Origin of the sequence: Methanomethylovorans hollandica DSM 15978, from assembly GCF_000328665.1 — an archaeon.
GTDB lineage: Archaea > Halobacteriota > Methanosarcinia > Methanosarcinales > Methanosarcinaceae > Methanomethylovorans > Methanomethylovorans hollandica.
In genome coordinates, this window is sequence record NC_019977.1 from 2,301,199 (window position 1) to 2,416,541 (window position 115,343).

Annotated in this window: 110 protein-coding genes, 4 tRNA genes, 3 rRNA genes and 2 pseudogenes (2 of these 119 only partly in view); 52 read left to right on the top strand and 67 right to left on the bottom strand. The window is 43.6% G+C overall.

What is annotated here, in order from left to right; translation table 11 throughout:
* Together METHO_RS11205 and METHO_RS11210 are read left to right on the top strand one after the other, a co-directional pair.
* Positions 1 to 345 carry the 3' portion of a hypothetical protein gene (locus METHO_RS11205; protein WP_015325655.1) on the top strand. 168 nt of this gene lie to the left of the window's left edge, so the window shows 345 of its 513 coding nt (coding positions 169-513); its start codon lies beyond the left edge, outside the window; it ends in the stop codon at positions 343 to 345.
* Between the two features lie 32 nt (positions 346 to 377).
* Positions 378 to 824, top strand: coding sequence for a carboxypeptidase-like regulatory domain-containing protein (locus METHO_RS11210; RefSeq protein ID WP_015325656.1), 447 nt, complete (start codon positions 378 to 380; stop codon positions 822 to 824).
* Positions 825 to 851: 27 nt separating this feature from the next.
* Here METHO_RS11210 and METHO_RS11215 read toward each other — a convergent pair whose 3' ends face one another.
* On the bottom strand, positions 852 to 1,502 hold the full coding sequence (locus METHO_RS11215) for a hypothetical protein (protein WP_015325657.1): 651 nt from the start codon (positions 1,500 to 1,502) through the stop codon (positions 852 to 854).
* Between the two features lie 7 nt (positions 1,503 to 1,509).
* On the bottom strand, positions 1,510 to 2,805 hold the full coding sequence (locus METHO_RS11220) for a UDP-glucose dehydrogenase family protein (protein WP_015325658.1): 1,296 nt from the start codon (positions 2,803 to 2,805) through the stop codon (positions 1,510 to 1,512).
* A 413-nt stretch (positions 2,806 to 3,218) separates the two neighbouring features.
* Between METHO_RS11220 and METHO_RS11225 the strand changes: the two genes are divergently transcribed.
* The 3 genes and pseudogenes from METHO_RS11225 to METHO_RS14430 form a co-directional block, all read left to right on the top strand.
* Positions 3,219 to 4,310, top strand: a complete 1,092-nt coding sequence (locus tag METHO_RS11225) for an OBG GTPase family GTP-binding protein (RefSeq protein ID WP_015325659.1) — start codon at positions 3,219 to 3,221, stop codon at positions 4,308 to 4,310.
* Positions 4,311 to 4,380: 70 nt separating this feature from the next.
* A tRNA-Gln gene (locus tag METHO_RS11230) sits at positions 4,381 to 4,453 on the top strand.
* Positions 4,454 to 4,619: 166 nt separating this feature from the next.
* A pseudogene (locus tag METHO_RS14430) lies at positions 4,620 to 4,688 on the top strand (histidine kinase dimerization/phospho-acceptor domain-containing protein); the annotation flags it as partial.
* 318 nt (positions 4,689 to 5,006) lie between these two features.
* Here METHO_RS14430 and METHO_RS11235 read toward each other — a convergent pair.
* Together METHO_RS11235 and METHO_RS14325 are read right to left on the bottom strand one after the other, a co-directional pair.
* The gene (locus METHO_RS11235) at positions 5,007 to 5,204 is read right to left on the bottom strand and encodes a hypothetical protein (RefSeq protein ID WP_048831165.1); all 198 of its coding nucleotides are present in this window, start codon (positions 5,202 to 5,204) and stop codon (positions 5,007 to 5,009) included.
* A gap of 962 nt (positions 5,205 to 6,166) precedes the next feature.
* The gene (locus METHO_RS14325; RefSeq protein ID WP_281162784.1) at positions 6,167 to 6,295 is read right to left on the bottom strand and encodes a hypothetical protein; all 129 of its coding nucleotides are present in this window, start codon (positions 6,293 to 6,295) and stop codon (positions 6,167 to 6,169) included.
* A 170-nt stretch (positions 6,296 to 6,465) separates the two neighbouring features.
* Between METHO_RS14325 and METHO_RS14330 the strand changes: the two genes are divergently transcribed.
* Positions 6,466 to 6,591 (top strand): hypothetical protein, encoded by a 126-nt coding sequence (locus METHO_RS14330; protein ID WP_015325661.1) that lies wholly within the window; start codon positions 6,466 to 6,468, stop codon positions 6,589 to 6,591.
* Between the two features lie 130 nt (positions 6,592 to 6,721).
* Here METHO_RS14330 and METHO_RS11240 read toward each other — a convergent pair whose 3' ends face one another.
* Complete coding sequence (locus METHO_RS11240) at positions 6,722 to 6,943, bottom strand: DUF3006 domain-containing protein (protein WP_015325662.1); 222 nt, start codon at positions 6,941 to 6,943, stop codon at positions 6,722 to 6,724.
* 2 nt (positions 6,944 to 6,945) lie between these two features.
* Complete coding sequence (locus tag METHO_RS13160) at positions 6,946 to 8,298, bottom strand: MBL fold metallo-hydrolase (protein ID WP_015325663.1); 1,353 nt, start codon at positions 8,296 to 8,298, stop codon at positions 6,946 to 6,948.
* 475 nt (positions 8,299 to 8,773) lie between these two features.
* Between METHO_RS13160 and METHO_RS11250 the strand changes: the two genes are divergently transcribed.
* On the top strand, positions 8,774 to 9,538 hold the full coding sequence (locus METHO_RS11250; RefSeq protein ID WP_015325664.1) for an SAM hydrolase/SAM-dependent halogenase family protein: 765 nt from the start codon (positions 8,774 to 8,776) through the stop codon (positions 9,536 to 9,538).
* Positions 9,539 to 9,557: 19 nt separating this feature from the next.
* Here the strand turns inward: METHO_RS11250 and METHO_RS11255 are convergent, their stop codons facing one another.
* The 14 genes from METHO_RS11255 to METHO_RS11320 all read right to left on the bottom strand — a co-directional run bounded on the left by METHO_RS11255 (position 9,558) and on the right by METHO_RS11320 (position 22,301).
* Positions 9,558 to 10,532: a radical SAM protein gene (locus METHO_RS11255; RefSeq protein ID WP_015325665.1), complete on the bottom strand. Its 975-nt coding sequence runs from the start codon at positions 10,530 to 10,532 to the stop codon at positions 9,558 to 9,560.
* Between the two features lie 140 nt (positions 10,533 to 10,672).
* On the bottom strand, positions 10,673 to 10,981 hold the full coding sequence (rpl12p, locus tag METHO_RS11260; protein WP_015325666.1) for a 50S ribosomal protein P1: 309 nt from the start codon (positions 10,979 to 10,981) through the stop codon (positions 10,673 to 10,675).
* A 38-nt stretch (positions 10,982 to 11,019) separates the two neighbouring features.
* On the bottom strand, positions 11,020 to 12,048 hold the full coding sequence (locus METHO_RS11265) for a 50S ribosomal protein L10 (protein ID WP_015325667.1): 1,029 nt from the start codon (positions 12,046 to 12,048) through the stop codon (positions 11,020 to 11,022).
* Between the two features lies 1 nt (position 12,049).
* Positions 12,050 to 12,691 (bottom strand): 50S ribosomal protein L1, encoded by a 642-nt coding sequence (locus METHO_RS11270; RefSeq protein WP_015325668.1) that lies wholly within the window; start codon positions 12,689 to 12,691, stop codon positions 12,050 to 12,052.
* Positions 12,692 to 12,842: 151 nt separating this feature from the next.
* On the bottom strand, positions 12,843 to 13,325 hold the full coding sequence (locus tag METHO_RS11275; protein WP_015325669.1) for a 50S ribosomal protein L11: 483 nt from the start codon (positions 13,323 to 13,325) through the stop codon (positions 12,843 to 12,845).
* A gap of 44 nt (positions 13,326 to 13,369) precedes the next feature.
* The gene (locus tag METHO_RS11280) at positions 13,370 to 13,831 is read right to left on the bottom strand and encodes a transcription elongation factor Spt5 (RefSeq protein WP_015325670.1); all 462 of its coding nucleotides are present in this window, start codon (positions 13,829 to 13,831) and stop codon (positions 13,370 to 13,372) included.
* Positions 13,832 to 13,835: 4 nt separating this feature from the next.
* Positions 13,836 to 14,039 (bottom strand): protein translocase SEC61 complex subunit gamma, encoded by a 204-nt coding sequence (locus METHO_RS11285; RefSeq protein ID WP_394296212.1) that lies wholly within the window; start codon positions 14,037 to 14,039, stop codon positions 13,836 to 13,838.
* 187 nt (positions 14,040 to 14,226) lie between these two features.
* Positions 14,227 to 15,330, bottom strand: a complete 1,104-nt coding sequence (gene ftsZ, locus METHO_RS11290) for a cell division protein FtsZ (RefSeq protein WP_015325672.1) — start codon at positions 15,328 to 15,330, stop codon at positions 14,227 to 14,229.
* Between the two features lie 28 nt (positions 15,331 to 15,358).
* Positions 15,359 to 16,780, bottom strand: coding sequence for a D-aminoacyl-tRNA deacylase (locus METHO_RS14435; protein ID WP_015325673.1), 1,422 nt, complete (start codon positions 16,778 to 16,780; stop codon positions 15,359 to 15,361).
* A 268-nt stretch (positions 16,781 to 17,048) separates the two neighbouring features.
* Positions 17,049 to 17,318, bottom strand: a complete 270-nt coding sequence (locus METHO_RS11300; protein WP_083885768.1) for a hypothetical protein — start codon at positions 17,316 to 17,318, stop codon at positions 17,049 to 17,051.
* Positions 17,315 to 18,949, bottom strand: a complete 1,635-nt coding sequence (locus METHO_RS11305) for an acetolactate synthase large subunit (protein ID WP_015325674.1) — start codon at positions 18,947 to 18,949, stop codon at positions 17,315 to 17,317. The genes METHO_RS11300 and METHO_RS11305 overlap by 4 nt, the downstream gene beginning before the upstream one ends.
* A gap of 2 nt (positions 18,950 to 18,951) precedes the next feature.
* The gene (locus METHO_RS11310) at positions 18,952 to 20,319 is read right to left on the bottom strand and encodes an NAD-dependent succinate-semialdehyde dehydrogenase (protein WP_015325675.1); all 1,368 of its coding nucleotides are present in this window, start codon (positions 20,317 to 20,319) and stop codon (positions 18,952 to 18,954) included.
* A 122-nt stretch (positions 20,320 to 20,441) separates the two neighbouring features.
* Entirely contained in the window at positions 20,442 to 21,809 is a 1,368-nt protein-coding gene (locus tag METHO_RS11315; protein WP_015325676.1) for an NAD-dependent succinate-semialdehyde dehydrogenase, read from the bottom strand.
* 108 nt (positions 21,810 to 21,917) lie between these two features.
* A complete protein-coding gene (locus tag METHO_RS11320; RefSeq protein WP_245546291.1) occupies positions 21,918 to 22,301 on the bottom strand; it encodes a DUF61 family protein in 384 nt (127 codons plus the stop codon).
* Positions 22,302 to 22,482: 181 nt separating this feature from the next.
* On the opposite strand from METHO_RS11320, the gene METHO_RS11325 reads away from it, so the two are divergent.
* The 3 genes from METHO_RS11325 (at position 22,483) to METHO_RS11335 (ending at position 24,817) form a co-directional block, all read left to right on the top strand.
* Entirely contained in the window at positions 22,483 to 22,800 is a 318-nt protein-coding gene (locus METHO_RS11325) for a hypothetical protein (RefSeq protein WP_015325678.1), read from the top strand.
* Positions 22,801 to 22,962: 162 nt separating this feature from the next.
* Positions 22,963 to 23,361, top strand: a complete 399-nt coding sequence (locus tag METHO_RS11330) for a pentapeptide repeat-containing protein (RefSeq protein WP_245546292.1) — start codon at positions 22,963 to 22,965, stop codon at positions 23,359 to 23,361.
* Between the two features lie 529 nt (positions 23,362 to 23,890).
* Entirely contained in the window at positions 23,891 to 24,817 is a 927-nt protein-coding gene (locus METHO_RS11335; protein WP_015325679.1) for a ribose 1,5-bisphosphate isomerase, read from the top strand.
* Positions 24,818 to 24,850: 33 nt separating this feature from the next.
* Here the strand turns inward: METHO_RS11335 and METHO_RS11340 are convergent, their stop codons facing one another.
* The 3 genes from METHO_RS11340 to METHO_RS11350 form a co-directional block, all read right to left on the bottom strand.
* Positions 24,851 to 25,129, bottom strand: a complete 279-nt coding sequence (locus METHO_RS11340) for a helix-hairpin-helix domain-containing protein (RefSeq protein ID WP_015325680.1) — start codon at positions 25,127 to 25,129, stop codon at positions 24,851 to 24,853.
* Positions 25,119 to 25,859: a SagB/ThcOx family dehydrogenase gene (locus METHO_RS11345; RefSeq protein WP_015325681.1), complete on the bottom strand. Its 741-nt coding sequence runs from the start codon at positions 25,857 to 25,859 to the stop codon at positions 25,119 to 25,121. The genes METHO_RS11340 and METHO_RS11345 overlap by 11 nt, the downstream gene beginning before the upstream one ends.
* A gap of 97 nt (positions 25,860 to 25,956) precedes the next feature.
* Positions 25,957 to 26,616 carry a class I SAM-dependent methyltransferase gene (locus tag METHO_RS11350; RefSeq protein ID WP_216594305.1) on the bottom strand — a complete coding sequence of 220 codons (660 nt, stop codon included), beginning with the start codon at positions 26,614 to 26,616 and terminating at the stop codon, positions 25,957 to 25,959.
* Positions 26,617 to 26,788: 172 nt separating this feature from the next.
* Here METHO_RS11350 and METHO_RS11355 point away from each other — a divergent pair, with 172 nt between their 5' ends.
* Positions 26,789 to 27,079, top strand: coding sequence for a DNA-3-methyladenine glycosylase I (locus tag METHO_RS11355; protein ID WP_048831167.1), 291 nt, complete (start codon positions 26,789 to 26,791; stop codon positions 27,077 to 27,079).
* On the opposite strand, the gene tnpB is transcribed toward METHO_RS11355, so the two are convergent.
* A complete protein-coding gene (tnpB, locus tag METHO_RS11360) occupies positions 27,052 to 28,167 on the bottom strand; it encodes an IS200/IS605 family element RNA-guided endonuclease TnpB (protein ID WP_015325683.1) in 1,116 nt (371 codons plus the stop codon). The two genes, METHO_RS11355 and tnpB, sit on opposite strands and share 28 nt — an antisense overlap.
* 108 nt (positions 28,168 to 28,275) lie before the next feature.
* On the opposite strand from tnpB, the gene METHO_RS14440 reads away from it, so the two are divergent.
* Positions 28,276 to 28,536: a DNA-3-methyladenine glycosylase I gene (locus METHO_RS14440; RefSeq protein ID WP_394296213.1), complete on the top strand. Its 261-nt coding sequence runs from the start codon at positions 28,276 to 28,278 to the stop codon at positions 28,534 to 28,536.
* Here METHO_RS14440 and sppA read toward each other — a convergent pair.
* Both sppA and METHO_RS13420 read right to left on the bottom strand, forming a co-directional pair.
* On the bottom strand, positions 28,531 to 29,604 hold the full coding sequence (sppA, locus tag METHO_RS11370; RefSeq protein ID WP_015325684.1) for a signal peptide peptidase SppA: 1,074 nt from the start codon (positions 29,602 to 29,604) through the stop codon (positions 28,531 to 28,533). The two genes, METHO_RS14440 and sppA, sit on opposite strands and share 6 nt — an antisense overlap.
* Positions 29,605 to 29,882: 278 nt before the next feature.
* Positions 29,883 to 30,059, bottom strand: coding sequence for a PLDc N-terminal domain-containing protein (locus METHO_RS13420; RefSeq protein WP_015325685.1), 177 nt, complete (start codon positions 30,057 to 30,059; stop codon positions 29,883 to 29,885).
* A 111-nt stretch (positions 30,060 to 30,170) separates the two neighbouring features.
* On the opposite strand from METHO_RS13420, the gene METHO_RS13425 reads away from it, so the two are divergent.
* Positions 30,171 to 30,853 (top strand): IS1 family transposase gene (locus METHO_RS13425; protein WP_156811130.1). Its coding sequence is split into 2 segments (ribosomal slippage): positions 30,171 to 30,491 and positions 30,494 to 30,853, totalling 681 coding nucleotides; the frame shifts between segments, so codons are not numbered across the junction.
* 289 nt (positions 30,854 to 31,142) lie between these two features.
* Positions 31,143 to 33,188, top strand: a complete 2,046-nt coding sequence (gene metG, locus METHO_RS11385) for a methionine--tRNA ligase (protein WP_015325686.1) — start codon at positions 31,143 to 31,145, stop codon at positions 33,186 to 33,188.
* Positions 33,189 to 33,259: 71 nt separating this feature from the next.
* Here metG and cyaB read toward each other — a convergent pair whose 3' ends face one another.
* From cyaB to METHO_RS11410, 5 genes are read right to left on the bottom strand one after another with little or no spacing between them, the layout of a single operon-like run.
* The gene (gene cyaB / locus METHO_RS11390; protein ID WP_015325687.1) at positions 33,260 to 33,793 is read right to left on the bottom strand and encodes a class IV adenylate cyclase; all 534 of its coding nucleotides are present in this window, start codon (positions 33,791 to 33,793) and stop codon (positions 33,260 to 33,262) included.
* Between the two features lies 1 nt (position 33,794).
* Positions 33,795 to 34,184: a Zn-ribbon domain-containing OB-fold protein gene (locus METHO_RS11395; protein ID WP_015325688.1), complete on the bottom strand. Its 390-nt coding sequence runs from the start codon at positions 34,182 to 34,184 to the stop codon at positions 33,795 to 33,797.
* Positions 34,185 to 34,189: 5 nt separating this feature from the next.
* Complete coding sequence (locus tag METHO_RS11400) at positions 34,190 to 35,362, bottom strand: thiolase domain-containing protein (RefSeq protein WP_015325689.1); 1,173 nt, start codon at positions 35,360 to 35,362, stop codon at positions 34,190 to 34,192.
* 9 nt (positions 35,363 to 35,371) lie between these two features.
* A complete protein-coding gene (locus METHO_RS11405; RefSeq protein WP_015325690.1) occupies positions 35,372 to 36,421 on the bottom strand; it encodes a hydroxymethylglutaryl-CoA synthase in 1,050 nt (349 codons plus the stop codon).
* Positions 36,422 to 36,451: 30 nt separating this feature from the next.
* A complete protein-coding gene (locus METHO_RS11410; RefSeq protein WP_015325691.1) occupies positions 36,452 to 37,192 on the bottom strand; it encodes a helix-turn-helix domain-containing protein in 741 nt (246 codons plus the stop codon).
* Between the two features lie 130 nt (positions 37,193 to 37,322).
* Here METHO_RS11410 and METHO_RS11415 point away from each other — a divergent pair, with 130 nt between their 5' ends.
* Both METHO_RS11415 and METHO_RS11420 read left to right on the top strand, forming a co-directional pair.
* Entirely contained in the window at positions 37,323 to 38,141 is an 819-nt protein-coding gene (locus METHO_RS11415; protein ID WP_156811132.1) for a CRISPR-associated protein Cas4, read from the top strand.
* A 102-nt stretch (positions 38,142 to 38,243) separates the two neighbouring features.
* Positions 38,244 to 39,530 carry a hypothetical protein gene (locus METHO_RS11420; RefSeq protein WP_015325693.1) on the top strand — a complete coding sequence of 429 codons (1,287 nt, stop codon included), beginning with the start codon at positions 38,244 to 38,246 and terminating at the stop codon, positions 39,528 to 39,530.
* A gap of 167 nt (positions 39,531 to 39,697) precedes the next feature.
* Here METHO_RS11420 and METHO_RS11425 read toward each other — a convergent pair whose 3' ends face one another.
* The 6 genes from METHO_RS11425 to METHO_RS11450 all read right to left on the bottom strand — a co-directional run bounded on the left by METHO_RS11425 (position 39,698) and on the right by METHO_RS11450 (position 47,744).
* Positions 39,698 to 41,464, bottom strand: coding sequence for a ribosome biogenesis/translation initiation ATPase RLI (locus tag METHO_RS11425; RefSeq protein WP_015325694.1), 1,767 nt, complete (start codon positions 41,462 to 41,464; stop codon positions 39,698 to 39,700).
* Between the two features lie 41 nt (positions 41,465 to 41,505).
* Positions 41,506 to 41,910: an EMC6-like membrane protein gene (locus tag METHO_RS11430; RefSeq protein ID WP_015325695.1), complete on the bottom strand. Its 405-nt coding sequence runs from the start codon at positions 41,908 to 41,910 to the stop codon at positions 41,506 to 41,508.
* Positions 41,911 to 42,001: 91 nt separating this feature from the next.
* Positions 42,002 to 43,018 carry an MBL fold metallo-hydrolase gene (locus METHO_RS11435; protein ID WP_015325696.1) on the bottom strand — a complete coding sequence of 339 codons (1,017 nt, stop codon included), beginning with the start codon at positions 43,016 to 43,018 and terminating at the stop codon, positions 42,002 to 42,004.
* 51 nt (positions 43,019 to 43,069) lie between these two features.
* On the bottom strand, positions 43,070 to 43,348 hold the full coding sequence (locus tag METHO_RS11440; RefSeq protein WP_015325697.1) for a thioredoxin family protein: 279 nt from the start codon (positions 43,346 to 43,348) through the stop codon (positions 43,070 to 43,072).
* Between the two features lie 201 nt (positions 43,349 to 43,549).
* Positions 43,550 to 44,338, bottom strand: coding sequence for a nicotinate-nucleotide pyrophosphorylase (locus METHO_RS11445; RefSeq protein WP_015325698.1), 789 nt, complete (start codon positions 44,336 to 44,338; stop codon positions 43,550 to 43,552).
* A 271-nt stretch (positions 44,339 to 44,609) separates the two neighbouring features.
* Complete coding sequence (locus tag METHO_RS11450; protein WP_015325699.1) at positions 44,610 to 47,744, bottom strand: Eco57I restriction-modification methylase domain-containing protein; 3,135 nt, start codon at positions 47,742 to 47,744, stop codon at positions 44,610 to 44,612.
* 77 nt (positions 47,745 to 47,821) lie between these two features.
* Here METHO_RS11450 and METHO_RS13785 point away from each other — a divergent pair, with 77 nt between their 5' ends.
* Entirely contained in the window at positions 47,822 to 47,980 is a 159-nt protein-coding gene (locus METHO_RS13785) for a hypothetical protein (protein WP_156811134.1), read from the top strand.
* A 143-nt stretch (positions 47,981 to 48,123) separates the two neighbouring features.
* On the opposite strand, the gene acs is transcribed toward METHO_RS13785, so the two are convergent.
* The 5 genes from acs to METHO_RS11475 form a co-directional block, all read right to left on the bottom strand.
* On the bottom strand, positions 48,124 to 50,010 hold the full coding sequence (acs, locus tag METHO_RS11455; protein ID WP_015325700.1) for an acetate--CoA ligase: 1,887 nt from the start codon (positions 50,008 to 50,010) through the stop codon (positions 48,124 to 48,126).
* A 288-nt stretch (positions 50,011 to 50,298) separates the two neighbouring features.
* Complete coding sequence (locus METHO_RS11460) at positions 50,299 to 50,649, bottom strand: nascent polypeptide-associated complex protein (protein WP_015325701.1); 351 nt, start codon at positions 50,647 to 50,649, stop codon at positions 50,299 to 50,301.
* 38 nt (positions 50,650 to 50,687) lie between these two features.
* Positions 50,688 to 51,011, bottom strand: a complete 324-nt coding sequence (locus METHO_RS11465) for a HesB/IscA family protein (RefSeq protein ID WP_015325702.1) — start codon at positions 51,009 to 51,011, stop codon at positions 50,688 to 50,690.
* A 113-nt stretch (positions 51,012 to 51,124) separates the two neighbouring features.
* Complete coding sequence (locus METHO_RS11470; RefSeq protein ID WP_015325703.1) at positions 51,125 to 52,201, bottom strand: hypothetical protein; 1,077 nt, start codon at positions 52,199 to 52,201, stop codon at positions 51,125 to 51,127.
* A gap of 58 nt (positions 52,202 to 52,259) precedes the next feature.
* Positions 52,260 to 53,024, bottom strand: a complete 765-nt coding sequence (locus tag METHO_RS11475; RefSeq protein WP_015325704.1) for an RAD55 family ATPase — start codon at positions 53,022 to 53,024, stop codon at positions 52,260 to 52,262.
* 107 nt (positions 53,025 to 53,131) lie between these two features.
* On the opposite strand from METHO_RS11475, the gene hisI reads away from it, so the two are divergent.
* Together hisI and METHO_RS11485 are read left to right on the top strand one after the other, a co-directional pair.
* Positions 53,132 to 53,494 carry a phosphoribosyl-AMP cyclohydrolase gene (gene hisI, locus METHO_RS11480; RefSeq protein WP_015325705.1) on the top strand — a complete coding sequence of 121 codons (363 nt, stop codon included), beginning with the start codon at positions 53,132 to 53,134 and terminating at the stop codon, positions 53,492 to 53,494.
* A 46-nt stretch (positions 53,495 to 53,540) separates the two neighbouring features.
* Positions 53,541 to 55,397: a PINc/VapC family ATPase gene (locus tag METHO_RS11485; RefSeq protein WP_015325706.1), complete on the top strand. Its 1,857-nt coding sequence runs from the start codon at positions 53,541 to 53,543 to the stop codon at positions 55,395 to 55,397.
* A gap of 60 nt (positions 55,398 to 55,457) precedes the next feature.
* Here METHO_RS11485 and METHO_RS14010 read toward each other — a convergent pair whose 3' ends face one another.
* Positions 55,458 to 55,886: a hypothetical protein gene (locus tag METHO_RS14010; protein ID WP_216594306.1), complete on the bottom strand. Its 429-nt coding sequence runs from the start codon at positions 55,884 to 55,886 to the stop codon at positions 55,458 to 55,460.
* On the opposite strand from METHO_RS14010, the gene METHO_RS11495 reads away from it, so the two are divergent.
* From METHO_RS11495 to METHO_RS13430, 3 genes and pseudogenes are all read left to right on the top strand, one after another.
* Positions 55,843 to 56,739 carry a methylenetetrahydrofolate reductase gene (locus METHO_RS11495; RefSeq protein WP_015325708.1) on the top strand — a complete coding sequence of 299 codons (897 nt, stop codon included), beginning with the start codon at positions 55,843 to 55,845 and terminating at the stop codon, positions 56,737 to 56,739. The two genes, METHO_RS14010 and METHO_RS11495, sit on opposite strands and share 44 nt — an antisense overlap.
* Entirely contained in the window at positions 56,729 to 57,532 is an 804-nt protein-coding gene (cofE, locus tag METHO_RS11500) for a coenzyme F420-0:L-glutamate ligase (RefSeq protein ID WP_015325709.1), read from the top strand. The genes METHO_RS11495 and cofE overlap by 11 nt, the downstream gene beginning before the upstream one ends.
* 134 nt (positions 57,533 to 57,666) lie before the next feature.
* A pseudogene (locus METHO_RS13430) lies at positions 57,667 to 58,029 on the top strand (IS1 family transposase); the annotation flags it as partial.
* Positions 58,030 to 58,091: 62 nt separating this feature from the next.
* Here METHO_RS13430 and METHO_RS11505 read toward each other — a convergent pair.
* From METHO_RS11505 to METHO_RS11530, 6 genes are all read right to left on the bottom strand, one after another.
* Entirely contained in the window at positions 58,092 to 59,516 is a 1,425-nt protein-coding gene (locus METHO_RS11505) for a dihydrolipoyl dehydrogenase (RefSeq protein ID WP_015325710.1), read from the bottom strand.
* A gap of 206 nt (positions 59,517 to 59,722) precedes the next feature.
* Positions 59,723 to 59,844 (bottom strand): 5S ribosomal RNA (gene rrf / locus METHO_RS11510).
* A gap of 23 nt (positions 59,845 to 59,867) precedes the next feature.
* Positions 59,868 to 59,939, bottom strand: a tRNA-Cys gene (locus METHO_RS11515).
* A gap of 97 nt (positions 59,940 to 60,036) precedes the next feature.
* Positions 60,037 to 62,965 (bottom strand): 23S ribosomal RNA (locus tag METHO_RS11520).
* A gap of 120 nt (positions 62,966 to 63,085) precedes the next feature.
* A tRNA-Ala gene (locus METHO_RS11525) sits at positions 63,086 to 63,158 on the bottom strand.
* An 88-nt stretch (positions 63,159 to 63,246) separates the two neighbouring features.
* Positions 63,247 to 64,721 (bottom strand): 16S ribosomal RNA (locus METHO_RS11530).
* Together the 16S, 23S and 5S rRNA genes with 2 tRNA genes alongside form the textbook arrangement of a ribosomal RNA operon.
* Before the next feature lie 551 nt (positions 64,722 to 65,272).
* Here METHO_RS11530 and METHO_RS11535 point away from each other — a divergent pair.
* From METHO_RS11535 to METHO_RS11550, 4 genes are all read left to right on the top strand, one after another.
* Complete coding sequence (locus METHO_RS11535; protein ID WP_015325711.1) at positions 65,273 to 66,784, top strand: 2-isopropylmalate synthase; 1,512 nt, start codon at positions 65,273 to 65,275, stop codon at positions 66,782 to 66,784.
* Positions 66,785 to 66,912: 128 nt separating this feature from the next.
* Complete coding sequence (locus tag METHO_RS11540) at positions 66,913 to 67,671, top strand: TatD family hydrolase (protein ID WP_015325712.1); 759 nt, start codon at positions 66,913 to 66,915, stop codon at positions 67,669 to 67,671.
* Positions 67,672 to 67,702: 31 nt separating this feature from the next.
* Positions 67,703 to 68,347 carry an MBL fold metallo-hydrolase gene (locus METHO_RS11545; RefSeq protein WP_015325713.1) on the top strand — a complete coding sequence of 215 codons (645 nt, stop codon included), beginning with the start codon at positions 67,703 to 67,705 and terminating at the stop codon, positions 68,345 to 68,347.
* 53 nt (positions 68,348 to 68,400) lie between these two features.
* Positions 68,401 to 70,200, top strand: coding sequence for a YgiQ family radical SAM protein (locus tag METHO_RS11550; RefSeq protein ID WP_015325714.1), 1,800 nt, complete (start codon positions 68,401 to 68,403; stop codon positions 70,198 to 70,200).
* Between the two features lie 60 nt (positions 70,201 to 70,260).
* Here METHO_RS11550 and METHO_RS11555 read toward each other — a convergent pair whose 3' ends face one another.
* The 4 genes from METHO_RS11555 to METHO_RS11565 form a co-directional block, all read right to left on the bottom strand.
* Positions 70,261 to 71,001, bottom strand: coding sequence for a hypothetical protein (locus METHO_RS11555; RefSeq protein WP_015325715.1), 741 nt, complete (start codon positions 70,999 to 71,001; stop codon positions 70,261 to 70,263).
* Between the two features lie 9 nt (positions 71,002 to 71,010).
* Positions 71,011 to 71,565, bottom strand: coding sequence for a matrixin family metalloprotease (locus tag METHO_RS13435; protein WP_015325716.1), 555 nt, complete (start codon positions 71,563 to 71,565; stop codon positions 71,011 to 71,013).
* A gap of 398 nt (positions 71,566 to 71,963) precedes the next feature.
* Entirely contained in the window at positions 71,964 to 73,019 is a 1,056-nt protein-coding gene (locus tag METHO_RS11560; protein ID WP_015325717.1) for a (Fe-S)-binding protein, read from the bottom strand.
* A gap of 1 nt (position 73,020) precedes the next feature.
* Positions 73,021 to 74,403, bottom strand: coding sequence for an FAD-binding oxidoreductase (locus tag METHO_RS11565; RefSeq protein WP_015325718.1), 1,383 nt, complete (start codon positions 74,401 to 74,403; stop codon positions 73,021 to 73,023).
* Between the two features lie 101 nt (positions 74,404 to 74,504).
* On the opposite strand from METHO_RS11565, the gene arcS reads away from it, so the two are divergent.
* Both arcS and rimI read left to right on the top strand, forming a co-directional pair.
* The gene (gene arcS / locus METHO_RS11570) at positions 74,505 to 76,337 is read left to right on the top strand and encodes an archaeosine synthase subunit alpha (RefSeq protein ID WP_015325719.1); all 1,833 of its coding nucleotides are present in this window, start codon (positions 74,505 to 74,507) and stop codon (positions 76,335 to 76,337) included.
* A gap of 14 nt (positions 76,338 to 76,351) precedes the next feature.
* On the top strand, positions 76,352 to 76,873 hold the full coding sequence (gene rimI / locus METHO_RS11575) for a ribosomal protein S18-alanine N-acetyltransferase (RefSeq protein ID WP_156811138.1): 522 nt from the start codon (positions 76,352 to 76,354) through the stop codon (positions 76,871 to 76,873).
* 22 nt (positions 76,874 to 76,895) lie between these two features.
* On the opposite strand, the gene METHO_RS11580 is transcribed toward rimI, so the two are convergent.
* Together METHO_RS11580 and dnaG are read right to left on the bottom strand one after the other, a co-directional pair.
* Positions 76,896 to 77,183, bottom strand: coding sequence for a UPF0058 family protein (locus METHO_RS11580; RefSeq protein WP_015325721.1), 288 nt, complete (start codon positions 77,181 to 77,183; stop codon positions 76,896 to 76,898).
* A 191-nt stretch (positions 77,184 to 77,374) separates the two neighbouring features.
* On the bottom strand, positions 77,375 to 78,703 hold the full coding sequence (gene dnaG, locus METHO_RS11585; RefSeq protein WP_015325722.1) for a DNA primase DnaG: 1,329 nt from the start codon (positions 78,701 to 78,703) through the stop codon (positions 77,375 to 77,377).
* Between the two features lie 628 nt (positions 78,704 to 79,331).
* Here dnaG and METHO_RS11590 point away from each other — a divergent pair.
* Together METHO_RS11590 and rtcA are read left to right on the top strand one after the other, a co-directional pair.
* Positions 79,332 to 80,708: an NAD(P)/FAD-dependent oxidoreductase gene (locus METHO_RS11590; protein WP_015325723.1), complete on the top strand. Its 1,377-nt coding sequence runs from the start codon at positions 79,332 to 79,334 to the stop codon at positions 80,706 to 80,708.
* Positions 80,705 to 81,700: an RNA 3'-terminal phosphate cyclase gene (rtcA, locus tag METHO_RS11595; RefSeq protein WP_015325724.1), complete on the top strand. Its 996-nt coding sequence runs from the start codon at positions 80,705 to 80,707 to the stop codon at positions 81,698 to 81,700. The genes METHO_RS11590 and rtcA overlap by 4 nt, the downstream gene beginning before the upstream one ends.
* 15 nt (positions 81,701 to 81,715) lie before the next feature.
* Here the strand turns inward: rtcA and METHO_RS11600 are convergent, their stop codons facing one another.
* Complete coding sequence (locus METHO_RS11600) at positions 81,716 to 82,351, bottom strand: RNA 2'-phosphotransferase (protein ID WP_015325725.1); 636 nt, start codon at positions 82,349 to 82,351, stop codon at positions 81,716 to 81,718.
* A gap of 172 nt (positions 82,352 to 82,523) precedes the next feature.
* On the opposite strand from METHO_RS11600, the gene METHO_RS11605 reads away from it, so the two are divergent.
* The 8 genes from METHO_RS11605 to METHO_RS11640 all read left to right on the top strand — a co-directional run bounded on the left by METHO_RS11605 (position 82,524) and on the right by METHO_RS11640 (position 90,282).
* The gene (locus METHO_RS11605; RefSeq protein ID WP_015325726.1) at positions 82,524 to 83,651 is read left to right on the top strand and encodes an OB-fold nucleic acid binding domain-containing protein; all 1,128 of its coding nucleotides are present in this window, start codon (positions 82,524 to 82,526) and stop codon (positions 83,649 to 83,651) included.
* A gap of 138 nt (positions 83,652 to 83,789) precedes the next feature.
* A complete protein-coding gene (locus tag METHO_RS11610) occupies positions 83,790 to 84,398 on the top strand; it encodes a CBS domain-containing protein (RefSeq protein ID WP_015325727.1) in 609 nt (202 codons plus the stop codon).
* A 41-nt stretch (positions 84,399 to 84,439) separates the two neighbouring features.
* Entirely contained in the window at positions 84,440 to 85,228 is a 789-nt protein-coding gene (locus METHO_RS11615) for a CBS domain-containing protein (RefSeq protein ID WP_015325728.1), read from the top strand.
* Between the two features lie 86 nt (positions 85,229 to 85,314).
* Positions 85,315 to 86,313 carry a CBS domain-containing protein gene (locus METHO_RS11620; protein ID WP_394296203.1) on the top strand — a complete coding sequence of 333 codons (999 nt, stop codon included), beginning with the start codon at positions 85,315 to 85,317 and terminating at the stop codon, positions 86,311 to 86,313.
* Between the two features lie 50 nt (positions 86,314 to 86,363).
* Positions 86,364 to 87,212 carry a CBS domain-containing protein gene (locus METHO_RS11625; protein WP_015325730.1) on the top strand — a complete coding sequence of 283 codons (849 nt, stop codon included), beginning with the start codon at positions 86,364 to 86,366 and terminating at the stop codon, positions 87,210 to 87,212.
* 35 nt (positions 87,213 to 87,247) lie between these two features.
* On the top strand, positions 87,248 to 88,024 hold the full coding sequence (locus tag METHO_RS11630) for a CBS domain-containing protein (protein WP_015325731.1): 777 nt from the start codon (positions 87,248 to 87,250) through the stop codon (positions 88,022 to 88,024).
* A gap of 2 nt (positions 88,025 to 88,026) precedes the next feature.
* Positions 88,027 to 89,193 carry an RNA ligase gene (locus METHO_RS11635; protein WP_015325732.1) on the top strand — a complete coding sequence of 389 codons (1,167 nt, stop codon included), beginning with the start codon at positions 88,027 to 88,029 and terminating at the stop codon, positions 89,191 to 89,193.
* Between the two features lie 54 nt (positions 89,194 to 89,247).
* Positions 89,248 to 90,282, top strand: coding sequence for an EF-Tu/IF-2/RF-3 family GTPase (locus METHO_RS11640; protein WP_015325733.1), 1,035 nt, complete (start codon positions 89,248 to 89,250; stop codon positions 90,280 to 90,282).
* Positions 90,283 to 90,288: 6 nt separating this feature from the next.
* On the opposite strand, the gene METHO_RS13920 is transcribed toward METHO_RS11640, so the two are convergent.
* Both METHO_RS13920 and METHO_RS13440 read right to left on the bottom strand, forming a co-directional pair.
* The gene (locus tag METHO_RS13920; protein ID WP_172635175.1) at positions 90,289 to 90,453 is read right to left on the bottom strand and encodes a hypothetical protein; all 165 of its coding nucleotides are present in this window, start codon (positions 90,451 to 90,453) and stop codon (positions 90,289 to 90,291) included.
* The gene (locus METHO_RS13440; protein WP_083885772.1) at positions 90,393 to 90,614 is read right to left on the bottom strand and encodes a helix-turn-helix domain-containing protein; all 222 of its coding nucleotides are present in this window, start codon (positions 90,612 to 90,614) and stop codon (positions 90,393 to 90,395) included. Before METHO_RS13440 ends, METHO_RS13920 begins: the two co-directional genes overlap by 61 nt.
* Positions 90,615 to 90,630: 16 nt before the next feature.
* On the opposite strand from METHO_RS13440, the gene METHO_RS14335 reads away from it, so the two are divergent.
* A complete protein-coding gene (locus METHO_RS14335; protein ID WP_281162785.1) occupies positions 90,631 to 90,762 on the top strand; it encodes a hypothetical protein in 132 nt (43 codons plus the stop codon).
* Positions 90,763 to 90,770: 8 nt separating this feature from the next.
* Here the strand turns inward: METHO_RS14335 and METHO_RS11645 are convergent, their stop codons facing one another.
* The 3 genes from METHO_RS11645 to METHO_RS11655 form a co-directional block, all read right to left on the bottom strand.
* On the bottom strand, positions 90,771 to 91,799 hold the full coding sequence (locus METHO_RS11645; RefSeq protein ID WP_015325735.1) for a methionine synthase: 1,029 nt from the start codon (positions 91,797 to 91,799) through the stop codon (positions 90,771 to 90,773).
* A gap of 83 nt (positions 91,800 to 91,882) precedes the next feature.
* A complete protein-coding gene (locus tag METHO_RS11650) occupies positions 91,883 to 92,128 on the bottom strand; it encodes a hypothetical protein (RefSeq protein WP_015325736.1) in 246 nt (81 codons plus the stop codon).
* 165 nt (positions 92,129 to 92,293) lie between these two features.
* The gene (locus METHO_RS11655; protein WP_015325737.1) at positions 92,294 to 94,210 is read right to left on the bottom strand and encodes a sodium:solute symporter family protein; all 1,917 of its coding nucleotides are present in this window, start codon (positions 94,208 to 94,210) and stop codon (positions 92,294 to 92,296) included.
* 263 nt (positions 94,211 to 94,473) lie between these two features.
* On the opposite strand from METHO_RS11655, the gene METHO_RS11660 reads away from it, so the two are divergent.
* From METHO_RS11660 to METHO_RS11675, 4 genes are all read left to right on the top strand, one after another.
* Positions 94,474 to 95,757, top strand: coding sequence for a DNA double-strand break repair nuclease NurA (locus METHO_RS11660; RefSeq protein ID WP_015325738.1), 1,284 nt, complete (start codon positions 94,474 to 94,476; stop codon positions 95,755 to 95,757).
* The gene (locus METHO_RS11665; protein ID WP_015325739.1) at positions 95,750 to 97,570 is read left to right on the top strand and encodes an ATP-binding protein; all 1,821 of its coding nucleotides are present in this window, start codon (positions 95,750 to 95,752) and stop codon (positions 97,568 to 97,570) included. Before METHO_RS11660 ends, METHO_RS11665 begins: the two co-directional genes overlap by 8 nt.
* Positions 97,571 to 97,695: 125 nt before the next feature.
* A tRNA-Lys gene (locus tag METHO_RS11670) sits at positions 97,696 to 97,772 on the top strand.
* 110 nt (positions 97,773 to 97,882) lie between these two features.
* A complete protein-coding gene (locus METHO_RS11675) occupies positions 97,883 to 98,053 on the top strand; it encodes a ribbon-helix-helix domain-containing protein (protein WP_015325740.1) in 171 nt (56 codons plus the stop codon).
* 22 nt (positions 98,054 to 98,075) lie between these two features.
* Here the strand turns inward: METHO_RS11675 and METHO_RS11680 are convergent, their stop codons facing one another.
* Genes METHO_RS11680 through METHO_RS11690 form a run of 3 tightly spaced genes read right to left on the bottom strand, consistent with a single transcriptional unit; the run spans position 98,076 to position 99,843 of the window.
* Complete coding sequence (locus METHO_RS11680) at positions 98,076 to 98,849, bottom strand: sugar phosphate isomerase/epimerase family protein (RefSeq protein WP_015325741.1); 774 nt, start codon at positions 98,847 to 98,849, stop codon at positions 98,076 to 98,078.
* On the bottom strand, positions 98,846 to 99,304 hold the full coding sequence (locus METHO_RS11685; RefSeq protein WP_015325742.1) for an RNA-binding domain-containing protein: 459 nt from the start codon (positions 99,302 to 99,304) through the stop codon (positions 98,846 to 98,848). Before METHO_RS11685 ends, METHO_RS11680 begins: the two co-directional genes overlap by 4 nt.
* The gene (locus METHO_RS11690) at positions 99,301 to 99,843 is read right to left on the bottom strand and encodes an AAA family ATPase (protein WP_015325743.1); all 543 of its coding nucleotides are present in this window, start codon (positions 99,841 to 99,843) and stop codon (positions 99,301 to 99,303) included. The genes METHO_RS11685 and METHO_RS11690 overlap by 4 nt, the downstream gene beginning before the upstream one ends.
* Before the next feature lie 337 nt (positions 99,844 to 100,180).
* Between METHO_RS11690 and dusB the strand changes: the two genes are divergently transcribed.
* The 7 genes from dusB (at position 100,181) to METHO_RS11725 (ending at position 106,886) form a co-directional block, all read left to right on the top strand.
* A complete protein-coding gene (dusB, locus tag METHO_RS11695) occupies positions 100,181 to 101,170 on the top strand; it encodes a tRNA dihydrouridine synthase DusB (RefSeq protein ID WP_015325744.1) in 990 nt (329 codons plus the stop codon).
* A 205-nt stretch (positions 101,171 to 101,375) separates the two neighbouring features.
* Entirely contained in the window at positions 101,376 to 101,924 is a 549-nt protein-coding gene (locus METHO_RS11700; RefSeq protein WP_015325745.1) for a pyruvate ferredoxin oxidoreductase subunit gamma, read from the top strand.
* On the top strand, positions 101,921 to 102,181 hold the full coding sequence (porD, locus tag METHO_RS11705) for a pyruvate synthase subunit PorD (protein WP_015325746.1): 261 nt from the start codon (positions 101,921 to 101,923) through the stop codon (positions 102,179 to 102,181). The genes METHO_RS11700 and porD overlap by 4 nt, the downstream gene beginning before the upstream one ends.
* Positions 102,181 to 103,395: a pyruvate synthase subunit PorA gene (porA, locus tag METHO_RS11710; RefSeq protein WP_015325747.1), complete on the top strand. Its 1,215-nt coding sequence runs from the start codon at positions 102,181 to 102,183 to the stop codon at positions 103,393 to 103,395. The genes porD and porA overlap by 1 nt, the downstream gene beginning before the upstream one ends.
* Positions 103,392 to 104,264: a pyruvate synthase subunit PorB gene (gene porB / locus METHO_RS11715; RefSeq protein ID WP_015325748.1), complete on the top strand. Its 873-nt coding sequence runs from the start codon at positions 103,392 to 103,394 to the stop codon at positions 104,262 to 104,264. The genes porA and porB overlap by 4 nt, the downstream gene beginning before the upstream one ends.
* Positions 104,265 to 104,357: 93 nt before the next feature.
* On the top strand, positions 104,358 to 105,011 hold the full coding sequence (gene nth, locus METHO_RS11720; protein ID WP_015325749.1) for an endonuclease III: 654 nt from the start codon (positions 104,358 to 104,360) through the stop codon (positions 105,009 to 105,011).
* Between the two features lie 186 nt (positions 105,012 to 105,197).
* Entirely contained in the window at positions 105,198 to 106,886 is a 1,689-nt protein-coding gene (locus METHO_RS11725) for a SulP family inorganic anion transporter (protein WP_015325750.1), read from the top strand.
* A gap of 399 nt (positions 106,887 to 107,285) precedes the next feature.
* On the opposite strand, the gene METHO_RS11730 is transcribed toward METHO_RS11725, so the two are convergent.
* Entirely contained in the window at positions 107,286 to 108,491 is a 1,206-nt protein-coding gene (locus METHO_RS11730; RefSeq protein ID WP_015325751.1) for an aldo/keto reductase, read from the bottom strand.
* Positions 108,492 to 108,892: 401 nt separating this feature from the next.
* Here METHO_RS11730 and METHO_RS11735 point away from each other — a divergent pair, with 401 nt between their 5' ends.
* A complete protein-coding gene (locus tag METHO_RS11735) occupies positions 108,893 to 112,300 on the top strand; it encodes a disaggregatase related repeat-containing protein (protein ID WP_015325752.1) in 3,408 nt (1,135 codons plus the stop codon).
* A 771-nt stretch (positions 112,301 to 113,071) separates the two neighbouring features.
* The gene (locus METHO_RS11740) at positions 113,072 to 113,617 is read left to right on the top strand and encodes an acyltransferase (protein ID WP_015325753.1); all 546 of its coding nucleotides are present in this window, start codon (positions 113,072 to 113,074) and stop codon (positions 113,615 to 113,617) included.
* Positions 113,618 to 113,754: 137 nt separating this feature from the next.
* Here the strand turns inward: METHO_RS11740 and METHO_RS11745 are convergent, their stop codons facing one another.
* Both METHO_RS11745 and METHO_RS11750 read right to left on the bottom strand, forming a co-directional pair.
* Positions 113,755 to 114,888, bottom strand: a complete 1,134-nt coding sequence (locus METHO_RS11745; RefSeq protein ID WP_015325754.1) for a DUF362 domain-containing protein — start codon at positions 114,886 to 114,888, stop codon at positions 113,755 to 113,757.
* Positions 114,889 to 114,999: 111 nt separating this feature from the next.
* Positions 115,000 to 115,343: the end of a 3-oxoacyl-ACP reductase family protein gene (locus tag METHO_RS11750; RefSeq protein WP_015325755.1), read on the bottom strand. 397 nt of this gene lie beyond the right edge of the window; 344 of the gene's 741 nt are visible here — the last part of the coding sequence; its start codon lies off the right edge, out of view — the gene reads right to left on this strand; it ends in the stop codon at positions 115,000 to 115,002.

Consider the following 115,343-nt stretch of genomic DNA (forward strand, 5'->3'; position numbering starts at 1 on the left):
GATAGTGCAGGTGCATCGGCAAATACCGCCATAACCATGACCGATGGCAATGCGGTAATAGTGGATTCAGCTACTGCACAGAACCCTTTCTACGTGAGGGTGACCCTCTCAGCTACGGACACTGATGGTAATCCTGTAAGAGATGCCAGCGTGGTGCTAAGGGGCTTAGGAGGGGTTGCTACTTCCACCACGGGCAGTGATGGCATGGCTGTGCTTATCACCGACCCGGCAATGGTAGCAATGGGTCCTAACCAGAACGAAGGCACAATGGATCTTACCATCTCAGCTAACGGGTTCTACGACTATGAGAAGGAAGATGCAGTGATGATTGTCAGGACTGCCTGACCATCACTTTGATCACTTTATTTTGTAATACCATGAAGCACAGATTTTTATTCAGGGACGAGGGGGCTGCGCTGGGCCTCCCCATCAGAATGGTGGTGTTGACCATCGTGGGTCTGGCAGGCATGACCGTGATGCTGGCTGCCCTCGCAGGCGTACAGACCACACCTGGTGCGCTGTATGTGATGTCCAACACCACTTCTTTTACCATGAATGACAGTACCGGCGATTCTCCGTACATCCAGTTAACTGTGGTAGATTCAGAGGATGAAACAGTGCCAGGGGCAAGTGTGGTGGTCTGGGGACCTGATCACAGGACAGCTAAGGCAGGCACCACCGATGTCTTTGGTCAATTTGTTTTCCGGCTGGAGAATATGTCCCTGCCCACGGGAAAAAGTGAGGGTTATATTGCTGTCAAAGTGATGCAGGAAGGGTATCTGGACCTGGACGAACAGTATCTCATCAAGGTCAGGTCCATCTGATCACTTCATTAGATTCCTTCTTTATTTTTATGCTATCTTTGGCTCCTTATTTGCCATGTAGAACCTTATCAGTGCAGCTGCTGCCAGTACCAGTGCAATGGAGAATGAGAAATAGGGGGATCTGATTATATCCCACCTGTTCCCCATGATAAGGAGGCCTGTGAAAAAAATGAGGGCCGCCGCCACAACTCCTGACAATTCTACAGGCACTTTCACAGAACCGATGGTGATCCTGTTCCGATCTTCTGTTCTTTTAAGCCGCTTTTCCATGTCCTCAAGCTGGTCCTTCATGGTTTGAGTGAGTGTCAACATATGGTCGTCGGTCTTATTGTTCAGAAGCTCGTGCTTTGTCTGCTTCTGCCCTTCGCTCAGAGTATGGAGTTGCTCTTGCAGTTCTTCCATCTGCTGCTTCAGAGAGTTGATGTCGGTCTCCCCGGGGTAAGAGGCTTTTCCGTCAAGAAAGCGCATCTTCCCCCGCAATTCTGCGAATTCCGTGCGCATTTGATGGAGGAGATCGGCCTGCAGGTGTACAGGATCGTCCATGAGGTCCTGAGGAGGCACTTCCATGGAAAGCCGGCGTTCCACTGCTCTGAGCCTGCGCTCTAGGCTTCTCAGGTTCTGGTCAAAAGAATTGATCCTGCCATGCAGGTCGTCCCGTGTTTTTTCTTCGCTCATCATGCTCAATTCACCAGCAGAGCCCTTCGTACTCGATCTTCACAGACAGTTCCTCTGGATCAATGAGGTGTCTGCCGTCAATGACCAGCGGCCTTTTCATAGCGGCGAATTCCTTGTCCAGCCTGCGGAACTGGTTCCACTCCGTCATGAGCAGGCAGGCATCGGCATCCCGGAGGGCTTCAGCCGCGCTGTCGCAGTAGGTGATGCCGGGGAATACCTTCTTCATGTGCTCTGTTGCCATGGGGTCGTATGCGCTCACCTGGGCTTCCTCACGCAGCAGTTCTGCAATGACAGGTATGGAGCGGGATTCCCGGATGTCGTCGGTGCCGTTCTTGAAGGCCAGGCCAAGCACTGTGATGCGCTTGCCCTGCAGCTCTCCGGCCTTTTCCCGAAGCAGTTTGATCATGCCCATGGGCTGCTCTTCATTGACATCGATAACTGAGCGCAGCAGCCTGGGCGTATAGCCGAGTTCTTCCGCCTTGCCTATGATAGCCCGCACATCCTTGGGGAAGCAGGAGCCTCCGAAGCCTGCTCCGCAGTTGAGGAAATCAGGTGCTATCCTGTAGTCCTTACCCACTTCCTCCATGACGGCATACGTGTCTATGCCAAGCATCTTGCAGATGTTGCCCATCTCGTTGGCAAAGGAGATCTTGGTGGCCAGCAGGGCGTTGTTGGCGTATTTGATCATCTCTGCGGTGGTGGGCTGGGTGTGGGTGACTTCGCAGTCAAGCCCGCGGTACAGCTCGGACACCATGAAGAACGTCCTTTCATCGATGGCTCCCACCACGATCTTATCCGGGTGCATGAAATCGTACACTGCCTTGCCTTCCCTGAGGAACTCGGGGTTCATGGCAACACCGAAATCCTTGCCAGCCTTCTTCCCGCAATAGCTCTCAAGCACAGGCAGGACGAACTTCTCCGTAGTTTCCGGCACTACGGTGCTTTTCACAACGACCACATGGTAATGGTCCTTCTTCGCCATGGCCTCTCCCAGGCTCACAGCTGCGGATTCCACTATGGACAGGTCGATGTTGCCCTTCTCGTCGGAAGGCGTGCCCACGCAGATGAAGGACACGTCCGACCTCTGCACCGCATAATCATAGTCCGATGTGGCTATGATGCGTTTCTCGGCATGCTTTGTCAACAGCTCGTCCAGCCCTTCCTCCCAGATAGGGGCTTTGCCGGCATTGATCATGCTCACCTTCTTCTCATCCACGTCCACACAGATAACTTCATGACCCAGTTCCGCAAAACACGCTGCAGTGACCGAGCCAACATAACCGGTACCAATAACTGAAATTCTCATAATGAACTCTCCTACAGTAATAAATTGTTATAAAATATATATTAGTATTGTGAGGTGAAAGGTGTTATAATGATTTTTATGAATATTTGAGTGATCAGTACTTTTAAGTAAATTCTCGAATCAATTAACATGGTCGCAAATTTTTATAAAAGATAAAGTCTACAAAAAAAGTAAGATTCTTTATGTTTCATGGACTGTTATTCTTCATCAAGTCCACTATTATATATCAAAAGAAATTTTCTATTTCACATTCCAAATTCATCCATATTTTTACCTTTTTATTTTCTCCTCCAATCGATCATCATATACAATGTCTTTTTATACTCCCATTACCATCATGTGACAAGCTTTAAAGTCACAATTGCAGCAAAAGTATAATTTATATTTTACAATTATTCTAATGGCAGGTCCGAATGAGTATACAAGAGGAGATCGCGCAGGTCGAGGAAGAGTTAAAGAACACCGTCTATAACAAGGCCACATCTCATCACATAGGCAAGCTGAAGGCCAAGCTTGCCCGTCTGCGGGACGAGGTGGTAAAGAGAGCTGCAAGCAAGTCCTCAGGTGAAGGTTATTCCGTAAAGAAATCGGGTGATGCCACCGTTACTCTGGTGGGCTTCCCATCGGTGGGTAAGTCCACGCTGCTCAACAAGCTCACTGATGCCAATTCAGAGGTGGGGGCCTATGAGTTCACCACACTGGATGTCATTCCGGGTGCCATGGAATATAAGAACGCCACCATCCAGATCCTGGACGTGCCCGGACTGGTCAAGGGTGCAGCAAGCGGCAGAGGCAGGGGCAAAGAGGTCATAGCGGTGGTCAGGAACACCAATCTGGTTCTGTTCATGCTGGATGTGTTCCAGCTGCAGCACTATGATATCCTTAAAGAGGAATTATATCAGGCTGGCATAAGGCTCGACCAGAGAGCTCCGGATGTAGTTATCAAGAGGCAGGACAGGGGAGGAGTCATCGTCAGCTCTACAAAGGAGCTGGAGATGGATGAGGACCTTATCAAGGACATACTAAATGAGTACAAGATCCATAATGCCCACGTGCTCATCAGGGATAACATAAACATTGACCAGCTCATAGATGCCGTGATGGGCAACAGGGTGTACATCCCGTCCATCATCGCAGTGAACAAGGTCGACCTGGCCGATCCCATGTCCCTGGAAGCAGCAAAAAGGAAATTCCCGGATGCAGCGTTCATCTCCGCCGACCGGGATGTGGACCTCCACATTGTGCAAGACAACATCTATGATGCTCTGGATTTCATCAGGATCTATCTTAAACCGCAGGGAGGACCTGCGGACCTCGAAGAGCCTATGATAGTGCAGAACGGAACCACCGTGGGCGATGTCTGTGACAAGCTGCACAGGGATTTCCGCAGGAAGTTCAGGTATTCCCAGATATGGGGCAGGTCTGCCAAGCACCCCGGCCAGAGGGCAGGTCTTGACCACGTGCTCAAGGATGAAGACCTAGTAACACTTATCATCAATATGTGACAATCGATAACCATAAGAACCAGCAGGTCTATATCGACCCTGCATCGGTCCGACAGTAATAATACAGCATAGTCCTGTAGGGTAGTGGTCAATCCTTTCGGCCTTTGGAGCCGAAGACGGTGGTTCGAATCCGCCCAGGACTATAAACACATTTTTGGTAGTTCTAAGATGTTACTGCATTCTACTCCCTTTTTTAGGCAACTGATGTTTTGCGACTTTGAGTTAAAAACAATGTACAGTAAAATATCAATGGATCAAAACAACAACTTCGGGATCTCTATAGATTAAAGAGTATTTGATTGACCCTTTTTTCTAGCCAATATAAGCCATGAGCTGCACACACCTCTAAATTCCATAATTGATTTTTCTGATCTTCTCCCAAATGACCATACTTGATATCTCAAAAAAAGAAGCTGGGAAAATGTAATTGTCATGTGAAAGCATATCTTATTGTGATCTCCTACGCACTCAAAAGGGCTGCAGATCGGACAAGATATGTCACTAAAGCATATTACAGGTTTAAAAATCACTTTCACACTGCATAGTTTAAATTCTTGAATCAGTAAAAGCTATATCTATTTGTACGCCGAGTTTCAGGGCGTACTATAAACACACCATCGGGAGCATCCGTACAATATGCTCCCGTTATTTTTATCAGGTTTCTTTAGGATGGAACGACATCTCATAGATTCTTTGTTAGTGGACAATGGCATAATTCTCTAAAGATTCATGTTTCTGGACCTCTACAGAGAAAGGTTCTGTATATATATGATCCTCTTTATGCTTCGCCAGAGCAAAGCCCACAAAAGACAATCCGATTCCTAGGTAAGGATGTTCAACGATGATAAGGCCAACAGCGGCTGTAAGGAATAATGACCAGTATTTTTCAAGCATGCTATCTAAAACAGACTCTTTATATATAAACGAAATTTTAATAAACAATCGTGAGGATATTTTATAATGATTTATAATTAAGGTATCCTGTGTGCATTTAACTTTTGTTTATCATTTATAAAATATTGACAAAATGAAACTTAATATACTTTAATTTATATATTAAAATTTAAAGGTTTGTAACTTAACAAGATCAGCCTAGCCTATAAACTCAGATTTAGTTAAGCTATTGAAATGCTGTTTCGTGGAATGGACGGAGGTGAGATTAATGGAAATTATAGTTAAACACCGATGGTTTGTAACTTATGAATGCTAAAATCGCATTCAATAGATGGTGATGTTAATACCATAAGTTTCAAACAAATGGTTAATAACTATAAAGAACAGAAGAAAGCTGGAACCAAGAAGGCTTCCAAGGAAGAGTATCACATCTATCCTTCTAGAGGATCTGAGAGTAGAAAGTAATTAGTATAGATACTTTGGTCAGAACTATGTTCACGGGAGGGAAACCTCCTGCCGTTTTCTTATTCTGTTCCCCTGCTTAATATTATATATGGAGTAGCGTTCTTTCTTATGGAACCGTATTTTTTTTAAAGAATGTCAGCATGGAGGAAAGGTGTTAAGGATCATCACGCTGACATTCATCAAGTTATGAGGGATTTATCCCTTTGCATAAGATCCCACTCCCCCTACAGGGTTGCATATGTTCATTGGATCATATTGTATATAGGAGCATCCGGATATTATGTTCATAGTACATGTGACTCTCATCCGCTATAGGAATAATATCATATGTTATGGATTTTGCATTTGCATGTGAATAGTCTTATACCTCATGACTTTTCCATATGTATGAACAGAATTCTCTGCGTATGAGCAGACATGAAGCAGATGTAAAGGTGGCACTAAAGGACACGTTAGTCATTTCTGAATGGATCTGACCATATTTTTACTTTTAAATGTTATATTGTGTATCTCTCACAGGTCATTTGCCTTTGTTTACTACCCTGCAGGATCTTGTTTTTCTTTGGAGTTGTCATGAATGTGGTGTAAATGCGTTCATATTTCTGTCTCATCATTATGAGACTCACTATATTCAAGACTATAGAAATATTCATATATGTTCTTGATGAGGTATGTACTATATCAATAGCTAAGTGATGACACCAATCCGATCTCTGGGAATTTCCCGGATCGTTCACAGAAAAAACTATGATCTGGTGTTCATGACCCAAAAAACCAAAAAAAGGAGAAATCTAATATGGAATTCGTAACTGTAACCTGTCAGAACTGTGGTAGTAAGATGTATGTCCTGAGCAAGTGCGTCCGCAATGTGATGTATTGTACTATCCACTGTCTTGAATCAGGTGCCTCATCAAAGATATGAGTGCTCGTGCTGAGCACTCACGCCTTAGCTTCTTAGCAGCTTTGCGTTGATCAAGAAGTATATAAATAGACTAAAAAAGAGGTTTATCAACTTTTTCATAAAAAGTGTAACATTAAAGAAACCTCTATGTTCAGTTTTTGTTCTTGAGCTTTTCAAGCAAAGAGGAAACTCTTTCTTTGGCCTGTTCTGTTTCCTGCATGTCCTTTGTAATATATATGTTCAAAATATCTCCCTCCTTACTTCCTTCCGGCAATAAAGAAAGAAGAATACTCACCTCAGTAGTTTCTTCTGGCCTGATAAGCAATACAGCGATCTGGTCTTCTATCCTGTCCAGCGTGGCTTTGATTATCATCTTCATCCCCTCAGTGAGTCTGCAAGGCTTCCTTCATTATAATAGAGGGAAGCAGTATCAACATCATTGTTCCATAAAGGATCTCCACTTATTCCATTTGATTCCAGTTCGAACGAGGAGGAAGTAGATGTGTGCTTGTCATCCTCGTCTTTGATCTGCCAACCCATGAGATCCACAGAAGAAAAAACCGGATCCCTTATCTTTACAAACTCTTCTTTAAGGCTCAGACTAATGATTTTTATTCCCTCATCTATGGTGCTTGTTTCAACAGGCGAGACCACTGCACCTTTTGAGGCAGATCTAGTTGTTGTATCTGTAGTGGTTACTGTACTTGTGATGCTGTTTTTGCCACCAGCTATCTTTTCTGTGGTCACAGTGTATGTAGAACCGTCTGTTGTAATGCTTATTGTACCATGATGATCTGTTCTGTAAACTGTGGATACGCTCTGAAGCCGCTGCAATATCTCAGTGTGTGGGTGTCCATAATCATTATCTGCGCCTACTTCTATGATGCTTATCTCTGGACTAACAGATGAAATGAATTCATGTCCTGAACCGGAAGTACTCGCATGATGACCTACTTTGAGGATATCTGCGTCCACATTATAGCCTGCACCCACAATGTTTTCCTCAGCTTCGAGGCCGGCATCTCCCATAAGCAGAAAAGATACATCTCCATGTGTGATCTTAATAACCACCGAGTTCTCGTTGAGCTCTTCAGATTGTTCTTTTTTAGGATTAAGTACCAGGATCTCCGTTCCAGGAGCAAGATCGATGGTTTCCCCTCTTTCTGCCACATGGAAAGGAATGTTCTTTGTATCAATTGCCATCAACATGTTTTCATATGTCTTTGAAGTGTGTGGGTATCCCGAGTCTATGAACTGACCTACAGGATAATTATTAAGTATTGTGAGCATTCCTCCGATATGATCTGCGTGTGGATGGGTTGCAACCACATAGTCCAAGGAGGAAATCTTTCGTTCCTTGAGGAATGCTGAGACTGTGTAACCCATTTGATTTTCACCGGCATCTACCAGCATGGTCTTTCCAGCATATTCGATGAAAATAGAGTCTCCCTGGCCAACATCTATAAAGTGAACAGTCAGGTTCTCTCTTTGAGAAGATGCAGATGGTGTTTGTTCAGGTATGGAATATTGTATTTCAGATGTTGCTTCGTTTACAGGATCATTCTCGATTGTTTCTTTCACAGGCTCATAAGTTTGTTGTGCATTATTGTCTGCAATCTCTTGCTGTTGAGCAGCAGGCTTGTTTTGTTGATAAGCCATTTGTCCCAAGATCCCAAGAAACACAAACACAGCAATAATTATCAGTATCCATTTTAATATTTTGTTCATATTTTTCCATCCAATAGAGAGAATAAAAGTGAATGTGCATCTGACATATACTTGTCGAACAGTTTCTTGTTTATTTAAAAGGTGTATTTCTAGTGGAGTTTTTAGGTCCGGAAAAAATGGTTGAGATGAAGATGCATGCCAGCTATGGCACACACACCTTGATCGTGTACCTAAGTAAAAAATAGTTCTGCACCATTACACTCGCAGCAGCAGGCTATATTTTTGATAGTTAAGTGTTAATAAGAATATAGCATTTTCTAACAAAGCATGGTGCTATTTGTTGGCGCAAATAGCTTTATCATGATCACTCATTCTCAAGATATCGACGATCAGGACAGTTTGCTCCGATCATGGACATGCTCTTTAACTCTTTTTCTGAGAACTTACACCTCATATTTCTGATATCATTCCATTTGTCATGTTAATTCTCTTGTTCCGGATAACATCAATATATAATGAAGTATGATCATTTTCTATGCAGCTTATAACCCTTACCACTGATTTTGGCTCTGTCTATCCCGCTGCCATGAAGGGGGTCATTCTGGGCATCAATCCTCAGGCTACTATAGTCGATATATCCCATACTATCCCACATGCTGATATAAGGGCCGGAGCCTTTGCCCTTTACTCTGTAGTACCTTATTTTCCAGCGGACACTGTGCATGTGGCCGTAGTGGATCCGGGAGTGGGCACTGCAAGAAATCCAATAGTGATTTCTGCAGGAGGTCATTTTTTTGTTGGTCCTGATAACGGTCTCATGGTTCCCGCAGCTTCAAGTCTGGGCTATATGCAGATCTTCAAAATAACTAACTTCGGTCTGTTGGGTGATGTATCTGCCACTTTTCATGGAAGAGACGTGTTTGCCCGCATTGGTGCCTACCTCTCGGACGGTATGCCTCTGGAAAAAATTGGTGAAACTACAATAGGTCATATACATCTGGATTTTGGAACAGTTGAAGTTGAAGCTGACTTCATTTCAGGCGAAGTCATCTATGTAGATGATTTTGGTAACATAATTACCAATATAAAGGCTTCAGACATGCTCAAAAAGTTCAACTTTAAAGAACAGGTAAGAGTATTCCGTAATACAATGCCTTTTCTTGCAACCTATGGATTGGCAAGACAAGGAGAATTGTTGGCCCTTATTGGTAGCCATGGTTTCCTCGAAATAGCTGTTAATCGAGGTAGTGCTGCAAAAATGCTGAAGGTAGAATGCATGGATAAGGTCAGGATTGAATAATAGTGGCCTGCGGCTTCTTTCACATCCACTTATAGTGTCTCATGACTTCAAGGTTCATATCATACAATAGACTGTTCTCTACATATCCAAAGAACAGGCACCCGTGGCAAGTATGAGCTATTTGCTTCCTTTTTTCCCGGCTGTTTTCCCATACTTTTTCCAGTCCTTCTTTTACATTTCCGAGAGCTTCATTTTGTACCCTGCAATGTTCTATGGTGCCATCAGCAGTTACATTAAGTATGAGTTCCCCTGCATGGCATCTGAAATCAGTGTTCATGTCCCTTACCATCTTTAGATAGGTGTAAGAATTAATAATGGGGTAACCTTCTTTTTTCATTTCGGTTATCATGTCCACTGTCCTGCGATATTTATCAACATCTCTTACACCAATGTTCTGCCATACGTCATCTGCTATATCTGAGAATTCGTACATTGGTTCGAAAGCTACAGTCACATCCAGTTCTGCAGCAAGTCGTATGAGCTCTTCAATATCATCGAGGTTCCTTCCACTTAGTACACAGTTCATGAGTATGGGATTTTTTATGTACCTTTTCGCTTTTATGATACCAGGCAAAATTTTGGTTTTAAAATCTACTCCTCTTATCTCTCTATAACTGTTAATACCATCAACGGATACAGAAAGGTAATCCAGATCCTTCAGTTCCTCTGCTCTTTTTTCCAACAGCAGTCCGTTGGTTATGAGAAAAGTCACTATGCCCAGTTCTTTGGCATGCAGGAGGATATGTGGAAGATCATCTCTCAGTAAAGGTTCCACAGTCCATGCATTATATATCATTATACCAAAATCCTTTGCCTCGTCCAGCAGTCTCATTATTTCCTTTAATGTCATTTCAGCATCATTCTGTTTCCAGTATTCGCAGAAATCACATTTCATATTGCAACGGGAGTTGATGGCATGGGAGAGCACAAGAGGACGTTTTCTGATCCTTGTTTGCCAGAATGCTCTTGTTGCTGTGAGGGATAATACGGACATGATTCACTATCTACATTAGTTGATGATTTAAATATTCTGTTCCAAAATACAGCAAAAGCTATACAGAATTATATTGTTAAAAAAGATATGCCCGTAGAACACGGGCATTTACAGATATTTACAAATTGGCAGGAGTACTTTTACCCGAAGAGTGCACCGAGACCGGCCATTCCGCTCTCTTCTGCCTCTTCCTTGGTATCTTCTTCCTTCTGTGCCTCTGCTGCTGGAGCTTCGGCTGCTGCTGCCGGGGCTGCTGCTGCTGGAGCTGCTGCCACTGCTGCAGTTGCCATTGCTTCCTCTATGTCCACGTCTTCAAGGGCTGCAATGAGTGCCTTTACACGTGATTCATTGACTTCGGTACTAGCTGCCTGAAGAACGGCAGTTATTGTATCTTCTGTAATCTCTTTACCAGCTTTGTGCAGTAAAAGTGCTGCGTATATGTATTCCATGTGAAATCACCTTTTATCAATGTAAGTTTTAGTCTGTCTTATCCGAAGAGTGCTCCAAGGCCGGCCATTCCGTCCTCTTCAGAACTCTCTTCTTCCTTCTCTTCTTTCGCTTCGACGGTTTCTGCCTTGGCCTCAGTTGTTGCGCTCACTGCTGCAGCAGCTGCGGCTCCAAGAGTCTGCTTAAGCTCATCATCTACTGCTTCCTCATTTTTAGCTGAGGCTGCAGCAGCCACAGCAATCATCTGTGACTGAGCCTTGCCCATCAATGCTCCCATCAGTTCCGGCTCGAACACAACAGCATAAATACCGAGGTTCCTGGATTCTGTTGAAGCTTTTGCGATAAGCGTGGTTATGTTGTCTGCATTTGGATATGCTGCATATACTGACAGATTGAATGCCTGCTTTGCAGCCAGAGCTATGTCGTTGAAGTACTGCGTTTCATCCACAGCCAAGACATCTGGGCGGAATATGGATCCCTCTTCCAGAACTGCTCTTAAATCCAGTCCAACAACCATTGGATAGATCTCAAGCCTGTTAAGCATGGATGCAAGCAGCTGGGGAGCCTTCTCTCCCTCTTTCAATACGGTCTTGGTCTCCTTTACGACGACCTTGCCCCCATCAATAGCCGCTGGAATTCCAGCTCTCTGCAGATCTCCAAGAATGGGCCCGGGTGGAAAACTTGTTGGCCTTGCTTCCACTACAATATCTTTAGGAGCTACGGCACCTGCCTTGATTGGTGAAGGTGTTTTGCTTTTTTCGAGGAGTTTGAATAGTTTAAAAGGATTCTGATCAGAAAATATTAATGCCGTCTGGACATCAATAAATTCGGACATATCCTTTACATCCTGATCCATTTCCTCTAATGCCCTTTTTATAAGAGTGTTCCTGGCCACTTTGATATATGCAGTTCCATTAAGGTCTCTCCTCATTTTCTGGAGCTGCTTTGCAGGAATGCCTTCAATGCCTACTATACCAAAGAGGTGGTAGGTTTTTATGAGCTCTTTTATCTCCTCGACTTCCTTAGCCTTCCATTTTGGTATATGTGACGAATGGTGATCAATTTCCATATTACATCACCTTCACGGACTTACCCATTGTGGTCGTTAAATAGATCGACTTGATGTTCTGGCTGCCTTTCTCAAGGGAATGTTCAAGTCTGGTGATCACCGTTTCTATATTATCAGCCAGCTTTTCGACCGGCATATCTTTGCGCCCGACTGCAACATGGAAGGTCAGTTTATCTTTTGACCTTATACGCACGGAACTCCTGGAGGAGTTGATCACATCAGCTACATTCTTTCCAGGCTGGAGCGGTATTGGCATCTTTCCTCTGGGACCCAGGACAACACCGAGGCTCTTACCAATGAGTGGCATGTACTGTACTTCGGCTATGAAGAAGTCACATTCATTGGCAATTGCCCTTGAGCGTGCTTTATCCTCTTTCAGGTCGTTGATGTCTTCCTCAGTGAATACATAGGTAGCACCCGCCTCTTTTGCCTGAAGACCAACCTCACCTTTTGCAAAAACAGCGATCTTCAAGTCCTTACCAAGGCCATGCGGAAGTATTATTTCTTCATCAACACGGTTCTTGGGCTGACTCATGTCGAGGTGTTTCAGGTTGATAGCCACATCAACGCTTTCCATGAACTTGCGCTGCGGCGATTCCTCTAACAATTTATTGACAGCTTCTACTGTTATTTTATTTACCATTCTATTCCTCCCGTAGTGCTGAACTGCCGTCCATCGGCCACTTCGGCCTACTACGGTTGATTATAGGAAGGAGTATATCCCCGTCCCATTATTTTTATCGTGCTCTCAACGTGGAGCATAGTTCTTATATCTATCGGTTATGTGTTCTGGATTAAGCTTCTGTCATTAGCACATCATCGAATTTCCCCTCGTCGATGGCTTTTTGACATTCTCTTGGATCCATCCCCTCTGCAGTAACACCCAGAGTTACGCATGCTCCTAGCACTTCCTTTACTGCGGCCTTCATGGTATATGCTAGCATTACGTCCCTCTTCATGCGCGCTATCCTCATAGCCTGGTCTATCTTCAGGTCTCCTACCTTGTTTGTCTTTGGTTCTCCGGAGCCCTTTTCTATACCCAGTTCTTTCTTGATCAGCGCAGCAGTTGGTGGTGTACCAACTTCTATCTCAAAGCTCTTGTCATCGGCAACTATCACTTTGACAGGTACTTGCATGCCGTTATAATCTTTTGTCTTCTCGTTGATCTTATCGATGACTGCTTTTATATTGATCCCTAAAGGTCCAAGGGCCGGGCCAAGAGGCGGTCCGGGATTGGCTTTACCTCCGGAGACCAGTGCTTCTACAACATTTGCCATGTGAGTATCACCAGTTATATTTGTTATCTTATAAATATAAATATTCAGGACTCTTCCTCTTTCCTGAGGACCCTTACAGTGTCACCACGTATAGTTATAGGTATCGGTACCACAGCATCGAACAGTTCAACTGTGATCTCTTCATGCCCCTCATCCACCCGCTTAACACGTGCTCTTTCTCCTTTAAAGGGTCCGGATGTGATCTCTATTATTGCACCTTCAGTTATACCTGTTACAGTGGGCTTAGGTGTAAGGAAGTGTGCGATCTCTTCTATGCTGGACTGGCCCTTAATAACTGCACGTGCGTGAGGAACCGTCTGGATAGCCTGTTCCACTATACCAGGTGACGTGCTCTCCACCAGTACATATCCTTTCAGTTCGTCAGGGGCCAGGATGGCACGAATGTCCAGGTGTTCTTTCCTTGCCACCATTGCCATCATATTCGCTACAGAACGTTCCTGGTTAGCAGTTGTTTTCACCACGAATACAGTAGAAGGTTCAGTCATTCATTCACACCCACTTTGGTATTTCCACCATCACTATATAGATCAAGAATCCCATAATGCCAATGGCAAGGATTCCAAGACCAGCTACCTTAGCAATTGTGAGGAACTCTTCTCTAGAAGGTTTCTTTGTTAGTTTCAGAACCCTTATGTGCGCTCTTATAATAGATCCTATAGAGTCCACTGTGGTATTTAACTTGCTTGAATCTATATTATTCCCTGCCAATATCTTCACAACCGATTAAACCTTATGTTCTCTAAATTTTTTATGTATGACCGAATGACGAGCAGTCCGATTTTAATAATGATATAAAATAGTACCGCCTATCTACAACTTCTTCTGTAAAATACTTTTCGATTATTTTAGCAGGCAGAAAAAGCTGCCTGCACAATCTAATTTATTTTACAAAATCAATGCCATACTTGCGTGTAATATTTCGTGTGCCTCCATGGCCATATATCTGAGGTGATTTGACACCCGTAACTACCAGCATCGTCCTTACAGTATTTTCCAGTTCCTCATCTACCTGCGCACCCCAGATAATCCTTGCATCGGGATCGATACGGCTGTATACTTCCTGAACTACACTTTCAGCTTCAGCTATGGTCATGTCAGGACCACCCACTACATTCACAAGGGCGGAGGTAGCACCAGAAATATCCACATCTAACAATGGACTTCTTAATGCCTTTTGCACAGCCTCAACAGCTTTCATTTCACCCTCAGCTTCACCAAGGCCGATCATTGCAACACCACCGTTCTGCATGACGGTCCTGACGTCGGCAAAGTCAAGGTTAACAAGTCCTGGCTTTGTGATAAGTTCAGTAATTCCCTTCACTGCCCTCATCAGCACCTCGTCTGATACTTTAAATGCTGCCTGCAACGGGAGCCTTGGGACGACTTCCAGAAGTTTATCGTTTGGTACAACTATCACAGTATCGGCAACTTCTCTTAGCCTCTCCAGGCCAGCTTCAGCGTTCATACGCCTCACATGCCCTTCAACCCCAAATGGAAGTGTTACCACGGCAATGGTCAAAGCACCCGCATCCCTTGCAGCTTCAGCAACTACCGGGGCAGAACCGGTCCCAGTCCCCCCTCCAAGGCCAGCGGTGATGAACACCATGTCACTCCCTTCAACAAAAGCTCGAATCTCATCCACGCTTTCCAGAGCAGCCTCCTCGCCCACTTGGGGAAGGCTACCTGCGCCAAGACCTCTTGTCTTCTTTTTTCCTATCAATATCTTCTTATCGGCATTGACTCGCAGAAGGTGCTGAGCATCAGTATTTATAGCTACTAATTCCGCTCCTTTGATTCCCTCGTTGGCCATCCTCTGCGCACTGTTGGATCCTCCTCCACCACAGCCAACGACCTTGATCACAGTTCTCAGGTCACGGAGCATCTCCTCTAGCTCTGCATTGATATCATTCGGTTCTGGCACACGTGTATGGAGGCGTCCTTCTTCTTCGGACCTTGCAAGTGCCTCTTCTACTATGGATCTCATTCTTCTTCTCCCTTGAGTGGAAATCGTGTTATTTGTTTAAGAGTAATGTATTTCCTAATGTAATCCTTCTTATGGTTTTTGTATAAACCATCAATGGTTCTACAGTTCTGCTATTGGCAGTTACAGAGTTACCTTTTTTCAACTCTGCGAACAGGGGACCTGGAGGGACACCCAGTTCCCGGGCAACTTCAGGGTCAAACCTATCCTCTGTAATATATAATGTCATCTCTTCTGGGATGTATTTTATTTCATAATGCTCTTTTAGTATTTTAATGCATTCATCTATAAGCATATCAGCTGAAGCTTTTTCTTTGCCCCGCTCACATATCAGTATACCTGGCAATGTTCCATTATCTCTTTCAATATAAACTACATCAGACCTGTCAAGTAAGTTTGTGAGTTTTTTCTTATCAGCAGACACAGCTTCAATAAAGATCTCTTCATCCATCCTAAATATTTGAATATCATCCGTGCTTATATTTTCTGCATTGTTGATCATCAGCCTGAATCCATCTGTTATCCTCAGGCGGCTCCCAGGACAAAACCTATCTGCAAGTATAAGCAGATGGGAATATATATGCCAGGGTAAATCATGTATATCCAGGATATCACTTTCCCGAAGCAATTGCAGACCAAGTTCTTTGACGATCTCAGTGATCTTTTCTTTATGCGCCGATGACATTGCCCTGCGGTCAAAATATACAAAGTCAGCATTTGACTTCTCTGTAGCCTGCCGCACAAGTTCCAGATCCAGGTTATCAAGCTGATGGTTTGGAAAATTATGTCCGAATGTTATATTGTTCTCAAGTAATATTTTGGACTGCCTCTTTGCATAGTGCCCGCCCCCAAAACCAATAGCAATTGGCATTTTATCTTCTTTCATCTCCAGTATTGCCCTGGCAGCTATCTCTCCTGCTATCGGGTCTTCCCACTGTTCTTCTGCACTGCCGATCTCAGCATAGACCATGGGCAAACGAACATCTGTTGGTCCATGATGTGTGGACTCCATGGCAACTTCATAACCACTATTAATAGCCATTTTTTGCATGTTGAGCAAGATGGACCTCAAGGCAAAAGGTGCAGGGTAGGAAAATTCCCTGCTGTGTCCTCCGAATTTTGCATTGCCACTGTTCCCGGTATAATGGGCTGTAAGAACTCTGTTATCATCCTTACCCTTATGTTTTGAGGCAACTACAATGAGCCTGGTTTTCAATCCGCACGCTGCAAGTTTACGGTCGATGCCATCCTGGTATATATGATGTGCATCGATCTCCACAAGCCAGAATCCTTCGGATGAATAAGCGCATACAAGTTCCCCCCAGTCGTGACATGCCACTTTCACGGGAACCCATTCTCTCATTTTGAGAATATGTTCCTTGATGTTCTGGCTCGCCCTGTCCTTTGTGGAACATAGAATGGTTATTCTCGATTCGTTTCCTTTGCTGTTCATCTGTTTTCATCCCTGTTTTAGATCATCTTGATCATATCGAAAACCCATCTGCTCACACCAGGAGCCACATTGCCGCACCTGCGACAGTTCAGGACTTTCAATCCCTTTTTTTATAATCTCCTATGAGGCCTTCTATTTGATGTTGTTTCTTGAAAGTATAGAAATGCATCATACCTTCAGGCCTGATCACATCTGCTAGAATGTCGAGGAATTGGTCCATACCATAAGGTGTGGGGATTATGGCTCTGTGGAATTTATATTTCAGTGTCTAAGGAATGTCTATAGTATCAGCACATATAACTGAAAGGTTTTGCATGACCTTGTTCCGTGATGTATTTTTTTGGAGCATGGAAATAGCTGCGTTATTTTTTTCAAATGCTACAATATCAGCACCCTTTGCACCCACATGCACAACAAACGGCCCTACGCTACAAAAAGGTATAATCACTTTTTCACCATTTTGCACCATACTGGTTATCCTGGCTATTTCGTGCGATAATCTGTTATTAAAGAAAACTTCTTGAAGTTCCTTGATCAGATATCACAGAAATTATTGTTCAGCTTTTCCGTGAGCTTCATATTTTCCGAATAATCCACTCTAACGTCCATGAGCCACACTCCACCTGCTTTTAGTGCATTTTCAAGCTGTGGACTGAAGTCTTCTGCTTTTTCTATACGTATTCCATGTGCTCCAAAGCTCTCTGCAAGTTTGACAAAGTCCGGGTTCAGGAAGTCGATACCGAAGCTGGCATCGAACTTTTTCTTTTCGTGCCACTCTATAAGTCCGAATTTAGCGTCATCGAATATCACTATAACTATGTCACATCCGAGACGTACTGCGGTCTCCAGTTCCTGAACATTCATAAGAAACCCGCCGTCTCCGGCTATAGTCACCACCTTACGTTCCGGCCTCAGTAACTTTGCTGCAATAGCTCCGGGAAGTGCAAATCCCATAGATGCCAGGCCGTTTGATATCTGTACCGTATTGGGTTCATATGCTGGGTAAAGGCGTCCTATCCAGAGCTTGTGAGCGCCCACGTCGCTGATGATAATATCTTCCCTGTCCAATGCCTGTCTTATGTCGTATATAATCTTCTGGGGTTTCATGGGAAAGGATGTGTCATCCTTGAACTCAAGGAGTTCCTTCTCCATGTTCTTCCGTACCTTTGAGAAGTATTCCGGCATTTCCCTTCTCTTGCAGAATGGTAGAAGGTGTTTCAGAGAGATGCGGATATTCCCTACAAGTGACAGGTCGGGAATATATTTTTCATCCACTTCGTGCTGGTCAGAGTGGATGTGTATTATATTTTTGGACCCATCCGGGTTCCAGAACCTGGGACTATATTCTACGTGATCGAATCCGATGCATATGACCAGATCCGCTCTCGCAAAACCGCACATTATATGGTCCCTGTCCTTGACACCCATGGACCCCATGTAATGTTCATCGTCAGCCGGAAATGCACCTTTACCCATGAAAGTTGTAACTACCGGGATCCCCGTGCTTCTCACGAATTTACGCAATTCTTCCGATGCATCTTCCCTTATTACTCCATTGCCAGCCAGGATAACAGGCATCTCAGCAGCCTCTATCAGCTTAGCTGAACGCTGCAGTTCATCTTCATCAGGCATACGTATGCGAGAAGATGGTTTCTTCACAAGAGGTACTTTGTTAGTTTGTTCTGCAGCAATGTCCTCAGGCAGCTCGATATGTGTTGCTCCGGGCCTGTCCCTGGCGATCTCAAAAGCTTTGCTCACTATCTCAGGAATGAAATCTGCCCGGGTCACACTGGAGTTCCATTTAGTAAATTGACGGAAAGCTTCCACTATGTTCAGGTATTGATGAGCCTCCTTGTGGGTCTTTTCAAGTCCTGCCTGTCCGGTAATAGCTACTAAAGGTGCTCTGTCCAGATGCGCATCCGCCACACCTGTAATAAGATTGGTTGCCCCCGGACCCAGGGTTGAAAGACACACTCCAGGCCGATGGGTCAGCCTGCCATATACATCGGCCATGAAGGCTGCGGATTGTTCATGCCGTGTTACTATGAACTTTATTTTGGATCTGGAAAGGGAATCGGTCAGGTCCAGGGTCTCCTCACCCGGTATCCCAAAAATGTAGTCCACACCCTCATTCTCCAGACATTGTACCAGGAGGTCACTAGCTTTCATTTTCAGAACACCTTCATCGATTTTGCTCCTAAGAATTCATACATGCCTATCCTGTGCAATTCCCTGCCAAACCCGCTTTTCTTGAAGCCTCCAAGTGGCAGACGGGAATCTGAGGATACGCCATTGTTAATGGCTATGAGCCCAGCTTCGATTTCCCTTGAAAACCTTATGGCTCTTTCACGGTCCTTGCTCCATATACTTGCGCCCAGGCCGAATTCCGTGCTATTGGCTATCTTTATAGCATCATCTTCGTTCCTGAATGTTACTATGGGTGCAACAGGTCCGAAAGTCTCCTCGGTAAGTACAGGTGCACCTTCGGTTATGTTACCAAGCACCACCGGGTAGAAGAAACTGCCTTTTCCTTCCTGCTTTCCACCATCAAGCAGTATATCTGCTCCGGCTTTAATTGTCCTGTTAATCTGATCCTGCACAAAGTCCGCCTGTTCGGAGTTAACAAGGGGTCCCATATCGTTGTTTGGGTCAAGAGGGTCACCTATCTTCAAGTCTTGGACATGCTCCAGGAACCTTGAAGTAAAGTCTTCAGCAATAGTTGCATCTACAATGAACCTCTTGGCTGCGGTACATCTCTGTCCGGCATTCTGGAATCTGCTCAAAACTCCTACCTTTGCAGCTTTTTCAATATCTGCATCCTCCAGTACAATGAACGGATCACTGCCACCCAGCTCCAATATGCACTTCTTGATACTGCCACCTGCAGCCGCAGCCACCTTCTCCCCTGCCTGTCGACCTCCTGTAAAGGACACGGCATTGATCTCATTTCTGGGTATAAGGGACAATGCAGTGGGTCCATCTACCAACAGGGTCTGGTAGACACCTTCAGGTAACTCTGCTTCCTTGAATATACTTTCTATTGCAAGGGCACATTTTGGAACATAACTTGCATGTTTGAGCAATATCACATTGCCACCTGCCAGTGCAGGAGCAGCAAAACGTAATGCCTGCCAGAACGGTGCATTCCATGGCATGATACTTAGGATAGTTCCCAGAGGTTCGAGCACGATACCAGATGCATCTGCCTCGGTTTCCACAAATTCCGGCGTGAGAAATGTCTCGGCCTGCTCTGAAAAGTAATCAAAGACCTTTGCGCATTTTTCGATCTCATCCAGGGATTCTCTGATGGGTTTGCCCATTTCAATAGTGATGGTCTGTGCAAGTTCCTGTGCCCTTTCCCGGAGTACTCCTGCTGCATTGTCAAGGTAGTATTCACGGTTAAAAATCTCAGTGTCCTTCCATCCTTTAAAGGCTATCCTTGATCTTTTTAAGGAATCTTCTACCATTTGCGGTGAATACAGTTCATATTCCCCATTTAGTTCCCCTGTAGCAGGATTTACAGATCTCATCACTTTCATTATTTATCTCTCTCCTATAGATATATTCATCCGTTTTTAAAATTGGGTCTACTACATATTAAACCAATGCTATTTCTGGCACATGTTAGGAAATACTCAGTTTGGATATTTCAATCCCATATTCAATATATCTTTACTGCCTTCAGGTGCATGAACTCATAGAACCCGTGTTTTGCCATTTCTCTGCCCATTCCACTCTTTTTTATGCCTCCAAAAGGCATACATGCCTCTGGGCGGAAGAAAGCGTTAACAGCCACCATTCCCGTTTCAAGCTGTCTGGCAAGCAAAGCTCCTTTTTCCCTATCCTTTGTCCAGATGCTTGCACCCAGGCCGAACTGAGTACTGTTGGCAATACGGATGGCCTCCTGTTCGTTCCTGACGGTGATTATCGGTGCTACAGGCCCAAAGGTCTCTTCTGCCATCACTTTCATATCAAGGTTTACATTATCAAGTACCGTAGGGGAGTAGAAGAAGCCCTCTCTTTCCATCTTTCCTCCGGGAAGAAGTGGTCTTGCCCCTTTTGCGATAGCATCTTCCACCTGCTGTCCAAGGATAGATATTTGTTCTTCCCGCACCAGCGGCCCAATGTCTGTGTTCTTGTCCATTGGGTCTCCCAGTTTGAGCTGCTCTGTAAGCTCCACGAACTTACCGGTGAACTCTTCTGCTACTTCCTGTGCCACTATGAACCTCTTGGCTGCTATGCATGTTTGCCCTGTGTTGATGCACCGGCTGGGTACAGCCACAGTTGTCGCTTTTTCCACATCGGCATCAGCAAGCACTATGAATGGGTCACTGCCTCCAAGTTCCAGTACGAACTTCTTCATATTGCGGGCTGCAAGCTCTGCAACCTTTTTTCCGGCAATATCCCCACCTGTAAAGGAAACTGCTTTGATCTCATCCCTTGAGATGAGCGAGGAAGCTGTAGAACCATCTGTCAGCAGTGTCTGAAAAACACCGTCTGGAAATCCTGCTTCCAGGAAAAGTTCTTCCATCTTCAGGGCGCACATGGGCACATAGCTGGAATGCTTGAGCAGCACTACGTTGCCTGCCGCCAGTATATGAGAGGCTGCACTGAGCACCTGCCAGAAAGGGAAGTTCCAGGGCTTTATGGCCAGTACCGGCCCCATGGGTTCGTATGACACCATGGACTCAGAAGCATCCGTTTCTGCCTCTTCCGGCTGCATAAACTCCTCCGCATGCGCTGCAAAATAGTCGAACGTATCTGCACACTTAACAACCTCGGACACAGACTGTTTTATGACCTTACCCATCTCCAGTGTGATAAGTTCTCCAAGCTCCTGTTTTCTGCTGCGCAGCAGTTGCGAGAGATCACTTAAAAGTTTGCTGCGTGCGGACACGTCGAAATCTTTCCACTCATGAAAAACCGTATCAGCTTTCTTAAGAGCTGCATTTATTTGTTCATTTGAGTAAGGTTGAAATTGTCTGATAATTTTTCCTGTGGTTGGATTGATGGATGAGATGAGGGTCATGGTGAAACTCCTGTCAGATGATTGTTTCTTATGATAGAAAATGGTAATAGGTGGGGTATAAATGTAGTTGGGAATGTGAAGTTCTTATGTCCAATGAAAGAGAATATTTTATCCCATCACTATCTGCACCACAGTCGGATATTTTTTCATGATCGTGTATGCAATGGACCTGCCAACCCATAACCTGCCCTGCTGCATGGTGCGCAGGCGGCTAATTTCTTCCAGAGTCTGTAATGCCTGCAATGCATGTGCATCGTTGAGATAGCAACTATCTGGTACATGGTTATCAAAAAAGAACAGTATAGGCAGTTTCAGTTTATCGTGCAGATTTTTAGGTAGCTTTTCGCTGAGGTTCCTGAGCGTTGCTGTGTCAAAAAGGTGATCTTTACCCCCTTTTGTTCTTGCTGTGGGCTTTTCTTCCAGCAGAAGCTGAGCAAGGCTTTTTCTTTCGGATACGATGCCATCGTTCAGCTTATTCATCTCTGTTCTCATCCACCTCATGAGAACCGAATCATCAACTATTGGACTTTTGCTCAGCATCATACCTCTTTTCTTTTTTATACAATAGTTGTTTAGATCAATTTGTACTTACTGTTTTTGTAGCATCGTATTGTTTCTGGGGGGACAATGGTTTAAACAATGTGTGAGCCTTGTTACTACTAAGTAGATCCACATGTCCACACTATCCCCTCTTTATGACGAAAAGCTTCAGCAGATCAAGGCCATCTTGCTGGAAACATTTGCAGGAGAGGATGTCAGAATAATTCGTATTGACCTTGATAAGCGAGGATATTCTCATAATTCAACTGAGATCGCCATAGGGATACTTTCACGGTCCCAGGGCGACAGGAAAAAGCTGATCGATTCTATGGAAAAAATAGGGAAAATAAATTTTCCATACACTATGGATCTCATAGACCTTTCGAGAGTTTCTGAAAGCCTCAGGGCTCAATTGCTGGAAGACGGTGAAGTCTGGAAAGACTGGAAATGATCACTAAGAAGTTATATTAAATTGCAGTCCTTCCTCTGGATTATGAAATATCAAGGTCAAGAGTATGAAGCGAAAACATTCAAGGACATTGATCTTACAGGCACTTCTTTCAAAAGTTCAAAGTTCATTGACTGCACTTTTGAGAATTGCAACTTATAAAATGTGGATCTGAATGACACAAAGTTCAAGGATGACAGATTCAAGAAATGCAAAATACTGGGATTGGATTTTTCAAAATGCAACAAATTCATGCTCATTATCGGGTTTGAAGACTCTTTTATTTCCTATTCTGTTTTTTCCAACATGAATTTGGAAAATACGGATTTCATTAACTGTCAGATACATGATTGCGATTTTGTCAATACTAACCTTAAAAATGCGAATTTTGAAGGGTCTAATCTTAAGAATAGCATCTTTCAAAATACTAACCTTAGCTTCACATCTTTCAGGAATGCAAGGAACTACAATATAGATCCAAATCATAATTTTCTGAAAAGAACGAAATTCTCTACCCCAGAGGTTATCTCCCTTTTAAACATCTACGATATCGATATTGAATGAAAGGGCGATAGACCAAAGAAAGCAATGATCCGGCTTCCATCAAGATCTTCATTATCGACACTACTCAGCTTTACGGACCATTGTCCTCCGGATGTGTCAAAAACTAGATATGTAGGTAATGAGAAATATGAACCAATTTATATTGGCCCTTGGAAGGGTAGAGGACGGGCCGTGTTATGTGATCCCCACTTAGTGCCAACACAACCCACTATAAGTGTTCAGCACCTGCAACATTCACGCACGACCCATCGCTCTCTTTGTCCTTTGGGTCTAAATCCATTTATTCCCGGGTGGGTCCATAACAGTGCCATTCAAGCTTACGATGTTTCCCTGAGAAGGTAACATCAAAATGTAGTAAGCTCATGGACTGTATTATTTTCCCACAATATCATATATGTCTTCAAAGTTTATCAATCATTTGTTTTGTAGACAGTGGTTGCATCTGCCCCTCGTTGAGATCGTACCATGAAGATCTCTACAGGCCCTAATTTCCAATAGTTATAAATTCATTAACCACAACCTCTTTACCATGTACGACCTGATGGATACCGCAGAAAAGATCCGCACCATGGAGATACGGGGAGCCGGCAGGATAGCAGTCGCGGCTTCAGCAGCCCTTAGGGATCACGCACGGACGCTAAGTTCACTATCCGCTGAGGAGTTTGAGAAAAGCATCAACGAGGTTGCAAGGATACTTGTGGAGACCAGGCCTACAGCCGTATCCCTGCCCAATGCTGTGGCCCTCACAAAAAAGCATTCTTCAAGGAATGCCACCGAAGCAATTGCTGAAATAGTTGCCAATTCTGAAAGGTTCATAAAAAATGCCAATGAAGCACTGGATAAGATCGGCAGGGTAGGTGCCAGGCGTATCCGTGATGGGGATGTCATTATGACCCATTGTAATTCCCATGCAGCTATTGCCATCATCAAGACAGCCTTTAAGCAGGGCAAGAAGATATCTGTCATCGCCACCGAATCAAGACCCCGCAGACAAGGTTTCATCACTATCAGAGAACTGAACGATGCAGGTATTCCTACCACGCTCATCGTGGACTCGGCTGTGAGGCTAGTCATGAAAGACGTGGACCTGGTGATCGTTGGCGCTGATTCCATTGCCGTTAACGGTGCATTGGTCAATAAGATAGGTACTTCCCAGCTTGCACTGGCGGCCAGAGAAGCTCGCAAGAACGTCCTGGTTGCAGCCGAGACCTATAAATTCAGTCCTAATACCATTCTGGGTCAGATGGTGGAAATAGAGGACCGCTCAAGTAATGAGGTTATAGACCCTGATATGCTCAAAGAGATGCCCAACGTAAAAGTGCGCAATCCGGCATTTGATATCACACCACCAGAATACATTGACCTTATAATCACAGATGCTGGTGCTTTCCCGCCGGCAATGGCATACATGGTTATTAAAGAATACCTGGGGCTGGACCTGGTAGATCTGAAATAGTTTTGTTTTCCTTATATGTGGTGAATACAGGAATTATTTGTAATCCTTCCAGCTCCACCATTTAAGCAGTTGTGGGTCATGCTCTTCGTTCGATGCATAATACACTGCACATCTGAATACATAGAGCATGCATCTGTCTATTTTCATCCCGGTATTATCACATAGTTTCAGGTAGAGTTCTTCAGGGTCTTTTCCCTTCATACCTACCACGGAACGAATACCCAATTCCCAAAGATCCTCTGCGGTTTTTTTGCCGACTCCAGGAATAACCTGTAATTCCTTAAGGGTTCGGGTTTTGTTCTCATCCTTCATTTTTTCCTACGGTAGCTACATAGATCACGAACTCATGCTCGCCGTCGAGGTCCAGCAGTTCGTTCATGTCATCATCCAGGAAGGCCGCTATGGCACAAACACCGCAGTCAATAGCTTCCGCGCTCAGGTACAGATTCTGGCACACATGACCTGCATCCAGGTGCAGATAACGATATCCTCTTTCTCCGTAGCGCCATTTCATTCTGGCTGCAACAGCTGTCCAAATGAAAGTCACTGCGCTCTTCTTTACAAAATCCTGTCCCAGACAGGCTTCAGTGATCTCCTTCGCCATATTTGTCTCAATGTCCAGTTGCAGTAGTTTATGCCCTATGGCAAGGAATCTATACAGTCCTGGCTCAAGCCCCTCCACATTATTGATCAGCAGATATGTTTCTAGCGAGTGTCTTGCGCCTGCTGATGGCACGGTCCTGAACGTGACAACATCCTCAATGATCTCTTTCACTCCCTGCGTGCACCATAAAAGATAAGAGAGTTCATTAAGTGTAAGGGGCTTATCTGAATAGCTGCGCACGCTTGTACGATGTTCGATGGCACGTCTTAAGGGCATGTCTCTCACATGAATATGATCAGGGTCTGGCAGTTCTATTATCTTAATACCATCATCTGACTCCTTTTGCAAAGGCGGCTGAGGATATCCGTTAGTTTGAGGTGCTTTTCCAAGGTACTGGAACTTAGTCAATTTCATGAAGTCTTTGCCTATCTCTTGCATTGTATACTCCCCGTTTACATATTCACTGCTGAGTTCAAATCCTTTATCATATCTTTATCATATATTGGTTTTTGAATACTTATCCACTGCCATGTCCTTACTTATCAGCCCTGATGACTACAAATCCCCCATCTCCTGATCCGCCTCTGACAGGTTCTATATCTGGGATCATTTCCAGTGGCCTGAAAAGGGTCTGAACTATGGTAATGTCCCTGAAACCAGCTTCATGGATATATGCTTTTATTTCGTCCACTGAATGGAGTTTGACAGGTGAGTATGATCCTTTTTCATGCTGTCTTTTCTCATATTTTTTCTCATATACATCCCCTAGTCTGCTGTTCCTGTCTATCATTCCAAGAACCATTCTGCCATCTGTTTTTAGTATCCTGCGAACCTCAGCGAACGCTTGCTGCATGTCAGTCATAAAAGGATCTATAGTAACCATCAGAGCAAGATCAAGACTCTTATCCTTGAGTGGTAAGTCTTCTACCACTGCTTGTATACAAATTATATTTCGTTCTCTGGCTAATTCCAGCATTCTCCTGGAAGGGTCTGCGCCATAAGTGATATGCAGGGCTTGTGCAAATCTCCCAGTCCCCACTCCTATCTCTATGGATCTTTGTTCCTGGTATACGTTTCCCAACACCTTCTTTATAGCAGCCAGTTCTGAATAGAACACTTTAATGTGCTGGTCATACCAGGCATCATATCCCTGTTCCTTTGCATCTGTATTACGTGATGATTTCATTCGAGACATTTAAGATTTCAATTGATTCTATCTAAATACCTTTCCATTTATTAATAAAGATGATTGAAAACTATCAATTAATGTAATATTCTATCGTACTGGTAAATCTATCATGCGAGTAAGATGCGAATGGGCTTCTTTCAGTGAACTTGCTCTCCAATATCATGATAATGAGTGAGGTGTGCCGCTACACGATGACAGGTCGCTTTTCGAATTCCTTGTGCTGGAAGGGGCACAGGCGGGTTTAAGCTGGGAAACGATCCTCAGGAAAAGGAATAATTACAGAAAGGCTTTTGACAATTTCGATCACGAGAAGATTGCAGCCTATGATTATGTGAACTACCCCTCCCTGCTTTCTGATGAAAGCGAGGAAGGGGCTTCTTGTTTCATTCTTCGAACCACTGTTCGCAAGTCCACAAGCTCATCCCCTGCGTTCCACAGGTGTCAGATTATTATAAGATTTTGCTCTTGAATAGAGAATTTCTTGATATTGATTGCAGCATTTATATCTCTGTCATGCTTTGTTTTGCAATCTGGACACGTCCAGTCCCTATCCGCAAGTGTTAGCTTTCCGTTATAATAGCCACACACATTACAGATTCTTGTACTTGGCTCAAACTGTCCAATACGGAGTATGGTTTTTCCAAACCATTCAGCTTTGTATTCCAGTTTAGTTACAAAACTACACCATCCAGCATCGGAAATTGATTGAGCAAGACAATGATTTTTTAACATACCTTTAACATTCAGAGTTTCCAGAGCTATTGCTTGGTTCTCGCTAATCAGTCTAAAAGAGAGTTTATTCTGGAAATCGTTTCTTTGATTTGCTATTTTGTCATGGAGTGATGCAAGTCTTTGTTTAGCCTTTGCTCTGTTCTGTGAGCCTTTCTGTTTCCTTGATACTCTTTTCTGTAATACCTTCAATCGCTGTAAGGAGTTCTTCAGATACTTTGGATTTTCAACTTTTTCTCCGTTTGAGAGAACAGCAAAGTCTTTGATACCTATATCTATTCCAATTGTAGTTGATTCTGAAAAGTTCTGCTTATTTGGAATTTGTTTTCCATCTTCGACAAGAATACTGATATAATATTTTTCCGTACATGTCCTTGAAATGGTTGCGGTTTTAAGCTTACCTTCAAACCTTCTATGAAGTATGGTTTTGACTTCTCCTATTTTTGGGATCTTAATTATTTGCTTCTCGAAATCTACAGAGTAATGTTGTGGCATCTGATAAGACTGGACTGGGTTTTTTTTAGATTTGAATTTGGGAAATCCAGTTTTCTCTCTGAAGAATTTTGTAAATGCTGATTCTACATTTACTAAAGAGGCAAGCAGAGCCTGTGAATTAGCTTCTTTCAACCATTCATTAGAATGTTTCACTTCGTGAACTAAAATCCGTTGCAAATCAAACCTTGATATTGATTCCTTAGTTTGTTCATAAGTTTTTATTTTTTGTTCTAAAGCCCAATTATATACAAATCTACACGCACCAAAATGAACTTTTATTATTTCCTCTTGTTTTTTGGTTGGGTAGATTCGGAATTTATAGGCTTTTAACATATTATACAATATGGTTTATAGATAAATATATGTTTCTCTAAACATGTTGTGTTATGACATGTACGCATTCATCTCCCACCTGCCAGCTTACGGCTGGCGAGGAAGGAGATTTCTGCTGTAGAAGTTAAAAACGAAGGTATCGTTCGCAACAGGCTTAAGGTCAGATCTGCAATTAATAATGCCAAGGCTTTCAAAAAGGTTCGGGAGGAGTTTGGTTCATTCGACAAGTACATCTGGAACTTTGTGGACCATACATCTGTGCAGAATTCCTGGAAGTCGCTGGCAGATATCCCTGCAAAGACCGAGATTGCAGAAAATATCAGCAAAGATCTGAAAAAAATAATGGTGAGATCTTGTTATGCCTCATGACAAATACCCGTATGGTCTCTCCTCATAACGCTTTAATAATTCTTCAACGGATGCATTCGAAGTTCCGGATTCGGAACCGAATAACAGGCTTGAAAGCGAAGGCTTGTTCATATATACTACAGTAGGTTCTCCTTCTATGCCAGCCAGTTCCGTAGCAATGTCTATAGCATCATAGAAGTTGCCAAGTTCGTCCACAAGGCCCAGTTCCTTTGCCTTTTTACCGGTATATATCCTGCCATCTGCAATATCCTTGACTTCGCTTACGGACATATTGCGCCCTTCTGCAACATTTGTCACGAATGTATCGTAAACTTCCATTATTATGCTGTCGGCGTATTCCTTTTCCTCATCAGAGAGACCTCTCCATGAGCCGCCCATATCCTTGAACTCTCCGGATTTAGCCACATGGAATTCTATTCCTTCCTGGTCATAGTAAGCAGACATGTTCTCAAAGGTCCATATCACGCCTATACTACCGGTCATCGTAGAAGGATTTGCCACGATTACGTCAGCAGGCACTGATATATGATATGCTGCACTGGCAGCTACGTTACCCATGGATACAACTATAGGCATACCTTCATCATGGGCTCTTTTCACTTCTTCATATATCTCCTCACCAGCTGTTGAAGATCCACCGGGGCTATCAACCCTCAATAAGATCGCTTTTACGCTTTGATCTTGCACAGCCTTGCGTATATTCTCATTTATTCCATCAGGGGTTGCATATCCCAATCCATTGTATATGCTGCCGGAAACAATTTCGCCTTCAACGTAGATAACTGCAATCTTGTCACCGCTGGCATACAGATTGCCATCAAAATTACCCATAATGGCTGCAAGGCTTGCACCAATAAGAACGATAAGGAATCCGGCTAATAACAGGTACATTTTCCATCTGCTTTTGCCGGGCGCTATAGCTGCAGATGTGTTTCTGTTATAGGCAGAAGGTACGCTTGGCGGGATCTCCCTTTCCGCCTTCCCTGATATATAGGGATCATTCTCCATAGATGGTTTTTCCTCTCCATGGTCTGCATTGCGGCTATTTGCCACATCTTCAGGATTCATCTGGATTATTCCTTCCTGGCAAGAGAATGTGCATGAAGATTGAAATAGTTATCTTGACTAATTTAAGCGCATGTTTTGTAGAATTTAGAGATGTCTGAAAAGGTTATTATACACTATCAGGATCGTCCCATAAAAGCTTCTCAGGTGACAGAGGTACTCATTGACCTTGATAAATACATTAGAGAAGTAAATGAATGGGGATAAACGTCTGGTATAAGCAAAAAAAGAAAAGTATGAGTTATTGAATTAACTCATAAAAAAACTATTTTTTTTAAAATTTATCTTTTCCTTCCAAGGAAATAATAAGCAATAGCTCCAAGGATACCAAATATAAGTGCTGCAAGTATCCAAACAATTTTCATTAAAGTACTCAGACTCTTGTTCTGGGTTAATACATCATATAAAACCCAGATAACAGAAATCAATACAATAAAGCCCCATATTGTTTCTATCATCTTTGAATCGCCTCTCCATATTATATTAATCCAATATTCTTATATAAGGGTTGCTTAATCTGGCATTGGTAAGTAAACATGGTTATATGTTATGAGGACTTATAGTTCTGTATGAACTGTCCCAGGTGTAAAAGCCCTAATCATAAAAAGAACGGAAAAATAAGTGAACGCCAACGATACCAATGTCATGATTGTGGATATAATTATTCAGTAGAGCTCAAATCAACTGCAAGCTCTGCTTTTGTTAAACGGCAGGCTTTGCAACTCTATCTGGAGGGATTAGGATTTCGTTCAATAGGACGTATATTAGGTGTCAGCCATGTTTCTGTACAAAATTGGATAAAGAAATATGGTAAAGATCTAGAGGACTTGAAGAGTGAAAATGAGATATCTGTCGTTGAATTGAATGAGATGCACACTTACATCGGAAACAAAAAAAATATTGCTGGACCTGGATTGCTGTTGATAGAGTTGGGAAAAAATTCATCGACTGCTCTTTTGGTAGCAGAGGAACAGAAACCGGACAAAAACTCTGGGAATACTTAAAGAGGAAAAAGATTGAAAAAGTGATGACTGATCACTGGAAGGCATATGCAGAGTTTCTTCCGGAGACTATCCATACTCAATCCAAAGCTGAAACATGTACCGTTGAAGGATATAACAGCATATTGAGACACTTCCTGGCAAGATTGAGAAAAAAGACAAAGTGTTATACTAAGAGTCTTGAAATGCTGAAGTACTCTGTTCTTCTATTAATGAAATACAGAAATAAGGAGTTAACTATCTTTAATTAACAATACCCTCAATTTTTATACATGATTGTCCTATCAAGCAGTTCTCACTTTGTCACGAATTCCCTCTAACTAGTATGTACACCCAATCTCCTTATCTGTGAATTCTGTATTGTATGTGAGTATTGTTGATATTGACGTGTTGATGCAGATGTATTCATGATCATCTATACAGCACCCAAGCGAAATATATTTTATAACAGCACTCTATCCTCACAAGTAAATCCATTCTATATAGGATATATTCCATATAGGATCTAATATACTGCTCATATCATTTCGGAGATCATACATGTCAAAACTACCTGAAGATAAACCTGTACTTGTTACATGCGGCCTTCCTTATGCTAACGGCAAAGCTCATATAGGCCATCTGCGAACGTACATTCCTGCGGACATTTATGTGAGATCCCTGAAAAAACGTGGCAAAGAAGTAACTTTTATTTGCGGCTCAGATACGCATGGGACGCCTGTAGTTGTGAACGCAGAAGAATTGAAGATGACCCCAAAAGAGCTGGTGGGAATCTACCATAAGCATTTCTATGAGATATTCAGATCAGTGGGTGTCACGTTCGATGCTTTTGGAACAACAGATGATCCGGAAAATCACAACCGTACGCTGGATATCGTTAATCGGCTTATAGATAAAGGATATGTTTATCCAAAGGTCATCGAGATAGCATATTGTCCTGCATGTGACCGTTTCCTTCCTGACAGATATGTAGCAGGCGTCTGTCCTCACTGCGGCCAGAATGCAAGAGGGGACGAATGTGACCAGGGTTGTGGTAAACACCTTGAACCCGGGGAGCTGAAGGATCCTGCTTGTACCATTTGCCGTGGTCCAGCACAATATAAGGAACAGGAACATTTCTTCTTCAAACTTTCCGGATTCAAGGACTTTCTGCTGGAACACCTGGAACATCTCGAAGGCACTTCCAATGCCAGAAACTATGCTCTTGGATGGGTCAAACAGGAGCTTACCGACTGGTGTATCACAAGGACACTGGAATGGGGTGTGAAATTCCCGGGCCATGATGATCTTGTTGTGTACGTGTGGGTGGATGCGCCTATTGGCTATATTGCTTTTACAGAGCAATGGGCCAAGGCTAATAATGAAAGCTGGGAAAAGTTCTGGAAGGGCGATTGTCCCATTGTCCATTTCATCGGCGGGGATATAATCTACCACCATTGTATTTTCTGGCCTGCCATGCTCAAAGGTGCTGATTACAGCCAGCCATGGGCTGTTGTGTCATCAGGCATGGTGAAGATCGAGGACAAGAAATTCTCCAAGAGTCGGGGATATGTTGTATGGGTACAGGAGGATTACCTGGACCATGGTTTCCATGCCGATCTGCTCAGATATTACCTGATAAGTTACACATCCCACACCAAGGAAGTAAATTTCTCATGGAAGGTCTTCCAGGAAAGGATCAATACTGAGCTTGTGGCAGTATTAGGTAATTTCCTTTATCGTAGCCTTCTGTTTGATTTCAAGAATTTTGGAGAGATACCGGCAGGCAAGATCTCACCTGAGGTCATGGAAAAGATAAAAAGTATCATTGATGAGGTCACAGTTGCAATGGAGGAGTTCGAGTTCAAGAAGGCCATTGATACCGCCATGTCACTGGCTTCCTTCGGTAACTCCTATTTCCAGTCCAATGAACCCTGGAAACTCATCAAAGAGAACCGGGAAGCATGTGCTGAGGTGCTGGCAAACTGCATGCAGATCGCAAAGGCACTAATCCTGCTTTTCGAACCCACTCTTCCAGAAAAGATGGAGGTAGCCTGGAAGCAGATCGGTATGAATTCAGATGTGCATACAGCCGGATATGAAGAAGCCCTTGTGCCAGTAAATGCAGGTACAACACTTTCTAATCCCAGCATTCTTTTTGACAAGATAGAGGATGCCAAGATAGAAGAGATGACCGCTATATCCAATGAGAGAATACGCAAGGCTTTTGCAAAGGAAGCAGGCATATCTGAAGAGGAGCCTGCAGTGGTGCCTCTGAAAGACCAGATAACCTACGAGGACTTCTCAAAGGTGGACATACGCGTCGGTAAGATCCTCACTGCTGAGAAGATAAAGAAATCCAAGAAACTGCTCAAGCTGATGGTAGATGTGGGTGAACCAAAACCCAGGCAGATAGTTGCAGGTCTTGCAGACTATTATCAGCCGGAAGAACTTGTTGGTAAGGTCGTCAATGTGCTTGTCAATCTCCAGCCTGCTAAACTGTGCGGCGTGGAATCCCAGGGCATGCTCTTGGCAGCCGATGCAGGCGAACGTGTGTCTCTGCTGACCCCTGACAAGGAAATGAAGCCAGGATCTATTGTGAGATAAAATACTAAAAAAGTTAAGTATGGCCCCGAAAAGCGAATAAATTTACAGTTGCGATCTCATTACACCTGTAATTAATTCGTTTCTTTCTCTTTTTCCAGCACCATCTCAAGGTAAGAGGTTCTGATGGAATCTTCCTTCTGTATACCCAATTTTTCAAGGAAAGCAAATATTTCATCAGAGTGTTCTTCAATATTACAGTCGGCCTGTTTTTCAACCTCTATGAATTCTCCAAGTCCCTCCACATAGTCAAGAGCAATGGTCATATTCTGGTAACTGAAGACTTCTCTTTTCTTGCGGACGACACCGGACTCAAAGAAACCCAGTGCTATGAGGATACTTCGAGCACTGTCACCATCTACTTCGGTCTCGAACTCCGGACGTGTCTTGGAAACGGAGTCAAGTTTCTTTCCTTTATATGTGAGCACTGATTTTCCATTCACGGAGCGTATTCTCAACGCCTCGTCCGTGGTAGAAAAATCCCTCGCAGGAGAGTTATAGTAGGTATCCAGATGTTCCTGGATACCTTCTGGTTTTGCTCCCATTGCTGCAAGTCTCTCACGGAGGAATCTGTGGCTTGCCCGGGCTTTTACTTCTATCTCTATCATGTTATTCGGGGACGAATTTGGTACCGTAGTATATCATACCTTTCTCACCGCTTTCACCAAGTTTCCTGAACACAGGCCTTACCTTCATACCTATCTTCATGGCTCCGGGGTCAGCTACTATCTGGCTGGTAAGGCTTGGCCCTTCGTCCAGTTTCACGATACCAAGCACATAAGGGGTCTGTTTCTCAAAGCCTTCTGCAGCAGTGTGGATCACAGTATATGTGAGCACTTCTCCCTTTCCGCTGAACTTGAAGTTCTCAAGTTTTCCGTCACGGCGGCATTTAGGGCACATGTTACGGGGTGGATAGTAATAAGTTTCACAGTTAGTGCAATGAGTGCCTATCAGATTATACCTAGCTACCTGTTTTCTCCAGAATCTCGGTACTGACATCGTGATCACCTGTCCCTTGATAATATATGTACTACAGCAGTGGCACCTGAACCTCCGACATTGTGTGTCATGCCGATCTCTGCACCATCAACCTGACGTTTTCCTGCATCCCCACGCAGCTGTTCGACTATTTCCACAGCCTGTTTGATGCCAGTAGCACCTACCGGATGGCCACATGCTTTGAGTCCGCCGGACGTGTTCACCGGTATCTTGCCGCCTATGGCCGTATTTCCTTCTTCGGTGAATTTGCCTCCTTCTCCTTTCTTAACAAAGCCGAGGTCTTCTATAGCGCATATCTCTGCAATGGTAAAGCAGTCGTGAACTTCCACTAAGTCTATATCCTTAGGTGTGAGTTTTGCCATTTTAAAAGCCCTTTTACCTGCTTCCACTGATGCTGCGAGGGTCGTGATATCCTTGCGGTCATGAAGAGCGAGGGTATCACTGGCCTGGCTTGTGGCCTTTACATAAATGGGGGTGTCCGTGTATTTGTGGGCAATGTCAGCAGGTGCCAGTATTACCGCTGCTGCACCATCTGTGATGGGTGAACAATCGAATATGTGCAGCGGATCTGCCACCATAATTGATCTGAGCACATCTTCCACACTGATCTTGTTGCGATACTGTGCTATCGGATTATGGGCACCATTAGCATGGTTCTTTACTGCCACCTGAGCCAGCTGCTCGCTGGTGGTGCCGTATTTATGCATGTGCAGCTTTGCTATCATAGCATAGAGCCCGGGGAAAGTTGCGCCCATTATGCCTTCCCACTCCCTGTCTGCGGCTGCTGCAAGGGCAGTGGATGCGCTTGTAGAGGAGATGTCTGTCATCTTTTCCACGCCAGCAGCCACTACTATGTCCTCAAGTCCGGATGCTACTGCATGGATGCCCTGTCTCAGTGCCAATCCACCGGAAGCACAGGCTGCCTCCACTCGGGTAGCTGGCACATGAAGTTCCTTTGCTAGTCCTGCATAGTCCGCTATCAGGGCACCTATATGTTCCTGCTCAATGAACTGGCCTCCGCTCATGTTACCTACTATGATGGCATCTATCTCTTCTCCGGTGACCCTCGCGTCTTCCAGGGCACCGACACCGGCTTCTGTTATTATATCTCTCAGAGACACATCCCAGTTCTCTCCAAATTTGGTGGTCTTAACACCAATGATCGCTACATCTCTCATTTTTTCACCTCATGCCAGTCTGATCTTACCTTTGTGTTTGGCATATGTTGCATAATCCACATATATCGGATCTGCCAGCAGTTCCATCACAGTAGGTGCTTTATTACGTATCTCTTCGATCTTATCCGTGACAGCAAAACTGAATGCGTCCCCGCCGGCACCTGATCCAAAAGCAGTGGCGAATATCCTGTCTCCTGGTTTTGCCTGGTCCAGCGTCGCTGCGATGCCCATCATACATGATCCTGAGTAGGTATTTCCAAGCTTTGGCACGACAAGGCCGGGCCGGATCTGTTCTTTAGTGAAGCCCAGGATGGATGCTGCCCGAGATGGGAATTTACCATTTGGCTGATGGAAGACTGCATAATCATAATCTTCTGGTTTAGTCCCTATCTTAGCCATAAGTCCTTTTGCCGCATGTGTTACATGCTTGAAGTATCCGGGCTCGCCGGTAAAACGCCCTCCATGTTCAGGATATGGCATGCCTTCCCTTCTCCAAAAATCAGGTGTATCAGTTGTAAAGGAATATGTGTCCTCGATGACCGCTACAAATTCTGATTCTTTGCTGCCTATTATGAAAGCTACGCCTCCTGCAGCTGCAGTGTATTCCAGTGCATCGCCCGGTGCGCCCTGCGCAACGTCAGCTCCTATGGCTATTCCCAGATCTATCATTCCTGATTGTACCAATCCCATGCAAGTCTGTATTGCGGCAGTTCCGGCCTTGCAGGCAAATTCAAAATCTGCAGCTGTCAGAACGGGGGTAGCTTCCACTGCCTCTGCGACTATGGTACTTGTAGGTTTGACAGCATAGGGGTGGCTCTCTGATCCGGTATAAACTGCGCCTACTCGCTGGGCGTTTATACCTGATCTTTTAACAGCATATCTTGCAGCTTCTACTGCAATTGTGGCTGTGTCCTCATCAAAATCAGGTACTGATTTTTCATATACCATGAGACCCGATTTTAGGCTGTTAGCATCGTCGCCCCATACCCGGGCGATCTCTTCCACTTTGATCCTATATCTAGGAACATAGGCTCCGTATGAGACTATCCCTGCACTCATTTCTTTTCACCGATTATTTTTATGTAAGTGTTATTCCATTACGTGATACTGGCTGTATTTTTTCAGATTACCTATCAACTGATCAATGTCCATAGTAGTGGCTAAAAGGGGCAACCTATCTATTTCTGCCATCTTCTTTGCCATGGGGTCAACCTCATTGCCCCTTAGCCCGTGTATCACTACAGCACCGGGCTTGAGGTTAGTCACTCTTATGGCTACAAGGGGAGATTTTCCGGTGGTTACCTTTGTAAAGATCATGGCTCTCTCGGTACTCCATCCATAAAGTTTCTGGAACTCATGGGAAGAAAGTTCGAGAATAGCTTTCTTGCTATCGACTACAGTGAAACCGTATAGAGGTTTTTCTATACCCCTGTTGACAAAATCAGCTTCTATAAGGCTTGCAAGCTTTGCAAGCTGCATGGGGAACGTGTATTCATAAGTTGCGTAGACAGCTCTTGATGTGTTGTCTGAGAAAAGCATGCTTTCATAAGAATGTATCTTCTGTCCGCCATTCTGTGAGTCTATTTCCAGAAGCGCCTCTACAATCCTACTTACTATGAGGGTACCTGGAGATTTCCTCCTTCCACTTTCGTAGTCGCTTATAACGGAGGGGGACACTCCCAGATAGCCCGATAGGTCTGTTTGGGGTATCTCAAAGTTAAGCCTCCATTTTTTCAGAGTTTCTCCGGGTTTCTCTGAAAGTGTTATTTCGCCTGCCATCTTTTCGGCAAGACGCTGGCGTATATTCTCACGAGAAGCATTGTCAGCCATTTCATATTCTAAATGAGACTTAATTATATATATCTAACGAATGCCCAATCGTTGATTGACGAATAAACTTTATAAGGCAGTAATAACATATTTAGGTATTTATATTAAAACGGCTTTATATTATAAATGTATGTCTCTAAAAAATGTTGAACAAAATATGAATGTTTCTGACATAACATTGTATCTCAAATGCCCAAGAAAAGTGTACTATTCAAAGCGTTCTCAAAAAAAACGGTCTAATGATAATGTTTCTTATGTTGAGCATCTTCTTCTTAAAGAATTTGGGTTAAGGTACCCGCAGTTGCTGGAGCATTTTTCGTCAAAAGCCGATGATATGAAAGATATAATTCAAAGTGAATTCAATGAGATATGTGTTGAATTAAGCATTATATATGCCTCTGAACTTGAGGGTGTTTCAGAGTCCACAATTATGGATGCCATTAATAATATTCAAGTTTGCATTGAAGATGTATCCTGCAATATTAAGGGAATGCTGGCCGATACACATAATATGTTACTTGTAAAAGCACTGTGCGGTATGGAACTGGAACCTGTGTTGTATGGATCTAAAATGAAAGTTTCCGGTATACCTGCAGGCATGATCAATCTCGATGGTTCGCATGTTCCGGTGATCATTAAGACAGGCAAGTGCCCTGAATATGGGATATGGGCAGATGACAGGCTTCATATGGCTGCATTTTCGATGCTTGCGCAGGAAGTTCATAACAAGCCCATAGATGATGGCATAGTTATATATTCCAGATCAGGCTGCATAAGGCCTTCAAAGATCAGGGCAAATGACAAAAGGCAGGTACTTGGAATATGCAGCCACATCAGGAAGATCAAAGAAGGCTTTCTGCCTGAAAGAAAGCAGACACCTTTATGCGAAGATTGTGAATTCCTTGAAAGCTGCGAGATAAAGTATTCTCTTGCATCTAAATTCTTCTGATCTTTCACCAGAAGTTTTCTTTTTTTAAGTTATATGTCCTATTATCTCTAATCTGCACTATCCATAGCCTTTTAAATAGAGATTGCGTTTTTTGATTAGGACATGAAATTCATTGACAAGCTTTTCGGCAAGAAAAAAAATGAAGATATTTCTTTCAAGATAAAAATAAATGACCTCCTCCAGTTCATCTCAGATGAATCTGAAAAAGAGTTCAATGAAATTAAGCCTTTTATCCGCAGAAAATATGGAGAGATCAATCTCACTCTCCATGAGATACCTGAGGTCATAGAAAGCCTCCTTTCTGCCGAGGTTATTCAAAATACTAATAAGAGAGTGGAAAAGGTAGGAGATGCTAACAGGGACAATATTGCCAATAACCTGCAATTGGTCATTGAGAAAGTGGCCACTCCTAATGAGATTTCTCCACTGAGTTCCTTCCAGTTCTGCATTAATGCTAAATCCATACTAAAAACTGTGCGGGATAACACACACAGAAGCCAGCTTTATATCAAAGCTATATATCCGGAGGAATCACAAAAGATCATAGCTGCATTATCAAGTCTTGAGGACCTGATAGATGAGTTATTCCGGGTTATTCAAGATAAGAAAGAGAGAATTGATTCTTTAGACAAGTTCTCCGGGGAGATCGGAAACTATGACCTAATGCAGAAGAAGATAGTGGAAACCCAAAGTAGTATAAGAGATCTTGAATCCAGAATCAATTCAATGCAAAACGAGATTCTGGATGCTAAAAACGGGCTCATTGAACTTGAACAGAGCCCGGATTTTGAAAGGGCAAAACAACTTGAAAGCGAGGTTGCCTTCCTGAAAGAAAAGATCTCAGATATTGATCACAATATCCAGAGATTATTCTCTCCTTTGTCTAAAGTATTCTCCAGAATGGAAAAGCAGGATAAGAGCGAGATATGTGTGCTATCTCCTGAGCACAGGCAAATTCTTGAAAAGATCACTCATGATCCGGCTTCTGCTCTTGAGCATGATCTCGATTCCTTTTTTGCCGGAGTCAGACCCAGGATAGAGGCCGGAAGTCTTGGTCTTAAGGGCCAGATGTGCGAGAAAGTCATGCAGCAGCTTGACAAGCTGCATAGTTCCAAAGACTTGTCGTCTTTAAGGGAAAAGAGAAATGAATATTCAATGCAGCTTGAAAGCGTCACAAATGAGCTGAACAGCCTGAGCGTTTACAGAGACAAAGAACAACTTGTGCAGCAGATCTCCCGCGATGAGCACATGCTAAAAACCACAGAGGATGACCTCAATACGGAAAAGAAGCATTTTGAGACTTTCACAGAAGAATCGGAACTTATGGAATCAGGCCTGAGCATGGAGATCAAGGGGCTTTTTGAGAAGGATATTGAGATAGAGTATTGATGTGTGGGAAGCTAGTTTTTTAGCATGGTTACAGAAAGCCGATAGATCACACATTCAGTCAGCAGAATAAATGCAGCGTCATATTTATTGTGATATAAAAAACAGAGGGTTAATCAGGATCCTCTGAACTTTTTGTCAAAACAAATTCACATAATAGTTTTATGAATTCACTCCAGAACATTATAATAATATTCCCCTTTGGATCTTTGTTCGCGGTCAAGACGGGAGTCAGGTTTGTTCACCCTGGGCCTGCGCGTATCCTCATCACGGCGGAACGTGATATTCAGATTAGAAAGGAATTTGTTCATGCCATCATGCATACTTAAAGGTGCGTGGGCCTTACCATATACAGCCGGTTCACCCTCGAAAACTATTAGCCTTTCACTCAGCATATCGATCATATATATATCATGGTCCACCACCATGGCAGTTTTACCGTTGTTCTCAGCAAAACGCTTTATCACTTTCGTGACCATTGACCGCTGTTCCACATCAAGGTGGGCGCTTGGTTCGTCCAGAAGATACATATCCGCATCGCGGCACAGACATGCAGTTATGGCCACCCTCTGCAATTCACCACCGCTAAGTTCCGGAATAGACCGCTCATACAGCTTCTCAAGACCTAAAGGTTTTACTACTTCTGTCTGGAAGTAGCTGCTGTCGAACTTCCGAGATATACCCCGCAGGAAGAATTGGACCTGCATGTGAATATCAGCCTTGATGTACTGGGGTTTGTAAGAAATACTGATATTCATATCAAGCTTGCCTTCATCGGGTTCTACTTCCCCTGCAAGCACTTTCATGAAAGTGGATTTACCTATACCATTTGGTCCTACTATACCCAGCACTTCACCCTGTTTAATAGATCCGGAATCTGTTTCCAGAGCGAATCCTTCCTTGTATTTTTTGGAAAAACTACTATAATCCACCAGGGTATCGATCTCAGTTTCATTCCTCGGAGGATGTACCTCGAAGGATATAGCTTCGGGACGGACACGCACATTCTCCTCGGGCAGATAACCTTTGAGATATTGGTTAATGGCTATGCGCACCCCTTTGGGAAGCGTCATGACACCATAACCACCGGGTTCACCATACGCCACATGTACAATATCGGCCAACATGTCCAGAATGGCAAGATCATGTTCCACTACAAGCACAGCTTTTTCCTGAGCAATCTCCTGTATTAACTTGGCACAGTTGATACGCTGGTATATGTCCAGATAGGGGCTTATCTCATCGAAAAAATAGAAATCTGCATCTTTTGCAGCGCATGCAGCAATAGCTACCCTCTGGAGCTCGCCACCACTGAGTTCCGTGATATTGCGGTCAACGATGTGAGAAAGGTCCAGGCGCTCCACCAGCTCATCCATTATTCCCCTATCATCAGTCCTGGCAAGCAGGGCCGATGTCTTATCTTTGAAAGCTTTCGGAATAAGATCAATATACTGAGGTTTCTGGGAAACCTTAAGACTGTCATTAGCTACAGCTTTGAAGTAATCATAAAGTGCAGTACCTGCATAGTGTTCCAGTACCCTGTCCCATGTACCCCCCTCCTCTCCAAAGTTGGGCACCAGCCTTCCTGAGAGGATCTGTACTGCAGTACTTTTACCAATACCGTTCGGACCAAGAATACCAGTAACTCTGCCTTTTTGGGGAACTGGTAAACCGTAAAGCGCAAAGCCATTCGGACCATAACGGTGTGTTGGGAATTTAAGGGCTTCAGGAAGACCAATGATCATAATAGCATCAAAAGGACACCTGTTTATACAGATACCACAGCCAACACACAACTCTTCCGATATGAACGGCTTGCCGTCTTCTGCAAAGATAATAGTCTCGTCACCTGTTCTCACTCTCGGGCAGTACTTCTCGCATTCATGACTGCACCTTCGAGGCTGGCATCTGTCCTTGTTAAGTATGGCTATTCGCATTTTTATCACTGGTTAGGAAAAGATAAAGATAGGAAAGTGTATCAGTTCAGGAGAAGTGTCCACGTGACCAGGCAGAAGTCCACCACAAGGAACTCCACATAGAACCAGTCCTTAAAACCAAACTCTTTGATATTGATCTTTATAGCTGGATAGATGAGCCTCTGGGCATAATATGCCAAAATGGCAACGATAGTGACCACAGCATACCATTTAGTTTCAGTGCCCATACCATATTGCATATTTGCCAAGATACCGGCAATTATGCCTAGAATAGAGGCAACTGCTGTCTTGATGATACCCTGGACATGTGCTTTTCTTTTTTCCTCGGGAGTCCTTGGCTTCACCGCAAGGATTACTTTTCCAGTATTCTCCTGCTGCACCTCGGATGCATCCTGGGAACTTGGTTTTGTGTTTTTAGCGGATGACTGCCTGGCTGGTTTTTTCAATGGCTATATCTCCTGAAAAGATCAATGGGATGAATACTATAGAAGGATAGTACGTATATAAAGCTTTATATGCGCCAACTAACGAACTCAACTAAATAAAGTCGTTGCTCAGAACATTACGTATCTTGTCAATGGAAATGGCATCAAGACCCAGACAATTAAGATGAGCCGCAAACTTGCCTGGCCTGTGCCCACCTGGGTGATAGACCACTGTAAACTGCGGGTCGATCCGGCGAACCATGTCCGTAAGTCCTCTCACATCCAGATGATCACTGATCTGAATAGAAGGGTACCTGAAATCAGACCTGCCGCTCAGGACATATTTTAATGTATGCCACGGCAACCTGCCCAGGTCCCATGGAGGAACAACACATAAAGTATTACCTCCGGCCTCCCCTAAACCCACAACATCACCGGGATTATCCAGCATGCAACGAGTCAGTTCCAGAGACTGGGCTTCCATCTCGATCGCATCACCATAACCAAGCAATCGAACCAATTCAACTACCCTCTGGGCTTTCCCGAATGCATAGGCACCAAGAGCTGCACAGGAGTTATCCTTCACCAATTGCCGCAGGCTCTCTATATCATCTTCAAAATAGCAAGAAGTGTCCCCCGGATCTCCATAGTTGGCCTCGGTTATCAGCACATCGCATTTGGGAAGCATGGAATAATCCTTCACATCCCCCGTTACAAGGATGCGTGTACCAACCTCATTTTCCCAGTAGAATGCCGTTGAACCGGGGGTGTGGCCTGTGGGAAAAGTCCTTACCGTGACGCCGGAAAACTCAAAGGCATCACATACCCCCATGCTCATCCCCTTGTACTCTTTACCGTAACGTATCTCAAGAGCTTGCGCGGTCTTGGAAGAACATAGAGCACGCTCAGAGAGCATTGCAGATTTCCCATTGTGATCGGAATGGGCATGAGTGATAAGATATGCATCTGGCTGAATACATTTGTTGGGGGTGCGGGTGGTGTCAATAGAAAAAATTACAGGTCTGCCTTCATCCGACATGAACCTGAGAGAAAGATGGGGTTTGAAACCCCCGCGTGAGTTTGTCTGACGAAAAGCCAATACACCCATGTCAATAAGCTGCTGTGGCATACAAATCATGAATTTACTGGCTTGAAATCGATAATTACGGAATGTGGAGCGTCAGACGGTTCGCAGAGCTTTTTGCAATTCAGAGCTTAAAACATCTGCAGATGTCACACCTGTGAAACGCTTCAGCACCTGATCATCTTTTTCGATCACAAGAGTAGGAACTGCCTGTATTGAATATTTCTTTGCCAGATCTCTGTTCTGGTCTACATCTATTATCTTGAACTCTACCTGGTCCTTGAACTTTTTCTCAACTTCATCAAGAATAGGTTTTTGCATTTTGCAGGGTCCGCACCATGTAGCACTAAAATCCATTAATATTGGTTTGCTCACTTAATCACCTTCTGATATACAGCAAATCATAAGCTTTTTTGATCATACTCAGTGGACAAAAACTGCCCGTCTGAGAGGAGTCCACTGGCCGATATAAGAGCAGCCTTCAACGGTATTGTAAAACCCCTGCAAAACCATTGTTTGCTTTCCATAAATACCTTTCGCAGCTTAGTTCTGCCGTTGTATTAAGAAGGCAAAACATCATGCCCGATATACCCTTGCCGTCAGATCAAGAGGAGGAGCATAATATGGTGCGGATATCACAATAATATCTACCAGAGAGGCATAATCAGCAATGTTCTGAACTGAAATACCACCCACAGCGATCATGACGCCAGGGTTCCTCTCTTTGATAACAGGAACTATCCTTTGAATGTCTGCAGGAGATAAATGGTCCAGTAGCAGCATATCTGCGGTTTTCGCATACTTTAATGCTTCTTCCTCATCCCTGGGCTCGATCTCTATCCTGCGCACAGCTTGCATTTCAGTAAGGTCCCCGACCACACCCAGATGGTTCTGGGTGATCAGGATAGAATCACTTAAGGAATTGCGGTGATGATCCCCACCCCCTGCCCGGACTGCCTGAAGTTCAAACCGGCGCATACCCGGATGAGTCTTTCTGCTGGTTGCGATGATCACGTTCTTATTGACCTTCCGGGCAGTTTCCACGTACAGACGCGTAGTGGCAGCAATGGCGCAGACCATGGAAAGGAAGGTCTGTGAAATACGCCACAGCTTGAAAAGCTGGCGCAGATCACCTTTTGCTTCAAAGACCACGTCATGCGGATTGAACTCCCCGCCTTCGCGCACATAGGCAGTAACCTCAAGACCTTTTTTCCGATAGAAAGCTGCAAGCTCTTCCATACAAGCCGCTACGCCGTGTTCCCGTGACATGATACGCAATCTGCCGTTGCCTTCTATGCCAAGAAGATCGGTCGTTTCGTCGCCATATGGACAATCTTCATCCAGATAAAGGTCGAACAGGTCCATAAAGTAATTTCCTATTGTCTTATATTGATAACGTTTTTATACTTATATTGAAGGATGATTGCATCCGTGGGATATTAAAATAACCCTTAAGATGCAGAACAATCTGGAAATCTGAGCTGGATCATATCAGTAACAAAAACAAAGTGACAGGAATGGTCATGTAATACCTGTCAATCAAATGACCAGTAGTATATAACTTACTTGTCAAGCCTTGACAACCAATATATAAACACAAAAACTAAGCAGCCTTCCGACAACGCTACAGCCTTATTTAACCAGACTTCCCCTCCACAATAGCGATCTCTTCATCTGTCAGTCCGCATAGCTCATACACAAGCCTGTCGATCTCAGCATCCTTTGCATTGATACGGCGCTGTATCATCTCTTTTTCACTGCCAAGCTTTGCGATGTCGAGATTTTTATGCAGCTCAAGCATCTGTTCGACAAGAGATACCATCTTGTCATGTCTGACTACATCTTCGGGATCTGAGGGGTCTATGGTGCGGATCGGTATTTTAGACACATACATTGGTTTGTATTCAAAGTATCCTCCCTGCTTTGTGGAAGAGATGTTGAATATAACGAAATCTGCAACCTTAGAATTCAAAACTCCTATGAGGTACAAATCATTTGTTGGAATAATCGAAGTTTTATCATTAGAATAGCAGCCTGTTTCGTCAAAACAATAATTTGCAGATTGAACGATGGCAGGGATTATTATCTTGGGTTTTTCAAATTCCTGAAAATAGTCTATGGAATCCTGAATTTCATACCATTGGTATGGACCCGGTTTTCTTCCGGTCCATTCTCCTTTCCAATCTTTGGGTTTTGGCATCAATTCTTGTTTGAACTGCTGAAGATAAGACAGTATAACAGGATATTTCTTAATATCAATACCCCGCCTTGTAAATATAAAATAATTTTTTGTTATTGGTTGTTTGTATCTCTTAATCTCCCGACCTGCCAAAAATGGCTTTATCACTTCAGCACTCTTTGAATCTTCAGCAATCAATCTGTCCTTTGTAGCTTCATCAATAACGAATGCTTTGTTCAGACCGGTCAAAACCCCACGATAGATTTTTCCTTCAACATATTCTCCAAGAGGCTTCCCGGATTGCATGAGCTTGTCAAGCAGGGCTTGGTTCTTTTCGTCTACAAGTGACCAGCCATCATCACTTAGAGAGTTACTGTAAATCAAATGTCCACTTTCTTTTACATATTCTGAGAGATCAGAAAAATCTAACGTGTCTACAGGTATGGCCTTAAAAGAGTCATTAGGTTCGCCTCTTGCAACTCTCAGGATACATGGGTATGTCGTTGCCTGCTTGAAGACAGGCAGATCACCGAAATCAATGATCTCTTCTATCTTTTTACTTTTCAGCCAGCTGCGCAGAGGCTTGCCATAGTTGGCACGCATCCATTTATTGGCAACAATGTATGAGAACTGGCCATCACTGTTTAGAAGAGATATCCCCTTCTCTATAAAATAAGCATACAGGTCAGCGAGTCCGTGATATACTTCATAATGGCCATTGAAGTATTCTTTTTGACCTTTCAGTAGTTCCTGCCGGACATAAGGCGGATTCCCGATAACTGCATCAAAGCCACCCTGTTCAAAGACATAAGGGAATTCCTGATCCCAGTCGAATGCATTGATCCTGTAGAACTCATCATCGTTTTCGAAGTTCATCTGCACTGAAGCATAGATGCCAGAGCCGATAAGCGAATTACCGCACTTTATGTTCTCATGCAGGGACGGAAGCACCCGCTCCTGGGTGATGGTAAGCTGTTTTGAGATACGCTCGCCCTTTTCACCTTCCAGCACCTTGAGAAGAAGGGAAAGTTTCGTGACCTCCACTGCCTGCTGGTCAATGTCCACTCCATAAATGTTATTGAGAAGGATACGTTTCTTCTCATCCGAAGTGAGCCGCCAGTTATCTTCGCTCATCTGATAGATCGGGAACTCATAATCACTTCCCACAGACCGTGCCTTCTTTTTTCCCCTCTTACTAGACACTGATTTTGCAGGCAGAAACTTTTGCACCTCTTTGTCAGTGGCAGCTTTACCCTCTTTCATCAATGGCACAAGATGGGTTATGTACCAATCAATATGCCAGTTGAGCAGGTAATGATAGGTACCGATCAGAAAGGAACCGGAACCACATGCAGGATCAACGATCTTCAAGTCTGACACTTCTGAGGGAGTCTTGTTCTCAACAAGCTTTCCAATAGTGTTCTTAACAATATATTCCACGATATAGGTAGGAGTATAGTACACACCACCGGCTTTCTTGACCTCAGGCTTCTCTTCTATCTTCGCCTGATGAGAAGCTGTGAGCCTGATCACTTTTCCCAGGAATTGCTCATATACCTGTCCCAGAATGTCAGCGGGGATCACAGAGAACTCATACGGAGATTCAGGATAATACAACCTGCCAATAATATGCTTCAATGTCTTATCATCGATCTCAAGAGAAGTCGTCAGGATATCCGGCTTTTCCATGCCATCCTCGCTTCTGAAATGGAAAAGTCCTGAATTGTATTTATCATCGGCATGCAGGAAAAGCTCGATCATATCTTTGTAAACATCCTTACCTTCAGCTTTTGCTTTAAGCTGACCGTATTCCTCAATACCCCTGTCCTCACAGATACGCAAGAACACGATCCTGTCAATGATCTTCTGCACTGCAAGGTTCAATTCCCGCACTGAAAGACTGGCATTTCTAAGAGCGAGGTTCTTAGCAAGTTCCTCCCTCCACCCTTCGATCTCCGCCAGGAAGGCATCATCTATGCCTGTGGTGCCCTTTCCGCCTTTCTTCTGCACCAGGCTATCGGCAAGATCATCAAATTTGCCTGTAAAGACAGCCTTTTTTGAATATTTCGATGCTATCTCATCCCATTTTGGGATATAATCCTTATACGTGTAGTATTCAATGCGCCCAAGAGAAGAACTGTCATTGTGTGATGGTTTTCGTGTACAGTCAAAGACAATGAACTCCTCAAAGTCCGTAAGGATGCTTACAGGCAACTTTGCACTCCATGCGTAACGGCGAAGCTGATATGTGGGCTCCGGGTTCTCTTTAAGATTTACCGCCGGTTTCTTTGCTTCGACAAAGAACTTCCTTACCCCACCGATCCTGAAAGAATAATCCGGTGCTTTGGTCTTGCCACCCACTTTAACAGCATCCTCATGGATGACCTCTTTATACCTCTCATCGTATGCCTGAGTATTATCCACATCCCAGCCTAGTGCCTTGAAAAACGGATCAATGAACTCTCTTCTCACTTGTGTTTCATTATACGAGTTAGACTTGTATTTGGCATTATACTGATCAAAACGTTCTACAAGTTCTATTATTTCTGGAGGGGCTGGGATATTATCAATTACTATTGGAGATACTTGCATTTAAATAAAGTGGAAACTGTCGCCATCATAAGTAGTTTATCCATGAAAGCTTATTTTGAAGAGAGGAGAGGAACATAGTGTGGACTAAAAGAGAGATGATCCTGAACATATTGGTTATCGTAGTAGCCGGAAAGCTAAAGCTTGGAATAAAAGCGATCCTGCTCATCATGAACATGAAAGACACGTTGAAGCAACTCAGGTATTTGATAGATTTTGCGAAGAAATTGAAGCGATGAATGTGCCTTCCCACCCTTTTTGTAAAGATCCGCTTCAAAGTACTTTGATCGGAACCTCTTTGATCGGAAAATTGTAGTTACTTCGGTATGATTTGTGGGTGAAAACATCCATTTTTCCCTATTGTGAAAAAAAGGAGTATGGTTCACTCCTCAAGCGTGGAAACGTCTCCGGGATCCATGCCCAGCTCCTTGGCCCGAAGCACGCGCCTCATGATCTTACCACTGCGGGTCTTCGGTAGAGAATCCACGAACTCGATCTCTGAAGGCATAGCTATCGGACCAAGGCTCATCCTTACATGGTAGATCAGTTCCGATTTCAATTTAGCACTGGGAGAATGACCTTTTCTCAGGATGACAAAGGCTTTTATTATTTCGCCTTTCAGATAATCTGGCTTGCCGATGACAGCAGCTTCTGCCACAGCCTCATTGGACACAAGAGCACTTTCCAGTTCAGCGCTTCCGATGTTATGGCCTGCAACTATGAGCACATCATCAGACCGACCCAGGATCATGATATATCCATCATCGTCCTTTACTGCCAGGTCCCCTGCTGTATAGTATTTGCCTATGGTGTTCCAGTACTGGCAGTAACGCTCATCGTTGTTGTGTACAGTCCTCATCATGGAAGGCCAGGGCTCTTTGATAACGAGGAAACCCCCCTTCTCGGGAGGAACAGGATCTCCATTCTTATCCACCACGTCGGCGACTACCCCTGGCAGAGGACGGCCTACAAAACCTGGTTTCATTGGCTGTCCGGGTAGAGTGGTGATCATGTGCATACCTGTTTCTGTTTGCCACCAGGTATCCACTACAGGACAGCGCTCCTTACCTATTACACGGTAATACCACTCAAATGCTTCCGGATTGAGAGGCTCGCCTACAGATCCCAGTATCCGAAGTGAGCTCAGATCATATTTCTGAGGCCATTCCTCACCCATACGCATGAACATCCTGATAGCTGTGGGTGCCGTATAGAATATGGTAACATCAAAATCATCGATGATATTCCACCAGACCCCAGGGTCCGGATGATCCGGAGTGGATTCCGTTATCAAGATAGTGCCACCTGCCAGCAGCGGACCATATATGATGTAACTGTGCCCGGTGATCCATCCAGGATCAGCCGTACACCAGAATACATCGTTATCCCTGAGATCGAACACGTTCTGGGTAGTATAGTATGCACCTACCATGTAACCTGCACACGTATGTACAATACCCTTTGCAGGACCTGTAGTACCGCTGGTATATAGAATGAACAGCGGATCTTCTGCATCCATTACCTCAGCTTCGCACTCTGATACGTCCTTAAGCACGTCATTATAGTCTACCTCAATTTCGGAATACAGCTCCATAGGTGGCTTCATCCTGCGCAGCACTACAATTTTTTCCACACTTGGAGCATTCACCACAGCCTCATCTACGATGGCTTTTAGTTCCACGCGCTTTCCGCGCCTGATAGTTGCGTCAGCAGTGACAACGATCTTTGCATTGGAATCCCTTATACGGGAATTGAGGGCTTGTGTTCCGAATCCTGCGAACACGATGCTATGGATAGCGCCTATGCGGGCACATGCCAGAGCCACGATTATCTGTTCTGGCACCAGAGGCATATAGATACATACAGCATCACCTTTTTTCACACCCAGAGACTTCAGCCCATTGGCAAATCGCATAACCTCGCGGTACAATTGTCGATAGGTGAGAACTTTTTCCTCTCCGTCATCTCCCACCCATATAATAGCTACCTTGTTCTTTTTACCGTTGTGCACATGACGGTCAAGACAGTTCTGGGTGATGTTAAGCTTTGAATTTACGAACCAGCGTGCATAGGGGTGCTCCCACTCGCATACCTTATCCCACTTGCTGATCCACGTAAATTCTTCAGCTACCTTTCCCCAGTAAGCTTCCGGATCTCTCATGAACTCATTATAGGCCAGTTCATAATCTCCCATCCTCACATTTTCCTTGAGAGATGGATCAGGCAAAAAGATTTTACCCTCCAGTTTGACATCGAATTTTTCCGTCATGAATTCACCTGGTTCAATGTGTCTAATCTATTCATTGCAACCGCAAGCATGGATACCATGCCATTTTGTACTAAACTCCATATATATCTGACATGATGTGAAGTTTTGAGGACAAGCTGGCAGGAAGAGCGTGCCCCGCATCTATAACAATTAATCATGAATAAACTAAAGAATAGTATAAATCTGTTGTGGTTGTGTAAAAATAGATCAACTGATATAATAAAACTAAGTAATAGAAAGAAGTTAAAAAAATGGAGAAAATTGTATCCTAACTGGATTCTGAAAAGATCAGGAAGACAGGGCCAGGATAGCTTCTGCGAGGTCGCCATTAGCCTTTTCTAATGCCTTCCTTGCCTCTGATTCAGAAACCCCTGTCTGCTCGGCTACAAGCCTTACATCATCATCCGGGATCTCCAGCTTGCGTGGTACTTTTTCCGGTGTGCCCACAACCTGATAGGTATCAGCTCCCTGGGCATTCATAACTGTAACATTAGCATCATTGAAAACTATGTCTACTTCAGGAGTTCTGATAATCACCTGCTCTACATCGGAGATCTCATCGATACTAATTCCCATCTGCTTCATCATCTGTTTCATTTTGGCAGGGTTCATCCCCCTACCGCCTACTCCCGGAAACATGTGACCACCTCAATAAACCTAATCAGAACAAAAAGAGATTATTGGCATCCGCCGCCACAAGGGCCACAGCCGCCAGATGTCTTTGGATTATCAATTATGAAACCGTTACCATTTGGACCATCAACGAAATCTATAGTTGCACCAGACAGGCCCTCTTCATCGTTCTTGTTCAGAACTATTTTGATACCCTGACTGTCTACAGTAATATCATCCTCGCCAAATTCATTGTCAAGAGACATACCATATTGTACACCGCAACAGCTCATGCCTGCAACGAACACTCTCAAAGCATGATCTGTCTTGTTCTCGGATTCAAGTAGTGACTTGATCTCGGATGCTGCTTTTTCTGTTATATCTACCATGCATATCACTCTTCATTATTCTAATTGCTATCAGTATCTACGGACTAAACAGTTATACCTTTATATGTAGTTTTGGTATAAAAACTTATTCGTACGATTACGAACATGTATGATTACATAAACTCCACATCATCATCTACCGGATGAGTTAGCACTTCACCAGTATGCGCATTCAATTCTACGGAATTGCGTGGGCCTTTGACCTCCCATATAGGCACATAGACAAGATCTATTTGCAAACTGATATCTTCGACAGCAGGTTTGAACCTTTTATGCTCAGATATAATAGCTTCACCTTTGGTATCATCAAAACGAAGGTCTTTTGTATGCTCATCTATAAGCATATTGAGAATTGAATCTTTGGCCAGAGTATGAGTCATTACCTGGGTCTTGAGCTCATATTCATCATCAGGAAGTTCCAGTACATCACTCACTTCACTAACCGCAATGTTACTGATGTTTCCGTTCAATGCATTGAGATATCCTACGCCCTCACCAGAAATATCGATGATCTTAGATTTATATGTTTTTTCTACATTAAGAGAATAAGAATATCTCCAGAAAGGAACGAGTTTAAGAGCAACAGCCTGCACAGTTTGCACATGAGGCTTACCCACTACAGCTGCACGGTCCCTGGTAAGTTTAAGAGGAGCGGCCTGAAGTTCCAGATGTACAGGATCAGCAGCGTGTTCAATTTGAGCCATGGAAGATGGAAATATTTCTGTACGATAAGAAGGAGTGACACTTTCCCTGGCTGACATAGCCGTACCCCTGAAAACGTCAGACAACGGACGGGTTTCAGAGGTTCCACTTAAACAAGAATTAACATTAGAGTATGTCGAAGGTACCCTCACAAGCTCAAGCCCACTTGCAGTTCCTTCAATATCTGCAAGCACAGCCCTGCCAATGTGCATAGCTACTTCATCTCTTTCCCATATTATAAGCCCAAGGTCTTCCCCATAGAGTTTGACATCCGGATGTACATCCGTGGTGGAAACATAAAGGCCGACACCTTCCAGCACCTGGCCAGCAAATAATTTAAGATCAGACATATCCGGATCTGAGCCAAATTTGATCACAGTTTTATAACCGTCTTTCTCAGCAGCGAGATCATATATGGATGACTCATTAACTTTGTAACCCGCTGATCTGAAAACGTCCCTCAAGATACGCAAAAGCTCTTGCTTCATAATTTATCACGGGAATAAGGACAGATGAACTGAAATATGTTTCTATAGGCACTACATATTACAGTACCCTTGTTGTCGTTTCAAGTTCCACACCTTTATTGGTGATAACATAAGAAATTGTCCTGTTGGGTACGATCATGCCTTTCATTTTTCTAAGGAGGATAGAGTGCTCTACCTCACTTCCACGCTCCTTCATCCTGAACTCTATTACACCATCGCATATGTGCTTCATGTTGTTCTCAACGATAGATTCATGCATACCACTGGTCATTAAAAGAAGATGAACAGCACCGGTTGCCTTACCCATAGATGATATGATCTCAATGACATTCAAAACATTATTAAGCTCATAAGAACGCAGGAAATAAGATATAGAATCAACTACACCCCTGTATTTCGTAGTACGGGCCTCGGTAGCTGTACCCTTGAGCAGGTTGAGTGAATCGGTCCCCCTTTTGAGAAAATCCTTTGCCGATACACCAGAGACCAGCTGTTTTGGGAGGACGTTGTAAAAACGAGGAGAATAAGCATCAATGAAATCAAATTTACCCTTTTCCAGATGTTTTCTGACATCCCAGTTGAAATAATCCATACCTGAAAGTACTTCAGATATCGGATGCTCAGATGAAAAATAGAAGACATCCTCATGATTTAAGAGTCCTCCATATGCAAACTGATGAGCAAAGACCTCCATGCCTGCCCCGGGTTCTGCAAGGAGTAAAATGGTTGTCCCTGGGGGAACACCACCACCTAACTGTACATCAAGGCCTACTACACCAGTGGGAACGCGATACCCTCCGGAACCATCAAAGCTGTAATCCATTAACTTTCACCAATGAGCGATAGATGCAAATATATTAGTGCAAACTGAGATATTATTTGAATATACAAAGTATAGTGATGTATTAATATAAAAATATGGTGGAAAAAATGCTCGACCTAAATAACCTGAAATATGAGAATGACCTAGTCCAGGCGATTGCACAGGATGCTGAAACTAAAGAAGTACTCATGTGTGCTTATATGAATAAAGAAGCTCTACAAAAGACTATTGAAACCGGATATGCACACTACTGGAGCCGCAGCCGTCAGAAACTGTGGAAGAAAGGAGAAAGCTCAAACCACCTGCAAAAAGTATTGGAAATACGCATTGATTGTGACATGGATGCTATCCTGATGTTTATAGTACAAGAGGGAGGAGCATGCCACACAGGATATAGATCATGTTTCTACCGTACAATAGAAGGTGAAGTAGTAGGAGAAAAAGTGTTTGAACCTGATGAAGTGTACTAGCCGGCCTGCAATTGAATTATATAGAGAAGATAAGTAATATAGTCGTATGAAGAGAGAGGGTCAAAGCATAACCCGTATTGCCAGTGATACGAGTGCTATAATTGATGGTGCTATATCTTCACGGATAAAGAGTGGCGATTATGCAGGAGTCCAGGTAATAATTTCTGAAGCGGTGGTTGCTGAGCTTGAAGCTCAGGCTAACCGTGGCCTTGAAATTGGTTTTAAAGGATTGGAAGAGCTGCAAGAATTGCGCAGACTTGCGACTCAGGGAATTATAGAACTCGTTTTTGCCGGCAGGCGGCCAAATCTGGATGAAGTGAAACTTGCTGGCGGCGGGGAGATAGATGCACTAATTAGAGAAGCAGCTCAGGAAAATAATGCTTTGTTCGTGACTGCTGACAGAGTACAGTCACAAGTTGCAATAGCAAAGGGATTAGAAGTTGATTTTATTGCTCCCCACTTTATTGAGCATCGTCCTCTTAAAATAGAACAGTTCTTCACAGAAGATACGATGTCAGTACACCTAAAAAATGGTGTCAGCCCAATGGCTAAGAGAGGAAGCATAGCTGCAGTGGAATTTGTAAAGATAAGGGAAGAAACATGCACTTATGGAGAACTTAAATTCATTTCAAGGGAACTCATTGAGCGGGTGCGCAGTGATCCTGCCTCCTTCATGGAACTGGATTTCAATGGGGCATCGGTGCTTCAGATAGGCAACATGCGCATAGCTATTGCCAATCCGCCATTCTCGGATGAGATAGAGATCACGGCTGTTAGGCCAGTGGCAAAAGTATCTCTTGACCAATACCGCCTGAGTACAGTACTTAAGGAGCGTATAAAAGAACAGCGCGGAATTCTTATAGCCGGACCTCCGGGTGCTGGGAAGTCCACATTTGCTGCAGGTGTAGCCATATACCTGCATGAGATGGGGTACGTGGTAAAGACCATGGAAGCTCCGCGGGATCTGCAGGTACCCAAAGAGATCACACAATATGCTCCTCTGGATGGTAGCATGGAAAAAACGGCGGACATCCTCCTGCTGGTCAGACCTGACTATACAATATATGATGAGGTAAGAAAGACCAATGATTTCCATGTCTTTGCAGACATGCGGTTGGCGGGCGTGGGCATGATAGGTGTCGTACATGCCAACAGAGCCGTGGACGCAATACAAAGACTTATTGGGCGGGTGGAGCTGGGAGTCATACCCCAGGTAGTGGACACAGTGATCTTTGTCAACAAAGGCGAGATATCTAAAGTGCAGATACTGGAATTCACTGTGAAGGTCCCATCTGGAATGACAGAGGCTGACCTGGCAAGGCCTGTGATCATAGTAACTGATCTGGAAAGTGGCAGAACCGAGTATGAGATCTACACCTATGGAGACCAGGTAGTAGTGATGCCTGTTGGCCTTGAAGTTAAGAGACCTTCCTGGAAGCTCGCAGAAGGAGAAGTGAAAGAAGTAATAGAACGATATGCTACCGGACCTGTTCAGGTAGAAATGATCTCAGACCATAAAGCCTTCGTACATGTACTTGAAAATGACATGCCCAGAGTCATTGGAAAAGGTGGGAATGTTATCGATAATATCGAAAAAATACTAGGCATCCACATAGACGTGCGCAAGTTCGAATCTGGAGAGGTGAAAGAAAAAACATATCAGAAAGAAAAAACTCTTCAAAAGGAGTTCCGTCCCATCATCGAGAAAACAAAAAAGCATCTAATATTGAACATCTCTGGACTTGCGGCCCATGATGTCGAAGTCTACGCAGGAGATGAGTTCCTATTCAGTGCTACAGTAGGTCGTCATGGAGATATAAAAGTAAGAGAGGATTCAGCAGTTGCAGACAGTATCCTTTCAGCAATAGAGGACGGAGAACTGGTCACAGTCAGGCCACTATAATAATTTTTTAAGAGGGGCCTACTTATGGCCTCTTAACTAGATTATTTTTGCCAGAAAGTACTATCTAATAAGATAATAAACGATAACAAAAATTAGAGTTGCAATAGCTACCAAAAACTTATTCAAGCTTTGTTCATGCCTTTCTCCTTCTGCGGCAGGATCATTATTGGTTTTTGCAAAGCCTACGCCGAGAACTAAACCAAGAACGATACCAATGACAATGTTGTCCAGCATATCCCCTATGACCATACCTATAAGCAGACCTATTAAATAGAGAACGTTCTTTGCAACGTTACCATACTTTTTTGTCGCACCATCATCCCCAGTGTTTTTACAGAATATTAGATAGAATTTGATTTGATGGCATAAAAACAGATTGATGATGATAAACAACAAGGATTTCTTTTCGATGAATTTAAAAGTAAAAGCCGCGTATAGGTGCTCGATGGCAGTCACTTTTAGAGAGAAGCTCCAATCACATAGATTCATTGTCACCACAGAGGTCACACCTCCAAAAGGTGTTGAAACTTCGTATTTCCTATCAGACGCAGAACAATTAAAGCAGTATGTGGATGCTTTCAACGTGACAGATAATCAAAAAGCTGTCATGCGCATGAGTCCTCTGGCCGTTGGGAAGTTGTTAAAGGATGCAGGGCATGAGACCATCTTACAGATTACGTGCAGGGACCGCAATAGACTGGCCCTGCAATCTGATCTGCTTGGGGCCTGGGCTTTGGGAATACGGAACATATGTGTTATGACAGGGGACCATACCACCAAAGGTGATCACCCTGATACAAAACCAGTATATGACCTTGATTCAGTGCAACTACTGGACACAATTAGAAAACTGAAACTGGGATATGATCTTTCTGGGAACAGCTTGGAAAGATCTCCTGATTTTGTAGTGGGGGCCGTCTCAAATACAGATCCCACACAACCCATGCAGCATATCAAACTTCGAAAGAAGGTGAGTATGGGTGTGGATTTTATTCAGACCCAGGCAGTGTACGATACCAAAGAATTTGCATGTTTTCTGGAAAAGGTAAAGGACATCGATGTGCCTATAATAGCCGGTATCATACCTCTCAGATCTGCAAAGATGGCAAGGTTCATGAACGAAAACATTCCGGGAATAAGGGTGCCAGATGAACTCATCACCAGAATGGAATATGCCAAAGAACCTGTACAGGAAGGACTCGAGATAGCTGTGCAGTCGATCCGTGAACTCAAAAACATGTGCAGAGGCATACATTTGATGCCTGTGGGACAACATACCCATAGCAAAGAAATATTAAAGATGGCAGGATTGGCAGAAGGAAGAACACAAAATGAGCAATAGCGAACATGAGTATTCATGCGACAACACACTAATGCAGTTGCTAGGCATCAGGACACCCATCATAAGGCAGGGTGATGATTTGGTCCAGATACTTCTGGAATCCCTTGAAAAACAGGGAACAAAACTGCAGAATGGTGATATTATAGTGCTGGCAGAATCTGCTGTAGCTACCTCTGAAGGAAGAGTTGTAAGGTTAGCTGACATTGAACCCACTGAAGAAGCCTGCGAACTTGCCCTGAATTACCAGCTCGATCCAAGAGAAATGCAGCTGATAATAGAGGAATGTGATGAGATATTCGGAGGAGTTCCCGGAGCAGCATTGACCATTACCAGAGGAACACTTTCACCGAATGCCGGGATAGATAGCTCGAATGCCCCGGATGGTTGTGTAGTACTCCTGCCGGAAGACCCACAGAAAAGTGCGGCTTTCATCCGAAAAGGGCTTGAAAAAGCATTTTCATGCCACATAGGCGTCATCGTTGGCGACAGCCGCACCCAGCCATTAAGGCTTGGATGCGTAGGCATAGCTCTTGGAACTTCAGGCATAGAACCCGTGGAAGATGCAAGAGGGTCACTTGATATATTTGGCAAGGAACTGAAGATAACTCGCAAAGCAGTGGCCGATAATATAGTATCTGCTGCACAGCTGGTGATGGGAGAAGCAGGAGAGAGTATACCTGCGGTAATTATAAAGGGGGCGCCTGTGAAGATGATAGAAGGTTCTGTAGAGATGCCATTGTTCTCAAGGGAAGAATGCATGTATTACAGCAATATAAACAAAAACAGAAAATGAGTTCCAGTAATGTGGACAGTGAGTTTTGAAAAATAGACATATATAGACACATAACTCGTACATAGGAATGAATTGCCCAAAATGTAAGAGTTTCAGTCAAAGACAGAATGGTATATTCAATAGAAGTCAACGATACAAATGAGATATCTGTCTTTGAACTGCATAAGATACACACTTACATTGGTAACAAAAAAAATATTGCTGGATCTGGATTACTGTTGATAGATTTGGGAAAAATTCATCGACTGCTCTTCCGGTAGCAGAGAAACTGAAATCGGACAAAAACTCTGGGAATACTTAGAGGGAAAATAATTGAAAAAGTGATGACTGATCATTGGATGGCATATACAGAGTTCCTCCCGGAGACTATTCATACACAATCCAAAGCTGAAACGTATGCTGTTGAAGGATATAACAGCATATTGAGGCACTTCCTGGCAAGGTTGAGAAGAAAGGCAATGTTATACTTTAACAATACCAAAAAAATAAACGTATGATTTGCCAGATGTTTGTTAGTGGAAAGGATCAATGATCGAATTTAAGAAATGAACATTTTCTTTCATTCCAGGCTTAAAGCCTTAAGAATCATATGATACTCATTCACGGGCATCCTTGAATAAAAGGCCCTTTTGATTACCTCGCTCAGTGAAGGGTGGATATCCATTGAGTACATGATAGGAGCAGCGCTCTGGTCCGGAGTATACATGACAGGAATGATCTCATGGATGAGCACCGAAGCATGAGGACCTATGATATGGGCCCCTAGTATCTTATCCGTTTTCTTTTCCAGAATGACTTTCACAAATTCATCCTCCAAATCCATGGCAAGCCCTTTACCTGTATCCTGGAAACGATAAAAGCCGATTATGATATTGTCTTCTCCGTATTGTTCTACAGCTTCTATTTCTGACATACCGACAGTGGCAATCTCGGGCTCTGAGAACACAGCGCCTGGAACTGCATGGAAATCCACGGTGGCCTTCCGTCCGAGAACGGCATTGTAGTAGACGATTGTTGATTCATGATTTGCCACATGTTTAAAGAGGTGTTTGCCTATAGCGTCGCCTATAACCCAAATATTCTTCTGAGAACTTTCAAGATGTTCATCAACTTTGATCCAACCCATGTTATCTACCTCAATATCACCCTTTTCAGGCTTAAGAAGATCGGAATTGGATTCTCTGCCTGTGGCAACAAGAATATCAGATGCTACGATCTGTTTCTCTTTACCGGTTCCCCTGTCTTTCAGAAGAAGCTGTTTACCTTCCGGAACTTGTTTTACTTCCAATACGTCATGATTTGTAATAATTTCCATGCGCTCTGACATCATACGTTTTGCAAGCACCGAGATCTCGGGTTCTGCCTGAGGAAGGAAATATGAATTACGCCCAATGATAGTGACCTTAGAGCCCATTGCTGAAAAGAAATGACCATATTCTGCCGCGATATAACCGCCACCGATGATCGCCAGATTTTCGGGTAGTTCTGAGATCTTAAGTACATCATCACTTGTGAGATGATCTACTTCTTTAAGCCCTTTAACAGAGGGAATAGATGGCCTTGAACCTGTGCACAGGAAGATCATCTTTCCTTTGAGAATTATGTCTCCTGCCTTCAAAGTATATGGTTCAATGAACTCTGCAGTAGCTTTGTAATAATCAATTCGGGGATTAGCACGTAGGCCTTCTTCAATGGACCGCATATCGGAAGAGATCTTGCTACGCATACGCTCCATTATCTTGGTGAAATTGATGCTTTTGACCTGAACGTTGATACCAAAATGCTGAGCTTTATAGATCTCAGTTACCAGTTCAGCAGGATATAGAAGGATCTTAGAGGGTATGCAGCCTCTTGTAAGACAGATACCACCTGGCTCATCCTTATCTATAACAGCTACTTTCATTTCCGGGTCTGCATCCATCATGGAGCCAATATAGTTCATTCCGGAACCTGTGCCAACAATAATAAGATCGTATTCTTTCACTCTGCCACCCCTATGCAAAACAGGATTACTAATTGTTTGGATAGTAGTTGTCTTTATAAGTAATGGTCAGAAGACACAAAAAGAAGAGTTAAGATTAATTGCTCCATATCCAAGAATATCAAAATCAGAAACTGTACTAAAAAGTACGACAGCAAAAATGCATTTGTTTAGAAATTAGAAGAAATAGTGTTTAAATCATAGAGTGAGCATAGCAGCGATCCGTAGTTCCCAAAGGCTCGCGCACTTAAGTACAGTGCGGAACGTGGACAGGCTTATCTTCTGTGTTCGGAATGGGTACAGGAGTTGCCCTGCCGCTATGGCCGCTATACTCTTACTCTGATGAAGGGAATGAGCCAAGGTCCGGATTCGAACCGGAATGGTATCGCTCTGCAGGCGATTGCGTAGCCGCTCCGCCACCTTGGCAACTAGCGGAGTTCAAATGATGAGATTACATATAAAACCTTTCATTTAGATCACATACTATCAGTACACATATCAGATATCGTCTGGAATTAGCAGGGCAGACAGGCACGAGTGGTTAGTAGCCGCGGACTGAACATCTCGTTGCCTTGATGCTTACATCCCGACCCTATCAAACCGGTCTTTTACCGGAACTCTTAAAGCAGTCTCTTTTTAGGTTAGATTTCGAGCTTAGATGCTTTCAGCTCTTATTCCTTAGCGCGTAGCTGCTCGGCAATGCCTTGTCAGACAACCGATCGACCAGTGGCGCCGTTGCTCGGTTCCTCTCGTACTAAAAGCAACTTACCCTCAGACTGCATACACCTCTAGTAGATAGTAACCGACCTGTCTCACGACGGTCTAAACCCAGCTCACGATCTCCTTTAATAGGCGAACAACCTCACCCTTGGCCGCTGCTGCACGGCCAGGATGGAAAGAACCGACATCGAAGTAGCAAGCTGCCGGGTCGATATGTGCTCTTGCCGGCAACAACTCAATTATCCCCGAGGTAACTTTTCTGTCATTTTTGGCCCGCACCAAGCGGGAATCACAAAAGTTCGCTAGAACCGACTTTCGTCTCGTCATCCACTACTGTGCTGAATAACGTCAGGCTGACTTATGCTCTTACACTCTTCAGTAGGTTTCCGACCCACTTGAGTCAACCTTTGTGCGCCCTTGATATCTTTTCAAGGGCGTCCCGCCCCAGGCAAACTGCCCACCTATCGATGTCCTCCGTTGGAGTTAGGATCGTAATTTCAGAAGGGTAGTGTCCCAATGGCGACTCCACCAATGCTGGCGCACCGGCTTCGACGTCTCCTACCTACACTGTACATCCAAAACCACAAGCCAACGACAGGCTGCAGTAAAGCTCTACGGGGTCTTCACTTCCCCCTAGAGGTCTCTAGACTGTGCACTAGACTGTAAAGTTCACCGGACTCTGGCTAGGGACAGTAGAACTCTCATTAATCCATTCATGCAAGTCGCCAATTAAGCGACAAGGTACTACGCTACCTTAAGAGGGTCATAGTTACCCCCGCCGTTTACAGGCCCTTCTTCCCGTTGAACCGGGGGTTCAGGTACCTGCACTGGGCAGGATTCAGAAATCGTACTAGCCTTTACAGGTTTGCGATTTCCTATGTTGATATTAGACAGTTAGAGCTCTCTGGTCACTGCGACCTGCTGTCTACACAGCAGGCACTCCTTATCCCGAAGTTACGGAGCCAATTTGCCGAATTCCCTTAGCCAGTTTACTCCGACACACCTTAGCCTTTTCAGCTAGGGGCACCTGTGTCAGTTCTCGGTACGGATATCCAACTCCCTTTTCACGGGTTCCCGGGTGCAACTGACTTACGCCATTACACATTCATCCACTTCTCGCCATTACGGCTCTCCATGGATTTCGGTGCTTAGACAGCGCGACGGCGCTGCTCAGCCTGCCCAAAAACGTCAGTTTTATTGTTGGATAGTACAGGAATATTAACCTGTTTCCCTTTTGACGTACTCGAATTACGGTACGTCTTAGGACCGACTAACCCTCGGCTGACGAACATTGCCGAGGAAACCTGGCCCCTTCGGTGGTCAGGATTCTCACCTGACTTTGCTGTTACTATTGCCAGGATTTTCGTTTCCGCACGGTCCACAGGACTTCACAGCCCTGCTTCTACCCGAGCGCAACGCCTTCCTACTAGATCACCTTGCGGTGCTCCGTGGTATCGGTAGTCGACTTGAGCCCCGTCCATTTTCGGGGCCCCAAACCTCGACTGGTGGGCTGTTACGCACTCTTTAAAGGATAGCTGCTTCTAAGCTAACCTTCCAGCTGTCTGGGGCTTGGGACACCCTTTAGTATTAACACTTAGTCGACATTTGGGGACCTTAACCACGGGCTGGGTTGTCTCCCTTACGGACTACAAGCTTACCCCAGTAGCCCGGACTCCGATCTTCTACGACGACGGTGGGTTTGGAGTTTGACAGGTGAGCGAAGGATTTCTCCCCCGGGATCGCCAATCAGTGCTCTACTCCACCGACTATCTCAGATCAGGTCATGCTACGACATGTTTAGGAAGGAACCAGCTGTTGCCGGGTTAGATTAGCCTTTCACTCCGAGACGCAGGTCACGCGAATGATTTGCAGATCAATACCGCTTGCGGTCCTCCACGTAGCTTTCGCCACGCTTCAACCTGCCCACGCCTAGATCACCCGGCTTCGGGTCATACCCCAGTGACTCCACGCACTTGTATACGTCGCGCCTGGCCCGAAGGTTGCGCGCATGTTGCTTTCGCTCCGGCTTCCCACGTAAAAGGTTAGCCATCGCCACTTGGATATACTCCCTGGCCCGTTCTTCAAAACGTAAGTTATGACGTCGGCAATGATACTCGTACAACAGCCTCGCGACTGCTTCCTTCGTATCAAAGATCCTTTCACGCCATAACGCTCTATCACCATCAGATTTCAGGCGCTTTTTACCTCCCTTCTTGGGGTACTTTTCAGCTTTCGGTCACCCTACTACTTCGCTATCGGTCTCAAGTCGTATTTAGTTTTGGAAGTTGGTGCCTCCCAAATTCGCGCGAGAATTCCAACCCACGCTACTCAGGACTTAACCCAGATCCGTTAACCTTTACCTACGTGACTATCACACTCTATGGTCTCACGTTCCAGAGAAGTTCGATTTCAGTTAACTAGGACCTTTAGGAAAAGCCTATAACACCACATCTCCCACTCATTTCTGGTGGGATTCAGTTTGAACTTTGCCGTGTTCACTCGCCGTTACTAGCGGCATCTCTTCGATTTCTTTTCCTGCTCCTACTAAGATGCTTCAATTCGGAGCGTTCCCGATCATTACTGATCAATGCGTAAAACGCATTAAGAGGCCTCATTAGGACATCCTCGGTTCATTGGATCCATGCTCCTACCCGAGGCTTATCGCAGCTTGGCACGTCCCTCATCAGCGCTTGAGCCGAGCCATCCACCTGACGGTATAATTACCAGAGTCCACCTTACTAATTCCAGTAAACGTCTGATATGCACACTTGTACATGATCTCATCATGATCGATTCGATGTATCGAACACTTCATCCTTCCCAAGCAACATTACTCGCTTGGTGCACTAACATGGACTTGCTGGGATTCGAACCCAGGGCCTCTGCCTTGCAAAGGCAGCGATCTTCCAACTGATCTACAAGCCCTTTTCTCTTCACCAGCTTATCCTTTTTTTGGATTTGACAGTTTTTCGATTTCTGGTCGGTTGTGCTGACCTGCGTTTGCAGGTCGCTTAGGAGGTGATCCAGCCGCAGATTCCCCTACGGCTACCTTGTTACGACTTAACCCCCCTTGCAAAATTTAGGTTCGAACACAGCACAATGTCTATGCCCTCACCCATACCTCACTCGGGTGGTTTGACGGGCGGTGTGTGCAAGGAGCAGGGACGTATTCACCGCGCTATGTTGAAACGCGATTACTACGGATTCCAGCTTCACGAGGGCGGGTTACAGCCCTCGATCCGAACTAAGGCTGGGTTTATGAGATTACCATCCCCTTTCGGGGTAGGAGCCCATTGTCCCAGTCATTGTAGCCCGCGTGTAGCCCGGGAGATTCGGGGCATACTGACCTACCGTAGCCCGCACCTTCCTCCGATTTAGCATCGGCGGTCCCCACAGAGTACCCATCATCCCGAAGGACATGCTGGCAACAGTGGGCACGGGTCTCGCTCGTTGCCTGACTTAACAGGATGCTTCACAGTACGAACTGACGACGGCCATGCACCTCCTCTCAGCGATTCTGGTAAAGTCTTTAGCTTGACCTACATATTGCTGTCGCCCCCGGTGAGTTTTCCGGCGTTGAGTCCAATTAAACCGCAGGCTCCACCCGTTGTAGTGCTCCCCCGCCAATTCCTTTAAGTTTCAGCCTTGCGACCGTACTTCCCAGGTGGCTCGCTTCACGGCTTCCCTACGGCACCAGAAACGGTCGCACCGTCCCTGACACCTAGCGAGCATAGTTTACGGCTGGGACTACCCGGGTATCTAATCCGGTTCGTGCCCCCAGCTTTCGTCCCTCACCGTCGGACCCGTTCTGGTAAGACGCCTTCGCCACTGGTGGTCCCACAGGGATTACAAGATTTCACTCCTACCCCCGTAGTACCTCTTACCTCTCCCGGTCCCAAGCCTGGCAGTATCCCCCGAAAGCCTAACGGTTAAGCCGTCAGATTTCCCGGAAGACTGACCAAACCGGCTACGGACCCTTTAGACCCAATAATAGTGGCCACCACTCGGGCCGCCGGTGTTACCGCGGCGGCTGGCACCGGTCTTGCCCGGCCCTTGCTAACACATGTTATTTATACATATGGACAGCCAACATAGGATGCTGGCACTCGGTGTCCCCTTATCGCGGTTTCCCGCATTGTAAAGTTTTCGCGCCTGCTGCGCCCCGTAGGGCCTGGATTCATGTCTCAGAATCCATCTCCGGGCTCTTGCTCCCACAACCCGTATCCGTCGTAGGCTAGTAGGTACGTTACACCCACTACAACCTGATAGACCGCAGACCCATCCTTAGGCACAAAAGCTTTCGACCACGGTGCATTCCAGCATCCATGATCTATCCGGAATTATCCCCAGTTTCCCGGGGTTATGCCAGACCTAAGGGCAGGTTATCCACGTGTTACTGAGCAGTACGCCATGTTCACGAAGAACATTTGACTCGCATGGCTTAGTCGAACACCGATAGCAGTGACCTCTGGCAGGATCAACCAGAATTGTTGATCACACACATTGGTTCAAAATTTGGAAGTCTATATCGGAATTGTTCAGGAAATTCACTGAGAATTTCTTGCACGCATAAATTCGTTAATTCCTTTCGATAATGAAACACTACCGACCAGAATTAATCGAACTGCCAAATCCAACGTCAGACAAGAAATAACTCCTGTCTCCACTTACGATAAAGCGGTGATTGTCACGCACAACAGTTGTTGTGCGGGAATCACCATAATGCACGTCTTGCTATATATACCTTCCGATTTCGCAAGGCAAGTAACAAAACGAACATTTATCGACAATAACTTAACGAAATAATCTCTCAAGCAAGCTGCATTGCGTTTCCGCACTGCAAGGCCCCTTGCGAGTACCCCTAAAAACACAGTATATTATAAATACGTTGTGGTTAGAGGGATTTCATGTGTGAAAAAATAGCTGAGTACACATACATGAAGAGAAAGTTATAAATACTATAACTTGAAAAAGCTTTATGATTACTATGAGCGCAGAAGTACAACTGAGGGATCGTTTTTTATAACACAGAACCGCTGTTGAATAAGAAGATAACTATTTTCGATACCACACTGCGCGATGGTGAACAGACACCCGGTGTTTCCCTGACAAATGACCAGAAGCTGAAGATCGCAAGGCAACTGGACAAGCTGGGGATAGACGTTCTTGAAGCCGGATTTCCTATTTCTTCTGAAGGAGATAAACAGTCTGTAAAAGCTATCGCTAACGAAGGTCTTAGACTGGACGTATGTGGTCTTGCAAGAGTACTAACAAAAGACCTGGATACATGCCTCGACACAGGTGTGGACATGATACATACATTCGTATCCACATCTGACATACAGAGGATACACACAATAAAGAAGAGCAAAGAAGAAGTGCTCACAATGGCTGTGGACGCAGTCCAGTATATCAAGGACCATGGAGTAAAATGCATGTTCTCAGCCATGGATGCCACCCGTACCGACCTTGATTATCTCACACAGATATATAAGGCAGTAGAGGGAGCAGGGTGTGATATTATCAACGTGCCTGATACCGTGGGAATAATGTCTCCTTCCCGTATGTACCATCTGGTAGGTGCAGTCAGTAAGGAAATAAGGATTCCCATAGATGTCCACTGCCACAACGACTTTGGAATAGCAGTGGCTAACAGCCTCATGGCTGCCGAGGCTGGAGCAAGCCAGATCCAGGTAACTGTAAATGGTATTGGAGAAAGGGCCGGTAACGCCAATCTTGCTGAAGTGGTCATGTGCCTGCAATCGATCTATGGTGCAAAGACGAACATTAATACAGAATATCTGCTTGAAACGTCTAAAATGGTCGAGAAATATACAGGCATACACATGCCCCCGAACACGCCTATTGTTGGCGAGAATGCCTTTGCTCACGAGTCTGGCATCCACACCCACGGAGTGCTCACCAAGGCAGACACGTTCGAGCCCGGCATCATGACGCCAGAGATGGTAGGCCACAAAAGACGTATCGTACTGGGTAAACATGCGGGTAAGCACGCTGTCCAGAAATCATTGGAAGATGCCGGCATCCAGACCACTGATGAGCAACTGGACGAAATAGTCAGGAGAATAAAGGCTATAGCTGACAAAGGAAAAAGGATCTGTGATGCTGATCTGCATGCCGTTGCAGCAGATGTACTGGGAAGGAACCTTGGCAGCGAGACCATAAAGCTCAAAGAGCTGTCAGTAATGACAAGCAACCTCACAACACCAACTGCAGTGGTCAGAGCCATTGTTGGTGATGAGGAAGCAGTTGCATCCAACATTGGTACCGGACCTGTGGATGCAGCCGTTAAGGCAGTACAGCAAATGATCGCCGGATACACAAAGGTCAAGATACGTGACTTCCGCATTGAAGCGATCACCGGAGGTGCCGATGCTCTTGCCGAGGTCACTATAGGCGTAGAGGACGAAGATGGACGTGTGGTAACAGCCCATGCTGCAAGCACCGACATTGTGACAGCATCCGTAGACGCACTTATAACAGCCATAAACATCCTGCTCGACAAGAAGAAACTATGGAATATGCAGTGAAACCTATTGTGTATTTAATTACCAGGCAACAGTGCCTGGAGTTCTTTTTTTAATCTGTGGTTAACTGTATTGAATGTAGATCTTCTGCATCGTTCCCTTTATGATTTCAGCAACCAATTGAAGTAACTATGTGTTTAAAAGTTATAGATTCACACTGCCATCTTGATTTTCCAAAATTCAATAAAGATAGAGAGGCAACCATACAACGTGCCCTTGATGCTGGCGTAGACCAGATGATCAATTCCGGAGTTGATCCAAAGACCAATATCTCAACCCTTGAACTTGCACAGAAATATGACCATATTCACGCAACTCTGGGGTTCAGCCCCCATTTGTCACCGGAAGCTACTGATGAACAAGTAAAGTGCATGTTGAGTTTTATAGAAGATCACGTCACAGACATAGTTGGAATAGGGGAAGCAGGGCTTGATTATCATTACTTCACCTCAAACGCTGAAAGAAATAGACAGATAGAAGTTTTCAAAAAGATCATAGAACTTGCAGACAGATACAACAAGCCACTTGTGATACACGGCAGAGAAGCAGAAGATATTGCACTGGGATTGTCAGGACAACTTGACAAAGTTATATTTCACTGCTATGGAGGGAGTCTTGAAACCATGAGAAATATAGTAGATGCCGGACATTTTATATCAGTTCCCACTTTGGTCTGTTTCTCGGAACATCACCAGGAAATAGCAAAGGAAGTGCCATTGGAGCACATGCTTCTGGAAACGGATAGTCCATATCTTTCCCCCCGCAAAGGAAGGAATGAACCTGCATTCGTTCTTGATTCCCTTCCGTGGATTGAAAAAATCAAAGGAATAGAAAAAATAGATATAATGGATACTACCAGGAGAAATACTATAAAGGTATTCGGCCTCTAAGGACCATATATAGGGAAAAGGGATAAAGAACATGAATGTAAAAAAATTCCACAAAGGATACTATGATGCGAATTCGTATCTTATCAATGGCAAAGTGCTGATAGACACAGGCATCAACACAGATGCCTTGATAGCAGAAATCGAAAAAAGCATCTATATCAACGATCTTGAACTCATCGTTCTTACCCATTGCCACTATGACCATACTGCAGCTGCAGAGGCCATTGCCAAAAAAAGCGGGGCGCGTATAGCTATCCACAAGGACGATGTAGAATTGTTACATCACGATGAAGCCAGTGCCTCTGAAGCCTTTGACAGCAGAGCACCTTCCTTTGAACCAGATATCCTGCTGGATGACGGAGAAAGCATACCCATCGGGAATGGAGAGTATCTGGAAATTATACATACACCCGGGCACACACCTGGCTGCATATGCCTTTATGAACCAATATCAAAATCGTTGTTCTCAGGAGATACAGTATTTCCCCAGGGTAGTATCGGACGTACTGATTTTATAGGTGGCAACTCCGCAAATATAAGTGAATCCATTCAAAAACTCACACAACTGGATGTAAGGACAATGTATCCAGGACATGGAGAAACTACTTCTGATAACGTGAAACGCCAGATAGAACTATCATACCGCATGGCTAAAAGTATATTCAAGATCATCTGATTATGACATTAAAAAAGAAAGAACAAACTTCATTTGTTTCGCAGTTCCTCCCAATGGGCCTTAAAGAGGCACAACAAAAAGGATGGGAAGAACTTGATGTGATCATTGTTACCGGGGATGCCTACGTAGATCATCCGGGGTTTGGAACAGCCATTATCAGCAGGGTCCTTGCAGATGCCGGACACCGAGTAGGCATTATTGCACAACCTAAATGGGACAGTATTGAAGACTTTAAGAAATTAGGAAAGCCACGCCTGTTCTTCGCCGTTAGTGGAGGTAATACAGACTCAATGGTGAGCAACTATACGCCTTCCCAGAGGTTGCGCCATGAAGATGCATATTCCCCTGGAAATAGACCTGGAATGAGACCGAACAGAGCAACTATTGTCTATTCCAACAGGCTGCGCGAAGCATATCCTGATGTGCCTCTGGTGATAGGTGGCATAGAAGCTTCTTTGCGCCGTTTTGCTCAATACGACTATTGGTCGGACAAAGTGCGCCAGTCTATTCTGGCGGACACACCAGCCGACCTGCTGGTCTATGGCATGGGTGAACTGCAACTGCTCCAGATAGCAGAAAGACTGGATAAAGGCGTACCAGTAAAAGAAATAACTGACATCGACGGTACTGTCTGGAAAATGGAAGTAAAAGCATGGAAGGAAAAAAGAGATGCAATGCTCAGGAACAATATCGAAATACCTTCCTACACCGAAGTGTCACAGGATAAAGTACTCTATTCCAAAGCGTTCAAACTTACATTAGACGAGCAGGACCCTGTAAGGGGAAGAGGGATAGTACAGGCCCATCCGAAAACAGTGATCATACAGAACAAGCCCATGCGTCATCTTAATGAAAAAGAGCTTGACCATGTGTATGAGCTGCCCTATACAAGGAGTGCACACCCATCATACAAAGAACCCATACCTGCCCTTGACATGGCCAGGTTCTCCATCACCACCCACAGAGGATGTTTTGGTTCTTGCTCTTTCTGTGCTATAGTCCTGCATCAGGGAAGAACTATCTCAAGCCGCAGCATTGAATCAATACTTAGGGAAGCTGAAGGACTGAAAAAGATCAAGGGCTTCAAAGGTATTATCAATGGGCTTGGCGGCCCTTCTGCGAATATGTATGGGATGAAATGTGAAAAATGGGAAAAAAAAGGGACATGTACGGACAAATTGTGTATTTATCCTGAAGCCTGTCCCTCACTTAATACAAGCCATAAGAAACTGATAGAACTGATGAGAAGGCTGCGGGAAATACCGGGTATATCAAAGGTTTTCGTTGGTTATGGCGTACGTTACGATCTGGCACTCCTTGATGAACAGTATATGGAGGAGCTGTGTGCTCATCACGTCAGCGGACAGCTCAAGGTAGCACCCGAGCATTACTGCAATGCAGTCACCGATGCCATGAAAAAACCCCGCAGGGAAGTATTTGAAAAATTCGAGCGGAAATACAAGGAGATCAACAGGAAAGTGGGCAAAGACCAGTACCTTGTGGCATTCTTGATGTCCGGCCATCCCGGATGCACCCTTAACAACATGATCGAAACTGCAGAATACATCAGGGATACGGGAAGATACACAGAGCAGGTGCAGGATTTCACACCCACGCCCATGACTGCTGCCACATGCATGTTCCACACTGGAATTGATCCTTTCACAGGCAAGAACATCTATGTTGCAACTTCCAGAAAAGATAAAATGATACAGAGAGCTTTTTTACGGTATAAGGACCCTCAGAATCAAATGCTTGTCTACGAAGGGCTCAAACGTGCGAACAGACTGGACCTAGTAGGCAATAGCTGGAACTGCCTTATCAGAAGGCCACCGAGGGGAAAAGAAAGGTAACAAGGTTTTAAACATGATTTATTAAGCCTAATGGTAAACAAATGAAAGAAAGAGAAAAGGTTATTCCTTAACCTCTTCAAAACTCTTTATTTCCGGTTCATACCCTTTTTCAATTGAATCCAGCAATTCTTTCTGCTCCACATACTCATATTCCCTTACAGCCAGTCCATCATCGGTTAAAGTGAATTTGCCTAAATAATATCCACTTACAAGATAGTGCTTTGGGCCGATTTTATTAAATAAGGGATATGTATCCTCCCGAAGGTATAGTAAAACTTTTTCACCTTCTTTAAAAGAGGGTTCATAATCGACAGCTATACCTACAACTTCATCTTCTCCTCCTTCAATACGAACTCTGACCTCCTTTTGGTCAAGTGGGTTCTTAAGATACTTGTCCACAGTTATGATGATATCAGTATATATAGTAGCATTTCCACCAATATTATCAATTGAATCGTTTTGCCTTTTTCCATCTGGGGTGTTCCATTTTGAAGGTAGGATCTCCTTTACTGTGCCAATAACAATAGATTCAGATCGCTGGTTTAGCTCAGTAAAATTGAGGTATGCTAGCGATGCACTTATTGGAATTATTATTCTTGGGGAGTTTACTTCTTCATTGTTGCCTTCCACATGTTGCTCCAGATTGTCATCACTTACTTGAACAGATACTTGTTGCACGTTTTTTTCTGAAGAGCCATTTTGCAAATGTTGTGTTGGATACCCTGATAAGACTATACCTGCAATTAACACTGATAGCAATCCAATACTCAGTAATCCATATTTTGTTGTTCTATTTACCATTATACCACCTTATGTCCCGTATATTGCAATAATCCCGTTTTTGTCATCTTGTTCAAGGCTTCTTTTGTCTACAGTGCCTGAATTAATACTTTCAAACATGGTGGCAGTCGTACTGGTTGAATGACCCAAACCAACGCCATGTCCAAACTCATGAGCCAATACACTTTGAACATCATATTTGCCTGAAGGACATGTGCTCGAAGTAGACCAACTAGAACTGTAATCACTGTTCAACTTAATTAGTATTTTAGATAATCTTGTTGTTCCAGTATAATAAGTCGGAGTGCAGGTCCCCAAAGCATTTGAACCTGATCCAAAAGAGGAATACTGTACCTTATTGTTCGAGTTTACAGACCAATAATAACTAAAGTATGCACCAGCGTTTGTCCAACTGTTAGCAGATGCCTTTACAGAATTCGTATATCCGCTTGGAATCGAACTATCAATTGTATAACCCACTGAGTGTGCATTCCAGTAATAGTTTGTAGTATATGCTGATGCTGGACATATTAAACACAACAGCATCAGACAAAACACAATTAGTCGATTTGATATTTTTGTCATATATTTACCTCATTATTTTTGAGGCAAGAACACGATAGATTTAAGTTTAGTAAAACTAACATAGTCTTGCCTCAGGGCGTTTGGGGTTCAAATTTACTTTGCAGGTTTCGTTTGAACCCCATTCCGCATTATCGGTTGTGGCGTAACTCAATTAAATTTGTTTAGATAAAAATTTTACTGTTATGCCATCAAACTGAGAATTTGTTTGCTACCTTAATACATAAAGAAGATAAATTGCATTAATATTGAATACTTTTGCAAGACTGTAGCAATATGTAATGGTATGAATGCTTTTATGGCTATGAACTAGGATGTTGAACAGAGAAATACTATTGAATTTGAATCGCAGAGGTACCGCATTAAAAGAGAAAAGAGTTTTTAAGTAAAAGCCCTCTAAACTATTTCATTGCCATTTCCAGCAGATCAAGGACATCAATAACTTCGACTTTTGGTCCTCCACGCTTAAGATTTGTCCTGCACAGAGGACAGGACGTGACTAGATAATCCACACCTTCGGGTATCTCTTCCAGGCGTTTCTTTGAAAGGGCCATAGACAGGTCAGGATAACCTTTCAGCACTCCACCACCCGCACCACAGCAGCGGGATTGCTCGTGATGGGATCTCATTTCCTTGAGTTCACAGATCGATGTGATGATCTTCCGGGGTGCATCAAAGATGCCATTGCATCTTCCCAGATGACAGGGATCATGATAGGTCACTGTGATGTCCAGATGTTTGAGGTCCATCTCTTGAAGACGCTCTGCCAGGAACTCTGAAACATGCATCACTTTCAGATCACTGTGATAATCGTTCTTAAGAGTGGTATAACATCCTGCGCAGCCTGTGATGATGGTATGCGCACCGATCCTTCTTATCTGTTCCAGATTCTTAGATACAAGGGCATCCGGGTCCAAACCTGTACGGAACAGGGGTGAACCGCAGCAAACCTCCTCAGGGATCAGGGTGACATCGAACTTCTTAAGCAGATCAAATGTCCTGCGTGTAAGCTCAGGATACCTGTAAGAACCTAGACATCCCACAAAAAAAACGTAAGGAGCATGCTCTTTGATGTCGGCGGCATCTTCAAGCCAGGCATGACGATACTGTGTTTCTCCAAGAGGATTGCCCGCTAATGAAGCGGCATCACGCAATGCTGCCTGAGCATCCGTCATTCTGCCCTTAAGCACAAGCTGGTGGCGGGCATCCTGGACAACCTGAACGGGAGAGGCGCCTGAAGGGCACATCTGTTCGCACAGCCCGCAGGTCGTGCATGTATTGAGGCTGTTCAGCACGTCCTGATCTGCCTCAAGACCTTGAGAAACACCATGAGCAACAAGCATACGACCTCTGGAGCTTGCTGATTCCCAGCCTACCTGCTCAAAAACAGGACATACTGACCTGCATGTACCACAACGTACACATTTAAGGATGGATCTCAGATCAAGATTGGACATATCACACCCCCATCTTGCCGGGATTCAGTATCCCTTTAGGATCAAGGGCCTTCTTGATAGTGATCATGACATCCAATGCATTTCCCAGTTCCAGGCGCATGTATTCAGATCTCGCACTTCCCACGCCGTGCTCTGCAGTGACCGTGCCACCGATCTCAATGGCTGTACGGTGGATCTTATCAGCTGCAGCGTTCAGCTTTTTCCAGGCCTCGTCGCTGAGCATGTCTATACACATGCCTGTATGCAGGTTGCCATCTCCAATGTGACCATAGGTCATGATAGGCAGCTTGAACTCTCTGGAGATCTCATCCACCTTACGCAGCATTCTTGGGATCTCTTTTATGGGGACGCCAACATCCTCTCCAACATAGACCCTGGTACGCATGGGGTCCAGACGCGAGATTGCTGCACCCACCAGCCTGCGGGCAGCCCATATCTCATCCCTTTCTTTCTTATCCGAAGCTGTCCTGATATCTGAAGACAAGCCTTCACATGTTTTTACTATGAGACCGATACCTTCCTTTACTTCAGCTTCAGTACCATCAACTTCAAAAAGAAGAATGGCACCGGCAAGCGGAAGGCCTAATTTAGGATCATACGTATTTATTGCCCGGATAATATTCGCATCCAGTATCTCGCATGCAGAAGGAATTATCCCTGATGAGAGAACTCTCACAACAGCTTTACCTGCAATTTCAGGGCTATCGAATGAAGCAAATAGGACAGAGCTTTCTTTGGGAATGGCACGCACCTTGATTATTGCCTGGGTGATGATACCAAGAGTACCCTCCGAACCGACCATGAGATCAGTGAGAGAATAACCTACAACTGTTTTCATTGTTTTTGAGCCTGTTCTTATTATTTTCCCATCTGCCATCACTACCTCAAGACCAAGCACATAACTGCGAGTAGTACCATATTTCACGGAGCGCATTCCACTGCCATTATTGGCAATGAGACCTCCCAGAGTGCACATTGCAGAACTTCCTGGGTCCGGAGGGAAGAAAAAGCCGTATGGTTCCAGGGCCTTATTGAGCTTTTCCTGAACTATCCCCGGTTCCACTACCACCTGGAGATTATCAAAATCCATTTCCACTATCCTGTTCATTCCAGACATATCAAGGACAATTCCACCTTCCAAAGGAACACAGCCACCCGACAAACCTGTGCCGGCTCCCCTGGTAGTCACCGGAATACCATGCTCATAAGCGATCCTGACAATATCTGAAACCTGAACAGTAGTCAGTGGTTTAATGACAAGTTCCGGCATACCTCTTATCTGAGAAGCATCAGAGGAATAACAATAGAGCTCACAGGTAGCAGCAGATAGATTGTCCTTACCTACGATCTTTCCTATTTTTTCGATTAGGTCAACATTGAGCATAGCTTTGATTTTAGAGAAGTGGTCATTATTTAAAGATATCGGTGATATCACAGAAATTTATAGCAAACATTTACATCTAACTATGTAGTATCCTACAAAGAATGACACGATATTTCGAGGTATACCAGAGAGATGGTGCAGCAAGAAAGGGAAGGCTGCTCCTTTCCAGAACTATTGAGACCCCATACGTCCTGAAAACCGAGACTCTGAAAGATAATACTGGACCAATCGTAGATGCTGGCTCCTTGTGGGAAATAGGGAATGTAGAAAAAGCTGAACATAGGCTGGAACAGCTTAGAAGAGAAATCGGGGACAATAGGCTGATCATATTACCTCATATGTGTCTTGTACCTGATGCTCCTGACTGCATACCGGAATCCTTGGAAATGCTTGTATCAAATACTGGAGCTACCGGAAGGGTATACCGTGAAGGAAGAGCTCAGAAAGCTGCCGATCTTTACATACTTGAGGGAGCAGCTGTCTTTGAGAACAACGCAAGGGCATTACTGGAAAAAGTACTTGATATGAAAGATAATATGCCAGATGATACAGCATTATACCTCCCTGGTATCTGCCTTCCAGAAAACCTTGCAATGCTTGTGTACATCGGAGCCGATGTGCTGGATACCACTAAGGCCACTGTCGCAGCATATAAGGATATGTATCTAACCCATGCAGGCAGTTTCCGTCTGGCATCACTTTCTGAACTGCCTTGCAGATGTTCTACCTGTGCATCTATCACTGCAGATGAACTGAAAAATATGGACAAAACTTCCAGATCACAAATGCTCGAAAAGCATAATATAAATGCAATGGAAGCTGAGCTTGCCCTGGTAAGAGAAAAGATATCTTCAGGCAATCTTCGGGAATACGTGGATGGGCAATGCCGTACCAGACCCTGGCTTACTGCACTGTTGAGACTGCTGGACAGAGAATATCAACATATTGAGAGGGGAACTCCGATCACACGCAATGTGGAGATGCTTGCTAATTCAGGAGATTCTCTCACAAGACCGGAGGTTGTGAGGTTTGCACGTAGGATACAGGAAAGATACACTCCTCCTGAACTGGATGTACTTCTGCTCTTGCCATGCTCCGCAAAGAAACCCTATTCCATTTCACAATCCCACCAGAAGTTCGGTCTGGCTCTGGGCAAGTACCGCAAATTTGTACATGAGGTAATAATTACATCACCTCTTGGGATAGTTCCCAGAGAACTTGAGCTGACATATCCGGCAGCTCATTATGATGTTGCTGTAACAGGTCACTGGGATGCCGAAGAAATGAAGTGGGTTTCAGAATGTCTTGAAGACTATCTTTCAAAGCACAGGTATGCTGCAATAGTGGCACATGTAGATGGAGCTTACAAGCAGATATGCGAGATGGTAGCCGATAAGCTTGGCCTGGAGATACACTTCACGAACACCGGCAGTGTCACTTCTCATGAGTCCCTCAGGAACCTTAGTAAGATGATGGAAGGACTGTGCACAGGGCGGACTATGAATGAAACAAAAAGGAAAGCCTCTATGTTGCGGGCCATTGCGGACTACCAGTTTGGAAAGGGGGCAGGAGAAATAGTAGTTCCGGATAATTCGGAAATTAAGGGACCTTTTCCCAGATATCAATCATTTTATGAAAAAACCCAGCTTACAACCCTGATACCCCAGTATGGAACACTGGCAGTTACTATTGAAGGAGCGGAAATGATGATCCCACGCAATTCCTGCATTGTCCGGATAGACGACTTCATGCCAAGAGGTTCTATTCTCGCCCCGGGGATCCTGGAAGCCGACCATGCCATTCGAGAAGGGGACGAAGTGTTTGTGGTAGGAGAAAAAGCAATTGGTGTTGGCCGGGCACGTATGAACGGGAAGGAGATGAGCATGTCTACAAGAGGCCAGGCAATAGACCTGCGCCATGTAAAACCTAAATGACATGGTCCGGTAGCATGAATATAAGGATTCGGAACTTCAAAACTGACGACTTTGAAGATGTGCTGTACATAGAATCGGAGTCGTTTACAGAACACAATCCTTTTGCTTACATGCACTTTTATGAAATGCATGGGGATATGTTCCTGGTTGCTGAATACCTGGACTTTATAGTTGGTTTCATAATGGGATACAGGTTGAACGAAACTGAGGGAAGAGTGTTTTCTCTTGCTGTGAGAGAGGAATTCCAGGGAAGAGGCATAGGAGCGATGCTTCTGGACTCGTTGTTCAAAGTTTTCTATTCGAACCTTTTGAAATATGCAACTCTGGAAGTGAGGACAAGTAACTTAAAGGCCAGAAACCTTTATCGCAAGATGGGGTTCATTCCATGCTGGATAGAAAAAGAATACTATTCAGATGGAGAAGATGGGATAATAATGAAACTTAAATTATCTTCATATAGGTTCCATGACCTGGACCTCTTTGCAAAAAAAATAGAGAGCATATCCATGAGGGATAGTGAACGGTTTGATAAATGATCGTTTTCTGAATGGCAGGAGTTCAGAAATTTTCATGCATGATACTATGCTGCATACGTGTGGCAAGCTCTTTCATTCTTTCAGACGTTTTGCCAAAACCTGATAAGTCATCCTTGGACATTACGGATGCAAGAGTGTTACCCAGTACAAAGATAGCGAGCTTATGTTCAGCCTTGCTTCTATGCACATGTACCGGACTTATTGCCAGAGAGTCATATGCTGAAAATGCATTTGTAAAACCTTTTTCCTCCAGGATGCTTTTCATTTGTGCCATTAAAGTGTGCAACTGAATCAATTCGTCTTTGTGCATACCAACCAACATACCCTTTTTTAGTTGTACATTGTGCTATTGTGCACTGATGAAATTAATGTACGAGCATAGATCGATTGATTTCAATAAAAGCCTATTCTCGGAAATATGTATCCGCTTATATAATATATAAATACAACTTAAAAAAGAAAATAAAAACTTAAAAAAAATTATGGATTGACCATTTAGACCTAAAGGTCTCTAACGGTCAATATTTTCACGGAGGCTGGTCTTTTAGTGATGCTTCCGATCTTGGCACCAACAAGATTTTCGATACCTTTATTCTCAGCAATGTCAAGGATCCTCTGAGTTATAACGCCATCAAAGACAACACTTTTGACGTCCCCATCGTAATTCTTAAGGTTATTTACAAGGTCACGCACAGCAGTTTCACCAATCACATTATTACCAGAATCCAGGAAACGTGCACCAAAAGTACCCATGAGTTCTTCAGCATGGGACTTGAACTTCCTGGAAGCTGGTGAAAGCTTGACAGTCTGCTCTACAACCTCCGGCTCTTCCTCTGAAGGCACCTTGACCACTACAGGTTCCTGAGAGAATTCACGTTGCTTGATCGGCCTTTTCTTTAACTTGGATGGAGCAGCAACTCTCGGGATCTCAACTGCCCTTCTTTCTTTAGGCTTTGGTACCCTCTGCACAACCGGAGCCTTAAGGGAATCTGAATCCTTCAAAGAATACTTATCCATTACCTGCTCTACTGGTATCTTTTGCCTTAGTGCCCTCACTATTTCCTTCTGTACAAGATCTTCTACGCTCTTGCCATCAGGGGCGCGGGCAATATAATCAATATTAGCCACCTGAAGAAGCTCCTTTATGATCAGCTCTCCTCCGCGGTCACCATCAGTAAAAGCAGTTACAGTTTCCTTTTTCTTAGTTAGATCTGCAACCTCTGGAGGTACATTGGTACCTCCTACACAGATAGTGTTCTTGATACCATACCTCAGCAAGTTCAACACATCTGCACGGCCTTCAACTACTACTATAGCATCTGAATCAAAAACTGCAGGACCACAAGGTATCTTGTTTTTCCCAAAATACTGCATTTCTTCCACACGAACAGATTGACGAACCTCTTCAGCTATTTCCTGGGATTCCGGCACATTGACATCGAACATATCAGTGAGAATAAATTTCGCACGTTCTATGATCTGCTTCCTCTTTGTAGCCCGCACATCTTCGATATTTGTTATTTCGATCTTGGCACTGCATGGTCCGACCCTGTCAATGGTCTCCAGGGATGCGGCCAGAATAGATGTTTCCACTTTGTCCAGGCTGGAAGGCACCAGAATAGTACCCTTTGATTTACCACCCTTTGCACTTACAAGGACTTCTATTCTCCCGATACGCCCTGTTTTCTGAAGGTCTCGCAGGTCCAGGTCCGATCCTAGCAGACCTTCGGTCTGCCCGAAGATCGCACCCACTATATCCGGGCGTTCAATAATACCATCTGCGCTGATCTTTGAATGAATGATATACTTGGTAGTATCTGCATTTTGCATATATGAATCTCCATATTATTTATGCTATTTTTTATGCTATTATCTATGGCACATAGCTTGTTCATCTTGCAAAAACAGTCTAACAAGTAACTTACAACCCCCAGGTGCAAAGAACCTGAGACCGTTTTTAGGTCACTTCAACAGTAGCATTCTGCTGAACCCAATCTCAAATATATTCGTTTTTTCCGACGTGCCACACGTAATTCAGCATTAGATATGCCTATGTTTTGAACACACGTCTACAGCACTGGAGGGTAACTACCGTTCAATTGGTAGATCCAATATGATCAGTACATTGTATACCCTTACAGCCATTCCCTTTGGCAATCCATATCAAATGGGATGTTTGATGCTAATTATCAAACGTGAATTCCAACTTATTACCTGATTATCGTAAATTTGGTTATGATAAACTATTTTTGCGTGATCAGAATACCCATGTCCCATGGGTATCCTCAATGATTCTTGATAAATTTCAAGTTGATGTAGCCATATAAGTAATGATTACAATAGGTAATATCCGTATGATATATAATAAACTTGTGGGTTTACAAAGATGCTCACCCCCTTTGAAAAGAGAAACAGGCTAACGAATGAACTAAATATAGAGAGAACAGAGTTCTAATATATGATAAAAAGAGGAGAAACATCAGGTAAAAAACTCTTGATCATTGGAGGAGGTGCAGTTGGCATGGCGGTGTCCACCGGAGCCACAAGACACACCAATTATGATGTAACGGTGATATCCGCTGATAAACACGCATCTTACAGTCAATGTGGCATACCTTACGTTTTTTCAGGTGATGTGCCTACCTTCGAACAATTAATAGTTAAAGGCCCCGAATTCTTCAAAGAAATGGGTATCAAAGTAAGGCTCGATACCCGGGTGGACTCTATTGACATTGAAAACAGGTCGATAAGGATCGGGAAGGAACAACTAGACTTTGACAAGCTTGTAATAGCTACAGGCAGCACACCATCCATACCTAAACAAATAGAAAAGAGCATATCCCTGAAGAATGTGTTCACACTACGTACACTATCTGATGGCATGCAGATAGGTGAAGCCTTGGAAAATGCAAAAGATGTTGTCATAATAGGTGCTGGTTCCATCGGTTCCGAGGTTGCAATAGCTACTGCACGTCGAGGAATAAGAACCTCATTATTGAATAGGAGCAATACGATCTTTTCATCCAGTCTTGACCCAGATATGGCAGAAACGGTAATATCATACCTAGAAAAGGAAGGAGTCCAGGTATTGACAGGATATACCCCTACATCCATCAATGGTGAAGAGAGTGTCACATCAGTAACAGTGAATGAAATAGAGATACCTGCAGATGTAGTATTGATCTCAGTTGGCGTTACCCCTGATTCAGCCCTTGCGGCAGAGGCTGGAATAGACATAGGAACCACAGGAGGCATAGTCACAAACGACAGACTGCAAATCATGAGACGTGGAGAGGTCATTGAAGATGTTTTCTCCGGAGGAGAATGCACCCAGATATATAATTTTGTGACCGGTAAACCCATGCTTAGCCATCTGGCAAGCACAGCACGCAGAATGGCAGGAATTGTAACCGACAATCTGGCAGGCAAAGTAACAAGTTTTGGGCCGGTGGTAAATCCATGGGTAGCATTGGTTGGTGACCTACAAATAGGATCAGTAGGAATTACCACCGCAGAAGCGGAAAAATATGGAATTGGAGTTGTAAGTGGCATAGCTACGGGCTCTACACGTGCAGAGTATTTCCCCGGAGCTGGTAAGATATTCATTAAGCTCTTGTTCCATGACAGATACCTGATCGGTGCTCAGATCATTTCAACAGCCGGTACTAAAGAACGCATTGACGGACTTGCCCTCGCAATAAAGAGAAAACAGACTGTAGATGAAATGCTTGAGATGGAAACCTGCTACTCCCCAGTTGTTTCCACACTTCTGGACCCTTTACTATTTGCAGTAAAAGGCGCATACAAGAAAATGCCAAAAAAAGGTGCACGATGATAGTGATCGATGGGTCTTACGGAGAAGGCGGAGGACAGATACTAAGAACAGCAATTGCATTGGCAAGCATCACAGCAACTGATGTGAGGATATTCAATATCAGATCTCATAGGCCTCAACCAGGCCTTAAGGCCCAGCATATGAGATCCATAGATGCTGCTGCAAAGCTATGTGATGCTGAAGTCACGGGACTGTATATTGGTTCTCAGGATATCACCTATTCTCCAATGGAAATAAAGGGGGTAACATATACAGTAGACATTGGAACTGCCGGGAGCATCTCCCTGCTGCTTCAGTGCATAATGCCTATGACTGTATATTCCAGGGGGAGGATATCACTTGAAATTACTGGTGGAACCGATGTGGCCTGGTCCCCAACGATCGATTATCTCAATAACGTGACCTGTAAAGCGCTTGGACAAATGGGATATAATTGTAAAATAGAAGTTCTGAAGAGAGGATACTATCCTGAAGGAGGGGGAAAAGTAAGAGCTTCTTTTGAACCTGCAAAACTGCATGGGTTCGAGTTTGAAAAAAAAGAAGAGATAATTAAGGGGATATCACACTCATCAAAACTTCCTGAACATATAGCACAGCGTCAGGCCCGGGCAGCTAAAATACTGCTGGAGAACAGAGGAATAGAATGCGATATAACTGTATGTATTGAAAATGAACTTTCAACAGGAAGTGGGATCACATTGTGGAGTGAGTACAGTGGAGCCAGTTATCTTGGAAAGAAAAGCCTTCCTGCTGAAAAGGTTGGGGAGATGGCTGCGGCGCAGATGATCCGACAACTAGATTCCGGTACTTCGGTAGACCCTTATCTGGCAGACCAGCTTATCACCTATATGGGTCTTGCAGGAGGTGGGTCTTTCACTACCTGCAAAGTCTCAAAACACACACTAACTAATATTCATATAACTGAAATGCTAATGGGCATGGAATTTGATATACAAAAAAAGGATGAATTCACCAGAATCTCGGTGAAGTGAAAGAACTGAATTGAGTCATTCCTCATTCTCAACTATGCTCAAGTACTCAGCCGGAATAGATCTTGCAAGAGCTATGTCCTGATTGGCAGTAATGACCAGTATTCCGTCGTTTTGGGCGGAATCCGCGTCTATCTCAAGTATTACAGGATTATCCGTATGTACAAGTGCAGCTTCTACAGATCTTTCATAAGATGTGCTAAGATGCACATAGGTTTGCCTGATAGGCTTGATGCCACTTTCCAGCAGCATGTCAACCTCTTCCTGGCTGACACCATAATAAAGTGATGGAAGCTTATTTTCCGGATAATCTGACTCAAGTTCCACGTCTACAGAGTGACCGTATTTTGCCCTTATGTGCTTGCCATCTATCTCATACCTGTGTTTTCTGTCAGATGTGACAAGGGCAATGAGCCTTTCCTTGCTGCCCCATCTATAGCGCTCGGTTAGAACATCCAGAAGATGCCCCAAGCTAACCCAGCCATGGTGATCCATTTTCAGGCCCACATCTTCAGGAAAATGCCTCAGTGCTCCGGAAACAAATTTCCCCAAACGCTCTTCGCGGTCATCGTCAAGGACGTACCGGCCTTCCACACCGCATGCCGGGCATGTCTCACCTCTGAAATATCCATGCTCATTGCATTTACGGATCATGATGTATCGGTTTTGAGATGTAATTAATCGTTAATATATGTTATCGAAACAAAAGAAAGCTATGATAATAGTTTCGTCACATTTAATACACACTCATACTATCAGATTACACAAATCCGAGAGATTAAACAAGGGACAAAAGTTCCAAATAATACATGCACAGGAAATTATTATGAGCGGAATAGACGAAATCTACTCTAAACTTAGCAAATCCATAAGCAAGGAAGAATTTGTTGAAAAGGTAAATGAAAAAGTGGAACAGATGGGTGGCCTGTGTGATGAGAAGACAGCAGCCATGCTGGTGGCACATGACTTGGGGCTGAACGAAACCGGAAGTTCTTCACAGAAGATAGTGGATATAAAAAGCGACAGTGGGAACGTTAATTTAATTGCGAAAGTACTATCTGTATTTCCCATAAGGGAATTCACACGCGGTGATGGCACTTTTGGGAAGGTTGGAAATCTTTTGGTTGCAGATGAAACCGGAAGTATAAGGATAACACTATGGGATGATAAAGCAGATCTGATCAATCAGGGCTTCATTGAAATAAGCCAGAACCTGCAGATAAGCGGTTATGTGAAAGAAGGATATTCAGGTGTTGAAGTTAACGTTGGTAACAACGGGATGATAGCCCATACTGATGAGGACATACAGGTTAAAAATTCTTCAGTGAAGATATCAGAAATTAAAGATGGGATGGGGAATATTAATGTTATTGGAAGATTACTTGACATTTCTGATACCCGCACCTTTAACAAGAAAGACGGATCTAAAGGCCGTGTAGGCAATATAACCATTGGTGATGATACAGGTAAGATCAGAATAACACTTTGGGACGACAAGACTGACAAAATGACTGAACTACATCCCGGGGACGCTGTAGAGGTGATCAACGGTTATGCACGAGAGAATAACTTCAATCAGCAGGTAGAGATACAAATCGGTAACCATGGCATAGTTAAGAAGACAGAGACATCTGTGAAATATCAGGAAAATTTCACACCTATCTCAGACATCGTACCTGGAGAATCTTATTCCATACAGGGTTCTGTATCAGGATTGGGAGAAATAAGGGAATTCAACAGGGATGATGGCACGGTGAACATGGTATCCAATATATACGTTTCTGATGACACGGGTAGAATAAGAGTAGCTATGTGGGCAGATCATGCATTGCTGGTGGATGAACTGGATATCGACACACCTATACAGATCATAGATGCCTATGCAAAATCAGGTTTTAATGAAGATATTGAACTCAGCGCAGGAAACCGGACACGGATAATCATCAACCCCTGATGAACTTTAAAAATGTAATAAACATTCCTGCCACTATTCTTTTAGTATATATTCTACGAACACCTATATATACAATAAATAATAAGAGTTATTTGTGGGCAATCACTTTCCTTAAAAATAACTGGAGCGTGTTATGCAATGGTTTTGGGTGCACAATGGGACCTCGAGACTGACGCCTCTATTGATGAGATTCGTAAGGAGATGTCAGTTCATGAAGTAATGACCAGCAAATTGGTCGTTGCAAACATTAATTCTAGTGTTCTTGAAATTGCCCGGGAGATGATCAGCCAGAACGTAGGCAGTGTGATCATCACAGATGATATCGGTCCTGTTGGGATAATCACAGAGACGGATATTATCAGCAAGGTGGTGATCAATAACATGATGCCTGGTACGGTTATGGCAGGCCAGATCATGTCTTCTCCCATCATAGCAACAAAACCATCAACTAACGTCATAGAAGCTGCAGAACAGATGACCAGATGCAACATCCGCAGGCTTGCAGTGATAGATGGTGATAGGATAGTAGGTATCATCACAGACAGGGATATACTTATAGTATCACCTGGTCTCAACACTATTCTTGAAAGCCTGATAGAACTGCACCGGGATGAGAATAATTTTGTCGAAGAGTCGGGGATAGAGAGAGGGATATGCCAGAGATGCGGTGCGTATACGGACCTTACCCAGATGAATGGACTTATGATCTGTGAAGACTGCAAAGAGGAAGAAGGCTATTACGACTAGCCGCATATCATTGACCTGTCCATCCTAAATGGAGGATATCTATGACCGTAGAGAGGATAATGTCAAAGAATCCCTTATATGTAAAAGAGACTGACCTTATGACCCACGCACGTCAAGTTATGCGTGACCATTTTTTGAGAGGTGTACCTGTAGTTGACAATTCCATGAGAGTTAGTGGAATACTTACAGATGCAGATATACTTGAAATAAGAGACACCAAGTCCAATATTACAGTGAAAGGGTATGTGAGGACAGTCCCTATGATCACACCTGAAACAGAAATATTGAAAGCTGCCCGTTTAATGCTGGAGGCTGCTCATCATAGGGTTCCTGTGGTATCGGGCCTTGACAGACAGTTAGTGGGTATCATAAGCGACGTAGATATACTGGCCGCTGTCAAACCAACAAAGAAGTCTCCACTATTTATAGAGGAGATCATGATGACAGATATGATAACCTGCTATCCGGATGACAGCATAACCAAGGTCTGGCATCAAATGCTTGAACACGACTATACCGGAATACCTGTAGTATCACACTCCAATGAAACTATTGGAATGGTGACCAGAAGAGATATCATAAAAGCAGGTTATGCAAGAGTTGCGGAAATTGACGGGCGGGGCGCAAAAACCGGTGAAGCACCGAAAGTGGAGAAAGTCATGTCCACTCCTATGTACACTTTACCCCCGGAAGCTTCGCTGAAAGAAGCTATTGATAAGATCCTGCAATATGACATTGGCAGGATAGCCGTAGCCAGTAATGAGAAGTTATTGGGCATAGTAAGCAGATCTGCATTATTATCTGCCTGCCTTATAGGTACTGGCCTCTGAAACTGGTGAGGCTATAATACAAAGATGAGGACCTTTTCTTTTTGGTCTCTGAAAGCATTTATACAGAAGAACATTTTATTGTGCCGGTGGTTGAATTGACAAAAAAGATAACAGATATGGTCACAACAGACAGATCGAAATTCCAGAACAATAAAGAATACCCGGGTAACCACAAAAAAGATCCTAGTATGCTTAGCACTACAAGTACTATGGATATAGCACCTGTTGAGTTCAAATCCAAGGCTGCAGAAAACAAGGGTGATATGAGTATTGTGGCCAAGAAAGATGTGATAACCCTCCCTCCCACGACAACTATCATGGGTGCGATAAAAACGATGACAAATAAAGGTTTTAGAAGAGTGCCTATTGCAGATGCAGGTACAAAACGACTTGAGGGGATAATTACCTCAATGGACATAGTGAACTTCCTCGGAGGTGGTTCAAAGAACCTGCTTGTAGAAAAGTACTATAAAGGAAACCTGCTGGCAGCTATCAATGCTGATGTGAGCGAGATAATGGAGCGAGATGTGGCTTTCGTTGCCTCAAAAGCGAGTATTTCCGATGCTGTGGAAATAATGATCAAGAGAAATACAGGAGGTTTGCCTGTAGTTGACGAAGATAGCAGAGTATGCGCCATATTCACTGAAAGGGATTTTCTGGATCTTATGGCAGATACCATTGACTATGATTCTATCAAGAACTACATGAGTACAAAAGTAAAAACTGTACCGTTCGATACTACTATAGAGGATGCAGCAAAAATAATGGTCAGTAGGGGCTTTAGACGATTGCCTATTGCAAAAGATGGCATATTGATAGGCATTGTTACAGCATCGAATATCATGAATTTCCTAGGTAGTGGAAAGGCCTTCGAAAAGATCATAACAGGTAATTCCCACGAGGCTTTCAGTGAACCAATAACCTCACTTATAAACAAAGATGTCGTGTGGGCATCACCTGAAATGGACCTGGGAGATGCTGCAAGACTGATGATAGAGAAGAGAGTAGGTTCTCTCCCAGTAATAGATAATGATGTGCTCTGCGGTATAATTACTGAAAGAGATTTCCTGAGAGCCGTATATTAAAAGGATGAATAGCAGCTATCGATTAATATAATGATTGTTGGAGGAAGTAAATGAACGTTTCAGATATAATGAGCTCTCCGGTGTTCATAATGGGACCGGATGAGCCTGTGTCACATGCAAGGAATCTGATGCTAAAGCACAAAATAAGCACTATTGTTGTAGTGGATGATGAAAAAATGATGGGCATCCTCTCACAAGCAGACCTTAGCAGAAAACTTGCCCAGACAGAACCTGTCTGGAGAAGGCGTCCTATAGATAAGATCCCTGTTAGCATGGTGATGACAGAAGACCCGATAACTATCTACCCGGAAGCTTCGATATCCCAGGCCGGAAACCTGATGCTGGAGAACAACATTAACTACCTTGCAGTGATGAAAAAGGGACTTGTAGGCATAGTGACAGGTACAGATATTGTAAGATATGTTTCAAAACAGGACGAACAAAAATTCGAGAAGAAAGTACATGAGATCATATCTGATGAGCCTGTTCGCATACATAGACACCATACCATTAACCATGCAATTGAGGAGATGGAAAAAAATAACGTGGAAGAGGTTCTAGTTGTCGACGATGCTGAAAAGGTAGTAGGGCTGATATCCGTAAATAACGTTGCCCTCAATATAGTACCTGATGCCGATGGAAAACTCCCCACAAAGAATGTAAAAATGAGTAGGCGCCCAACATCCGGCGCGCAGAGGGCATACAGATACATAAAAGAGTTACCTCTGGTTGCTGAAGATATCATGTCAGATATCGGTACAATCGTAAAATGGGATGATTCAGCAGTTGACGCTGCAAAGCTCATTGTGGAGGAGAACTCAAAAGTTCTGCCTGTAGAAAAGGATAGCCAGATCGTTGGAGTTATCCGGAGGAAGGACTTGATAAGAATAGCGCAGTGAAGGAACAAAAGCTAATCAAACCGAAGGTGAAAAAGATGGAAGTAAAGGACATAATGACAGAACCACCAACTATCAGTAAATCAGATACACTTTCCCACGCACTTGACATTATGGAAAAGAAAGAAATGCGTCGGATCCTTGTGAAAAATGAAGACAAGGTAGTTGGGATCCTTACTATGAGAAACCTCACAAGAGAACTCGGTACCAGAAAGAAGGGAAGTATGCCTGCATCTTCACTGCACGTGGCAACAGCTATCTCCGATAATTTTGTTAAGGTTTTTCCGGATGTAAAGGTGAAGGATGTTGTCACCCTCATTGATAAAAACCAGGGAGTTATCATTGTCTGCAAGGATGAAAATGTTATGGGTTGGGTGACACCTGCAGAACTCCTGAAAACTAACAACTTCAATGGCTTTGCCGCGGAGTTCATGCAGAGAGAACCTCTGATAGGAAGCCCTGGTGACCGTGTAAGCCATATCAGGCATCTGATGCTTGACAAGAACGTAGGAAGGATTCCGATCATAGAGGATGGTAAACTGGTAGGAATTGTCACCGAAAAAGATGTGGTAAAGGCTATGAGAGCTTTCAGGGACATCGTTTCGGGCAATCAGCAAGAAGCCAGGATAAAGAACCTGATAGTTGCAGATATCATGAAGAGAAGTGTAAAAACAGTTAATACCAACACACCTCTTTCAGATGTGGCAAAGATGATGCTTGAAGAGAACATTGGTGGTCTCCCAGTGATGAACCTTGAAGGCGAGTTCGTCGGATTAATAACCAGAAGGAATTTGGTACACTCAATGGCACAGTGAACATGGAGTACTATCCGCAAACGGAGCTGGACGTTGAAAATGCTGCATCTTTCCTGGGCATTTCTGTGCAAAGGATGCAGGAATTGATGGAGAGAAGAGTGTTGGTACCTAACTGGAACGAGTACCAACACCTATTCCGTTTTGAACATAAGGCTTTGCACATTGATATTGGAAGTGTCCTTGTACAAAAGGATAATGGATTCAGTCTTATTTTAGGATTCCCAAAGATCAAAAGAGCAATGCTTCTTGGGCCTGCCATTAAAAGCAATTTCGGGGAGATACCCAGGGTGGCAGTAGAAGAAAAAATGAATGGATATAATGTAAGAGTGATCTTGCTGGACGGCAAACTTGTGGCAATTACACGCAGTGGCCATGTGTGTCCTTATTCATCAGAGAAGGTTAATAGCTTGTTGGATCACAATTTTTTTACTGAGAATCCCCAACTTGTGGTATACGGAGAAATGGTAGGCCCTGATAACCCTTACGTGCCCAAGGAAATTTATCGAATTGAATCTCTGGAATTCTTTATTTTTGATATAAGACATAAGAACACGGGTTTACCCTTGCCGTTATATGAACGCAGGAGCCTTGCTGAAAAATACGGCTTCCGACAGGTTAGACTTTTCGGAGAATTCGATATCCAGGAAGCTTCTGATATGATCCAGCATATAATCAAGGATATCGGAAGAAGAGGCCATGAAGGCGTTGTGATCAAGGATCCTAAAATGGTATTGCAACCAATTAAATACACTGCTTCTCAAAGTAATTGTTCTGATCTGCAGCATTCAATGAAAGTGTTTAATGAAAGTGGAAGAGACTTCATATTCTCCAGAATAGTAAGAGAGGGGTTCCAGTCAGTGGAATGGGAAGAAAGTGAGGAGGAATTCAAAAAACGTTGCCTCCGACTGGGTGAAAGTATCCTGCGGCCTATGAAGGAATCCATAATAAAAGTTAGGGATGGGGATAGGGTTGCAGAAGAGTTCACTATAAGAGTGAAAGACAGGGCAACCATATCAAAGTTCGAGGAGTACATGAGAAGGCTTGGAATGGATATAAAGTTCAGCGAACCTAAGATCGTGGGCAAGGAATACGTTGTACATATGATAAAGATCAACAAGAGCACTAGTGATAAGACATTGGCTATGTGGGAAGGTCAATTGTGGTCATGAAAAAAGATATATTTGTATGATAGCATTCGTAAGCTCATAAAGACAGGTGCAAACATGACAAAGATCACTATAATAGGTAGCCAGCAAAGTGGAAAAACAACGCTTGCTGCAAAAATGGGAAAGAAAGGCAACGTATCGGACTTCACAATGTATGATTTTGCCAAAGGCGATAAGATAATGACTATCATAGACCCCACGGGATACCCCGATTCTGTTAAACCATTGATAGCCTCGCTTACTCTTTCCGACATCGCCATCCTATGCGTGCCTCCCACAGGTCTGGATGCCTATGCAGGGGAATGTATTGTCTGCCTGGAGTGCATGGGATACAAGCATGGCCTTGTGCTGCTGACAAAATCTGATACCACTTACCCTCAGGCAACAGATGAATTGAAGACAAAGTTGCAGAACATCACAAAAGGTACGGCGCTTGAGCATTGGGAGTATATGACAGTTTCCACTAAAACCTTTGAAGGTATGGAAGAGCTCAAGGAAAAGATCTTCACTATGGGTGAAACTATCGATGAGGAGAATAAGAAAAAGGCCACTTTGCCAACAAGGGTGATAATAGACCAAACATTCAATGTCACTGGAATCGGGTGTGTTGTACTTGGTGTTGTAATGCAGGGCACTGTCAATGCAAAAGACAAAATGACAGCTTATCCCACCAGTAAACCGCTGGAGATTAGATCGATACAAATGCATGATGTGGATGTTAGAACTGCGCCATCCGGAGCTAGAGTAGGCCTTGCTCTTAAAGGGATACAGTCAAAAGATATCGATAGAGGTCATGTTCTTTCCCTTGATGAAATTATCAGTGAGAATTTGAAAATAAAATGCAGACTCTCACCTTTTTCAAAAGGTTTCAATACTGGAAGTGTGTTGCATGTATTCGTTGGACTGCAATCGTCCCCTATGCGTGTAAGCAGCATAGAGAAAAAAGGGAATATAGTAGAAAAAGCATCTGCTGGAGATGAATATGTTCTTGAACTGACGGGTATGAAGGAGATCTCGTATTCACAACAGGATAGGTTCATACTCACAGATCTGGACGAAAAACAAAGGTTCATAGGGTATGGTTCCCTTTGAACGGAATCATTTTTTAGGGGAGAGGTTTTTAAACCCGTCCAGCATGGAAGGCCTTTCAACTGCTTTTGTAAGGGAAGTATTCTCAGGCAGGTCTGTCAATTGCGGCCTTTCTAAAGGAACCGGAGAACCTGCCTGAAAAAGATCCCTCTTTTTGAAAGATCTGCTTTCCACTGTGGTAGAAGATTGTTTAGTGTATATTTAGATAATGTTTTTCCAATTTCTTCATAAACTTGCTTTCGTTCAGCAAGTGTCCGATTATATACTTGCCTACATAATTCCAAGCTCCGCTGTATCTGTCGAATTTGAGATTTGGTTGGATAGATACGAAACATTCCACGACCAAAGATCGTGGGCTTTCTGGCTGCTTATTTCGTAATCCTGATGCTGATCTTGCTCTTGTTGGCTGCATACATAGAGACGAACATCACACCAACGGTGGCCAGACAGGCAGCAGATCTTCTGTCATATCTGCTATTCTGAGATCCACATTATATATTAGCGATCTGTATTCCTGTCGCTACATTTTGCAATAGCTGGAAAGCGATCTTTTGAGAGGGCCAGGATCCCAGACCACAATCAGGACCTACATACCTTATTCTTTCACCAAAGATCGAATAGGCCTTTTCAAGCCTTTTACTGATAACATCCGGAGTTTCAAGTTCCGTAACTATCTCCTGAAGACGTGATGCGTCCTTCCAGACATTAGTACCATATTTGTCATTGAGTACTGAAACAAGATTTGAAATATCAGTTCTTGCAATGCCCACCCTCAGAAAAGAATCTGATTCATCTAGCACTTTTGCATCAATGAGATCAAGATATGAAGGATTACCTGCTGATTCGACCCCTATAACATTGATTTGGGAAGTGTCACAGGCTATTTTATAGTGCAGGGGCGAATGCAGATGTATCTGTACATCAATACCTTTACGGTGAGCTGAACGAGTGGCTATCCTAAGAGCTTCTATGAGTTCATCATCATCGAACATGACCTGGGGATTTATACCAATGCTTGGCTCATCTATGGAAACCGCACTTACGTTCAGATATCCTGAATTCTCTATGGAGTTTTTCAGAAAACGGTCAACACTTTCTGCAAAAAGATAGAGTATGTCGGTATATTCCGTTCCCCCGAACTCTTTTAAGTACATTTCCAGAGGACCTGTTACGCATACCCTGGTATTTTGCTTCTCGCCATGAGATTGCATATACATTTGAGCTGCTGGCTGTATAGCTTCCAGTTCTACTATCCTGGCAGCATTCTCTTTGACCTTAAAAGGCTCTTCTGTATTTTCCGGATCCTTTATTATAGAAAGGAACTGTTCGTTCATATCCTGATATTGGGGATATGTGGGAGACTCAACTCCTGCATCTATCTTCTGCTGAAATGAATCATTAATTAACTGGAACAGTTTTTCACGGTCTGAGTGCTTTGAAAATGCCTTTTGCATCCATTCCTTGGTCATACTTTCAGGAAGAGGGTAACTACCTATGTCATCAAAGATCAGATTATTCATGCATTAGAATTGAAACATCAACGAAATATAGGTTTTGGGACAAAAAAGTATAGATACTGGGTTTTACAATAGCTGCAATGAATTTAGTCCCGCCGCAATTTTCCCTTCTTTGCAACGTGTTCAACGTAATAGTCGACACATTTCTGTGAGTAATCAATGGAGACCTTGGACATGTGAGCAACTATCTCACTTAAAGGTCTTTCAACTTGTATGGTACGCCTGAATATACCGTATTTTTCATAATGCTTTGTTACAGTCTCAAGCATAATGTCCTGTAATTGCAAGACATTCAACTTTTCCGAGGGAGAAAGTTTTTCGAAATCTTTCATTAGCTTCCTTATATGGTCCCTATTCTTTTCATCTACCTCTAATTCGGAAATAGGGTGCTTAATGTGATCCTCCACTCTATCACCATTACAGTGTGTACTTCATTAGTTAAAAAATCTAAATATAAATTTAGGGGGTATATAAAAATGGGTACTTAACAAAAAAGATTAAGAAAGGGTGAGCAATACACCCATTTCTTTTAATGTCGCTGAAACTTCATTAAATGCTACAAACATTTCCTTACGATGCAAATCAATGTCTTTAACCCGAGGTTCAGATTCAAACCAGATCTCTTTCTCAGTCTGCCCGCGAGTAATAGTAATGCATGCGAGCATATCAGATTTTGTCAACCTGTATACTGAATCAACACCTGTAGGGGTAACCCATTCATGATATTTCCCCGTGATATCCTTAACAAATTTGTTCCAGTTGACCGTAGCAGAAGCTTCCAGAATAAGATACAGATGAGCACGATCTCCTGTTATTTCTTCTGTCATAACCTTTAACATCTTCTTGTACTGGGGATCTGCCTCATCCACAAAGATCTTTTTCTCCAGATCTTTTGCAGCTTCTTTGAAGAAAGGAGCAAGATTAACTGTTTCCGATGGTTTTGTAGCCAATGAAACACCAAAGAAAGCTATGCCACTGAGGGCCATACCAGCTATGACACCATGATTAGAGAGCACTGGGTGTATAGAATCCAGATATGCGGGAGCAAAGGCTGGAGTATTAGCAAGATCAACAATAGTAAGGGCTACCTGTGCAACAAAGCCCACTATCAGGCCTGCAAGAGCACCTTCTTTTGTAGCTCTCTTCCAGTAAAGACCACCCATTAGCGGGAAGAAGTAGGCAGCACTGGCGATAAAAGTAGCGATGTGAATGGCAGCAAGAATACCATCAATGTAGAAGGAGCCGATGGTCGCACCTGCGACTATTATTAGTACGCTCAGCCTGTTGACAGCGAGCATCTCCTTCATAGTAGCGTCAGGCTTTATGTACCTCTGATAAATATCGCGGGATAGACAGGAACCTCCGGAAGTCGCAAAAGTATCTGTTGAAGACATTGCAGCCGCTGCCAGGCCTATACCTGACAGACCTATAAGGAGAGGAGAGAAATGTTCAAAGATGTAAACGAGCAGTGCAGGTTCTGCCTGGGCCATTGCACCCATACCTATCTCTGCAAATGATGCTGAAATATCGGGATACACATGGTTTAGCCCAATAGCAATGATAGTACAGGCCACACCGAATACGAGAAAGATAAAGAATGAACCCAGGATCATACCGTTCCTTGCTGACTTTTCATCCTTTGCAGCCCATACCCTTTGCCACGGATCCTGTTCTGTGACCCAGCCAGGAATGATAGCAAAGATGAATATCATTACTGCAAGTATACCAATGCTGAACGGGTTCCACCATCCTTCCGGTACATCCGAGAGAAGTTCTGAAACGGTCATGACCGAGGATGTATCAACGGAAGTAGCGGAACCTGTAATAGCAACAACCATGGCGAAAGCGAAACCGGCAAGGAAAATGAACTGTATCACATCGGTCCATATAACAGCAGAAAGCCCTCCAAGTGTCACATATACAGAAACAGCCAATGCAACGATAGCTACTGCGTATACCGAAGGAAGCCCAAAGAAGATTTCAAGGACCATGGCAAAACCTTTGATATCTGCCACTGCAAAAAGTATCATAACAACAGCGATAATGAGAGCTACAGGGCCTCTTATAGAACTGCTGTACCTCTGCTCAAGCAGCTCTGGTTGGGTGATGGCCGGCAGATGCTTGATCTTACCTACTAACAATGCTATCAATAACAGGGCAAGGATGTTAGGTGCCACAAAACCCCAGATGGAACCCATACCCAACAGCATGTAAAGACCAATAACCGCGAGAATGCCGCCGGCGGTCATCCAGGATGCTGCCGCTGAGCAGCCAATTGCCACGAAATTGATTCTGCGTCCTGCAAGCCAGAAATCAGTGACCGATTTCTGCCTCTTATTGAAATACCAGCCTATAGACACTAATATTAGGATATAGGCTGCAAGCAATACTATAAATAAACCATATGAGTTCATAATTACTACCTCTTCTTAATCTGTTATAGTTGATTTACCTTAATGATTTTTCTAAAATACAATGATTTTTTAATTGAGTAATAAGTTGATTGTAGACATCTTCTCTGGGGTTGTATTTAAATCTTTCAAAAAAATCCTCTTTGCAATAAATCAAGTTTAGTTGATTTAGCATGGCACTGTCTTTTAAATTTTGTAATATAGAGATAAAGCTCTGGAACTATCATGACCCAATATATATCTCTCATCAGTGTCAATAATGCTGCATGACCCTTGAACCGGTCCATATAAAAGCCATATCCGAACTTGCAGATCGGATTGACAGATGCCTCAAACCGGATGAGCTGGAAAAAGATGAAACTGGCAGCATAGAAGATATATTCGAAAGGCTCAAGGAGTTGAAACACGATGGACAAGTAGTGCTCAAGGCCATCGGAAGGCTCAAAAGAGGTAGAGTAAGCATAGAGAAGATTTCTCAGAGCCAGGATCCTTTCCCTGTAACCTATTCATGTGACAGCGGTAGTACAACCACAAGATCATTTGATAACGGTCTTTATGTGGATTTCTGTCATTGCGCTATGGCATCCACACCTACTGACCTGGAACTCCACAACAGAAGGACTATAGTTGCTGCCACCTATTCACGTGGTTACAGCGTGCATATAGATACCACAGATGAGTGGGAAACAGTTGACAGAGGAGCAAGTCGTTGCAAGATAATCCGCATCCCTCCAGACCTGCTGAACAAAAGGATAGACAGGATAGTTCATGATATAGCCCTTTACCTTTCAGAATCCGAGCACATTCTATGGTTGAAAGATGAACTTGACCCCCGAAGCTTTTTCATTATGGACGGACCGATCTATCCCAAGCACCTCATGTACTGGATGGTGGTTGGATCAGAGGAGGTGCAATTGCTTTATGATCCTCATACAGAGAAGATCCTGCAAAACTACATAGATATCGTGGACCATCACATTGACAGGAAACGTCCATTTATTGGTTTTGTTAAAAACCCTGAGGATATGCAGATAATGCAGACCCTGAGAAAAGAAGGTATGAAAGACCTGCCCTGGGTGATGGATGCCCAGTTCTTCAAAAATCTGCTTTCTTCATCACGGCATGGAGAAGAAAAAAGCACGCACAATCGCTGTATAACTTACACTAACTGGTTCATGCAACCCAATCAGTTCTATGAAAGAATGCTCGGCACCACATCACCTCTGGTCAAGGAAAAGCTCAGGGCAAAGTATCCACATGAATACTATTCACTGACATTTTTCGTGGTGTACGTTCCTTCAAAGAACCTGCTCTTTAAGATAGAAGCTCCATACGGGCTTACCAAGGAAGAAGAGATAAGGGATATCATTACAAGGAAGGTATTGCATGATGTCGCATTAAACGAGATACCTGCCACACTGAAAAAGGCAGATTCCATTGCAAAGATACAGGTATCTGAAAGGAAACAAATAATCGACAGGTTCAGGTACTCCCGGGTGGATACCAGCTATAACGAGATCAGATGGGGTGAACACGACGAGGATGGATAAAGATATACTTGCCTATGTGTCTGCAGCAAGCAAAGACGTCAGGATTGCTGTGGGAACCGAGGAAACAACTATTGAAGAGAAGTTCAACTTCGAAGAGTATGAGGTGCCTGCAGAAAGGCACCCTGATACACAAAGCAATACAGATGAAGCATTTGGTATCATCACCACTGGCATAGAACCCCTGGAAATAACTGAATCTGGAGCAACTATCACAGGATACATTAACACTGAGAAAAGAAGGGATGTGCGGCTGGGAACGTATGTGATCGTACCCTACGGAGAAGAAGACCTGTTTGCACGCATATGGAAAATGCAGTACAAACAGGAGTTTGCAGTGGATGATGCTACTGAGATACACTCTCGCAGGATGTTAAGGTCCAATACCACAGATGAAGTAGATTACAAGTTCCTGGCTTACCTTGATCCTATCTGTATCCTTTATTCCAAAGGCAACGGATCATTGGCCAGGCGTATGAGCGATAGAATACCGCGACCCAACACACCTATAATGCCTGTTAAAGATAAAATGAAGATCCAGACCGGACTTAACATTCCCAGAGAAGGTATCTTCCTGGGGCATTTGAGCGTGGGAGGTGAAATGGTTAAGACCCATGCAGTCCCTCCTACTGTACCATACTACATGCGCAACGATTATTCTATGGGCGATCCTCTGGTGTTCAGGCACATGCTGGTATGTGGCAGTACCGGAACAGGTAAAACTTTCCTTACAAAGAATATCCTGAGACAACTCATGGCACAGGAGAACCGCTATAATGTGAGGGGTACTAATGCCAGAAAAAACCCCTGCCTTGTTGTGCTAGATCCGCAGGATGAGTATTCCCAGATGTTAGAGGATAATCCTGAACTTACAGCTGATGATGAGTTCAGCTTCAGGTCCGAGAAAGTGGACTTTGGAGGATGTGCCAATACACTTACCTTTGTGGCCAGGGTGGATGGACAGTCATACAATGGCCGCTCTAGGGCACAGCAACTGGAATTTACCATACCTTTCGAGATGGTAAGGAATAATTCCTGGCTCATGGCGCCTGTGGGTATGACGGAACTCCAAAATCAGGGAGTGGAATTGCTTCTTGAAGATTTCTTCAAAATGGCTGGGGATCACACTTATGACCGCTTTTTGGACTATATAAGCGACGATCTGACAAGAGAGAATTATGTAGAAAGTGGTAAGATACACGAGGCTTCCTATGATGGTATAGCCCGCAGAGTAAGGGATAAAGCTCTTAGAAGGGTGTTCGACCAGCCTGCAAGACCCATAGACAAGATGCTGGAAGAGATTATAAGACCCGGGCAGGTGAGCGTGTTCCCCACTGAATACATTAGTAACACGCGCATAAGGGATCTGATAACTCTCAGTTTGATGACGATTATAGTGGATAATAAGTTAAGTACTAAACTTAACACACCTGGAGAAACTGCCGTTAAGGAGACTCCTATTATCCTGGCACTGGACGAAGCCCATAGGTATCTTGCCAGCACTTCAGGCGAGCACAGCAGGAGGATAGTGTCCAAATTTGCAGATGCTGCACGCCAGGGCAGGAAAGAAGGATTAGGATTGTGCCTCATAACCCAGGACCCTCAGGACATTGATGATACAGTGTTCAAACAGATCAACACACGCATCATCCTTAACCTGACAAATGATGCTGCCATCGGAGCACTGAAGGTCAAAAAAGAATATGAGAAGCGTATTCCATATCTGAAGAAAGGACAGATGATCGTGCACAGTCCCGATAATAGCGACATGGTTGAGATCATGGGTCTGCAAAGCTGCGTGGTAAAACATATATAAATATATTAATATATGAAAGGCTCATGCCTAACAATTGTTTTTGTACCAATATTATAGACGAGATTCATACCGAAACGTATATATTGAGCAAATACGTATGGAGGCATCACTTCAGTAAATAAGATGGGCCGGTAGCTTAGCCAGGCAGAGCGACGGACTCTTAATCCGTAGGCCAGGGGTTCAACTCCCTTCCGGCTCGCCAATCTCTTTTACTATTTATATTTCTTGTTCTGTTCACTTTTTATGACTTCTGAGTGACAACTTTGAAACACATAAATCCTATGAACTTTCTTCATTTAAAAGGTGAGCCTAATGCCAAAAGTAAGCGTGGAGATCCCCCAGGAGTTGCTTGACGATCTGAACAAGCATGTAGGGGACGACAAGAAATTCGTCAACCAGTCAGACGCTATCAGGACAGCTATCCGCAAGATGCTGGACATGATGGATGAGATAGACAAAAGACATGGAAGGGTTAAAGAATAAGAAAAATAAAGAGTATTGTCATTCAAAGGCTCTGAATATATGCAATACACTCTTCACCTTCTTGAAGTGTTGCCATTTCAGTTACAAGCCTTCCATTGTATCCCTTAAGGCTTTCCATTACCTTTTTCCACTGCACGGTTCCCCGCCCCAGAGGCAGGTGTTCATCTGATATTCCATGATTGTCATGGATATGCATGTGCAGGATATGTTCTTTGCACTTTTCCAGGAACTCATCTACAACCCCTGCAGTGTTAGCATGGCCTACATCCAGGGTCATGCCCAGATTGTCTCTGTCCACTTCTTCAAGGGTCCTGAGCATCTCATCGGGATATTTGCCGAATATAGAGGGCATTTCCGGCATGTTCTCCACAGCTATCGTAATACCGTACTTTTCAGCTGTATCGCATACATGACGGATGGACTCTATATGGGTACGCCATGCCCTTTCAGGCACCTGTGAACCATAAGGAGATAAATAACCCGGATGCACCACTGCAAGTTCCACGATCTCATTTCCAAGCTCAAGGCAGCGGTACATCTGCCTTAATGCTTCATTACGTATCCCATCGTTAAGACCTGCAAGATTCATATCTGAAAAAGGCAGATGCATTGTGATCTTCAGATCAGTTGTATCACGGACCTCCCGGACCTTAGCCAGGTTCCCGTTGTGCAGTGTCTGTAGACCCTCCTGCACGATCTCCCAGCCGGTATATCCCATGTCCTCAAGCTGATAGACCCATATGAAAGAGTGGCCGGTCTCCACTCTGGAAGAAAAGCTAAGATTCTTTAACTTCATGTAATTTCCACGTCCTCTATATCTGTTTCAAAAAGAATCTTGCCTTTTTCGGTAGGGGGAGCAAGCCATTCTATAAGCCTTTGGAGCTCAAAAGACGAATTTGCACTCATTGTTATATGTATCGAGCCTAATGGTTCTTCACCCGCAGGAAAATTCAGGCGACCTACAAAGGCCACAAATTTGCTGATCCTGAAAGATGTGAAAGGTGCATCCCTGCTCATACCTACCTCAAACTGAGTACGCGCAGTATCTATAATTTCTTCTTCACGCAGCAGATGATGAAGATGAAGAAGGCCTCCAAGATCACTAATTCCTTCCACATTTCCATAAAGCCCTGTATCATCTGTTGCATTGTAAATTAGATCCACCGTGGGAAAAATACTTTGAACCGCTGTCCTGACTTTTTCCTCAGTTTCGGTAGGGTTCACTCTGGCTGAAATTCTAACCTCGATCATGTCTGACCCACCATATTAAGAACCTTTTTTCTGAAACCATCGAGAGTTCCTGTATTCTCTATAACAAGATCAGCAGCAGCTATAGCTTCACCCATACCCCAGCCCAGCTCACGGTGATCCCTGACTCGCAACTCATCGATGTCTTTCATGTCATCACTTCTGTTCCTGACTTTAACCCTTGAAAACCTTATTTCAAGTGGAGCATCTATGGCAACTAAAGTAAAATCTGAACCAAATACTTGCTTGAAACAATTGACCTCTGCAAGGCTACGCACACCATCAATAACAAGGAAATCAGAGTCTACAGACCTTATATTTGGTATACAGCGTTTAGCCACAGTATCTTTACCCTCTTTGTTACGTAAATCTGTCCCGACACCACCTACATTTATATCCGTAGGCTCAAGCCCTCTGAGTACAACCTCTTCACGTATCACATCACCCATATTGACGACCTTGATACCTGATTCTCCCAGGATCGATGCTGCCACTGATTTGCCCGAAGCCGGCATCCCTACAAAAGCTAAGATTTTCGTCATACCTAACCTGCTGTTGTTTATTGACCTTTATGAAATGTGAATCACACTTCATTGATGTTATAAATAATATACATTCTAAATAAAATGTCTTTGGGAGATTACCGATATGTAATCGTCTGTAACGATACATTTTGCATGCAGAGATGTATCAAGCTATCTGCGGTTATGCCACCGATAAAATCCAATACTTTTAGATATTTGAAAAAAGGCTATGAGGGAGACTTATCACCTGTTGAGAGAGTAAATATGTTTTGCATTTTTCTTTCTCTGAACATTCTTTTTTATATTATACCAGGCATAGCGGATTAAAAGACTCTTTTTCGGAGCAGCCTGTAAAATGAAGATAGGAAATGTAAAGATAAATGGGCATTTGTTCCTGGCACCAATGGCAGATGTAACCAACCCAGCTTTTAGGATGCTCTGTAAAAAGCACGGTGCTGCACTGACATACTCTGAGATGATCAGTGCCGATGCTGTACTTCACGGCAACATAAGAACAGCAAACCGTGGTCTTAGTTCAGAGGAAGAGAAACCTTTTGCAATTCAGCTCTTTGGGAACTCTGCGGCTACGATTGTCAATGCATCAAGTATTATAGAGGAAAGATTTTGTCCTGATATTATCGACCTAAATTTTGGATGCCCTGCTAAGGTGCTTGTAAAAGATGGATCTGGTTCAGCACTACTGGATTTTCCTGAAAAGATACGAGAGATAGTATCTGCTGTATCTGGAAAAGTAGACGCGCCTGTAACAGCTAAAATAAGAGTGCTGCATGACATGGAAAAAACGCTTGATATTGCCAGGGTGATAGAAGAAGCCGGAGCTGGTGCCATCACTGTTCATGGAAGAACACAAGCTCAGCAATATGCGGGAAAAGCTGAGCACGAATATGCCAGGAAAATCAAAAACGAGCTTTCAATTCCTGTGATCGCAAATGGTGATATCTCTAATGGGCATTCTGCAAAGCATGTCCTTGAATATACAGGATGTGATGCCTTGATGGTAGGTAGAGCTTCCATGGGCAATCCACATATTTTTACGGAGATCTCTCACTTTCTGCGTACCGGAGAACAACTACCTACTGATGAATGTACTCAGAGACTTGCGGATTTCAAAGAGTACGTGAGATTGCTGGAGTTGTATGGCCTTGAAGAATATGTAGATATAAGAATGCATGCCCGATGGTTCACACGGGGAATAAAAGGTGGGCGGCATGTGCGTCAGGGCATCTCCGGCACACGGGAAAAAAAATCGATAATCCGGCTTATGGAAAGCCTGTGTGCACAATTGCCAAGCAAGGCTACAAATAATGATTTCCATGGTAAATGATACAGTTTTTTATTCGGTTCAAACCGAAAGGCTTTATAACTATCAGACGGTTCATATCCTACACAATTAAACATTGCATTTATACGCAATTGTGAATAAATGCAGGTTATAACTATCCATTATTCGGCCAGGATATTCAAAAAACAAACAGCAAGAAACAAAGTTGTGCCGATAGTATATTGTTCTAATATTGTGGAGAATCCAGATGAAAGAGATACGAATACACGGCCGGGGAGGCCAGGGTTCGGTCACTGCTGCCGAGCTTTTAGCCGTTGCAGCTTTTGCTGATGGGAAATTCAGCCAGGCGTTCCCAGCTTTTGGAGTGGAAAGAAGAGGAGCACCTGTACAGGCGTTCACAAGAATGGATGACACGCCTATAAGACTCAGAAGCCAGGTATACGAACCTGACTACGTCATCGTGCAGGACCCTACCCTTATAGAGGTAGTAGATGTTGCAAGTGGCCTGAAGGAAGATGGAATAATTATCATAAACAGTGAATTTGACCCCTCGACTTTCAAACTCAACACTAAGGCCAAAGTTGTAACCGTTAATGCCACAAAGATCGCACTTGAGATCATTGGCAGACCAATAGTCAATACAGTGCTACTCGGAGCCTTTGCGGGGGCTACCGGTAATATAAGGCCTGAGTCTATCAAGGAAGCGGTTAAAGAGAGATTCCCGGGCAAAGTAGGAGAGAGAAATGCTGAAGCCATCCAACAGGCATACGACATGATGAAGGAGGCCAATGTATGAAGATAACTATCGGAGGAGTCTGTGAACCCGCCACCACATTGGCCAACAAGACTGGTGGCTGGAGAACTTTCAAGCCTGTGTACGACTATGACAAATGTATCAAATGCAAGCTGTGCGAGCTGTTGTGCCCGGACATGGCCGTGTTGCCCCGAGAGGACGGATATTTCCAGTTCGACTATGATTATTGCAAAGGATGCGGTGTATGCGCCAACGAATGTCCTAAGACGGCTATAACCATGGTACTGGAGGAGAAGTAATGACAACCAAAGGAAAACTTGAAAAGGAAAAAATGGTCGTCGTAGAGGGGTCTTATGCTGTGGCACATGCTGTAAAAATATGCAGGCCCAATGTTATATCTGCTTACCCGATAACTCCGCAAACCCATATTGTGGAAGGATTATCTAAGTTCATGGCTGACGGAGAGATCCAAAACTGTGAGTACATAAATGTGGAGTCCGAGTTCTCAGCGCTTTCTGCACTTGTGGGCTCCTCAGCCGTGGGAGCAAGGTGCTACTCTGCCACAACGTCCCAGGGTCTTGAGTTGATGCATGAAGTGCTGTTCAACGTGTCTGGTATGAGACTACCCATAGTCATGACCGTAGTGAACAGAGCTGTGAGCGCACCCATCAACATCTGGAACGATCATCAGGACGCAATATCTCAGAGAGATACCGGCTGGATACAATTGTACGCAGAGGATCTGCAGGAAGCAGCTGATATGACCGCACAGGCATTCAAAATTGCAGAGGACAAGGAAGTGCTTATGCCTGTTATGGCGTGTATGGATGGTTTCATCCTGTCCCATGTATACGAGCCTGTGATATTGCTGGAACAGGAACTTACTGATGAATATTTACCAACATATGAACCTCTTAACACACTGGACCCAAAGAAACCCATGAGCTTTGGTACTCTGGCTGATCCGAATTGCTATACTGAGTTCAGATATCTCCAACAGAAGGCTATGGAAAATGCTCTGAAGAAGATAGAGGATGCGGCAAATGAGTTTTATGATGTGTTCGGCAGATACTATGGCGGACTCATTGATGAATACCAAACTGAGGATGCTGATATAATTCTCATGGCAATGGGTTCCATCGTGGGTACCATTAAGGATACCATTGATAAGCTGAGACAGAAGGGTGTGAAGGTAGGTTTGCTGAAGGTCAGGTCTTTCAGGCCATTCCCGGCAGAGGCGATCAGGGAAGCAATCAAGGATGCAAAGGTCGTTGCTGTCCTAGATAAGAACATCTCACTGGGACTTAACGAAGGTGCTCTGTTCACAGAAACCAAATCCTGCCTGTACAACACCAAGAACCGTGTACCTGTCGTGGGTTACATGATAGGCCATGGAGGCCGTGACATACGCATGAGCACTATAGAGAATATCATATCTGAGGCTCAGGAAGTAATGAAGACTGGTATTAAGCTCGAAAGCCAGTTCACTGATGTGAGGGAGGAACTACTATGAAACACCTTTTAGTCTCAGGACATAGGGGATGTGCAGGCTGCTGTGATGCAATGGCGACAAAGTTTACCCTTATGGGGGCAGGCGAGGATTGTATAGTAGTCAGTCCTACCGGCTGTCTTGAAGTCATGACAACTCCTTTCCCTGAAACTTCATGGAATGTGCCCTGGATACACTCGCTATTTGAAAATGCCGCTGCAGTGGCATCTGGTATTGAGGCAGCACTGAAAGCTCTGGGAAAGAAGGGTAACACCAGGATTGTTGCCATTGGTGGTGACGGTGCAACTATGGATATTGGTCTGCAGGCTATTTCCGGAGCTTTTGAAAGAGGGCACGACTTCACCTATGTCTGTATAGACAATGAAGCTTACATGAACACCGGAGTGCAGAGAAGTAGTGGAACCCCGTTTAATGCTTCAACTACTACAAGTCCTGCCGGAAAGGTTTCTTTTGGCAACCAGCGGCCTAAAAAGAACATGCCTGCCATCATCGCAGCACACGGTTCCCCGTATGTGGCCACCACATCCCTTGCATATGGCAAGGACATGATAGCAAAGGTGAAGAAAGCCACTGAAACACCGGGTCCCACATATATACACTGCCACGCCCCCTGTACAACGGGCTGGGGATTCGATACTTCCAAGACAGTGGAAGTTGCCCGGATGGCTGTAAAGACCGGTCTGTGGCCCCTGTTCGAAATGGAAAATGGGGAGATCACAAAGGTCAGAAAGATAGGTACACCATCACCGGTTGAGGATTATCTCAAGATGCAGAGCCGCTTCAAGCACCTGTTCAACAAGGAAGGCGGTGCTGAAGAGATAGCCAAGATACAAGCCATCGCTGACAAGAACATCGAGCACTACGGGCTTTAAAGGCCTGTAGACATTATTTTTTTTGTGTTTTTTTCCTCTTGATTTTTTCTTTTCTAAAAAAGTGATAAGAACTATCAGTTACTATCTACCTGCATGCATGCTGAGGAAAATATCCCTGACAACACCGACAACTTTGAAGGTATCTTCTCACTTCTGCGGGAGGTGTATCCTGATGCTGCCCCCGCCCTGTATTTTAGTTCTCCTCTGGAACTTCTGGTGGCTACCATTCTCTCAGCCCAGTGCACGGACCGCCAGGTGAACCAGGTCACCCAATCCCTGTTCAAGAGATATCGCACTCTGGAAGATTATGCCGCTGCCGATGTATCAGCATTTGGAAAGGAAATATATTCCACGGGCTTCTATCACCAGAAAGCGAAACACATCATCGAAAGCGCTCGGATCATGCTTACAGATTTTGGAGGCAAGGTACCCGACACCATGGAAGACTTACTGCAGCTTCCCGGTGTCGGCAGGAAAACTGCAAATATAGTTCTGTCCAGAGCCTTTGGGAAAATAGAGGGTATTGCAGTGGACACCCATGTGAAAAGATTATCAAATCGTCTCGGCTTCACCCAACACGAAGACCCGGAAAAGATAGAGAAGGACCTCATGAGGATCGCAAAAAGAGAGGATCTGGAAACACTTTCGATGACTCTCATCCTGCACGGGCGCAATGTATGTATGGCGCGCAATCCGAAATGTGTGGAATGTGTTGTAAAGGAGTTGTGTCCATCGAGCAGAGCATAATAGAATAAAAACAAACCTATTTTACTTCTTTCATGTTTATCTGGAATGTTATGTAAGTTTGATGTTTCAAACAAACCCTAATCTCAGGAAGCATCTCATATCTTCCATTTTTATCTCTAATAGATTTTCATTATAGATAAATTATAAATATATGGTCATTGCTCTACTGCCCTTGATGAACAATTAATGCCGCGTGTCGAGCAAGATAACATGGATGTAAAAACCGGAATTTCTGGGTATTTTAAGGAATCGTTTTTAAGTGACCTCAAAGCAGGTTTTATTACAGCTATCGTGGCACTGCCACTTGCTATTGCTTTTGCCATCGCATCCGGCGTTGAGCCGGTGATGGGTCTTTATACGGCAGTGATAGCAGGAATGCTAGTTTCTGCCACTGGCGGTTCCAAGTATTCTATAACAGGACCTACCGGTGCTATGACCGTCATCATCCTGTCCACACTGCACAGCTATGGATTAGAAGGACTCCTCCTTGCAGGCTTTCTTGCAGGTATCTTCCAGATACTCTTTGGTCTGTTCAAGCTGGGTAAAGTAGTCAAATACATACCATTGCCTGTAATATCCGGATTCACAAGTGGTATTGGTGCTATTATATTGATAGGACAGGTACCAAATGCTCTGGGCATGGTGATCCCTGCTAAAGAATACGCATGGGAAACTGTTGTTGCAATTATAGAAAATATCAGTGCTGCAAACACGACTGCACTATTGATCTGCATAGCTACTATCGTACTCTTGCTCTATCTGCCAGGGATACTTACCAAAGTAAAGTATCTGAACAGCCTTCCTGCCTCTATAGTAGCACTGATACTATCTGTATTGGCAATATATTATATGAAGATCGATATCCCCCTGGTGGGCAGCATCCCCACTGGCCTCCCGAGCATACAGATGATCAATCTCAATCCGCAGCTGGTGCTAACTGTCCTCCCGGCTGCGCTTACCATCGCACTTCTCGGAACTATTGAAGCTTTGCTCTGTGCAGTGGTCTGCGATGGTATGACAAATACAAAACATGACAGCAACAGAGAACTCATGGGACAGGGACTGGGAAATATCATTTTACCTTTCTTCTCAGGCATCCCCTGTACAGCCGCCATCGCAAGGAGTGCTGTGAACATAAGGGAAGGAGCAAAGACCCAAGTGTCCGGGATAATCCATGCCCTCATATTATTTACAATACTTCTCTTCTTCGGCCCTATAGCTGCATTCATTCCGAAAGCCTACCTTGCAGGGGTGTTGATCCTGGTTTCCCTCAGGATGATCAACATCACCGAGTTCAAGACCATCATGCATATCAGTAAAATGGATACCACTGTCCTAATCGCCACATTTATTCTTACGGTGTTCACAGACCTGGTATTTGCAGTGCAGATGGGTATGTTCCTTGCAATAATCCTGCTGTTCATCAGACTCACTAACGTCATCGATATCCAGACAATGGAAAACTACGACAAATCAACAGGCATTAACGCTACTATCTTTGCAGACCCGTATCTGGAAAAGAATGTTTCTGTATACACTCTCAACGGACCATTCTTCTTCGGGGCCATGAACGTTTTCGAAAGCAAGATCAACGAGCACATTAACATCAGCAGGCCTCATATAATACTGCGCATGCGCTATGTACCATTCATAGATAGTACAGGCCTTGAGAGGCTTAGAAGCTTCATAAATATGAGCAAGAAAAAGAATCAGAAAGTCTACCTCACATCAATACAACCTGAAGTGATGAAAAGAATGAAGAGTGACGAACATCTGATGGAACTTATGGAGAAACAGCATGTGCTTACATTCGAGCATACACAGGAAGCTCTGGAATACGTCAAGAAGCAATCCAGAAGTGAGAAAGTAGCGTGATATAAAAAGTGATGATTGAACTTGACCTCAAAGCTCAACCATTATCCCATACCCAAACTTATCCGTAGGCCTCTTGAAAAAGCCAAATTTTTCATAAAAGGCTTCTTTTCCTTTTGCAGACATCAGGGTCATGTACGAATAATCCTGCACATTCTATTGCAGATAAGACATTATCTTTTTCATCAATGCAGTGTCGAGACCTTGATTCTGGCATTTGGATAAAACAATAACATCTGCAACGAAATAGATGAAACTATGATCTTCTACCAAACGGGACATGCTAATATGATCATTTTTCACCGCACAAACACAGTAAATGGAATTATTGAGGCTTTTCTTCAAGGCAATAATCTATAGTATCCATTTCATCAAGTAATATATAGTGTGATCATAAATCCCTCAGAAGCTATCACTTGCGAACAGCTGCTTAGCAAACTCTATCCTCTTCTCCATATCCGGCCCTTCAAACTCTTCCACAACCTTCTCAAGTAGTTGCGGTATTGGAAGGTGTTGTGGGCAGGCATTAAGACATTGATCGCATTGCACACATTGGGATGCTAAATTTTTTTCGGCTCCCCTTAAAATGCCTCCGAGCTTTGCGGCATACATCACCATCAACCTATCTTTCCCATCGAACATATACAAATTGTTGTACATTTCAAAACAGGCAGGAATGTCCACTCTTTGAGGACAGGGCATACAGTATCTGCATCCTGTACAGTTTATTTTCATCAGTTCTCTGTACTTATCCGCAACCATTTTAATAAGCTCAAGCTCTTTAGGGTTCAAAGAATCAGCAAGACCTTCCTCTGCAAATTTTAGGTTCTCTTCTACCTGATAATGTTCATTCATACCTGAGAGCACTACAGTGACAGCAGGATGGCTCCAGACCCAGCGCAATGCCCACTCCACAGGACCGCGCTTGACATCAGCTTTGTTCCAGATATCCATTACCTCAGCGGGGACCGGGGATGCCAGATTGCCACCCCTTAATGGCTCCATGATCACAACTCCAAGGTCACGGGAAGCAGCATATTCAAGTCCCTTTCTTCCTGCCTGTATATTTTCATCCAGGAAATTATACTGTATCTGGCAGAAATCCCAGTCATAGCCATCCACAATATCCTTAAAATCCTCGGCATTACCATGATAGGAAAATCCTGCGTTGATGATGCGGCTATCAGCCTTGGCCCTGTCAAGAAAATCAGTGACACCCAAGTCCCGGATATTCTCCCAGCTACTCCCTACAAGACTGTGTATAAGATAATAGTCAATGTGATCTGTATTCAATTTCTCAAGTTGTTTTTTAAGGAACATATCCATGTCCTTCGGGCTTTTTACCATCCATTGGGGCTGTTTTGTGGCAAGTTTAACCTTTTCCCTGTACCCTTCTGCAAGAGCTCTCCCGAGGAATGGCTCGCTTTCTCCCATATGATAAGGCCATGCAGTATCTACATAATTGACACCGTTATCTATTGCATGGCGGATCATCTGAGTGGCTTTTTCCTCATCAATGCTGCCGTCCTGTTTGACGGGAAGGCGCATGGCCCCAAAACCAAGTATAGAAAGCTTATCTCCATTCTTTGGCATTTTCCTGTATAACATAATACTCCTCTTTGATCCAAAATTAATAACAAATAATTATGTAAAGATCATTTTTTAGATATTCCTTGCCGTATCAACTGAAATGATATTTCTCTCAGGATATCCAGCTGATCACCTCAAATTATCCCATTGGGGACAAAACCAGTCTTACAACAGTCTTTTCCTGATCACATAATAGTAGCCATTAGTAATTCTTACTGTGCTTCCTGTACCAAGAAGTTTGTGTTCATGCCTTAAGCTTTTGATTTGTATATGTTTTTACCCATATTATTTACTTTATTTTGCAAATGGCTTAACTCTCGAGATTTATATAAATCAACAATGTGCATATAGGTGCATTTTATTATGTTCATAGCTGTTATATCAATGACCAGATAGTTTTGAACTTACGGTGAAAAGCCATGAGTATGAAAAACGTAATTATCTGGTCTCTTTTTATATTGTTGACCATCGTTCCTCTTGCAGGATGTGATGTAAACAGTTCTGTTATGTTTGTTGACACAAATGAAACTGAATACTATGAGTTTAATGCAACAAAAGATGAAAATCAAGTTGAAATGATAGATTTTAATGTAAATGATACAGAAAATTATAACTGGAGTATTATAAGTGCTGAAATTCAAATAAATCAGACTTTTGATGCTGCAGCAATTTCAGTTTCCTTAAAAACACCGGTTGTCTACGTTGATACAGATGGAACCGGAAATTACAACTGTGATGGAGCAAACGATCACATTCAAATAAATCAGGCCTTATCATATATAAATGGACGTGGAGGCGGTACTGTTTACCTAAGGGGTCCAAATACATACTGGATCGATAGTACTCTGAATATAGGTGCTGACACTGTCCTTACAGGTGACCCGACAGCTGAGATCAAATTGGTTGCAAATGCCGGTTGGGCATCACAGGTTCCGCTAATAAGGGGTAACATCGGAGCCGACAATATTGTGATCACCGGATTTACTATCGACGGTAACAGCGAATCACAATCCGGGATAACCAAAGGTCAAGGATATTATAATCTGATATTGTTCCAGAACTCAAATAATGTCGAAGTATCCCGTATGCGTCTGGAATGGGGTACAGGCGATGGAATGAAAGTTTACAGTGGTAGCGAAATTAAATTCCTTCACAATGATGTGTACAAGCTCGGTCATGATGCATGTTATATTCTGTATTCGAACAACGGGGAATGCGCATACAATACCGTGATGATGCGAACGAATAGTGCGTGCCGCATTACATGTGGATCAAATATCACTGTTCATGATAATGTTTTCTACTCTGATCTATCAGGAGGCGAATCCACAGGCCCGGCTATAGAGATCGATAAAACAAATACAGGCAGTACTGCAGTATTTGATGATATAGAGATCTACAATAATAAGATATATTCAATTAATGGAGCAGGTATCTGGATGTTTGCAGGATATCCGGATAATGTGATCCGAGCAAAGAACGTTAATATACACCATAATACTTTTAGTAAAGTCGGACAGTATACTGCAAATACAGGATACAGTAATGCAGCGATCGTGATCCAAAACTTTGACAACACTATCATCGAGAACAATGTATTTGATGATGGTGGCCATGCAGCAATTAAATGGTATGTGTGGTCCGGGCACATCACACAGCAAAAAGCAGAGTTCACCACCTATGTGAGGAACAATATCATAATGAATAATGACGGAGTAAGCGGAGTTACTGGCTCAGGCGTGGGTATATGGAACACACAACCATCCTACGCGAAGTTCATTGTCCAGAATAATAACATCTACAACAATGAGAATGGACAAACCTATGGCTCAGGTTTCACAATGAGCAATAACCTGAATGTTGATCCACATTGTGTTGATCAAACCAATTCAAAACTCAGCTCACGTGACTACCATCTTAAGAGCAAGGTAGGCCGTTATTCAAGTGGCAAGTGGGTAACAGACTCAATATCGAGTCCACTGATAGATGCGGGTAATTCCAAATGTGCTTGCAGCAGCGAACCCTCTCCGAATGGCGGAGTAATAAACATTGGACGATATGGTAACACTGCCGAAGCTTCCAAGAGTGGGTCATCTGTTCCGATAGCAGATAATTCACCTGTGTCAAACGCCGGAAACAACAAAGCTGCTACAGCTGGTTCTGCGGTAATTTTCGATGCCAGTGCATCAACAGATGATAAAGGCATAGCCTCTTACTCATGGGATTTCGATGCTTCGAACGGTATAACATCCGAAGCCATAGGTAAGACAGCCACCAAGACATATGCAGCTGCGGGAAACTATACGGTCACACTTACTGTCACTGATACAAGTGGACAGAGATCAACAGATACATTAGACGTAGTTGTCACTACTGCGATTTCAAATCAGATAGATGATTCACTAACTGTTTATGACAACAGATTACGTGAAGCAGCCCCGAGTACTGTTTATTCCGATTCCAATTATATTGATATCGGACAGGCAGGAACTCGTTACAGGGATCTGATGTGGTTCGATCTTAGTGAGTACAAGACAACAGATACCATATCTAAGGCGACACTTTCATTGTACTGGTATTATCCAGCTGGTGCTACTCGCGCTTCCGATACTGTAGTGGAGATCTACAGACCACTTGAATGGGATCCAAAGTATGTAAGCTGGAACTCCAGAACCTCCACTTCTACATGGAGCACAGCCGGAGGAAACTGGTATGATAAGAACGGTGTTGCTCAGGGCAGTACACCGTACACATCCCTTAAATTCCCGGCCAGGACAGTGCCTGGTAACAAATACTATGATTTCGATGTCACTCAGCTGGTGCAGGAATATGTGAGTGGTAAGAATAAGAACAATGGATTCTTCCTCAAGGCCAGGACAGAGAATGGTAATTATATTGCATTCTACAGCTCACAATGGACAAATGCAGCTCAGAGACCGAAATTAACAGTGGTTGCTACAGCAGCTTCTGTAGATGATTCACCTGTGGCAAACGCTGGAGACAACAAAGCTGCTACAGCTGGTTCTGCGGTAATTTTCGATGCCAGTGCATCAACAGATGATAAAGGCATAGCCTCTTACTCATGGGATTTCGATGCTTCGAACGGTATAACATCCGAAGCCATAGGCAAGACAGCTACCAGGACATACGCAGCTGCAGGAAACTATACGGTCACACTTACTGTCACTGATACGAACGGACAGAAGTCAATCGATACTGTAAACGTAATTGTCAGCAGCACACCAGTCACAAATACTGTATCTGTTCTTTATGACAATAGATTGGTTGAGTCATCTAAAACTATGGTCTATTCCACTTCAAATTACCTTGATATCGGAAAAAGCTCAACTCGTTGCAGGGATATAATGATGTTTGATCTTAGCAAATATAAAACAACAGATAAAGTATCTAAGGCCACCCTCTCACTATACTGGTATTATCCTACAACTGCCACACGCACTTCTGATACTGTAGTAGAGATATACAGACCAGTGGAATGGGACCCGAAATATGTGACCTGGAACAACCGTGCTTCGGGCACTTCATGGAGCACAGCCGGAGGAAGCTGGTACGATAAGAATGGGGTTGCACAGGGTAATACACCATATACATCCCTTACATTCCCGGCCAGGACATTGCCAGGCAACAAATACTATGATTTCGATGTCACTCAGCTTGTACAGGAATATGTGAGTGGTAAGAGCAAGAACACAGGTTTCTTCCTAAAGGCCAGGACAGAGAATGGTAATTACATTGCCTTCTACAGTTCAGAGTGGTCTAATGCAGCTCAGAGACCAATATTAAAGGTGACTGCTGCAACGACTTGAAGTGAAAGAATAGTAAGAGTAAATTTGAGGATTGAGTGTGAGCCTAAAATAATTGCGCTCCACTTAATTTTGATATTTATGTTTATAGATGATTTTCACAATCAAGTTCTAGTATCGGATTAGTATTTATATAAATACAATTAAAATGAATAAAAACATGGTATTCTTAACAAATTTAAGGGGCTAATATAGAAATAAAACTATATGTTGATAATAAACTGTTTATGAAAACCAGATAAGTAAGATTAATGTTGGTGTTTTAAAATGGCCCTGATCAACAAAATGCAAGCAGAACCAAAAGTGTGTGATCTCTTCACTAAAAAAGAAGAATATAACCCACCTTTTTTAGATCAGTACACACTAAATTTTTTTTACCTTTGGTCTTTCAAGAGCTATAAAATAGCGTAGACAGAGATCTATGTGTGTTGAGACTATTTGGATGAACATGCATGTGAGCAAGAATAAACTTATATATGCATATATAGTATTAATGTAGAAAAATAGTATAAATAATAATTCCTAAATGCAAAGTGCTGATCACGTGATGGATAAATATTACATATAAAAGAACTGCTTAAGATTTATTTGTTCACATATAGTAATAGATATATACTATAAATATCTTGTTTGTAGTATATTAAGGTGATAATCAGCTGTTGCGTTTTTAGCTCTACACTTTTTTAGGGAATGTGCTATATAATTATGATACCAAAGCTATTGGTAATACAACTTTCATTTAAAGATTAAAGGGTTTCATCAGGTGGGTGCAAAATGGTTTCAGAAATGGTTTCTGATAGGGACAAGATTTGTTTTGGAGAAATAGCCGAGCATTATAATGAGAATAAACTCATATTTGGGATAAAATATTTCTGGAAATGGCTTTTAGAAAGGCTCGCATCAACCTGCCCAATTCCGTCCTGGAGAGCCAAATTCCATAAAATGAGAGGAGTCAATATTGGGAAAAATGTTTATATCGGTTATGATGTGATTTTTGATCGGATCCACCCGGAAATGATCACGATCGAAGATTTTGTTGAAATTGGCGATCGTTGTATACTATCTGCTCATTCAAGAGGCAGTCTTACAACAAGAAATGCATATCCACGAACCATAGAGCCAATTGTCATCAGATATGGTGTTTCTGTAAACCCGGGGTGTATAATAACTCAGGGAGTAGAGATTGGAGAAAATTCCATAATAGGAATCGGATCTGTAGTCAGCCGCAATATTTCTCCAAATAGTCTTGCTTTAGGCTTCCCGGCCAAAGTTGTAAAAAAGCTGGATGTAGGGAACGAAGAAAAATCAGAAGCTTGTTGATTTGCATAATACGTTTTAAATAAATAAAACAGAATTAAAATGTGCTATATCTGTACAATATTTTCAGAAATAGTACAACACATCTTATTTTTTGGAACTTCTGATACTGGATTTCTTTGGATCGATTTTGCCAGTTATTACTTCTTTCCTCTGGTCACTATTCTTACAAGTAATGATTTTTTTATCTCTACAGCATGACTTGGACAAAGTTCACGACAACAATAGCATTGGATGCACTTTTCTTCTTTAATCTTAAGAGAGCCAGCTTTTTCCTCAATAGCATCTACAGAACAATTCAAAACACACGCCTTGCAAAGTGTACAGATAGAAGTGTTGATGAAGGGCTTCACTGTAAACTGCTTTCTAAGTGTCCTTCGAAAGAAACGAGGCATAAGAGCAAGAGTTCCACCTGTTGGCTTTTTGAAATTGATCTTGACTTTCTCCAATGGCGTGCCCACAACTTCAGGATGCCCACTACCAAATCCTCTGGAAAGTGCAGCTTTATTAGTCGGTATCTGCAATGGATCAAATCCTATAAGTTCCGACGCTACCACATCCAATGCCACACAATCATAACTAGCCATAATAACTCCTGCAGATATGGGAGTACCAGCTGATGGACCGTCTCCTTCCATCCCTATTATGCCATCCATGACTGCAAGATGGGGTTTGATGAAAGAATAGATATCAACAACAGCATCTCCAAAAAGATCACGATCTTCCAGATAATGGGCAGCTTTTCTGTCTTTTCTAGGTATAGCACCGAAAAAATTTTTGACAGCTCCCGTATAAAGAGTGAGTTCATGGGTCTTAAGCTTGGGCAATGAAATGATCACATCTGCTTCAGTTACTTCTTTTGCTATGTGTAAGCGTGGAAAGTGTTTTGCTCCGGGAACATCAACTTCAACAAAACCAGAAGTTTCAAAATTGATCAGTTCTGCACCACAATTTGAAGCAGCTTCTTCTATGCCAGATGTTCTAAGAGCTTTTGCAGTGGCAGTTGAATCGGAACTTGTGATTCCGGAACCATCCCCTACAATCGGAATACCACCTGCCTCTTTAACAAGTTCACACATTGCCGAAACAATTGCAGGATGAGTGGTAACTGCAGCCTCCGGCTTTTTAATAGCAAGCACATTAGGTTTCAACAATACCCGGTTGCCTGGAGCTATGATACCCTCAAGACCACCAATAAGATCGATTGCTTCCTTGATGGCATCCCTTGCTTTTGAATAATCATCACACTGTACAATGGAGACTTTTATTTTCATAAATCTACCTCAATCAAAATATAGAACATATATAACTGCTGTTGATTAATATTAGAAAAAGAACATAATATTATATTTCTGGCTTGAAAAAGAGTGGACTGGATATTATGATCATATGGTTTGACAGCCATCAACTGCAATAACCGATCCGCTAACATAACTTGCAAGGTCCGAACTTAAGAATAATGCAACTTTTGCTATATCCTCCGGAGCACCTATCCTTCCAAGGGAAATATGGGATAGCATTTTATCCCTTATGTCAGGTTTTAGATCTTTGATAAGGTCGGTCTCTATAAAACCAGGAGCAACAGCATTAACTGTTATTCCATACCTGCCAAGTTCTTTTGCAGCAGATCGTGTGAATCCAACAACAGCTGCCTTACTTGCAGAATATATTGTCTGTCCTTCATTACCCTGCAGACCAACAATTGAAGATATATTAATGATCCTTCCTG

What these genes read in the sequence shown, in the direction of transcription:
- METHO_RS11460 (WP_015325701.1), bottom strand. Translation starts at nt 50,649, where the DNA reads ATGTTTCCGGGAGTAGGCGGTAGGGGGATGAACCCTGCCAAAATGAAA.
- METHO_RS11215 (WP_015325657.1), bottom strand. Translation starts at nt 1,502, where the DNA reads ATGATGAGCGAAGAAAAAACACGGGACGACCTGCATGGCAGGATCAAT.
- METHO_RS11635 (WP_015325732.1), top strand. Translation starts at nt 88,027, where the DNA reads ATGGAGTACTATCCGCAAACGGAGCTGGACGTTGAAAATGCTGCATCT.
- nth (WP_015325749.1), top strand. Translation starts at nt 104,358, where the DNA reads ATGCATGCTGAGGAAAATATCCCTGACAACACCGACAACTTTGAAGGT.
- METHO_RS11690 (WP_015325743.1), bottom strand. Translation starts at nt 99,843, where the DNA reads ATGACGAAAATCTTAGCTTTTGTAGGGATGCCGGCTTCGGGCAAATCA.
- METHO_RS11225 (WP_015325659.1), top strand. Translation starts at nt 3,219, where the DNA reads ATGAGTATACAAGAGGAGATCGCGCAGGTCGAGGAAGAGTTAAAGAAC.
- METHO_RS11350 (WP_216594305.1), bottom strand. Translation starts at nt 26,616, where the DNA reads ATGTCTCGAATGAAATCATCACGTAATACAGATGCAAAGGAACAGGGA.
- METHO_RS11320 (WP_245546291.1), bottom strand. Translation starts at nt 22,301, where the DNA reads ATGAGAACAGAGATGAATAAGCTGAACGATGGCATCGTATCCGAAAGA.
- METHO_RS13440 (WP_083885772.1), bottom strand. Translation starts at nt 90,614, where the DNA reads ATGTTTCGTATCTATCCAACCAAATCTCAAATTCGACAGATACAGCGG.
- METHO_RS11730 (WP_015325751.1), bottom strand. Translation starts at nt 108,491, where the DNA reads ATGTTATACAGGAAAATGCCAAAGAATGGAGATAAGCTTTCTATACTT.
- METHO_RS11565 (WP_015325718.1), bottom strand. Translation starts at nt 74,403, where the DNA reads ATGCTCAATGTTGACCTAATCGAAAAAATAGGAAAGATCGTAGGTAAG.
- METHO_RS11410 (WP_015325691.1), bottom strand. Translation starts at nt 37,192, where the DNA reads ATGGCTGACAATGCTTCTCGTGAGAATATACGCCAGCGTCTTGCCGAA.
- METHO_RS11465 (WP_015325702.1), bottom strand. Translation starts at nt 51,011, where the DNA reads ATGGTAGATATAACAGAAAAAGCAGCATCCGAGATCAAGTCACTACTT.
- METHO_RS11270 (WP_015325668.1), bottom strand. Translation starts at nt 12,691, where the DNA reads ATGGTAAATAAAATAACAGTAGAAGCTGTCAATAAATTGTTAGAGGAA.
- METHO_RS11255 (WP_015325665.1), bottom strand. Translation starts at nt 10,532, where the DNA reads ATGTCCGTATTATCCCTCACAGCAACAAGAGCATTCTGGCAAACAAGG.
- tnpB (WP_015325683.1), bottom strand. Translation starts at nt 28,167, where the DNA reads ATGTTAAAAGCCTATAAATTCCGAATCTACCCAACCAAAAAACAAGAG.
- METHO_RS11275 (WP_015325669.1), bottom strand. Translation starts at nt 13,325, where the DNA reads ATGGCAAATGTTGTAGAAGCACTGGTCTCCGGAGGTAAAGCCAATCCC.
- rpl12p (WP_015325666.1), bottom strand. Translation starts at nt 10,981, where the DNA reads ATGGAATACATATACGCAGCACTTTTACTGCACAAAGCTGGTAAAGAG.
- METHO_RS11405 (WP_015325690.1), bottom strand. Translation starts at nt 36,421, where the DNA reads ATGAGTGCAGGGATAGTCTCATACGGAGCCTATGTTCCTAGATATAGG.
- METHO_RS11740 (WP_015325753.1), top strand. Translation starts at nt 113,072, where the DNA reads ATGGTTTCAGAAATGGTTTCTGATAGGGACAAGATTTGTTTTGGAGAA.
- METHO_RS11660 (WP_015325738.1), top strand. Translation starts at nt 94,474, where the DNA reads ATGACCCTTGAACCGGTCCATATAAAAGCCATATCCGAACTTGCAGAT.
- METHO_RS11685 (WP_015325742.1), bottom strand. Translation starts at nt 99,304, where the DNA reads ATGATCGAGGTTAGAATTTCAGCCAGAGTGAACCCTACCGAAACTGAG.
- METHO_RS11625 (WP_015325730.1), top strand. Translation starts at nt 86,364, where the DNA reads ATGAACGTTTCAGATATAATGAGCTCTCCGGTGTTCATAATGGGACCG.
- METHO_RS11240 (WP_015325662.1), bottom strand. Translation starts at nt 6,943, where the DNA reads ATGATAATCAAAGCCACGCTGGACAGGATAGAAGACCAGATCGCTGTA.
- METHO_RS11665 (WP_015325739.1), top strand. Translation starts at nt 95,750, where the DNA reads ATGGATAAAGATATACTTGCCTATGTGTCTGCAGCAAGCAAAGACGTC.
- METHO_RS11725 (WP_015325750.1), top strand. Translation starts at nt 105,198, where the DNA reads ATGCCGCGTGTCGAGCAAGATAACATGGATGTAAAAACCGGAATTTCT.
- metG (WP_015325686.1), top strand. Translation starts at nt 31,143, where the DNA reads ATGTCAAAACTACCTGAAGATAAACCTGTACTTGTTACATGCGGCCTT.
- METHO_RS11495 (WP_015325708.1), top strand. Translation starts at nt 55,843, where the DNA reads ATGGCAGTCACTTTTAGAGAGAAGCTCCAATCACATAGATTCATTGTC.
- METHO_RS11735 (WP_015325752.1), top strand. Translation starts at nt 108,893, where the DNA reads ATGAGTATGAAAAACGTAATTATCTGGTCTCTTTTTATATTGTTGACC.
- METHO_RS11485 (WP_015325706.1), top strand. Translation starts at nt 53,541, where the DNA reads ATGAAGAGAGAGGGTCAAAGCATAACCCGTATTGCCAGTGATACGAGT.
- METHO_RS11310 (WP_015325675.1), bottom strand. Translation starts at nt 20,319, where the DNA reads ATGAAAGTGATGAGATCTGTAAATCCTGCTACAGGGGAACTAAATGGG.
- METHO_RS11645 (WP_015325735.1), bottom strand. Translation starts at nt 91,799, where the DNA reads ATGAATAATCTGATCTTTGATGACATAGGTAGTTACCCTCTTCCTGAA.
- METHO_RS11590 (WP_015325723.1), top strand. Translation starts at nt 79,332, where the DNA reads ATGATAAAAAGAGGAGAAACATCAGGTAAAAAACTCTTGATCATTGGA.
- METHO_RS13420 (WP_015325685.1), bottom strand. Translation starts at nt 30,059, where the DNA reads ATGATAGAAACAATATGGGGCTTTATTGTATTGATTTCTGTTATCTGG.
- METHO_RS11610 (WP_015325727.1), top strand. Translation starts at nt 83,790, where the DNA reads ATGGTTTTGGGTGCACAATGGGACCTCGAGACTGACGCCTCTATTGAT.
- METHO_RS11425 (WP_015325694.1), bottom strand. Translation starts at nt 41,464, where the DNA reads ATGCGAATAGCCATACTTAACAAGGACAGATGCCAGCCTCGAAGGTGC.
- METHO_RS14330 (WP_015325661.1), top strand. Translation starts at nt 6,466, where the DNA reads ATGGAATTCGTAACTGTAACCTGTCAGAACTGTGGTAGTAAGATGTAT.
- dusB (WP_015325744.1), top strand. Translation starts at nt 100,181, where the DNA reads ATGAAGATAGGAAATGTAAAGATAAATGGGCATTTGTTCCTGGCACCA.
- METHO_RS11210 (WP_015325656.1), top strand. Translation starts at nt 378, where the DNA reads ATGAAGCACAGATTTTTATTCAGGGACGAGGGGGCTGCGCTGGGCCTC.
- METHO_RS11335 (WP_015325679.1), top strand. Translation starts at nt 23,891, where the DNA reads ATGTACGACCTGATGGATACCGCAGAAAAGATCCGCACCATGGAGATA.
- METHO_RS11250 (WP_015325664.1), top strand. Translation starts at nt 8,774, where the DNA reads ATGCAGCTTATAACCCTTACCACTGATTTTGGCTCTGTCTATCCCGCT.
- METHO_RS11220 (WP_015325658.1), bottom strand. Translation starts at nt 2,805, where the DNA reads ATGAGAATTTCAGTTATTGGTACCGGTTATGTTGGCTCGGTCACTGCA.
- METHO_RS14010 (WP_216594306.1), bottom strand. Translation starts at nt 55,886, where the DNA reads ATGAATCTATGTGATTGGAGCTTCTCTCTAAAAGTGACTGCCATCGAG.
- METHO_RS11415 (WP_156811132.1), top strand. Translation starts at nt 37,323, where the DNA reads ATGTCTCTAAAAAATGTTGAACAAAATATGAATGTTTCTGACATAACA.
- METHO_RS11420 (WP_015325693.1), top strand. Translation starts at nt 38,244, where the DNA reads ATGAAATTCATTGACAAGCTTTTCGGCAAGAAAAAAAATGAAGATATT.
- METHO_RS11435 (WP_015325696.1), bottom strand. Translation starts at nt 43,018, where the DNA reads ATGCCACAGCAGCTTATTGACATGGGTGTATTGGCTTTTCGTCAGACA.
- METHO_RS11470 (WP_015325703.1), bottom strand. Translation starts at nt 52,201, where the DNA reads ATGAAGCAAGAGCTTTTGCGTATCTTGAGGGACGTTTTCAGATCAGCG.
- METHO_RS11580 (WP_015325721.1), bottom strand. Translation starts at nt 77,183, where the DNA reads ATGCACAAAGACGAATTGATTCAGTTGCACACTTTAATGGCACAAATG.
- acs (WP_015325700.1), bottom strand. Translation starts at nt 50,010, where the DNA reads ATGACGGAAAAATTCGATGTCAAACTGGAGGGTAAAATCTTTTTGCCT.
- METHO_RS11700 (WP_015325745.1), top strand. Translation starts at nt 101,376, where the DNA reads ATGAAAGAGATACGAATACACGGCCGGGGAGGCCAGGGTTCGGTCACT.
- METHO_RS11450 (WP_015325699.1), bottom strand. Translation starts at nt 47,744, where the DNA reads ATGCAAGTATCTCCAATAGTAATTGATAATATCCCAGCCCCTCCAGAA.
- METHO_RS11550 (WP_015325714.1), top strand. Translation starts at nt 68,401, where the DNA reads ATGGGCCTTAAAGAGGCACAACAAAAAGGATGGGAAGAACTTGATGTG.
- METHO_RS11640 (WP_015325733.1), top strand. Translation starts at nt 89,248, where the DNA reads ATGACAAAGATCACTATAATAGGTAGCCAGCAAAGTGGAAAAACAACG.
- METHO_RS11280 (WP_015325670.1), bottom strand. Translation starts at nt 13,831, where the DNA reads ATGACTGAACCTTCTACTGTATTCGTGGTGAAAACAACTGCTAACCAG.
- METHO_RS13435 (WP_015325716.1), bottom strand. Translation starts at nt 71,565, where the DNA reads ATGACAAAAATATCAAATCGACTAATTGTGTTTTGTCTGATGCTGTTG.
- METHO_RS11325 (WP_015325678.1), top strand. Translation starts at nt 22,483, where the DNA reads ATGTCCACACTATCCCCTCTTTATGACGAAAAGCTTCAGCAGATCAAG.
- METHO_RS11445 (WP_015325698.1), bottom strand. Translation starts at nt 44,338, where the DNA reads ATGGACCTGTTCGACCTTTATCTGGATGAAGATTGTCCATATGGCGAC.
- METHO_RS11475 (WP_015325704.1), bottom strand. Translation starts at nt 53,024, where the DNA reads ATGGATTACAGCTTTGATGGTTCCGGAGGGTATCGCGTTCCCACTGGT.
- METHO_RS11600 (WP_015325725.1), bottom strand. Translation starts at nt 82,351, where the DNA reads ATGATCCGTAAATGCAATGAGCATGGATATTTCAGAGGTGAGACATGC.
- METHO_RS11630 (WP_015325731.1), top strand. Translation starts at nt 87,248, where the DNA reads ATGGAAGTAAAGGACATAATGACAGAACCACCAACTATCAGTAAATCA.
- METHO_RS11265 (WP_015325667.1), bottom strand. Translation starts at nt 12,048, where the DNA reads ATGGAAATTGATCACCATTCGTCACATATACCAAAATGGAAGGCTAAG.
- METHO_RS11555 (WP_015325715.1), bottom strand. Translation starts at nt 71,001, where the DNA reads ATGGTAAATAGAACAACAAAATATGGATTACTGAGTATTGGATTGCTA.
- METHO_RS11650 (WP_015325736.1), bottom strand. Translation starts at nt 92,128, where the DNA reads ATGAAAGATTTCGAAAAACTTTCTCCCTCGGAAAAGTTGAATGTCTTG.
- rtcA (WP_015325724.1), top strand. Translation starts at nt 80,705, where the DNA reads ATGATAGTGATCGATGGGTCTTACGGAGAAGGCGGAGGACAGATACTA.
- METHO_RS11340 (WP_015325680.1), bottom strand. Translation starts at nt 25,129, where the DNA reads ATGAAGGATGAGAACAAAACCCGAACCCTTAAGGAATTACAGGTTATT.
- METHO_RS11545 (WP_015325713.1), top strand. Translation starts at nt 67,703, where the DNA reads ATGAATGTAAAAAAATTCCACAAAGGATACTATGATGCGAATTCGTAT.
- METHO_RS11655 (WP_015325737.1), bottom strand. Translation starts at nt 94,210, where the DNA reads ATGAACTCATATGGTTTATTTATAGTATTGCTTGCAGCCTATATCCTA.
- arcS (WP_015325719.1), top strand. Translation starts at nt 74,505, where the DNA reads ATGACACGATATTTCGAGGTATACCAGAGAGATGGTGCAGCAAGAAAG.
- METHO_RS11745 (WP_015325754.1), bottom strand. Translation starts at nt 114,888, where the DNA reads ATGAAAATAAAAGTCTCCATTGTACAGTGTGATGATTATTCAAAAGCA.
- METHO_RS11400 (WP_015325689.1), bottom strand. Translation starts at nt 35,362, where the DNA reads ATGAGAGATGTAGCGATCATTGGTGTTAAGACCACCAAATTTGGAGAG.
- METHO_RS11315 (WP_015325676.1), bottom strand. Translation starts at nt 21,809, where the DNA reads ATGACCCTCATCTCATCCATCAATCCAACCACAGGAAAAATTATCAGA.
- METHO_RS11235 (WP_048831165.1), bottom strand. Translation starts at nt 5,204, where the DNA reads ATGCTTGAAAAATACTGGTCATTATTCCTTACAGCCGCTGTTGGCCTT.
- METHO_RS11680 (WP_015325741.1), bottom strand. Translation starts at nt 98,849, where the DNA reads ATGAAGTTAAAGAATCTTAGCTTTTCTTCCAGAGTGGAGACCGGCCAC.
- cyaB (WP_015325687.1), bottom strand. Translation starts at nt 33,793, where the DNA reads ATGATAGAGATAGAAGTAAAAGCCCGGGCAAGCCACAGATTCCTCCGT.
- METHO_RS11560 (WP_015325717.1), bottom strand. Translation starts at nt 73,019, where the DNA reads ATGTCCAATCTTGATCTGAGATCCATCCTTAAATGTGTACGTTGTGGT.
- METHO_RS11605 (WP_015325726.1), top strand. Translation starts at nt 82,524, where the DNA reads ATGAGCGGAATAGACGAAATCTACTCTAAACTTAGCAAATCCATAAGC.
- porB (WP_015325748.1), top strand. Translation starts at nt 103,392, where the DNA reads ATGAAACACCTTTTAGTCTCAGGACATAGGGGATGTGCAGGCTGCTGT.
- METHO_RS11395 (WP_015325688.1), bottom strand. Translation starts at nt 34,184, where the DNA reads ATGTCAGTACCGAGATTCTGGAGAAAACAGGTAGCTAGGTATAATCTG.
- rimI (WP_156811138.1), top strand. Translation starts at nt 76,352, where the DNA reads ATGAATATAAGGATTCGGAACTTCAAAACTGACGACTTTGAAGATGTG.
- ftsZ (WP_015325672.1), bottom strand. Translation starts at nt 15,330, where the DNA reads ATGAGATCCATAGTAGAAGAGGCACTTGCAAGGTCCGAAGAAGAAGGA.
- METHO_RS14435 (WP_015325673.1), bottom strand. Translation starts at nt 16,780, where the DNA reads ATGAACAGCAAAGGAAACGAATCGAGAATAACCATTCTATGTTCCACA.
- sppA (WP_015325684.1), bottom strand. Translation starts at nt 29,604, where the DNA reads ATGAATCCTGAAGATGTGGCAAATAGCCGCAATGCAGACCATGGAGAG.
- porA (WP_015325747.1), top strand. Translation starts at nt 102,181, where the DNA reads ATGACAACCAAAGGAAAACTTGAAAAGGAAAAAATGGTCGTCGTAGAG.
- METHO_RS11345 (WP_015325681.1), bottom strand. Translation starts at nt 25,859, where the DNA reads ATGCAAGAGATAGGCAAAGACTTCATGAAATTGACTAAGTTCCAGTAC.
- METHO_RS11615 (WP_015325728.1), top strand. Translation starts at nt 84,440, where the DNA reads ATGACCGTAGAGAGGATAATGTCAAAGAATCCCTTATATGTAAAAGAG.
- porD (WP_015325746.1), top strand. Translation starts at nt 101,921, where the DNA reads ATGAAGATAACTATCGGAGGAGTCTGTGAACCCGCCACCACATTGGCC.
- hisI (WP_015325705.1), top strand. Translation starts at nt 53,132, where the DNA reads ATGCTCGACCTAAATAACCTGAAATATGAGAATGACCTAGTCCAGGCG.
- cofE (WP_015325709.1), top strand. Translation starts at nt 56,729, where the DNA reads ATGAGCAATAGCGAACATGAGTATTCATGCGACAACACACTAATGCAG.
- METHO_RS13160 (WP_015325663.1), bottom strand. Translation starts at nt 8,298, where the DNA reads ATGAACAAAATATTAAAATGGATACTGATAATTATTGCTGTGTTTGTG.
- METHO_RS11305 (WP_015325674.1), bottom strand. Translation starts at nt 18,949, where the DNA reads ATGAAAGCTAGTGACCTCCTGGTACAATGTCTGGAGAATGAGGGTGTG.
- dnaG (WP_015325722.1), bottom strand. Translation starts at nt 78,703, where the DNA reads ATGCAAAATGCAGATACTACCAAGTATATCATTCATTCAAAGATCAGC.
- METHO_RS11675 (WP_015325740.1), top strand. Translation starts at nt 97,883, where the DNA reads ATGCCAAAAGTAAGCGTGGAGATCCCCCAGGAGTTGCTTGACGATCTG.
- METHO_RS11540 (WP_015325712.1), top strand. Translation starts at nt 66,913, where the DNA reads ATGTGTTTAAAAGTTATAGATTCACACTGCCATCTTGATTTTCCAAAA.